General features: G+C 67.6%; 72 protein-coding genes and 2 tRNA genes. 30 read left to right on the forward strand and 44 right to left on the reverse strand.

The window, feature by feature from the left end:
- Window positions 1-26: 26 nt before the first annotated feature.
- Window positions 27-314 (forward strand): DUF2274 domain-containing protein, encoded by a 288-nt coding sequence (locus V5F48_RS19195; RefSeq protein ID WP_394083210.1) that lies wholly within the window; start codon window positions 27-29, stop codon window positions 312-314.
- On the opposite strand, the gene V5F48_RS19200 is transcribed toward V5F48_RS19195, so the two are convergent.
- From V5F48_RS19200 to V5F48_RS19235, 8 genes are all read right to left on the reverse strand, one after another.
- Window positions 199-1,182 carry a LysR family transcriptional regulator gene (locus tag V5F48_RS19200; RefSeq protein ID WP_394260000.1) on the reverse strand — a complete coding sequence of 328 codons (984 nt, stop codon included), beginning with the start codon at window positions 1,180-1,182 and terminating at the stop codon, window positions 199-201. The two genes, V5F48_RS19195 and V5F48_RS19200, sit on opposite strands and share 116 nt — an antisense overlap.
- A gap of 443 nt (window positions 1,183-1,625) precedes the next feature.
- Window positions 1,626-1,702: transfer RNA gene (locus V5F48_RS19205), tRNA-Arg, on the reverse strand.
- A 179-nt stretch (window positions 1,703-1,881) separates the two neighbouring features.
- A complete protein-coding gene (locus V5F48_RS19210; protein ID WP_394260001.1) occupies window positions 1,882-3,423 on the reverse strand; it encodes an ATP-binding protein in 1,542 nt (513 codons plus the stop codon).
- Between the two features lie 213 nt (window positions 3,424-3,636).
- Window positions 3,637-3,918 (reverse strand): HPr family phosphocarrier protein, encoded by a 282-nt coding sequence (locus V5F48_RS19215; RefSeq protein ID WP_394260058.1) that lies wholly within the window; start codon window positions 3,916-3,918, stop codon window positions 3,637-3,639.
- A gap of 91 nt (window positions 3,919-4,009) precedes the next feature.
- Window positions 4,010-4,411, reverse strand: a complete 402-nt coding sequence (locus V5F48_RS19220; protein WP_394109775.1) for a PTS sugar transporter subunit IIA — start codon at window positions 4,409-4,411, stop codon at window positions 4,010-4,012.
- Window positions 4,412-4,519: 108 nt separating this feature from the next.
- Window positions 4,520-4,969 carry an HPr kinase/phosphorylase gene (locus tag V5F48_RS19225; protein WP_394109776.1) on the reverse strand — a complete coding sequence of 150 codons (450 nt, stop codon included), beginning with the start codon at window positions 4,967-4,969 and terminating at the stop codon, window positions 4,520-4,522.
- 3 nt (window positions 4,970-4,972) lie between these two features.
- On the reverse strand, window positions 4,973-6,781 hold the full coding sequence (locus V5F48_RS19230) for a stimulus-sensing domain-containing protein (protein ID WP_394109777.1): 1,809 nt from the start codon (window positions 6,779-6,781) through the stop codon (window positions 4,973-4,975).
- A 34-nt stretch (window positions 6,782-6,815) separates the two neighbouring features.
- Window positions 6,816-7,514, reverse strand: a complete 699-nt coding sequence (locus tag V5F48_RS19235; protein ID WP_282638792.1) for a response regulator transcription factor — start codon at window positions 7,512-7,514, stop codon at window positions 6,816-6,818.
- A gap of 262 nt (window positions 7,515-7,776) precedes the next feature.
- Here V5F48_RS19235 and V5F48_RS19240 point away from each other — a divergent pair, with 262 nt between their 5' ends.
- Together V5F48_RS19240 and V5F48_RS19245 are read left to right on the forward strand one after the other, a co-directional pair.
- A complete protein-coding gene (locus V5F48_RS19240) occupies window positions 7,777-8,493 on the forward strand; it encodes a HugZ family pyridoxamine 5'-phosphate oxidase (protein ID WP_394260002.1) in 717 nt (238 codons plus the stop codon).
- A 247-nt stretch (window positions 8,494-8,740) separates the two neighbouring features.
- Window positions 8,741-10,354, forward strand: coding sequence for a phosphoenolpyruvate carboxykinase (locus tag V5F48_RS19245; RefSeq protein ID WP_394260003.1), 1,614 nt, complete (start codon window positions 8,741-8,743; stop codon window positions 10,352-10,354).
- A 109-nt stretch (window positions 10,355-10,463) separates the two neighbouring features.
- Here V5F48_RS19245 and V5F48_RS19250 read toward each other — a convergent pair whose 3' ends face one another.
- The gene (locus tag V5F48_RS19250; RefSeq protein ID WP_394109780.1) at window positions 10,464-10,880 is read right to left on the reverse strand and encodes a Ros/MucR family transcriptional regulator; all 417 of its coding nucleotides are present in this window, start codon (window positions 10,878-10,880) and stop codon (window positions 10,464-10,466) included.
- 505 nt (window positions 10,881-11,385) lie between these two features.
- On the opposite strand from V5F48_RS19250, the gene msrB reads away from it, so the two are divergent.
- The 8 genes from msrB (at window position 11,386) to rsmA (ending at window position 22,186) form a co-directional block, all read left to right on the forward strand.
- Entirely contained in the window at window positions 11,386-11,841 is a 456-nt protein-coding gene (msrB, locus tag V5F48_RS19255; RefSeq protein ID WP_394260004.1) for a peptide-methionine (R)-S-oxide reductase MsrB, read from the forward strand.
- On the forward strand, window positions 11,816-13,927 hold the full coding sequence (locus tag V5F48_RS19260; RefSeq protein WP_394260005.1) for a S9 family peptidase: 2,112 nt from the start codon (window positions 11,816-11,818) through the stop codon (window positions 13,925-13,927). The genes msrB and V5F48_RS19260 overlap by 26 nt, the downstream gene beginning before the upstream one ends.
- A 234-nt stretch (window positions 13,928-14,161) precedes the next feature.
- Window positions 14,162-15,406 carry an LptF/LptG family permease gene (locus V5F48_RS19265; RefSeq protein ID WP_394260006.1) on the forward strand — a complete coding sequence of 415 codons (1,245 nt, stop codon included), beginning with the start codon at window positions 14,162-14,164 and terminating at the stop codon, window positions 15,404-15,406.
- 5 nt (window positions 15,407-15,411) lie between these two features.
- Window positions 15,412-16,506, forward strand: a complete 1,095-nt coding sequence (lptG, locus tag V5F48_RS19270) for an LPS export ABC transporter permease LptG (RefSeq protein ID WP_394109784.1) — start codon at window positions 15,412-15,414, stop codon at window positions 16,504-16,506.
- Window positions 16,503-19,031, forward strand: a complete 2,529-nt coding sequence (locus tag V5F48_RS19275; protein WP_394109785.1) for an LPS-assembly protein LptD — start codon at window positions 16,503-16,505, stop codon at window positions 19,029-19,031. Before lptG ends, V5F48_RS19275 begins: the two co-directional genes overlap by 4 nt.
- Window positions 19,032-19,141: 110 nt before the next feature.
- The gene (locus V5F48_RS19280) at window positions 19,142-20,053 is read left to right on the forward strand and encodes a SurA N-terminal domain-containing protein (protein ID WP_394260007.1); all 912 of its coding nucleotides are present in this window, start codon (window positions 19,142-19,144) and stop codon (window positions 20,051-20,053) included.
- 184 nt (window positions 20,054-20,237) lie between these two features.
- Window positions 20,238-21,290 (forward strand): 4-hydroxythreonine-4-phosphate dehydrogenase PdxA, encoded by a 1,053-nt coding sequence (gene pdxA / locus V5F48_RS19285; RefSeq protein WP_394260008.1) that lies wholly within the window; start codon window positions 20,238-20,240, stop codon window positions 21,288-21,290.
- Entirely contained in the window at window positions 21,287-22,186 is a 900-nt protein-coding gene (gene rsmA, locus V5F48_RS19290) for a 16S rRNA (adenine(1518)-N(6)/adenine(1519)-N(6))-dimethyltransferase RsmA (RefSeq protein WP_394260009.1), read from the forward strand. The genes pdxA and rsmA overlap by 4 nt, the downstream gene beginning before the upstream one ends.
- Here rsmA and V5F48_RS19295 read toward each other — a convergent pair.
- Genes V5F48_RS19295 through V5F48_RS19305 form a run of 3 tightly spaced genes read right to left on the reverse strand, consistent with a single transcriptional unit; the run spans window position 22,171 to window position 24,545 of the window.
- Complete coding sequence (locus tag V5F48_RS19295; protein WP_394260010.1) at window positions 22,171-23,343, reverse strand: NAD(P)/FAD-dependent oxidoreductase; 1,173 nt, start codon at window positions 23,341-23,343, stop codon at window positions 22,171-22,173. The two genes, rsmA and V5F48_RS19295, sit on opposite strands and share 16 nt — an antisense overlap.
- 5 nt (window positions 23,344-23,348) lie before the next feature.
- A complete protein-coding gene (locus V5F48_RS19300; protein WP_394260011.1) occupies window positions 23,349-23,975 on the reverse strand; it encodes a YeeE/YedE thiosulfate transporter family protein in 627 nt (208 codons plus the stop codon).
- A gap of 30 nt (window positions 23,976-24,005) precedes the next feature.
- Entirely contained in the window at window positions 24,006-24,545 is a 540-nt protein-coding gene (locus V5F48_RS19305) for a YeeE/YedE thiosulfate transporter family protein (protein WP_394260012.1), read from the reverse strand.
- Window positions 24,546-24,744: 199 nt separating this feature from the next.
- Here V5F48_RS19305 and V5F48_RS19310 point away from each other — a divergent pair, with 199 nt between their 5' ends.
- Complete coding sequence (locus V5F48_RS19310; protein ID WP_394260013.1) at window positions 24,745-25,326, forward strand: methyltransferase family protein; 582 nt, start codon at window positions 24,745-24,747, stop codon at window positions 25,324-25,326.
- Here the strand turns inward: V5F48_RS19310 and metH are convergent.
- The 3 genes from metH to V5F48_RS19325 all read right to left on the reverse strand — a co-directional run bounded on the left by metH (window position 25,289) and on the right by V5F48_RS19325 (window position 31,175).
- Entirely contained in the window at window positions 25,289-29,023 is a 3,735-nt protein-coding gene (gene metH, locus V5F48_RS19315) for a methionine synthase (RefSeq protein ID WP_394260014.1), read from the reverse strand. The two genes, V5F48_RS19310 and metH, sit on opposite strands and share 38 nt — an antisense overlap.
- Before the next feature lie 167 nt (window positions 29,024-29,190).
- Window positions 29,191-30,141: a methylenetetrahydrofolate reductase [NAD(P)H] gene (gene metF / locus V5F48_RS19320; protein ID WP_394260015.1), complete on the reverse strand. Its 951-nt coding sequence runs from the start codon at window positions 30,139-30,141 to the stop codon at window positions 29,191-29,193.
- Window positions 30,141-31,175 (reverse strand): ArsR/SmtB family transcription factor, encoded by a 1,035-nt coding sequence (locus tag V5F48_RS19325; protein WP_394260016.1) that lies wholly within the window; start codon window positions 31,173-31,175, stop codon window positions 30,141-30,143. The genes metF and V5F48_RS19325 overlap by 1 nt, the downstream gene beginning before the upstream one ends.
- 284 nt (window positions 31,176-31,459) lie before the next feature.
- Between V5F48_RS19325 and V5F48_RS19330 the strand changes: the two genes are divergently transcribed.
- Both V5F48_RS19330 and V5F48_RS19335 read left to right on the forward strand, forming a co-directional pair.
- Window positions 31,460-32,698, forward strand: coding sequence for a L,D-transpeptidase (locus tag V5F48_RS19330; RefSeq protein ID WP_394260017.1), 1,239 nt, complete (start codon window positions 31,460-31,462; stop codon window positions 32,696-32,698).
- Between the two features lie 731 nt (window positions 32,699-33,429).
- Entirely contained in the window at window positions 33,430-34,005 is a 576-nt protein-coding gene (locus tag V5F48_RS19335) for an HdeD family acid-resistance protein (RefSeq protein ID WP_394260018.1), read from the forward strand.
- A 183-nt stretch (window positions 34,006-34,188) separates the two neighbouring features.
- On the opposite strand, the gene V5F48_RS19340 is transcribed toward V5F48_RS19335, so the two are convergent.
- The 3 genes from V5F48_RS19340 to V5F48_RS19350 all read right to left on the reverse strand — a co-directional run bounded on the left by V5F48_RS19340 (window position 34,189) and on the right by V5F48_RS19350 (window position 39,258).
- Window positions 34,189-37,260 carry an efflux RND transporter permease subunit gene (locus tag V5F48_RS19340; protein ID WP_394260059.1) on the reverse strand — a complete coding sequence of 1,024 codons (3,072 nt, stop codon included), beginning with the start codon at window positions 37,258-37,260 and terminating at the stop codon, window positions 34,189-34,191.
- A gap of 68 nt (window positions 37,261-37,328) precedes the next feature.
- Window positions 37,329-38,546, reverse strand: coding sequence for an efflux RND transporter periplasmic adaptor subunit (locus V5F48_RS19345; protein WP_394260019.1), 1,218 nt, complete (start codon window positions 38,544-38,546; stop codon window positions 37,329-37,331).
- A gap of 97 nt (window positions 38,547-38,643) precedes the next feature.
- Window positions 38,644-39,258, reverse strand: coding sequence for a TetR/AcrR family transcriptional regulator (locus V5F48_RS19350; protein ID WP_394260020.1), 615 nt, complete (start codon window positions 39,256-39,258; stop codon window positions 38,644-38,646).
- A 178-nt stretch (window positions 39,259-39,436) separates the two neighbouring features.
- On the opposite strand from V5F48_RS19350, the gene V5F48_RS19355 reads away from it, so the two are divergent.
- Together V5F48_RS19355 and V5F48_RS19360 are read left to right on the forward strand one after the other, a co-directional pair.
- Window positions 39,437-40,522 carry a WD40/YVTN/BNR-like repeat-containing protein gene (locus V5F48_RS19355; protein WP_394260021.1) on the forward strand — a complete coding sequence of 362 codons (1,086 nt, stop codon included), beginning with the start codon at window positions 39,437-39,439 and terminating at the stop codon, window positions 40,520-40,522.
- 16 nt (window positions 40,523-40,538) lie between these two features.
- Complete coding sequence (locus V5F48_RS19360) at window positions 40,539-40,832, forward strand: MoaD/ThiS family protein (protein ID WP_394260022.1); 294 nt, start codon at window positions 40,539-40,541, stop codon at window positions 40,830-40,832.
- 174 nt (window positions 40,833-41,006) lie between these two features.
- On the opposite strand, the gene V5F48_RS19365 is transcribed toward V5F48_RS19360, so the two are convergent.
- Together V5F48_RS19365 and V5F48_RS19370 are read right to left on the reverse strand one after the other, a co-directional pair.
- Window positions 41,007-41,975, reverse strand: coding sequence for a phosphoglycerate dehydrogenase (locus V5F48_RS19365; protein WP_394260023.1), 969 nt, complete (start codon window positions 41,973-41,975; stop codon window positions 41,007-41,009).
- Window positions 41,976-42,186: 211 nt separating this feature from the next.
- Complete coding sequence (locus tag V5F48_RS19370) at window positions 42,187-42,669, reverse strand: Hsp20 family protein (RefSeq protein WP_394109803.1); 483 nt, start codon at window positions 42,667-42,669, stop codon at window positions 42,187-42,189.
- A 253-nt stretch (window positions 42,670-42,922) separates the two neighbouring features.
- Between V5F48_RS19370 and V5F48_RS19375 the strand changes: the two genes are divergently transcribed.
- Window positions 42,923-43,543, forward strand: a complete 621-nt coding sequence (locus V5F48_RS19375) for a hypothetical protein (protein WP_394260024.1) — start codon at window positions 42,923-42,925, stop codon at window positions 43,541-43,543.
- 108 nt (window positions 43,544-43,651) lie between these two features.
- A complete protein-coding gene (locus tag V5F48_RS19380) occupies window positions 43,652-44,599 on the forward strand; it encodes an alpha/beta fold hydrolase (RefSeq protein WP_394260025.1) in 948 nt (315 codons plus the stop codon).
- A gap of 95 nt (window positions 44,600-44,694) precedes the next feature.
- On the opposite strand, the gene hisN is transcribed toward V5F48_RS19380, so the two are convergent.
- Window positions 44,695-45,477 (reverse strand): histidinol-phosphatase, encoded by a 783-nt coding sequence (gene hisN, locus V5F48_RS19385; protein ID WP_394260026.1) that lies wholly within the window; start codon window positions 45,475-45,477, stop codon window positions 44,695-44,697.
- Between the two features lie 1,370 nt (window positions 45,478-46,847).
- Window positions 46,848-47,735 carry an N-formylglutamate amidohydrolase gene (locus V5F48_RS19390; RefSeq protein WP_394260027.1) on the reverse strand — a complete coding sequence of 296 codons (888 nt, stop codon included), beginning with the start codon at window positions 47,733-47,735 and terminating at the stop codon, window positions 46,848-46,850.
- A 135-nt stretch (window positions 47,736-47,870) separates the two neighbouring features.
- On the opposite strand from V5F48_RS19390, the gene cpdR reads away from it, so the two are divergent.
- Complete coding sequence (gene cpdR, locus V5F48_RS19395) at window positions 47,871-48,287, forward strand: cell cycle two-component system response regulator CpdR (RefSeq protein WP_394260028.1); 417 nt, start codon at window positions 47,871-47,873, stop codon at window positions 48,285-48,287.
- Between the two features lie 61 nt (window positions 48,288-48,348).
- Window positions 48,349-48,423 (forward strand) — tRNA-Val (locus V5F48_RS19400).
- Window positions 48,424-48,691: 268 nt separating this feature from the next.
- Here the strand turns inward: V5F48_RS19400 and V5F48_RS19405 are convergent.
- Window positions 48,692-49,111, reverse strand: a complete 420-nt coding sequence (locus tag V5F48_RS19405) for an EF-hand domain-containing protein (protein ID WP_394260029.1) — start codon at window positions 49,109-49,111, stop codon at window positions 48,692-48,694.
- 189 nt (window positions 49,112-49,300) lie between these two features.
- Window positions 49,301-50,599, reverse strand: coding sequence for a glycosyltransferase family protein (locus V5F48_RS19410; RefSeq protein ID WP_394260030.1), 1,299 nt, complete (start codon window positions 50,597-50,599; stop codon window positions 49,301-49,303).
- Window positions 50,600-50,888: 289 nt separating this feature from the next.
- Between V5F48_RS19410 and hemH the strand changes: the two genes are divergently transcribed.
- The 4 genes from hemH (at window position 50,889) to V5F48_RS19430 (ending at window position 52,954) form a co-directional block, all read left to right on the forward strand.
- On the forward strand, window positions 50,889-51,950 hold the full coding sequence (gene hemH, locus V5F48_RS19415; protein WP_394260031.1) for a ferrochelatase: 1,062 nt from the start codon (window positions 50,889-50,891) through the stop codon (window positions 51,948-51,950).
- A gap of 152 nt (window positions 51,951-52,102) precedes the next feature.
- The gene (locus tag V5F48_RS19420) at window positions 52,103-52,405 is read left to right on the forward strand and encodes a BrnT family toxin (protein ID WP_394260032.1); all 303 of its coding nucleotides are present in this window, start codon (window positions 52,103-52,105) and stop codon (window positions 52,403-52,405) included.
- Window positions 52,389-52,634, forward strand: a complete 246-nt coding sequence (locus V5F48_RS19425; protein WP_394260033.1) for a hypothetical protein — start codon at window positions 52,389-52,391, stop codon at window positions 52,632-52,634. The genes V5F48_RS19420 and V5F48_RS19425 overlap by 17 nt, the downstream gene beginning before the upstream one ends.
- A 143-nt stretch (window positions 52,635-52,777) precedes the next feature.
- Window positions 52,778-52,954: a hypothetical protein gene (locus tag V5F48_RS19430; protein ID WP_394109824.1), complete on the forward strand. Its 177-nt coding sequence runs from the start codon at window positions 52,778-52,780 to the stop codon at window positions 52,952-52,954.
- On the opposite strand, the gene V5F48_RS19435 is transcribed toward V5F48_RS19430, so the two are convergent.
- Window positions 52,955-53,833, reverse strand: a complete 879-nt coding sequence (locus V5F48_RS19435; protein ID WP_394260034.1) for a methylated-DNA--[protein]-cysteine S-methyltransferase — start codon at window positions 53,831-53,833, stop codon at window positions 52,955-52,957.
- A 193-nt stretch (window positions 53,834-54,026) separates the two neighbouring features.
- On the reverse strand, window positions 54,027-54,800 hold the full coding sequence (locus V5F48_RS19440; RefSeq protein ID WP_394260035.1) for an SDR family NAD(P)-dependent oxidoreductase: 774 nt from the start codon (window positions 54,798-54,800) through the stop codon (window positions 54,027-54,029).
- Window positions 54,801-55,096: 296 nt separating this feature from the next.
- On the opposite strand from V5F48_RS19440, the gene V5F48_RS19445 reads away from it, so the two are divergent.
- Window positions 55,097-55,672, forward strand: coding sequence for a protease inhibitor Inh/omp19 family protein (locus V5F48_RS19445; protein ID WP_394260036.1), 576 nt, complete (start codon window positions 55,097-55,099; stop codon window positions 55,670-55,672).
- Between the two features lie 56 nt (window positions 55,673-55,728).
- Here V5F48_RS19445 and bluB read toward each other — a convergent pair whose 3' ends face one another.
- The 6 genes from bluB to V5F48_RS19475 form a co-directional block, all read right to left on the reverse strand.
- Complete coding sequence (bluB, locus tag V5F48_RS19450) at window positions 55,729-56,409, reverse strand: 5,6-dimethylbenzimidazole synthase (RefSeq protein ID WP_394109828.1); 681 nt, start codon at window positions 56,407-56,409, stop codon at window positions 55,729-55,731.
- 85 nt (window positions 56,410-56,494) lie between these two features.
- Entirely contained in the window at window positions 56,495-57,988 is a 1,494-nt protein-coding gene (glpK, locus tag V5F48_RS19455; protein ID WP_394260037.1) for a glycerol kinase GlpK, read from the reverse strand.
- A gap of 20 nt (window positions 57,989-58,008) precedes the next feature.
- Window positions 58,009-59,529: a glycerol-3-phosphate dehydrogenase gene (gene glpD, locus V5F48_RS19460; RefSeq protein ID WP_394260038.1), complete on the reverse strand. Its 1,521-nt coding sequence runs from the start codon at window positions 59,527-59,529 to the stop codon at window positions 58,009-58,011.
- Between the two features lie 313 nt (window positions 59,530-59,842).
- Window positions 59,843-60,604, reverse strand: a complete 762-nt coding sequence (locus V5F48_RS19465; RefSeq protein WP_394260039.1) for an SDR family NAD(P)-dependent oxidoreductase — start codon at window positions 60,602-60,604, stop codon at window positions 59,843-59,845.
- 41 nt (window positions 60,605-60,645) lie between these two features.
- Window positions 60,646-62,307: an acyl-CoA synthetase gene (locus V5F48_RS19470; protein ID WP_394260040.1), complete on the reverse strand. Its 1,662-nt coding sequence runs from the start codon at window positions 62,305-62,307 to the stop codon at window positions 60,646-60,648.
- A 67-nt stretch (window positions 62,308-62,374) separates the two neighbouring features.
- Window positions 62,375-63,283, reverse strand: a complete 909-nt coding sequence (locus tag V5F48_RS19475) for an IclR family transcriptional regulator (RefSeq protein ID WP_394260041.1) — start codon at window positions 63,281-63,283, stop codon at window positions 62,375-62,377.
- A gap of 194 nt (window positions 63,284-63,477) precedes the next feature.
- Here V5F48_RS19475 and V5F48_RS19480 point away from each other — a divergent pair, with 194 nt between their 5' ends.
- Together V5F48_RS19480 and V5F48_RS19485 are read left to right on the forward strand one after the other, a co-directional pair.
- Window positions 63,478-64,497: a TRAP transporter substrate-binding protein gene (locus V5F48_RS19480; RefSeq protein ID WP_394260042.1), complete on the forward strand. Its 1,020-nt coding sequence runs from the start codon at window positions 63,478-63,480 to the stop codon at window positions 64,495-64,497.
- A gap of 315 nt (window positions 64,498-64,812) precedes the next feature.
- Complete coding sequence (locus V5F48_RS19485; protein ID WP_394260043.1) at window positions 64,813-66,672, forward strand: TRAP transporter large permease; 1,860 nt, start codon at window positions 64,813-64,815, stop codon at window positions 66,670-66,672.
- A 45-nt stretch (window positions 66,673-66,717) separates the two neighbouring features.
- On the opposite strand, the gene V5F48_RS19490 is transcribed toward V5F48_RS19485, so the two are convergent.
- The 4 genes from V5F48_RS19490 to V5F48_RS19505 are packed head-to-tail and all read right to left on the reverse strand — an operon-like array spanning window position 66,718 to window position 70,090.
- Window positions 66,718-67,692, reverse strand: a complete 975-nt coding sequence (locus tag V5F48_RS19490) for a HEAT repeat domain-containing protein (RefSeq protein WP_394260044.1) — start codon at window positions 67,690-67,692, stop codon at window positions 66,718-66,720.
- Between the two features lie 8 nt (window positions 67,693-67,700).
- Window positions 67,701-67,934, reverse strand: coding sequence for a 4Fe-4S dicluster domain-containing protein (locus V5F48_RS19495; RefSeq protein WP_012114793.1), 234 nt, complete (start codon window positions 67,932-67,934; stop codon window positions 67,701-67,703).
- 33 nt (window positions 67,935-67,967) lie between these two features.
- Window positions 67,968-69,704 carry a fumarate reductase/succinate dehydrogenase flavoprotein subunit gene (locus V5F48_RS19500; RefSeq protein WP_394260045.1) on the reverse strand — a complete coding sequence of 579 codons (1,737 nt, stop codon included), beginning with the start codon at window positions 69,702-69,704 and terminating at the stop codon, window positions 67,968-67,970.
- Complete coding sequence (locus V5F48_RS19505) at window positions 69,701-70,090, reverse strand: gamma-butyrobetaine hydroxylase-like domain-containing protein (protein ID WP_394260046.1); 390 nt, start codon at window positions 70,088-70,090, stop codon at window positions 69,701-69,703. The genes V5F48_RS19500 and V5F48_RS19505 overlap by 4 nt, the downstream gene beginning before the upstream one ends.
- Before the next feature lie 203 nt (window positions 70,091-70,293).
- On the opposite strand from V5F48_RS19505, the gene V5F48_RS19510 reads away from it, so the two are divergent.
- Complete coding sequence (locus V5F48_RS19510) at window positions 70,294-71,397, forward strand: NAD(P)/FAD-dependent oxidoreductase (protein ID WP_394260047.1); 1,104 nt, start codon at window positions 70,294-70,296, stop codon at window positions 71,395-71,397.
- Between the two features lie 60 nt (window positions 71,398-71,457).
- Here V5F48_RS19510 and typA read toward each other — a convergent pair whose 3' ends face one another.
- Window positions 71,458-73,287 (reverse strand): translational GTPase TypA, encoded by a 1,830-nt coding sequence (typA, locus tag V5F48_RS19515; RefSeq protein ID WP_394260048.1) that lies wholly within the window; start codon window positions 73,285-73,287, stop codon window positions 71,458-71,460.
- Between the two features lie 209 nt (window positions 73,288-73,496).
- On the opposite strand from typA, the gene V5F48_RS19520 reads away from it, so the two are divergent.
- The gene (locus tag V5F48_RS19520; protein ID WP_394260049.1) at window positions 73,497-73,934 is read left to right on the forward strand and encodes an ion channel; all 438 of its coding nucleotides are present in this window, start codon (window positions 73,497-73,499) and stop codon (window positions 73,932-73,934) included.
- A gap of 48 nt (window positions 73,935-73,982) precedes the next feature.
- Complete coding sequence (locus V5F48_RS19525; RefSeq protein WP_394260050.1) at window positions 73,983-75,359, forward strand: PP2C family protein-serine/threonine phosphatase; 1,377 nt, start codon at window positions 73,983-73,985, stop codon at window positions 75,357-75,359.
- Window positions 75,360-75,496: 137 nt separating this feature from the next.
- Here the strand turns inward: V5F48_RS19525 and V5F48_RS19530 are convergent, their stop codons facing one another.
- The 7 genes from V5F48_RS19530 to V5F48_RS19560 all read right to left on the reverse strand — a co-directional run bounded on the left by V5F48_RS19530 (window position 75,497) and on the right by V5F48_RS19560 (window position 83,134).
- Entirely contained in the window at window positions 75,497-77,356 is a 1,860-nt protein-coding gene (locus V5F48_RS19530) for an AMP-dependent synthetase/ligase (protein ID WP_394260051.1), read from the reverse strand.
- A gap of 10 nt (window positions 77,357-77,366) precedes the next feature.
- Window positions 77,367-78,176, reverse strand: a complete 810-nt coding sequence (locus tag V5F48_RS19535; RefSeq protein WP_394260052.1) for an ABC transporter ATP-binding protein — start codon at window positions 78,174-78,176, stop codon at window positions 77,367-77,369.
- Between the two features lie 5 nt (window positions 78,177-78,181).
- Window positions 78,182-79,363, reverse strand: coding sequence for an ABC transporter substrate-binding protein (locus V5F48_RS19540; protein WP_394260053.1), 1,182 nt, complete (start codon window positions 79,361-79,363; stop codon window positions 78,182-78,184).
- A gap of 67 nt (window positions 79,364-79,430) precedes the next feature.
- The gene (locus tag V5F48_RS19545; RefSeq protein WP_394260054.1) at window positions 79,431-80,474 is read right to left on the reverse strand and encodes a branched-chain amino acid ABC transporter permease; all 1,044 of its coding nucleotides are present in this window, start codon (window positions 80,472-80,474) and stop codon (window positions 79,431-79,433) included.
- Window positions 80,474-81,352, reverse strand: a complete 879-nt coding sequence (locus V5F48_RS19550; protein WP_394260055.1) for a branched-chain amino acid ABC transporter permease — start codon at window positions 81,350-81,352, stop codon at window positions 80,474-80,476. Before V5F48_RS19550 ends, V5F48_RS19545 begins: the two co-directional genes overlap by 1 nt.
- Window positions 81,352-82,194: an ABC transporter ATP-binding protein gene (locus V5F48_RS19555; protein ID WP_394260056.1), complete on the reverse strand. Its 843-nt coding sequence runs from the start codon at window positions 82,192-82,194 to the stop codon at window positions 81,352-81,354. Before V5F48_RS19555 ends, V5F48_RS19550 begins: the two co-directional genes overlap by 1 nt.
- 163 nt (window positions 82,195-82,357) lie before the next feature.
- The gene (locus tag V5F48_RS19560; protein WP_394260057.1) at window positions 82,358-83,134 is read right to left on the reverse strand and encodes a FadR/GntR family transcriptional regulator; all 777 of its coding nucleotides are present in this window, start codon (window positions 83,132-83,134) and stop codon (window positions 82,358-82,360) included.
- Between the last annotated feature and the right edge of the window lie 234 nt (window positions 83,135-83,368).

An 83,368-nucleotide genomic window follows, 5' to 3' on the forward strand; every position in this document is an offset into this window, starting at 1 on the left:
CGTCCTTGAACCTTACGGAGGCTGACATGCCGAAGCTGAAGCTCAGCGAGATCCTTGACGAGAAGCCGGTGAAGGTGACCGTGGAGCTACCGGCGAAGCTGCATCGGGACCTTGTCGCCTACTCGGAAATCCTTAGTCGGGAGAACAACCAGTCCCCCACAGAGCCATCCCGTCTCATCGTCCCGATGCTTGAGCGCTTTATCGCGACAGATCGGGGATTTGCGAAGGCTCGGCGGGTGGCGCCTTCAGATCGTGCGGATGGGCAATCGCTAGGTTCGCTTCCGGGGAGGGAGCCATCGTCCGGGCAAGGCTGAGGAGCGTTCGAAACGCCGGATTGTCGTTTTTCGGCGACCACGCCGCATGAAATGAAACCACCTCGTCGTGCAGCGGGCGATAGGTCACCCCGGCGACCTTCACCAGACGTTCCGATTCGATGATCAACGTCGTTCCGCGTCCGGACGCGACGAGATCGAGAAGCTTGTAGCGCCCGACCCGCTGCGCCTCGACGCGAGGCTCTCCCTCAACCTCCCGGACTCTCCGGACCACATAGTCCTTAATCCGCGCGCCCGCCGGCGTGTCTCGGAGAAGGATTTTCTCAGCTTTGAGATCCCGCCATGTCAATGACTCTGAAGCAGCAAGCTGATGGCCTTCAGGCAATGCCACCAGCACCTGTTCGGACCAAAGGTAAGCTGAGTTGCACTCGCCAAAATCGCTCAACCCAATGACAAAGGCGATATCGATCTGAAATTGGCGAAGGGCGTTGATGTGCTCATGTGCTTCACCCTCGACGAAGTCTATGTGAACTGATCCATGTCTTGCGTCATATGCTCGAAACAAGGCTGACAAAAATCCGGAGGAAAGGGACGAAAACAGTCCAACCTTGAGATATCCACCTTCCGCCCGTCCGATGGCAGCCACTTCTGCAGCCCCGTCCCGAATGTGGTCCAGGGCATGACGGGCACGATGAAGGAAGCGCTGGCCGGCCATCGTCAGGTTGATTCCCCCGGAGTGCCGCACGAACAGGGAGGCGCCGATCTGGTCTTCAACGTCGCGAATCCGACGACTGACGGAGGATTCCTGCACCCCTAGTGCCGCTGCCGCCTTCCGAAAGCTTCCAGCATCTGTCGCGGCGATGAAATATCGGAGATGACGGATCTCGATTTCAGGTGTTGTGTGCCTCACAAAGAGCCTCAATGCACAACCGAACAACCCCGAGATTATCCTTTAACCAGACCCAGACTCAATCTTAAGTTGCTCTGAGGTAGCGCTTTAGGCGTCTCTGCAAACGGTTGCAACCGGCGGTCCAGCACCTGTCGCAGCGCGCTTCGACGAGTGAAACCGTCATTGGCTGCCCAGCAGACCCTTCCGGCCACGCTCGCAAACAAACAGACGCGCCTGACGGCGCGAAGTCGAACTCGCAATGGCGGGCTTTACGAACCTTCGTGAAGCGATCGCTGCTCGGGCCGCTATTAGGTGACACTTCGGCTCAATGAAAATGAAGTGCGCCATATCGCAGCGCTGAGTGTGGAAGGCGAGAGTATCGCAAACTTCAGCCAAAACCGTTTCAAAAACCGTTTCAGATCTGGAATCTGAAACGGTGGTCTCTGACTAAGCCATTGATTTAATGGCGCGCCGGGGAAGATTCGAACTCCCGACCCCCAGATTCGTAGTCTGGTGCTCTATCCAGCTGAGCTACCGGCGCCTGTGCCCGAAGCCGGTGGGAACCGGCCTGGAAGGGAAGCCCTTCCGGGGCGTCGCGACGTTGGAGCGCCGCGAGGACCCGTGAGCTACACCCTTCCCGCGGACCACGCAAGACCGGATGCTTGAGAAAAACGGCGCGGTCCCACTCCCATGTGGAAAACTGCGCAGTGCGCCGATACCTCAGGCGCGGATGCGCTCGCGCCGGTGGTGGCGGCTTTCCGGCTGGTCGGGAATGGTGATGCGGAAGGTGGTGCCCACCTGGGTGTCCAGAAGGCGGATCTCGCCGCCATGGGCGCGCACCAGCTCGTCGGCGATGGGCAGGCCGAGCCCGGTGCCGCCGCGCCGCGCCGAGGACACGAAGGCCTCGAACAGGTGCTCGCGTCGCGCCGCCGGAATGCCGGGCCCGGTGTCGCCCATCTCGATCTCCACCACCGCCCCCTTGCGCCGCGCCTTGATGCGGATCTGGTCCCGCTCGGGATCCACCGGCGCGCGCACCTCCAGCGCCTGCACGGCGTTTCTGGCGATGTTCAGGATCACGCGGAACAGCTGGTCGGGATCGGCATCGGCCATGAGCCCCCGCTCGATATCCACCACCCAGCCGATCCCCGAGCCGCTCTGGAGGCCGAGGGTCTCGCGCACCTCGTCGAAGAGATGGGCGAGTGCCACGTCGCGCCGCTCGGGCAGCGGCTCCTTGGCGCGGCCGTAGGAGAGGGTCTGCTCGCAATAGGTGATGGCGCGGTCGAGGGCGGCCAAAAGCTTCGGCGCGAAGCGCTGCACCGTGGGGTCTGGCACCGTGGCGAGCCGGTCCGAGAGCAGTTGCGCCGACGACAGCAGGTTGCGCAGGTCGTGGTTGATCTTGGAAACCGCGAGGCCAAGGGCCGCCAGGTGGCTCTTCTGATGCAGCGTCTGGGACAATTCGAGCTGCATCTCCTCCAGCGCCTCCTCGGCGGTGCCGATCTCGTCGGAGCGGCCGGAGGGCACGATGATACGGGAAGCGTCCTCCGGATTCTCGCGGAAGGCCGAGATGCGCTCGGTGAGCCGCCGCATGGGCCGCACGAACAGCCAGTTGAGGCTGACATAGACCAGCACGCCCGCCGCCACCGCCACCGCCAGCGACACCAGCAGCACGGTGGCGGCGAAGCGCAGCAGGGCCGCGCGCAGGGGCGTGCCGCTGAGGACGATCTCGATGAAGTCGGCGCCCCGCGGCGGGTCGCCCACCACGCGCAGGATGCGCCCGTCGGGGGCCGTCAGCGTATCGAAGGCGTCGTGGACCGCGGTCCACAAGGTGGTCTCGCGCATGTCGATATGCACATTGGCCATGGGCGGCATATCGGAGGCAGCGAGCAGGCGGCGCGTGTCCTCGCGCTTCACCACGATCACCTTGGCGCCCACGCTCTCCAGGAGCTGGCGGGTGAGGTCGGGCGAAATGCCCTCCTGCGGAGCGGCATCGAGCACGAGCGCGGCGGTGCGGGCCGCCGCCAGCCGGTCGGAAAGCCAGGCGATGCGATAGTTGGCGATGGTCGGCACCAGCACCGCGATTTCGGCCATGGCCACCACGGCGACGGTCAAGGCGAGGAGCTTGGCGGACAGCCCGAGGCTCCACCGCGCGCCCCTGGGCGCCGGCCGGGACTCCGGCTGATGGCTCGTCGGCTCCAACATGGCCTTGATACGGGGGGAAGACCCGTCCCGGATCGCCGCACCCAGCGCGCGAGCGATCGACATTAAGAAATAGGCAACCAATCGGTCACCGGCCAGAGCGACTTGAAATTGAGGTAAACGATTGAGGTAAACGGCGGGCACCAGCGGGAAGGTGGCGTGTCCGGCCCTTCTCCAGCAACTGGCCTGTCGCTTGGCCAAGGCACTTGGCCAGGGCGCTTGGCCCGTCACTTGGCCCGGCAGCTGGCCCGCGGTGCGGTGCCGGCGCTGCTGCTGCGGTTATTCTTCCTCGCCGAAGCGGTCCGCCACCAGGGTATCGAGGGCATCAAGCACCGCCGCCGCCTCGTTGCCGGTGGCGGTCACGGTCACGCGGGTTCCGGGGCCGGCGGCCAGCATCATCAGGCCCATGATGGAATTGCCCCCCACCGCCTCACCATTGCGACATACGGTCACGCAGGCGTCGAACTGCTCCACCGTCTGCACGAACTTGGCAGACGCACGGGCATGCAGGCCGCGCTTGTTCACGATCGGCAGGGCACGCACCAAGGCCTCGGGGGCGATGGGACCACCACACGCCGCCTCGGGACACTCCACCTCGTGCAGAATCTCTCGGGGTTGCGCGTCGTCCGCATCCGCCCGCGGAACGAAGGCGTCATTTACCGGAGAGGACACGGCTTGCGACATTGATATATTTCCTACCGGCTTCCTGCGCCACATCGACGGCCTGTTCCAGCGGCAGCTCGCCGCGCACCTTGGCGAGCTTCACCAGCATGGGCAGGTTGATGCCCGCCACCACCTCCACGTCCGGTGTGTTCATCACCGAGATGGCGAGATTGGAGGGCGTGCCACCGAACATGTCAGTGAGGATCACCACACCGTCGCCGGTCCGCACCCGGTCCACGGCTTCGATGATGTCCTGCCGCCGCCGCTCCATATCGTCCTCGGGACCAATGGTAACGGTGGCAATCTGGGTCTGCGGACCCATGACGTGCTCCAGCGCGGAGCAGAATTCGTCGGCAAGGCGGCCATGTGTGACGAGGACGAGACCGATCATGCTTCCTCCGCCTCCACCACCCCTGGATGAAGGCCTCCCGCGTTGCGGGACGGCCATATTCAGATCGGCTCAAAAATTACGCAAGGGGTGCAACGCACAAAAGCACATTTAATCATCGTGGTCACGCGTTCCGATAATGCAAGCGAGAACCAGTGGCACCTGGTCCCACGCCCCCAATGGAATACGTTGAACTTCAATATCTTGAAGAAGGATCCGCCGGGCTTGCGGGGGCGGCATCCGGCTGGCGTCGGGTGCTGCAAGATCGACCACATGCCGCAGTGCGACTATCGGACGATACGGTAACCGGCGGATGCCGAGGCCCCGCATCTCGATCAAACCGGCAAGTGTCGGGACCGGCCGCGCCAGCAGCACGCCGCCCTCCGCCACCAGCAGCACACGATCGTCGGCCACCAGCTCGGCAGGGGGCAGGCTGCGCGGCGCGTCGAGGATGAGCCGCAGCGCAAGGCTCGACTTGCCCGAGCCGGACGGCCCGCGGATGAGCACGCCGAAGTCGCCGATGGCGACGCAGCTGGCATGGATGCTGGCGGGTGCGCCCATGGCTCAGGCCGTCGGCAGGCGCACGACGAAGCGGGCGCCGACCACCTGCGGCGTGCCGTCGGCGCCGGGCTCCGTGCGGTTCTCGGCCCAGATGGTGCCACCGTGGGCCTCCGCGATCTGCCGCGAGATGGAGAGGCCGAGCCCGGAATTCTGCCCGAAGCCCTGGTGCGGCCGGTCGGTATAGAAGCGCTCGAAGATGCGCGCGAGCGCGTCGGGGCGAATGCCGGGGCCGTCGTCGTCCACCACGATCTCGGCGCCGTCCTTCAGCCGGCGGCACATGACGCGCACCGAACCGCCGCTGGGCGAGAAGGAGCGGGCGTTGGAAACGAGGTTATCCACAACCTGCCCCAGGCGCGAGGCATGGCCCGCCACCAGGAAGTCGGCCGGGGCGCCGTGGGCCCGCTCGAAGGAAAGGGAGACGCAGACCCCGTCGTCCTTGCGCACGTCCTGGGCGAGGCCCACCACCATCTCCAGCAATTGCTTGAGGTCGACATTCGCCGCTTCCTGCCGCTGCAGCTCGGCATCGAGGCGGCTGGCGTCGGAAATGTCGGAGATGAGGCGGTCGAGCCGCTTCACGTCATGCTGGATCACCTCCAACAGGCGGTTGCGCGAGGTGTCGCTCTTGGCCAGCGGCAGCGTCTCCACCGCACTGCGCAGGGAGGTGAGCGGGTTCTTCAGCTCATGCGCCACGTCGGCGGCGAAGCTCTCGATGGCCTCGATGCGGTTGTAGAGGGCCCCCGTCATGTCGCGCAGGGCGCCGGAGAGATGGCCGATCTCGTCCGAGCGGGCGGTGAAATCGGGGATCTCCACCCGCGACTTGATGCGCCGGCGCACCCGCTCCGCCGCCGCGGCGAGCTTGCGTACCGGGTCGGCAATGGTGCCGGCGAGCAGCACCGAGAGCAGCACCATCACCACCGCGGCCACCAGGAACACGCGCACGATGACGAAGCGCTCGGCCTTCACCGCCGCGTCGATCTCGCCGCTCTGGGTGGACAACAGCAGCACGCCGAGGATGGCGCGGAAGCGCTGGACCGGCACCGCGACGGACACCACCACCTGCCCGCGCTCGTCCACCCGCACCTCGCTGGCCTTGGCGCCCAGCGCGGCGGAGGCGACCTCGTGATAATTCTTGCCGGCCTGCGGGCCGAACTCCTTGTAGAGCGGCAGGTCCCCGCGGCCGAACCACAATTGCACCGCCTGCCAGGCCCGCTCCATCACGCCCGGCTTGGGTTCGTTGGGCGACGGCAGGTCGTAGCGCAGGATCTCGCCGCGCGAATAGAGCGAGCGGGAATCCAGCAGCAGCTGGCCTTCGCGGTCATAGATGCGGGCGCGGGTGCGCGTCGGCCCCACCAGGCGCCGCAGCACCGGGGCGACGCGCTCGGGATTGATGGGGAATTCCAGCGGCGCGAAGCCATCGTCCGGGCCGTAGCTCTCCCCCGCCTGCAATTCCAGCAGCCGCTCGGGATCGAGCGTGATGGCGTTGGTCTCCACCTGCGCCGAGGAGGCAATGGCGGCGGCGATGATCTCGCCCTGCACCAGCAGGCTCTGGATGCGCGCGTCGATGAGGCCGGAGCGGAACTCCGACAGATAGAGGATGCCCGACACCAGGGCGCACAGCCCGGCGAGGTTGAGCAGCACGATGCGCCGGGTGAGCGAGGAGAAGCCCTTGAAGGCCACGAAGCGCCGCACGCGCTTCAGCCACCCGATGATCCCGCCGCGCGGCTCGCGCCCCCGCTCCGCCCGGCCGCCGGAGGCGCCGGACCCGCCCGCGGCCATCTCGTCGGCACGTGCCTCGTCGATGTGCATCGTCATGTGGTCCTGAGCCCCCGGCGCGGTGCCGTGGTGCTCACTCCTTGAACCGGTAGCCGACGCCGTACAGGGTCTCGATCATCTCGAAGCTGTCGTCCACCGACTTGAACTTCTTGCGCAGCCGCTTGATGTGGCTGTCGATGGTGCGGTCGTCCACATAGACCTGGTCGTCATAGGCCGCATCCATCAGCGCGTTGCGGCTCTTGACCACGCCGGGACGCTGGGCGAGCGCCTGCAGGATGAGGAACTCGGTGACGGTGAGGGTCACCGGCTCGCCCTTCCAGGTGCAGGTGTGGCGCTCGGGATCCATGCGCAGGTTGCCGCGCTCCAGCACCTTGGCGCTGTCGGTCTCGCGGGGGGCGGTGCCGTCCTTGGCGCCGACCCGGCGCAGCACGGCCTTCACCCGCTCCACCAGCAGGCGCTGGGAGAACGGCTTCTTGATGAAGTCGTCGGCGCCCATCTTGAGGCCGAACAGCTCGTCGATCTCCTCGTCCTTGGAGGTGAGGAAGATCACCGGCATGTCGGTCTTCTGGCGCAGCCGGCGCAGCAGCTCCATGCCGTCCATGCGCGGCATCTTGATGTCGAGGATGGCGAGGTCCGGCGGGTTGGTCTTGAATCCGTCCAGGGCCGAGGCGCCATCGGTGTAGGTGTCGATGCGATAGCCTTCCGCCTCCAGTGCGATGGAAACCGAGGTCAGAATGTTGCGGTCGTCGTCGACGAGGGCGATGGTGGGCATGACACCTCTTTTCAGCCGTCTGGATACAGCGGCCTCAACTGCGGCCTTGCGCGAGGGGTGAACCCCGTTCGCGTGGCCGAAATGTGACACACAAGAGTCAACTGCCGCAAAATAGCGGGATTCTCCACCGACGCCAAACATCACACGCCAAACATCCCCTGCAACCTTCACCCTGCGGCCGCGCTGCCGCTTGCACAGGTCCGGCGGGACGCTCCATCCTGAAGCGGTCCGAAGCGAGCATGGTTCAAAGGGAGCATGGGTCATGGCCGATTCCGCCGCCGCCGCCGTCCGCCGGCTCATCCGCGAAGCGCGCTTCGGTGCCCTGGCGACGCTGGAGGGGGCGGGCGGGCCCTATGCCTCGCTGGTGGCCGTCGCCACCGACCCCGAAGGCCGCCCCACCCTGCTCATCTCCCGCCTGGCCCGGCATACCCGCAACATCGCGGGCGATGCGCGGGTCTCCCTGCTGGTCTCGGCCGCGGGAACGGTGGACCCGCTGGATGCGCCGCGGGCCAGCCTCATCGGCCGCATCGTACCGGCGCCGCAGGCCGAGGTGCGCACACGCTATCTCGCCCGCCACCCGGCAGCGGCCGGCTATGTGGACTTCGCCGACTTCGCCTTCCACGCCATCCATGTGGAAGAGGCACACCTGGTGGAGGGCTTCGGCCGCATCAAAGACGTACCGGGCGACGCTCTCCTCACCGACTGGACCGGCGCCGAGGCGCTGGCGGCCGGCGCCGACGGCGTCATCGCGCACATGAACGCCGACCACTCGGATGCGGTCGGCCTCTATGCGACCGTGCTGCTCGGCGCGCCGGAGGGCGCGTGGCGCATGGTGGCGGTGGACCCGGAAGGCTGCGAGATTTCCAGCGGCGAGTTGGTCAGGCGGCTAGATTTTTCGCGGCGCGTCACTGAACTTACTGCGGTGCGTCAAGAACTCGTCGCCCTCGTCCAGAAGGCCCGGCAGGGAACCGCGGCCTGAGCGGCGGCGTTTCCCTCCGATCACCGGGTGATCGTCGTGAAACGCTGATCCCTCTTGTATCAAGGGGTTATAGACGTCTCCCGCGGGAGGGCCGGCGCCTCATGATACACGTTTGGCTGTGTTTCTTTTGGCGACATCTCCTTATAGCCTGAGGGGAGGCGCGGCAGTCATCAAGGACGCAGGATGGCGTCCGTGTGCCGCGCGCGGGCCGGCTTCAAGCCGGCGGGAACATCAGGAGGACTATTCCTTGCTCGAAACCGGTCACCGGAACAGCGCCTGCGGCGCCGACAGCTTCGGTTTGAAGCACCTCACAGCGGTTCATTGGAACCTGCTGGAGCCCGCGCTCTACGAGCACGCTCTGGCGAACCGGGAAGCCCGCATCTCCTCCGGCGGCGCGCTGGTGGCCGAGACCGGCGCCCATACCGGCCGCAGCCCCAAGGACAAGTTCGTGGTCCGCGACGCCGACACCGAGGCCGAGGTGTGGTGGGACAACAACGGCGCCATCTCGCCGGAGCAGTTCGAGACGCTGTACCAGGACTTCCTCGCGGCGGCCGAGGACAAGTCGCTCTATGCGCAGGACCTTTACGGCGGTGCCGACCCCTCCTGCCGCATCAAGGTGCGCGTCTTCACCGAGTTCGCCTGGCACTCGCTGTTCATCCGCACCATGCTGCGCCGGCCGGAACAGGCCGAGCTGGACAGCTTCGTGCCGGAGATGACCATCATCGACCTGCCGTCCTTCAAGGCGGACCCGGCCCGCCACGGGGTCCGCTCGGAGACGGTGATCGCGGTGAACTTCACCCGCGGCATCGTGCTGATCGGCAACTCGTCCTATGCGGGCGAGATGAAGAAGTCGGTGTTCACGGCGCTGAACTACATCCTGCCGAAACAGGGCATCATGCCCATGCACTGCTCGGCGAATGTGGGCGCGGACGGCGATGTCTGCCTGTTCTTCGGCCTGTCCGGCACCGGCAAGACCACCCTCTCCGCCGACCCCAATCGCACCTTGCTCGGCGATGACGAGCACGGCTGGAGCCAGAGCGGCGTCTTCAATTTCGAGGGCGGCTGCTACGCCAAGACCATCCGCCTCTCGGCCGAGGCGGAGCCGGAGATCTTCGCCGCCTCCAACCGCTTCGGCACGGTGCTGGAGAACGTGGTGCTGGACAAGGTCACCCACGTTCCCGACTTCGACGACGGCAGCCTGACCGAGAACACCCGCTCCTGCTATCCCTTGGCCTTCATTCCCAATGCCAGCGCCACCAGCGTCGCGGGCATGCCGAAGAACGTGGTGATGCTCACCTGCGACGCCTTCGGCGTGCTGCCGCCCATCGCCCGGCTGACCCCGGCCCAGGCCATGTATCACTTCCTGTCCGGCTACACCGCCAAGGTGGCCGGCACCGAGAAGGGGGTGAAGGACCCCGAGGCCACCTTCTCCACCTGCTTCGGCGCCCCCTTCATGCCGCGCCATCCCTCGGTCTACGGCAATCTGCTGCGCGACCTCATCGCCGAGCACCAGGTGGACTGCTGGCTGGTGAACACCGGCTGGACCGGCGGCAAGTTCGGCACCGGGCGGCGCATGCCCATCAAGGTCACCCGCACCCTGCTCACGGCGGTGCTGGACGGCTCGCTGAAGGGCGCGTCGTTCCGCACTGATCCCTATTTCGGCTTCGAGGTGCCCACCTCGGTGCCCGGCATCGAGCCCCACGTGCTCTATCCGTCCAAGACCTGGGCGGACAAGGCGGAGTTCGACGCCACCGCGCGCCGGCTGGTGGAGATGTTCCGGGAGAATTTCACCCGGTTCGAGAGCCACGTGGATGCCGCCGTGCGCGACGCCCAGCCCCACGTGGGCATCGCCGCCGAATAGGCCGGGGGGCCGGCGGCAACACCCCGCCGCCTCTTTCTCAAAATGCAAAGGCCCGGCACCTGGTGCCGGGCCTTATTCTTCCACACCTGCTTGTGCGGGCAGTCGCGCGTCACGCCTCGCGGCGGCGCTGTTGGCCAAGACCCATCTGCTTGGCCAGTTCGGAGCGGGCGGCCGCATAGTTCGGCGCCACCATGGGATAGTCGGCGGGCAGGCCCCACTTCTCACGATACTGCTCGGGCGTCATGTCGTAGCGCGTGCGCAGGTGCCGCTTCAGGGACTTGAACTTCTTGCCGTCCTCCAGGCAGATGATGAAGTCCGGATGGACCGATTTCTTCACCGCCACGGCGGGTCTCGCCGGCTCGAGAATGGGCTCCACCTCGCCGCTGGAGAGGCGCTGGAGCACGCCATAGACCTCGTTGATGAGGGAGGGCAGATCCGCGAGGGCCACCGTGTTGTTGCTGACATAGGCCGAAACGATATCCGTCGCGAGCTCGATATAGGTGGACATATCCGTGGTTTCGCTCATGGGACCTTCTTCGCGGTTGGCTTTTTTGGCATCGATACGGCTGAAACTGAAATGCGCATGCACCGGTGGCGCGTTTGGGCCAAATGCTCGAACGGCAGGACCTCACGCGGGAAGTTTATCCCCAACAGCGCCATCTTCGGACGAAGGTCGAGCCTGCATCGGCGACCATTGAAACCTCCACCGACCCGGCCATTCCGGCGGCAAACCTTGTATCCCCTCCCCGTTCAGAAGCCCCACAGCAATCCGGCGACGAAGGTGCTGTATATTTGTTAATTTCGCGACTTCACCTTTGCAACCAGTATTTCGCGAAAACGTTTGCTGTTCTTGTATCCAAAAGCAGCAACTCAATTGCCGGCCGCGTCACGGGCCGCGTCACGGGCCTCACGGCGCTTTCGCGCCTCCACACATCCCGGCCTGCCAAAAAGGCGTTCGGCAGGCGCGCCTCCGCCTTGCCGTTGCCACCGGGAATGCCTACCTCTCGTGATAATCGAACGAGGGGTCTTCCATGCCCAATCCTGCCCCGTCTCCCGCCGCCCATGGTGACGGCGATGCCAAGGTGGTGAAAAGCGAGAGCGAATGGCGCTCCTGCCTGACGCCCGAGCAGTTTCGAATCACCCGCCAGCACGGCACCGAGCGCGCCTTTACCGGCCCTTATTGGGACGAGAAGCGCGCAGGGCTTTACTCCTGCGTCGCCTGCGGGACCCCCCTGTTCCGCTCCGAAGCCAAGTATGATTCGGGCACCGGCTGGCCCAGCTTCTTTTCCCCGGTCTCCCCTGACGCGGTGGTGACGCACGAGGATACCTCCCACGGCATGCGCCGCATCGAGGTGCGCTGCGCCAGTTGCGAGGGCCACCTGGGCCACGTCTTCCCGGACGGACCGGCCCCCACGGGCCTGCGCTTCTGCCTGAACGGCACGGCACTTTCGCTTGCGCCCGATGACGGGGACACCGGTGGCGTCTGAGCCGCCCCGCGCCCCGCGCCGGCCGAGCGAGCGCATCGTCCACGGCGTGACCCTGACCGACGACTTTGCCTGGCTGCGCGCCGACAACTGGCGCGCGGTCATGCGCGATCCGTCGGTGCTGGACGCCGACATCCGCGCCTATCTGGAGGCGGAGAACACCTTTGCCGAGGCCTATTTCGCCCAGATGGGCGAGGCCAAGGCCGCTTTGGTCGCCGAGATGCGCGGGCGCATCAAGGAAGACGATTCCTCCGTTCCCGCCCCCGACGGGCCCTTCGCCTATTTCTCCCGGCACCGGGAAGGCGGCCAGCATCCGCTGTATGGCCGCAAGCCTCTTCCCGATGGCCCCGAAGCCATCCTGCTCGACGGCGACAAGGAGGCGGAAGGCAAGGCCTATTTCCATTTCGGCCACTGGCGCCACACACGGGACCACGCCCTTCTTGCCTTCGCGGCGGACACCTCCGGCTCGGAGCTCTACGCCATCCGCATCCGCGATCTGGCGAGCGGCGCCGACCGGCCCGACGTGATCGAGGAAACCACCGGCGACCTGCTGTGGAGCGCCGACGGAACGGTGCTCTATTACATCCGACGCGATGCCGAGCACCGGCCGTCCAAGGTGTTCCGCCACGTCCTGGGCACCGATCCCGCCGCCGATACCCTCATCTATGAGGAGCCGGACAAGGGCTTCTTCGTGTCGCTGGGCGAGACCCAGTCCCACCGCTACGGCCTCATCGCCTGCGGCGACCATGACACGTCGGAGGTCCATTTGCTGGACCTTGCGGAAACCGCGCCCCTGCCGCGCTGCATCGCCCCGCGCGAGGCCGGCGTGCGCTACGAGGTGGAGCACCACCCGCACCTTGCCGGCAGCGACAGCCTGATCCTCCTCACCAATGCGGACGGGGCGGAGGATTTCAAGATCGTCACCGCCCCCACCGCCGCGCCGGACCGCGCCAACTGGCGTGATCTGGTGCCCCACCAGCCCGGGCGGATGATCCTGAGCCACACCGTCTTCGCCGGCCACATGGCCCGGCTGGAGCGGGAAGCGGGGCTGCCGCGCATCATCGTCCGGGACCTCGCGTCGGGGGACGAGCACGCCATCGCCTTCGACGAAGAGGCCTATGGGCTGGGACTTCACCCGGGCTTCGGCTTCGACACCAGCGCGGTGCGCTTCACCTACGCCTCCATGACCACCCCGTCGGAGGTGTGGGACTACGACATGGCGACCCGCCGCCGCGAGATGCTGAAGCGCCAGGAGGTCCCCTCCGGCCACGCCCCGGCGGACTATGTGACGCGGCGCCTCTATGCCCCGGCCCAGGACGGCGAGAGCGTTCCGGTCTCCCTGCTCTACCGCAAGGGAACGCCGCTGGACGGGTCCGCGCCGCTTCTGCTCTACGGTTATGGGGCCTACGGCATCACCATTCCGGCCGGTTTCTCCACCAGCCGCCTGTCGCTGGTGGATCGCGGCTTCATCTATGCCATCGCCCATGTGCGCGGCGGCACGGACAAGGGCTGGCGCTGGTACGCCGACGGCAAGCTCGCGGGGAAAACCAACACCTTCACCGACTTCATCGCCTGCGCCGAGCATCTGGTGGCCGAGGGCTTCACCAAGCCCGACCGCATCGTCGCCCAGGGCGGCTCGGCGGGCGGCATGCTGATGGGGGCGGTGGCCAACCTGCGGCCGGACCTGTTCGCCGGCATCGTGGCCGAGGTCCCGTTCGTGGACGTGCTGACCACCATGCTGGACGATACCCTGCCCCTGACCCCGCCCGAATGGCCCGAATGGGGCAATCCCATCACCGACGCGGCGGCGTTCCGGCGCATCCTGGCCTATTCGCCCGTGGATAACGTGCGGCCGCAGGCCTATCCGTCCATCTTCGCCCTCGCCGGTCTCACCGATCCCCGCGTCACCTATTGGGAGCCGGCGAAATGGGTGGCGCGGCTGCGCGCGGCGGACACCGGCGGGCGGCCCATCCTGCTGCGCACCAACATGGATGCGGGGCACGGCGGCGCCGCAGGGCGATTCGACAAGCTGGACGAGGTTGCGCTCGTCTATCTGTTCGCATTGAAGACGGTGGGCCGTACAACCTGAGGACGCCGGGAGACGATGCCGGCGCGGATCATGACGCGATCGCGACGGTAAACCGGCTTCTTTCCTTGATGTTGGACACGGCTTCAGTGCTACGGCCGGGGGCGGCTGATCGCGCAGGGCTCCGGAAGCCTGCCCCGGCGGCATTTGCGCCGGGCGCAGCTTCCGGTTATCCAGAGCGCGCTCGATTGGGGGAATGCGAGAGAGGGGCGGCTCCGCGCATTGAGGCACGCTTTGATGGGCCGTCTGGATCGTTACATTTTCTCGACCGCCGCGGTGGCGTTCCTGGGCGTCGTGGTGGTGCTCGCCGGGATGATCTGGGCGACGCAGGCCCTGCGCCAGCTGGACCTCGTCACCAGCCAGGGCCAGACCATCATCGCCTTCGTCGCCATCACCAGCCTCACCATGCCCACGCTGGTGCTGGTGATCGCCCCGGCGGCGCTGTTCATCGCCACCTCCTACACGCTGCTCAAGCTCAACGGCGACAGCGAGATCGTGGTGATGGCCTCGGCCGGGATGGGGCCGTGGCGGCTGCTGCGGCCGCTCATCGTGCTCTCCCTCATCGTCTCGGCCTTCTGCGCCCTCCTCGCCGTCAAGGTGGTGCCGGCGAGCCTTGCCACCTTCCGCCAGCAGGTCACCAAGGTGCGCGCGGACGTGGTGTCCTTCGTCGCCCAGCCGGGCCGCTTCGTGAACCTGTCGCAGGGCCTCGTCTTCCATGTGCGCGAGCGCGCGCCCAATGGGGTGATGCGCGGCATCTTCATCAATGACGCGCGCGACGACGCCGTCTCCACCTACCTCGCCGACCGCGGCCAGATCATCGAGAGCGATGCCGGGATCTTCCTGGTGCTGGAGAATGGCTCCATCCAGCGGCGCGGCGGCGCGACCAAGGAAGCCGGCACGGAACAGGGCCGGCAGACGAGCCCAGAGAAGGGGCAGGAGACGAGCCAGGAAGCGAACCAGGAGAAGGGCAAGTCGTCCAACTCCTCGGTGGTGGAGTTCCAGCGCTACGCCTTCGACCTGTCGTCCCTTGCCCCCAATTCCCAGGGCCAGGACGTGAAGCCCATGGAGCGGCCCATTTCCTTCGTGCTGAACCCGCCGGAGGACGACTTTTACCTGCGCTTCTTCCCCGGCCGCTACCGGGAGGAAGTGCACAAGCGCCTGTCCGCCGGCCTCTATCCCATGGCCTTCTTCGCCATCGCCGCCGCAGCGCTGGCGCGCCCGCGCACCACCCGCCAGAGCCAGGTCGCGGCGCTGGCCGCCATCATCCCGGCCATGGGCGCGGTGCAGATCGGCAATTTCGCCATCGCCGGCCAGCTGAAGACCCAGGCCGGGGCGGTGCCGCTCATCTATCTTCTGCCGATCCTAACCGTGGTCCTCTGTGCCATGGTGGTCCAGGGCTGGATCCGCCTCTCCCCGCCGGCGGCGCTGGTCGCCCTGGGGGACTGGCTGAAGCAGCGCTTCACACGGCGCGCGGCGGCCTGAGCCCCATGATCGGACGCATTCTCGGCTTCTATTTCGCGCGGCGCTTCGCGAGCGCGGTGGTGCTCATCTTCCTGTCCTGCGTCACGCTCATCGTGCTCGTGGACTTCCTGGAGATGGCGCGCCGCACCGCCGATCGCGAGCAGGTGACCGTGGGCCTGCTGGCCCTCGTCACCCTCTACCGCGCGCCCTCCTTCACCGAGCAGCTCATGCCGTTCGCGGTGCTGTTCGGTGCCATCTCCACCTTCGTCCTGCTGTCGCGGCGGCTGGAACTGGTGGTGGCGCGGGCAGTGGGCCTCTCGGTCTGGCAGTTCATCACGCCGCCGGTGCTGGTGGCGTTCCTCATCGGCGTGTTCGCCACCACGGTGTTCAACCCGGTCTCCGCCGACTTCAAGGAGCGCGCGAACCAGATCGAGGGCGAGATCTTCGGCTCCTCCTCGTCAGGGCTCCTGCCCCAGGGCAAGAAGGAGTTCTGGGTGCGCCAGCAGAGCGTGGACGGCCAGTCCATCATCCAGGCCCAGGCCACCCGCCAGGGCGGTCGGGCGCTGTCCGGCGTGGTGGTGTTCGAGTTCGACAGGGCCGACCGTCTGGTGGAGCGTGTGGAAGCCCGCTCTGCAACCTTGGGAGATGGTGCATGGATTCTTACCGACGCCCGCGTGTTGGTCCCCGGCCTTGATTATCAGCACTATGATACCTATTTGATTGCCACGAATCTCGACCCAAAGCAGATTCAGGAGTCGCTGATCGCCCCGGAAACCGTGTCGTTTTGGCAACTTCCCTCCGCCATCCGCAGTGCAGAACAATCCGGCTTCGGCGCCGAAAGGTACCGTCTTCAGCTCCAGAGCCTTCTGGCACGGCCATTTCTCCTGGTGGCAATGGTACTCATTGCCGCGGTGGTGGGGCTGCGCGTGTTCCGCTTCGGCGGGGTGGGACAGACGATTCTCGGTGGCGTGCTTGCGGGCTTTCTGCTTTATGTTGGAACCAAGCTCGCTGAGGACCTCGGCGAGGCGGGTTTCGTTCATCCCGTTGCTGCAGCATGGTTTCCTGCGGTCACCGGGATTCTTCTGGGGGTACTCATTCTGTTGCATCGGGAGGACGGATGACGGTCGGGCTTCCCCCCGCCGTAGGCAACATCTCCGGGGGCCGGCGCCGCAACGCGCGCCGGACGGGGGTGCTTGCGTCCGCGGCCGGCCTCTATCTGATGGCAGCGAGCCTCGTCGCCACCGCTCCCGCGGTTGCGCAGACGCAGGACAACCAGCCTCCCGGCATCACCTCGAGCGCGCTCGGCACGAGCTTCTCCGGCACGGGCAAGCTCGACCCGAACCAGAAGATGCTGGTGACCGCCGACCAGCTCGAATACGACTACCAGCGGGAAACGGTCTCTGCCGTCGGCACGGTCCAGATCTATTATGACGGCTCGACCCTGGAGGCGAACCGGGTGGTGCTCGACCGCAAGTCGAACACCCTGTTCGCCCAGGGCAACGTCCGGCTCAAGGACAAGACCGGCAAGATCGTCACGGCCGACAACCTGGAGCTGACGCAGGACTTCAAGCAGGGCTTCATCGATTCCCTGCGCCTCGACACGCCGGACAAGACCCACTTTGCCGCCACCCGTGCCGATCGCACGGACGGCAACGTGACCGTGTTCCAGAACGGCGTCTACACCGCCTGCGAACCGTGCAAGGACGACCCGAGCAAGCCTCCGCTGTGGCAGATCAAGGCCAAGAAGATCGTCCACAACGAAGAGGAGAAGATGATCTACTACCAGGATGCTTGGGTAGAGTTCTTCGGCATGCCTGTGGCCTATTTCCCGTACCTGTCGTCGCCTGATCCGACCGTGAAGCGCAAGACCGGCTTCCTCATCCCGGAATTCTTCTCGTCGAGCCAGATCGGCTATGGCGTCTCCACGCCCTTCTTCTGGAACATCGCGCCCGACCGCGACCTGACACTGACCCCCTCCTTCACCACGAAGCAGGGCGTGCTGATGGAGGCGGAGTGGCGGCAGCGCCTGATCAACGGCGCCTATACCATCCGCGCCGCCGGCATCATGCAGCAGGACAAGGACGCCTTCACCACCTCGTCCTACGGGCTGACCGAATATCTGCCGGGCTATCGCGACAACCGCGGCTCGCTGCAGAGCACCGGCGCGTTCGCGCTCAACAAGTTCTGGACCTTCGGCTGGGATGGAACCCTGGTCTCCGACCGCACCTTCCTCCAGGACTACAATCTGATCGGCGACGGAGCCTCCACAAAGACCTCCACCGTCTACCTCACCGGCCAGGGCGACCGCTCCTATTTCGACGTGCGCGGGCTTTATTTCCTTGGCCTGTCGGTGACCGACAACCAGGACCTGCAGCCCATCGTCGGCACGCTCAATTACAACAAGGTGTTCGACAAGGCCCTGTGGGGCGGTGAAGCCGGCATCAAGGCGAACCTCACCAGCCTGACCCGCCAGGAGGCCGACTTCATCGGCACCTCGGCCCTCACCTCCTCCACCGGAGCCGTGGGCATCCCGACCGGCTCCTGCGCGCTGATGAATCCCAATCCCGAGCAGTGCCTGCTGCGCGGTGCGCCGGGCGACTACACGCGCCTGTCGGCGGAGCTCTACTGGAAGAAGGCCATCACCGATTCCGCGGGCCAGATCTGGACGCCCTTCGTGACCGCGCGGGTGGACGTCGCCTCCGTGAACACCGGCTATCTGCCCTACAGCTACATGTACGGCGCCACCTTGCCCGGCCAGAACACGCTCCAGTCCGGCGCCGACGACCTGATCCGCGGCATGCCGGCGGTGGGCCTCGACTACAAATATCCCTTCATCTCCGCCGAGAGCTGGGGCACCCAGATCATCGAGCCGCGGGCCCAGGTCATCATCCGGCCGAACGAGACGAACATCGGCAACTTCCCGAACGAGGATGCCCAGAGCCTGGTGTTCGACGACACCAACCTGTTCGAGGTGAACAAATATTCGGGCTACGACCGGGTCGAGGGCGGCAGCCGCGTCAATCTCGGCGTGACCTATACGGCCGCCATCCACGGGGCGGGCCTCGTCACCGCGGTGATTGGCCAGTCCTACAACCTGTTCGGCCGGAACTCGTTTGCCTATGGCGACATGGCCAACACGGGCCTCGAGTCGGGCCTTGAGTCCACGGCGTCCGACTACATCGCCAAGTTCGGCTATTCGCCGACCAAGTATCTCGAATTCGTGACCCGCTTCCGGTTCGACAACGACAACCTCTCCATGCAGCGCTTCGAGTTGCAGGGCCGCGCGGAGATTGACCGGTTCAACGTGGCCCTCACCTACGGCCGCTACGAGGCGCAGCCGCTGCTGGGCTATTACGACACGCGCGAAGGCATCTACACCAACGCCTCGTACAAGCTGAACGACAATTGGGCCGTCCGTGGCGCGGTGCGCTACGACTTCGCCGCCGGCGAATTCGACTACACGCTGGTGGGCCTCAGCTATATCGACGACTGCTTCACCCTCGCCCTCAACTATGTCACCGACTACACCCTGAACGGACCCAATGCGGCGCCGGTCAACAAGGTGATGTTCCGCATCGGGCTGCGGACACTGGGCGAGGGCGGGTTCTCCACCTCCCTCGGCTCCAGCAGCGAAACCAGCCAGTGAGGGCGCGCGCCGGTTGAGCCGGCTGCAGCTTCGGCTGCGGTCTCCCAAGCGGGCCGCAATGCCGCCACAGGAAGGGGACACAAGTCGCCGTCTGACCTTCGGACAGGATCATGCTGCTTCGTCATTTTCTCCTCACGGCCCTTGCGCTGGCCTTCCTCGCCCTCGGGACCGGCGCGCCCGCACAAGCCCAGCAGATCATCGTGATGGTGAATGGCGATCCCATCACCACCTATGACGTGGCGCAGCGCCAGCTCATGCACCAGATGATCGAACGCAAGGGCGTGACGTCACAGCAGGCGCTTGAGGATCTCATCGACGAGCGCATCAAGATCCAGCAGGCCATCCGCCTCAAGATGGAGGTGGAGCAGAAGGACGTGGACCGCCTGTACGCCGGCGTTGCCGAGCGGTCGGGCCGGACTCCCGAACAGCTCAGCGAAGGCTTCAAGCAGCAGGGCCTCAGCGATCGCACCTTCAAGCAGAAGCTGCTCGCCGATTATGTCTGGGGCCAATATGTCCGCGCCCGCTCCGGCACCGTGAACGTGCGCGACGCGGACGTCGTCGCCGCCCTGCAGAAGCGTGGCCAGACCCAGCTGGTCGCCACCGAATACACGCTCATGCCCATTGTCTTCGTGGTGCCGCGCACCAACGCCAATTACGGCGCGCGCCTCGCCGAGGCCAATGCCCTGCGCGGCCGCTTCACCGATTGTGATGCCGGCGCGGAAATGGCCAAGTCGTTGAAGGAAGTGGTGGTCCGGCCCAAGGTGACGCGCCTGTCCTCCGAAATGCCGCCCCAGCTCCGGCAGCTCCTCGACAAAACCGAGGTGGGCCGGCTCACTCCGCCGGAAGTGGCCCAGTCCGGGGTTGAGACCTTCGCCATCTGCGGCAAGCGCGAAGTCCGCGGCGAGAGTTCGCAGAAGAAGGAAATCAAGGACGAGCTGTCCAACGTCCAGTTCGCCGCGGAATCCAAGAAATTCATGGCGGAGCTGAGGAAGCAGTCGCTCATCGAATATCGCCGCCGCTAGAGAACGCGTTCTCTATCTTAGAGGTGGAGGGCGCTCTAGGGGCCATGCCCCCACAGCTTGCAAACCCGAGCCTTCGGCCCGACCTTATGGCCAACGCGGGCGGCTCTGGCGAGCCGGCCCTTCCGCCGCTTCAACGCGTTTTCACAACGCAAAACTGGTCTCAACTTTTGCGGAAAACGCTGTGATGGTCGCGCCCGCCCCCCTTGTCCTCTCCCTCGGCGATCCCGCCGGCATCGGTCCCGACATCACGCTCAGGGCCTGGGTGCAGCGCCAGGATCTCGGCCTGCCGGCCTTCCTTGTCGCCGGCGATCCCGGAGTGCTCGCCGCCCGCGCGCGTCATCTCGGCCTCACCGTGCCCCTCGCCGAGACCGGGCCGGAAGACGCCACCCTCCGTTTTGCCGAGGCGCTGCCCGTGCTGCCCTGCGGCCCCGCCTCCACCGCCGCGCCCGGCCGGCCCGATGCCTCCAGCGCCCCCTGCGTGGTGGCGAGCCTGGAAGCCGCGCTCGGTCTCGTCCAGGCGGGCCGCGCCGCCGCGCTGGTCACCAATCCGCTGGCGAAGTCGGTGATGTACGCGGGTGGCTTCCCGTTTCCGGGCCACACCGAATTTCTCGCCGCCCGCGCCGCCCTCCCCGGCTGCCCGCCGCCCCATCCGGTGATGATGATCTGGTCGGACCAGCTCGCCGTGGTGCCGGCCACCATCCACCTGCCCTATGCGGACGTGCCCGCCCATCTCACCATTGACCTGCTGGTGGAGACCGGTCGCATCGTCGCCAGCGACATGGCCCGGCGCTTTGGCCTCGCCCGGCCCCGCCTCGTGTTCTGCGGCCTCAACCCCCATGCGGGCGAGGAGGGCACCCTCGGCACCGAGGACGAAGCCATCGTGCGCCCCGCGGTGGACGCGCTCAGGCGCGCGGGCATCGACGCCCGCGGCCCCCTGCCTGCCGACACCCTGTTCCATCCGGAGGCACGGGCCGGCTACGACGTGGCGGTGGGCATGTATCACGACCAAGTGCTCATCCCCGCCAAGACGCTGGCCTTCCACGACGGGGTGAACGTCACTTTGGGCCTGCCCTTCATCCGCACCTCGCCCGATCACGGCACCGCCTTCGACATCGCCGGCACGGGCCGCGCCAACCCCTCCAGCCTGGTGGCGGCGCTCCGGCTCGCCCGCCGTCTCGCGGATGCGGAGGCAGCCCTTGCTGCACATGAGGGCCGACGCGCGGCAATCCCCGCGTGAGCGCCCTCGACGAATTGCCGCCGCTGCGCGACGTCATCCGGCGGCACGGCCTCTCGGCGCAGAAATCCCTGGGCCAGAACTTCCTTCTCGACCTGAACCTCACCGGCCGCATCGCCCGCGCCTCCGGCCCCCTCGAAGGGGCGACCGTGGTGGAGGTGGGCCCTGGGCCGGGCGGGCTGACCCGGGCGCTGCTCGCCTTGGGCGCGCAGCGGGTCATCGCCATAGAACGCGATCAACGCTGCCTCGATGCCCTGGCCGAAGTCAGCGACCATTATCCCGGCCGGCTGGAGGTGATCTCCGGCGACGCCCTGAAGGTAGACGTGCGCCCCCTCGTCGGCGAGGGCCAAGGCGAGGGCGAGGGCCAGGGCGAAGTGCGGGTGGTGGCGAACCTGCCCTATAATATCGCGACGCTGCTGCTCATCGGCTGGCTCTCCACCGATCCCTGGCCGCCGTGGTTCTCGTCCCTCACCCTCATGTTCCAGAAGGAAGTGGCGGAACGCATCGTCGCCGTGCCGGGGTCGAAAGCCTATGGCCGGCTCGCGGTGCTGGCGGGCTGGCGGACCACGGCGCGCATCGCCTTCGATGTGGCCCCCTCCGCCTTCGTGCCGCCGCCGAAGGTGACCTCCTCCGTGGTGCATCTGGTGCCGCGGGCCGAGCCCCTGCCCTGCGCCCTCTCCGCTTTGGAGAAGGTGACGGAAGCGGCCTTCGGCCAGCGCCGCAAGATGCTGCGCCAGAGCCTGAAATCCCTGGGCGTGGACACCGCTGCCCTCATCGCCGCCACCGGGGTGGAGGAGACGGCGCGGGCGGAGGAGATCGATGTCGCCGGCTTCGTCCGGCTGGCGAATATGTTCGCGCAGCTGAAGGCCGGGATGCCGCCCGGTCAGGTGGCGCGGTAGGCCTTCAGGTAGCGGGCCTCGAACATGCGCTTCAGGGCATGAAAGGGCGCGAGCCGCGGCAGCACCACGTTGCGCCTGGTGTCGCGGAACACCAGCATGCCCGCATCCAGCGTATCCACGATGCAGATCAGCTCCGGCTTGAACACCGCGTCGGGCTGGCGCTCCGCCAGCTCGGCCGCCATGTTGCGCGCGGCCGCCACCGCCTGGAGGTCGGCCTGGTGGGCCTGCTTGGGCATCCAGTCCGGCCCGGGAAACGAGCCGGCATCCCCGGCCACATAGACCCGTTCTAGCCCCGGTACGGCGCAGGTCTCGCTGGCGGCGATGAAGCCGCCGGGGGACCTCGGCAGGCAGCTTGCCTCCAGCCATGCCGGACCGGTGAGGCCGGGCATGAACAGGATGAGGTCGGCATCGAAGGCACCGCCTTCGGTCACCACCGCTGTGGGCTCGAAGCGCACCATCTTGTGGCCGAGGTGGCTGCGGATGCCCCGCCGCTCCATCTGCCGCAGCAGCCCGCTCACCGCCTTGGGACCCAGCCGCTGGCCCGGCTGGCTGGACGGGTTGAAGAACACGAGGTCGATGCTCTCGCGCCGCCCCTGCCGGCGCAGCAGCGTATCCATGCCGAACAGGAATTCGAACATGGGGCCACCCCGCACGGCGGAGGGCTCGTTGGGATTGGTGCCGAAGCCCACCGCCACGGTGCCGTGCTTCAGCGCTGCGAGCCGGTCGCGGAGCGCCTCCGCCGCCTTGATGCCCTCACACGGGATGATCGCGTTCTCGATGCCCGGCAGCTTGCGGATGTAGCGCCCGCCCGAGGCGATGAGCAAAAGGTCGTTGCTCACCGGCCCCTGGGTGGTCTCCACGATGCGGCCGCCGTCGGTCACGCCCTGCACCTCGGCCTTCACATGGGTGACGCCGTGGCGAGCGAAGAAGCCGGCCAGCGGCACCTTCAGGTCATCGCCCTTGCGGATCCCGGCGGGAATCCAGATGAGGCTCGGCAGGTAGATCAGTTCGTCCCGGGGGGAGACGACGGTGATCTCCTCCCTCACCCCCACCCGCCGCAGCTCGCGGATGGCGGTGAGGGCGGCAAAGCCCGAGCCGAGGATGACGATGCGGCGGCCGGAGGCCGAGGACCGGGGCGCGGTATCGGAAGACGACATGGCGCTCACTCCACCGGCTTCAGGCGTGTGGCGGGGACCACGGACGGAGCCACGGCAGGACCGAAATCGCCGTCCACGTCAGCGCCCAGCTCACGCTGCCACGGACGCCAGCGCTCCAGCACCACCAGGACCACCACCAGCACCGCCGCAAGACCCAGGGCGAGAACGGTGTAGGACAGGCCGGTGAGATCCATGAAGGTGAGCTTGCCCGGGCCGCCGGAGAGCAGCCACGGCGCCAGCGCCGGCTCGGCATAGCCAAAGGCCACGGCACCGGCGATGCCGCCGGCAAGGGTGAAGAGGGCATCGCGATAGCCGGCGCCGATCTGCGCCAGGATGGTGCCCGGGCAGGCCCCGGCCAAGGCGATGCCGGCGCCCAGCACCAGGCCGCCCAGCACGTCCGCCGCATAGAAGGTGGCCTTGGGCGCCAGCTTCACCAGGCCGAAGCCGTGCAGCGCCGCCAGCACCACGGCGCCGGTCGCCACGGCGGTGAGGAACACCTTCAGCATGATGAAATTGCGCATCTGCATCTGGCCCACGATCATGCCGGGCTCGAAAACCCGTGCCTTTTCGAGGGCGAAACCGAAGACGATGCCCATGGCAACGCCGGTGAGGATGGCCGAAAGGACGGACATGGCTGGTCTCCCTGTGCGTGAGGGCGCGCTTCAGATGCGGCGCAGGACGAGGAAGGCGGTGGCGATGCCGCCCACGAACATGAAGGTGACCGCGATGGTGGAGGACACCGCCATCTGCGCCATGCCTGAAAGGCCGTGGCCGGAGGTGCAGCCATCCGCCAGCCGGGCGCCGAACAGCATGATGAAGCCGGCGGCGAATGCCACCATGTAGCGCACCGCGGGGCTGGACGTGCCCAGCGCCCGGCGCCACACCGGCGAGATGGACTGGCGGCGGGCGCCGGACAGCCGCATGGAGGCGAAGGCGCCGATGGCGACGCCCACCACCAGCGCCACCTGCCACAGATTCTTGCCGGTTGCGGCCACATGCTTGGCCACATAGTCGATCTGCATCACCGCCGGATCGAACAGGGCGGCAAGGGCGCCGCCCACGGTCACATAGGACGAGGACGCGCCGAGGGCGGTGGAGATGAGCAGGAAGGCGGGCACCTGCAGCAAGCCGATGACGATTCCCGCCGCATAGGGCGACCAAGCCTTCCGGCGAAGGAAACAGGCTCCGGAGCTGCAATTCATGGGGGCTCTCCCTGAGTGGCTTGGTGTGGTGTGGTGCGGCTTTCCACACGCGATGGCTGCCGCCCGCAGCGGAGCGCGCCACCACAACATTCAATTTCTTTAAATTATATTATATGAATGTTTTGGCAAGAGGCACATGCCGCCGCAGGCCGCGATCGCGTCCGCCCGCATGTGCTAACCATCGCCCGGGAGACCGCCCATGATCGTGCCCGATGCCACCCCGCCCGATGCCACCCCGCCCGATGCCACCCCGCCCGATTCCTGCGCAGCGCGGCCGAACCGGCTGCCCTGGCCGCCCATGATCTATGGCGGGGCGCTCGTCGCGGCGCTGGCCCTCGGCGCCCTCGCACCAACCTTTTGGCCGGCCTTCCTCGCCGGGCCTGAGGTGCGCGGCGGCGGCGCCGTCGTGGCGGGGCTGGGACTGGGGCTCGACCTTTGGGCGGTCGTCACCCTCCACCGCGCCCGCACCACTATCCTGCCCCACCGGGCGGCGGACCGGCTGGTCACGAGCGGGCCGTTCGCGCTCTCGCGCAATCCCATCTATCTCGGCAACACCCTGGTTTTGCTGGGGCTCGGCCTTGCCGTATTCAACCCGTGGCTGATGGCGGCGGCGCTTCTCGCCGCGCTCGCCACCGACCGCCTGGCGGCGCGGCGCGAGGAGCGCCATCTCGCGGCAAAGTTCGGCGCCGCCTTCGAGGCCTATGCGGCGCGGGTGCCGCGCTGGATCGGCCGGCCGCGACCGCCTACTCCGCCGCTTCCACCCGCGCCGGGTCGTAATTGAGGATGGGGGCGAGCCACTTCTCGGCCTCCTCCACGCTCCAGCCCTTGCGGGCGGCATAGTCCTCCACCTGGTCGCGCTCGATGCGGCCGACGCCGAAATAGGCGCTCTCGGGGTGGGCGAAATACAGCCCCGACACCGCCGCTCCCGGCCACATGGCGAAGCTCTCCGTCAGCTGGATGCCCACCTTGTGGGTGGCGTCGAGCAGGCGGAAGATCGTCGCCTTCTCGGTGTGGTCGGGCTGGGCGGGATAGCCGGGCGCGGGGCGGATGCCGCGATAGCGCTCGGCGATGAGGTCGTCGTTGGCGAGCGCCTCATCGGCCGCATAGCCCCACAGCCTGGTGCGCACCAGATGGTGCAGGCGCTCGGCGAAGGCCTCGGCGAGGCGGTCGCACAGGGCCTTGAGCAGGATGGCGGAATAATCGTCGTTGGCCGCCTTGAAGGCCGCCACCCGCTCCTCCTCGCCGATGCCGGTGGTCACCGCGAAGCCGCCCACATAATCGGCGACCCCGGCTTCCAGCGGCGCGACGAAATCCGACAGCGCCAGGTTGAAGCGCCCGTCCCGCTTCGCCAGCTGCTGGCGCAGGGTGTGGAGCGTGGCGAGCGGCGTCTTGCGGGTGTCGTCGCGGAACAGGACGATGTCGTCGCCCATGGCATTGGCGGGCCAGAAGCCCACCACGGCGCGGGCGCTCACCCACTTTTCCGCGACCATCTTCGCCAGCATCGCCTGCGCGTCGGAAAACAGCGCGCGGGCCGGCTCGCCCACCACCTTGTCCTCGAGGATGGCCGGGTAGCGCCCGGTCAGCTCCCAGGACTGGAAGAAGGGCGTCCAGTCGATGAAGGGGACGAGATCCGCAAGGTCGTGGTCCTCGAACACCTGGGTGCCGAGGAAAGAGGGCTTGTGGGCCTCATAGGCGGAAAAATCCAGCTTCAGGCCGTTCTCCCGCGCCTTGGCGAGGGGCACGCGCTGCTTGTTGGCGTCCGCCCGCGCGTGGGCCTCGGCGAGCTTCTTGTACTCGGCGCGGATGTCGGCCACATAGGCGCCGCGCGTCTCCTGATTGAGCAGGTTGGAGACCACGCCCACCGCGCGGCTGGCGTCGGTGACATAGACCGCCTGTCCCCGCTCGTAGCGGGGCGAGATCTTCACCGCCGTGTGGACCCGCGAGGTGGTGGCCCCGCCGATCAGGAGCGGCAGGGAAAAGCCCTCGCGCTCCATCTCGGCGGCGACATTCACCATCTCGTCCAGCGAGGGGGTGATGAGGCCGCTCAGGCCAATTACATCCACCTTCTGCGCCTTGGCGGTTTCGAGGATCTTCGCCATGGGCACCATGACGCCGAGGTCGATGACCTCGTAATTATTGCACTGGAGCACGACGCCCACGATGTTCTTGCCGATGTCGTGCACATCGCCCTTCACGGTGGCCATCAGCACCTTGCCGGCGGCGGACGCGGAGGTGACGCCCATCTCCTGCTTTTCCGTCTCCATGAAGGGCATGAGATAGGCCACCGCCTGCTTCATCACGCGGGCGGACTTCACCACCTGCGGCAGGAACATCTTGCCGGCGCCGAACAGGTCGCCCACCACGTTCATGCCCGCCATCAGCGGACCTTCGATCACATGGAGCGGGCGGGCGACGGACGCGCGGGCCTCCTCGGTGTCCACCTCCACGAAATCGGTGATGCCGTTGACGAGGGCATGGGCGAGGCGCTTGTCCACCGGCCAGGAGCGCCAGGCGAGGTCCGCCTCGCGCTTCTCCTTGCCGGCCGTGCCCTTGAAGCCTTCGGCGATCTCCAAAAGGCGCTCGGTGGCGTCGGGACGGCGGTTCAGCACCACGTCCTCGCAGGCCTCGCGCAGGCCTCCCTCAATCTCGTCATAGACGGCGAGCTGGCCGGCATTGACGATGCCCATGTCCATGCCGGCCTGGATGGCGTGATAGAGGAACACCGCGTGCATGGCCTCGCGCACCGGCTCGTTGCCGCGGAACGAGAAGGACAGGTTGGAGACCCCGCCCGACACATGGGCGTGGGGCAGGTTCTGCCGGATCCAGCGGGTGGCCTCGATGAAGGCGACGCCGTAGCCGGCGTGCTCCTCGATGCCGGTGGCCACCGCGAAGACATTGGGATCGAAGATGATGTCTTCCGGCGGGAAGCCCAGCTCCTGGGTGAGGATGCGATAGGCCCGCGCGCAGATCTGGGTCTTGCGTTCGAAGCTGTCGGCCTGGCCCTCCTCGTCGAAGGCCATCACCACCACGGCGGCGCCGTAGGCGCGCACCAGCCGGGCCTTCTCGCGGAAGGCGTCCTCGCCCTCCTTCATGGAGATGGAATTGACGATGCCCTTGCCCTGCAGACGCTTCAGCCCCTGCTCGATGATCTCCCACTTGGATGAGTCCACCATCACCGGCACCTTGGCGATGTCCGGCTCGGCGGCGACGAGGTTGAGGAAGGTGATCATGGCGGCCTCGCTGTCGAGGAGGCCTTCGTCCATGTTGATGTCGATGACCTGCGCGCCGCTCTCCACCTGGTCGCGCGCCACCGCGAGCGCGGCGGGGAAATCCCCGGTGGTGACGAGCTTGCGGAAGCGGGCCGAGCCGGTGACGTTGGTGCGCTCGCCCACGTTCACGAACGGAATTTCCGGCGTCAGCTCGAACGGCTCCAGGCCGGCGAGGCGCAGGCGGGGCGCGATCTGCGGCACCGCGCGCGGCGCCTTGCCCTTCACCGCCTGCGCGATGGCGCGGATGTGGGCGGGCGTGGTGCCGCAACAGCCGCCCACGATGTTCACGAGGCCGGAAGAGGCGAACTCACCCACCAGCTCCGCCATGGCTTCCGGGCTCTCGTCATAGAGGCCGAATTCGTTGGGCAGGCCGGCATTGGGATAGGCGCACACCAGCGTGTCCGCCACCCGGCCGATCTCGGCCACATGGGCGCGCATTTCCCGCGCCCCCAGCGCGCAGTTGAGGCCGATGGAGAACGGCTGCGCGTGCTGGAGCGAATACCAGAAGGCGGCGGGCGTCTGGCCGGAGAGGGTGCGGCCGGAGAGGTCGGTGATGGTGCCGGAAATCATCACCGGCAGGCGGATGCCGCGCTCGGCGAACAGCTGCTCGATGGCGAAGATGGCTGCCTTGGCGTTCAGCGTATCGAAGATGGTCTCCACCAGCAGGATGTCCGCCCCGCCGTCGATGAGGCCGCGCGCCTGCTCGTGATAGGCCCGCGCGAGGTCGTCGAAGGTCACGGCGCGGAAGCCGGGATCGTTCACGTCCGGCGAGATGGAGGCGGTGCGGTTGGTGGGGCCGAAGGCGCCGGCGACGAAGCGCGGGCGGCCGTCCTCGGCCTGCGCGAGATCGCCGGCTTCCCGGGCGAGACGCGCGCTCTCGAAATTCAGCTCGTAGACCAGCTCTTCCATGCCGTAGTCGGCCTGGGCGATGGAGGTGCCGGAGAAGGTGTTGGTCTCCACCATGTCCGCGCCGGCGCGGAAATATTCCAGATGAATGGCGCGCACGGCATCCGGCTGGGTGAGGCTGAGAAGGTCGTTGTTGCCCTTCACGTCGCGCGGCCAGTCGGCAAAGCGCTGCCCGCGATAGCCGGCCTCGTCCAGCCTCAGCCCCTGGATCATGGTGCCCATGGCGCCGTCGAGCACGAGGATGCGCTCGGCGGCGGCTTGGGCGAGGGCTGAGAAGGTGTCGGCTGCGCGGGATTCGGTCATGGCTGGGTGATCTCGGGCTCGGGGCTTGGCACAGCCTCGGTGAAACAGATGGGCGTCCGTCGCCGGACGAAAACACGGCATCGTCGCCAATCCTGCCGGCGGCGATGGGACTGAGGCTCCCTCCCCCTCCCAACCCTCCCCCGCAAGCGGGAGAGGGCTTGTGGCGCTCAGATGGCGACAGCCTTTGGCGCATCCGCCTGCGCCGCCGCCTTGGGCCGCAGGCCCAGGAGATGGCAGATGGCGTAGACGAGGTCGGCGCGGTTCAGCGTATAGAAATGGATATCGGTGACACCCCGATCAACGAGGTCGGTCACCTGCTCGGCGGCCACGGCGGCGGCGATGAGCTTGCGCGTCTCCACATCGTCGTCGAGCCCCTCGAACCGCCGCAGCAGCCAGGCCGGCACGCTGGCGCCGGTGCGGGTGGCGAAGTTGGAGGCCTGCTTGAAATTGGTCACGGGCAGGATGCCGGGCACGATAGGAATGTCGATGCCCCGCGCCCGCACCTTGTCCAGATAACGGAAATACACGTCGTTCTCGAAGAAGAACTGGGTGATGGCCCGCGTCGCGCCCGCATCCACCTTGGCTTTGAGCACATCGATGTCGGCGTCGAGGCTGGCGCTCTCCGGATGCTTTTCCGGATAGGCGGAGACCGACACCTCGAAATCGCCGAGGCGCTTGATGCCGGCCACGAGGTCGTTGGCATAGGCGTAGCCGCCCGGGTGCGGCTCGTAGCGTGTGCCGACCCCGGTCGCCGGGTCGCCGCGCAGCGCCACGATATGCTTCACGCCCGCCGCCTTGTAGGCGGTGACCACGGCGTCGATCTCGTCCCGGCTCGCCGCCACGCAGGTGAGGTGGGCGGCCGGGGCAAGGTCCGTCTCCTTCGCGATACGCTCGACGGTCGCATGGGTGCGCTCGCGGGTGGAGCCGCCGGCGCCGTAGGTGACGGAGACGAAGGCGGGCGAGAGCGGCGCGAGGCGGGCGATGGACGACCACAGGGTGGTTTCCATCTCCGGCGTCTTCGGCGGGAAGAACTCGAAGGAGACCTTCACCGGCGGCCGGTCCATCTCCCGGCTCGCCCGGACCGGGGCGGGAGATGGAGCAAGGGCGGGCGTGGTCATCAGGCAATCTCCCTGTCGGCAAGGTCGGCGCCGGCCATGAGCACGCGCGGATCGCGCGCCAGCCAGAGCGAAACGGTGAGCCCGTCCCCCGCCTTGCCGTCGGGCGCGAGGGTGCGGAAAGTGACGAGGTCCAGACCGGCGTCGGCGAGCCAGCCCTCCACCGTCTCGCGCGGGAAGCCGAGATGGCGGTGGGCGTGGGCGTCGCGCAGGAATTCGAGGCCGTGGGGCGCAAAATCCACCACCAGCAGGCGCCCCCCAGGACGCAGCACCCGCGCCGCCTCCTTCAGGGCGCGGCCGCCGTCGTCGAGATAATGCAGCACCTGATGCACGATCACCGCATTGAACGAATCGCGGGGCGCCGGCACGGCGTAGATATCGCTCTGGCGCAGCAGGCAGTGGCGGATGCCGGCGCGTTCCAGGTTGGTGCGGGCGACGCCGAGCATGTCCGGCGACAGGTCGATGCCCATGCCGCGCTCGATATCCGGCGCGAACACTTCCAGCATGCGGCCGGTGCCGGTGCCGAGATCGAGCAGCGATTGGATGGGCGCGGCGCCCAGGGAGGGATCGAACAGGACCTGCCGAACCGCCGCTTCCACCGCCGCCTCGGGCACATGAAGCCGCCTGATCTCATCCCACTCGCGGGCGTGAGCGGCAAAATAGGCCTGCGCCGCCGCAGCGCGTGCCGTCCGCACCGCCACCAGCCGCGCCCGGTCGCCCGCCAGCACCGGATCGTCGCGATCCAGCAGGTCAAGGAGCGCGGCGCCGATTCGCCCGCCCGCCCCATCCGCCGCCCGGCGATAGAAGATCCAGCTCGCCTCGCGGTGCCGCTCCACCAGCCCGGCCTCGGCCAGAAGCTTGAGATGGCGCGAGATGCGGGGCTGGGACTGGCCCAGGATCTCGGTGAGGTCGGAAACGGTCAGTTCCGCCTCGCCCAGCACCGCGACCAGGCGCAGGCGCGTGTCCTCGCCCGCCGCCTTCAGGCTTTCGAGCACGGCGGGGAACGACAGGGGCTGGCGCGGCTTCGGATTTGACATAAAGATATCTTTATATCCTAACCTCGACACATTCAAGCGCCTCCCCTGCCCCATGGCGCGGGACGCGCGAGGGCCGTTGCCAGCCATTCCGATCACGATCAGCGGCGCTGCACGGAGCGCCGTTGCGCCCGCGGAACGGCAGGCCTACACGCTTTTGTCACAGATCGGCGGAAGCGCGGGATCGTCCGGCGCTGGCGTACGATATTACCGACGTGGTGCGTGAAATTTTCCGTGCCCCGTTTCCAATTTCGTCACGTTTCACGGTTAACACCTCAGATATGACTTTGCGCCACAAACTCCTCCTCGCCGCCTTCGGGGCATCGGTTCTCACCGCGCCTGCCTTCGGCCAGGCTGCCAATGGCACGAGCTACAATCTGCCCGCCAACGCGGCAGACGAAGAGGACACGGGCACCCTGCCGCCCGGCTCCGTGAGCGGCTATGGGGCTCCCCCTCCCGGCTATTCCGATCCCTATGCGCGTCAGGCACCCGTGCGCCGCGACCAGCTGGAGCGCACCGAGCTGCCGCCTCCCGGCCAGCAGGCAACGCCGGCCTATGGCGCGCCCGCGGCACAGCCTTATCCCCAGCAAGCTTATCCGCAGCAGGGCTACCCGCAGCCGGTGCAGCCGACCTATTCAGGCGCGCCGAGCGCCGTCGCCCCCCAGGGTGGCCCGCATCCGGCCGCGGTCGTGCCCCAGGGCCAGACCTACGGCAACCAGGGCTACGGCCAGCAGACCTATGCCGCGCCCCAGGCTGACGCGCCGCCGGCCGGTGTTTACGGCCAGCCGGCCCCTGCCGCCCATGAGCCTCCGGCGCAGGCCACCTATGGCGGCTCCGGCCGCGGCGCGGTGGATCAGGATGCCATCTATGCCAGCATCAATGCGGGTCCGCCGCCCGCCGGCGCCTATTCGCCCAACGCCGCCGTAGTCCCCGGCACCACCGAGGCGCCATCCGGCCCCCGCATCGAGAACGTCGACCCCACCGAGCCGGTGCCGGAGCGTTTCCGCCGCCAGACGGTGGACTATGTGACCACCCAGCCGGCCGGCACCATCATCATCGATACGCCCAACACCTACCTCTATTACGTGGTGGGCGGCGGCAAGGCGATCCGCTACGGCATCGGCGTGGGCCGCGAGGGCTTCACCTGGGCCGGCACCCAGAAGATCTCCCGCAAGGCGGAATGGCCCGACTGGCGTCCGCCGTCCGAGATGATCCAGCGCCAGCCCTACCTGCCGCGCTTCATGGCCGGCGGCCCGGGCAATCCCATGGGCGCGCGCGCGCTCTATCTGGGCAGCACCGAATACCGCATCCACGGCACCAACGAGCCGCAGACCATCGGCAAGTTCGTGTCGTCCGGCTGCTTCCGCCTGCTGAACGCCGATATCGAAGACCTGTTCGACCGCGCCGGCGTGGGCACCAAGGTGGTGATCCTGCCGAAGGCCGGCGGCCCGCAGGCCAATGCCGGCACCCCCGCCCCGGTTTCCACCGGGTCCACCGGCAAGCCCGTGGTCCCGGCCCAGCGCTGATCCCCTCACCTGATCATTGGACCCGGTCGGCGCCCTGCGCCGGCCGGGCCGTTATCCGACACCCTCCTCCCGGCTCCGCCCCTGCTGCCCGGCGCCCGAAACTGTCCCGCGTCCCCGGCCTCGATCCGGTCCAGCGCGATGGCGGCGATGCTCGAGCCCGCGCCATAAGACGCTTTCCATCCCGGCTCCCGCTCTGGATGACGCTGGGGTGTGATCGGCCCCGGCGCGATTGGCCAGACCACCGCCCCCCGACATGTCCAGCACCGCTCCGCGACCCGCTTCCCTCGCCCTGTGACGGATCGAGGGCGACGGACGAGCGGCTTGCACAGCATCCATAACGACCATCGGGCCTTGAACGACCATCGGCCCTTGCTTGCCTGCGATGCCGCGGCCGCTCTTCTGCGCCCCGGCATCGGCGCTGAATGCTTTCATCCCCGCCCCACCGCGAACGACTTCCGCCGCCGCGGTCCCAGGTCCAGCTATCGGTGGGCCTGTTCATGGACGCCGGGGAGAGCGCGGCAGTCCGATGACCTGAGCGAATCGGCCATGCCCCCGCTGCCGGCTGAAGACCTTCCCGGATGGCGGTCGCCCGGCCAGGGCACCCGATTGCACCTTCGGGCGACTGCACCCCGCGCTGTGTGCCGCCCGTTCCTCCTGTATGATTGCAGGGGGTGGAACGACTCACCCCCAACCGGCGAGGGCTTCATGACCTCGCATCCGGAGACGGCAAAATGACAATGCCTGCACAAACGCCCGCATCCACGGTCACCGACCAGCTCCACGCCGTCCGCGCCAGCTGGGGCTGGTTCGCGGTGCTGGGCATCGCCTTCATCGTTCTCGGGTTCGTGGCCCTCGCCCATGTGCTCGCCTCCACCTTCGTCACGGTGCTCTGGGTCGGGGCGCTCGTTCTCGTGGGCGGCGTGGTCCAGGTCATCCACGCCTTCCGGGTCCAGGGCTGGGGCCGGTTCTTCTACTGGCTGCTGGCCGGATTGCTCTACGTGGTGGCCGGCGGCCTCATGATCAACAACCCGCTGCTCGGCGCCGGCGTGCTGACCCTGATGATCGGCGTGGCGCTGGCGGTGGAAGGCATCTTCCGCATCTTCGCCGGCGTCGGCTCCCGTCCCGGCAAGGGCTGGGGCTTCATCGTGGTGTCGGGCCTCGTCACCCTGCTTCTGGGCGCCATCATCATTGCCCGCTGGCCGGTGAACTCGGTCTACATCCTCGGCCTGTTCCTGGGCCTGGACCTCATCGTCAACGGCGTCGGCACGCTCATGTTCGGCCTCGCGCTGCGCGAGAAGAAGACCTGAGGCGAGGCGCGCTCCGCCCGGACCATCGGGCGGAGCACTGCTGATCGTCATATCCTCCCGCCCGGCCACGGCCGGGGGCAATAGCCGTGGCCGGGCTGGGAGGTCCGTCCCGGGGGGCGCCGGGACAGCTGTTGTCCACCCGCGCGCCGGATCCGATCGGATCCTGGCGCGCGGGTGGCGCATTCACTCCGCCGGCTGCGGCAAGGCCGCCGGCGCGGGTTCGTCGTCCGTCACCTTCACGCGGAACCAGGTGGCGTAGAGCGCCGGCACCACCAGCAGGGTGAGCACGGTGGCCACCAGCAGCCCGCCCATGATGGTCACCGCCATGGGTCCCCAGAACACGCTCTCCGCCAGCGGGATCATGCCCAGCACCGCCGCCAGCGCCGTGAGCACCACCGGCCGCGCCCGGCGGACCGTGGCATCCACGATGGCGCGGTGGGGGGTGTGGCCGTCGCGGATGTCGTGGTCGATCTGGTCCACCAGGATCACCGTGTTGCGCATGATCATGCCGGCCAGCGCGATGAGGCCCAGCAGCGCCACGAAGCCGAACGGCTTGTGGGCGATGAGCAGCCCCGCCGCCGCGCCGATGAGCCCGAGGGGCGCAGTCGCCAGGACCAGCGCGAGGCGCGAGAAGCTCTGCAGCTGGATCATCAGCAGCGTCAGCATCACGATGATCATCACCGGGAACACCGCCGCCAGCGAGGCATTGGCCTTGGCGCTCTCCTCGATGGAGCCGCCGGTCTCGATGCGGTAGCCGGGCGAAAGCTCCGCCTTGATGGCGTCGAGCCGGGGCAGGATGCGGGTGGTCACGTCCGGCGGCTGCACCCCGTCCTTCACGTCGCCGCGCACGGTGAGCACGAGGTCGCGGTCGCGCCGCCACAGGATGGGCTCCTCATGGGCATAGGCGATGCGCGCCACCTGTCCCAGCGGCACGGCCAGCCCATTGCGGGTGGTCACGGTGAGGGCGGCGAGGTGTTCGAGGTCCAGGCGCTCCTCGGGCACGGCGCGGGCCACCACGTCGATGAGCAGGTTGCCCTCGCGGTGCTGGGTCACCGTATAGCCGGAGAGCAGGGTCTGGAGGGTCTCGGCCAGATCCCGCGGGGTGGTGCCGAGGGCGCGGGCGCGGTCCTGGTCCACGGCGAGGGTGATGGACTTGACCTGCTCGCCCCAATTGAGGTGTGGGTCGATCATGTCCTTGTCCGCGGCCATCACCACGCGCACCCTCTCGGCGATGTCGCGCACCGCGATGGGGTCCGGCCCCACCACGCGGAACTGCACCGGGAAGCCCACCGGCGGGCCGAACACGAAGCGGTCCACCCGCACCCGCGCTTCCGCCAGCGCGCCCTCGGCGATGGCGCCGTCGAGCCGCGCCTTGAGCCGCTCGCGGGCCTCGATATCCTTCGCCACGATGACGATCTGCGCGAAATTGGGGTTGGGCAGCACCGGATTGAGGCCGAGCCAGAAACGCGGCGCGCCGCGGCCCACGTAAGTGGTGGCCGTCGCCACGTCGGCATCGTCGCCGATCAGGGCCTCGGCCTTCTTCGCCGTGGCCTCGGTGACGGTGATGGACGTGCCCTCCGGCAGGCGCATTTCCAGGAACAGCTCGGGCCGGGTGGAGGTGGGGAAGAACTGCTGCTGCACGAGGCCGAACGCCACGATGGAGCCAACGAACATGGCCACCGTGGCACCGATCACCAGGAAGCGGTGCCTGAGGCTTGCTTCCAGCACCCGGCGGAAGGCGCGGTAGAGGCGGCCGTCGTGCATCTCGTGGGCATGGCCCTTCTTCATGTCGGGCAAAAGCACCGTGCCGAGATAGGGCGTGAAAATCACCGCCACAAACCACGAGGCGATGAGGGCGAAGCCCACCACCCAGAATATGCCGCCGGCATATTCGCCGGACGACGACTTGGCGAAGCCCACGGGCAGGAAGCCGGCGGCCGTCACCAGCGTGCCGGTGAGCATGGGGAAGGCGGTGGAGGTCCAGGCGAAGGTGGCGGCGCGCATGCGGTCCCAGCCCTCCTCCATCTTCACCACCATCATCTCGATGGCGATGATGGCATCGTCCACCAGCAGGCCCAGCGCGATGATGAGCGCGCCCAGGGTGATGCGGTGGAGGTCCATGCCGGTGGCGAACATCACCAGGAACACGATGGCCAGCACCAGCGGCACGGACAGCGCCACCACGATGCCGGTGCGGAAGCCCAGCGACAGGAAGCTCACCACCAGCACGATGACGAGGGCTTCCACGAAGGTCTTCAGGAACTCGCCCACCGAATCGCTGACGATGTGCGGCTGGTCGGCCACCTGGGTCACGTCGATGCCCACGGGCAGCTCGGCGGTGGCGTCCGCCATGGCCGCCTTCAGCTCGGTGCCGAGGGTGAGGATGTTGGTGCCCGCCGCCATGGACACGCCGATGCCGATGGCGGACCGGCCATGCTGGCGCACCAGGAAGGCGGGCGGGTCCTCATAACCGCGCTTCACCGTGGCGATGTCGCCGAGGCGCACCAGCGATCCGTTCACCGCCACCGGGACCTCGGCGATGGCCTCCACGCCGCTGAAGGCGCCGGTGAGGCGCAGGTTGATGCGGTCGGAGCGGGTATCCACCGCGCCGCCCGCCACCACGGCATTCTGCCGGGCGACACTGTCGAACACCTGCGCCGGGGTGACGCCGAGGTTGGCGAGGCGGGCGTGGGAGAACTCGATATAGATGCGCTCGGGCCGCTCGCCGATGAGGTCGACCTTCTCCACGTCCTTCACGCGCAGCAGGCGCTGGCGGATGATCTCGGCCTGCCGCTTCAGCTCGGCCGGGGCGGCGCCCTCCCCGCTCAGCATGTAGAGGGCGGAATAAACGTCGCCATATTCATCGTCGAAGCCGGGGCCGATGACGCCAGCGGGGAGGTCGCCGCGCATGTCGGAGACCTTCTTGCGCACCTGGTACCAGAGGTCCTTCACCTCCCGCGCCGGGGTGGAATCCGCCAGGATCACCTGCACGAAGGAGACCCCCGGGCGCGAATAGCTCTCCACCCGGTCGAGATGCGGCAGGGATTGCAGCTTTTTCTCGATGGGGTCGGCCACCTGGGCCTGCATCTCGGAGGCGGTGGCCCCGGGCCATGCGGCCTGCACCACCATGACCTTGATGGTGAAGGTGGGGTCCTCGCCCCGTCCGAGGTTGAGATAGGAATAGGCCCCCGCCGCCGCCAGCAGCAGGATGGCGAACAGGGTCAGGGCGCGGTGGGTGATGGCCCAGCGCGACAGGTTGAAGCCGGAGCCCGCGCCGGCCTGTCCTTCGGGCGGGGCGCCTTGCGGCGTGTGGCTGGCGGGGCTCACGGCCGGAACTCCTTGAGGCCGGCGGCGGCCATGTCGGTGCTGCCCGGAAGCTTGGCGGTGCGCACCTTCTGGCCCGGCAGCAGCGTCTGGACGCCCAGCGTCACCACCTCGTCACCGGGCGCGACGCCGGAAGCCACCAGCACCTGGTCTTCCGTATAGGCCGCGATGGCGATGGGCTTTGCCGCAAGGGTTCGGCTGGCGCCGTCCACCACGAACACCTGGGGGCCATGACCCCGATCGATGACGGCGGAGAGGGGCAGCCGCGCCACCTCCTGCTGGTCCTTCGGGCGCAGGGTGACGGTGGCGGTCATGCCGAGGGCGACGGTGGCGTCCGCCCCGGTCAGGGTGAAGCGGGCGGGATAGGTGCGCGAGGTGGCATCGGCCTGGGGCGAAAGCTCGCGCAGGTGGGCGGGAATGCGCCGGCCCGGCTCGGCCCACAAGGACACGAAGGCGTCGGCGGCGCGGGCATCGGCCAGCGCGGTCTCGGGCAGGGAGACCACGGCCTCCTTCTCGTCCAGCCGCGCCACGCGGACGATGGTCTGGCCGGACGACACCACCTGTCCCGGCTCGGCGGAGGTGGCCACCACCACGCCCGCGGCGTCGGCCACGAGCTCGGCGTAGGAGAGCCGGTTCTCGGCCAGTTCCAGCGATCGCTTCGCCCGCTCCAGACGGCCGACCGCCTCCTCCTTGGCGAGGGACTTGCGGTCGAGATCGGCGTTGGAGGAATAGCCCTTGGCCGTGAGCGAGCGGTAGCGTCCGTCCTCGGCGGAGGTCTGGTTGAGATTGGCGGTGGCGGCGGCCAGTTCGGCCCGCGCGCTCTCCAGTTCCAGCCTCAGGTCTTCGGGATCCATGCGCGCCACCACGTCGCCCGGCGCCACGAGATCGCCCACCTCCACCTTCCGCTGCACCATCTTGCCGCCCACGCGGAAGGCGAGGTCGATCTCCCGCCGCGCCCGGACCACGCCGACGAAGGTCTTCTCCGCATCGCGGGGCTTGAAGGCGATGGTGGTGACCTGCACCGGCCGCGCCACCACCTGCGGCGCATCCGCCTTGGTCTGGGCGGGCGCCGGGTCTCCGCAGGCGGTCAAAAGCGCGGCGACAGCCGCAAGGGAGGTGGCGAGAAGACCCTTACGCAACAGGCCCGCACGCCGCAGGCGCGGATCACCGGAAGACTTGCCGGAAGACTTATGGGGCTCGGGGGCAGCGACGGGCATGGCACGATCCTGTCAAATGTCGAATTACAGCTCAACGCTGACGAAACTTGTCTTTCATCACTTTTAAGGCGCACGAAGGCGCGCGGATCACCCCGGTTCAGGGGAGCGGCGTCCGCTCCACCTCGATGCTCCGCAGAATGAAGGTGAGGCTGGCCCTGAGGCCGGCCTCCAGATCCTCGTCGATATTCTGGGCCACCAGCACCGGGTGGCAGTAGCGCACGCTGGCGCCGAGGATGATCTGGCTCGCAAGCTTCGGATCGTGGGGCACGAAGACGCCGGCCTCGATGCCCTTCTCCAGCACCTTGGCGATCATGCCGCCGATGCGCGCCTTGTGGGCCTCGATGGCATCCCAATTGTTCTCCATGGCCACCAGCACCATGTCGTGCACGCGCCGCTCCTCCAGGAAATTCTCCTTGTGGTAGCGCAGGATGGTGAGATAGGCCGCAATGATCCTCTCCTGCGGGGAGCCCTCCCCCGCGAGCACGGCGGCAATCTGCGCCTCGTTCTCAAGCAGGGAGCGCGTGCAGATGGTGGAGACGATGGCGGTCTTGGAGGGGAAGAAGCGATAGACGTTGGCCGCCGACATACCCAGCTCGGCAGCGATATCCGCCACCGCGGTCTTGGCAAAACCCATGCGGCGAAACAGCTCTTCCGCCGTCCGCGCAATGCGCTCGCGGGTCTCGTCCGCCGTCTCCCTCACCCGGATGTTCAAGGCGACCTCCATCAAAACTGATGAATATCATAAATCATCAATTATCGAATTCCAAGGGCCGAATGGAAAATTGGGGCCGATGGAAATTTCCGTCGCGCCTGTCGGAGCGCGACCGGTCCCTGCGTCCTGTGCAGGATGCCCGGCGGAGCCGGGGCGACGAGGGACGAGGGAGGAGCAAATGGCGCAGAAGGTGCTGGTGCTGGTGGGAACCCGGAAGGGGGCCTTCATCCTCGAAAGCGACGGGGACCGCCGTGCATGGTCCTTGCGCGGCCCCTATTGCGACACCTGGCCCATGAACCATGTGGTGGGCGACCCGGCCACCGGACGCATCCTTGCGGGCGGCGGCAACGAATGGTTCGGCCCCGCGGTGTGGCAATCGGACGATCTCGGCGCCACCTGGCGCCATTCCAGCCGGGGCCTTGCCTATGCCGAGGGCGAGACGCCGGTGAAGACCGTATGGAGCCTTGCCGCCGGGCCCGGCGGCACGCTCTATGCCGGGGTGGAGCCCGCCGGCCTGTTCCGCTCCGACGATGGCGGGGAAAGCTTCACCCATCTGGACGGCCTCCAGCAGCATCCCTCCCGCGCCGAATGGAATCCCGGCGGCGCCGGGCTGATCCTGCACTCCCTCGTGCTGGACCCCGACGATCCGGACGGGGTGTGGGTGGGCATCTCCGCCGCCGGCGTGTTCCACAGCACCGATGGCGGCCGAACCTTCAGCGCCCGCAACCGCGGCACCCGCGCCGATTACATGCCCGAAGGCCAGAATTATCCCGAGCATGGCCAGTGCGTGCACTGCGTGGTGAAGGCGCCGGGCATGCGCCATCGGCTCTACCAGCAGAACCATTGCGGCATGTACCGCTCGGACGATGGCGGAGTGAGCTGGCAGAGCATCGAGCAGGGCCTGCCCTCCAGCTTCGGCTTTCCCGCCGCCGCCCATCCACGCGATCCGGACACGCTGTTCCTGGTGCCGCTGAACGGGGACAGCGTCGGCCGCTTCATGCCCGAAGCCAGGGCCGCCGTCTGGCGCACCCGCGACGGCGGCACCAGCTGGACCGCCCTGCGCGCCGGCCTGCCCCAGCAGAACGCGTACTTCAACGTGCTGCGGCAGGCCATGGCCACCGATACGCTGGAGCCGGTGGGCGTCTATTTCGGCACCGGCTCCGGCACGCTTTATGTCTCCCCCGACGAAGGCGAGAGCTGGAGCCGCATCGCCGAGCACCTGCCGGCCATCTCGTCGGTGGAGACCCTCGTGGTGGACGCGTGACCATGGAGGCGTGAGCATGCCCAAGCTGCCCGAGCCGCCCCGCGCCACCGTGCGGGTGCGGCTGCCCGCCCATCTGGTGCGGCTGTTCCCGGATGGCGAGACGCTGGTGGAGGTGGAGGCCTTGAGCGTCCGTCAGCTCATGGACGCGCTGGAGGCGCGCTGGCCCGGCATGCGCGACCGGCTGTGCGACGAGCGCCCGGCCATCCGCCGGCACATCAACGTGTTCGTGGACGGCCGCCGCGCGCGGCTCGACACGCAGCTCGCGCCTGGAGCCGACGTGTTCATCCTCACCGCCATCAGCGGCGGCTGAGCCTTCTTGCATTCATGCAAAAGACTTTATTAACCATAAGCTTATCGCAGCTTCTTGAGATCCGGATGTAATACCGCCGGGGTCCGCCCTGACACGGCTCTCCGACATGGCACTCCGGCCCGGCGGGCTCGCCCGCCAGAACCGAAGCGCTTTAGTTTCAACATGGTAAATGAATTACTTCACACGCCCGTCAGCGATCAGGCAGCCGGTCGGCATCGGCGTGCCGGCGAGGGCCGCCACCACGCAGTGCGCGGAAATCAGGTTGCCGCGGGCCAGCGCCTCCTGGCTCGATCCCGCCGCATGGGCGGTGGCTACCACGTCCGCGCGGGCCGCCAGGGCTTCCGCGAGGGGCTGCAAGGCCGGGTCCACTTCCGCCTCGAACACATCGAGGCCGGCACCGGCGATCTCGCCCTGTTCCAGCGCGGCGAGCAGCGCCGCATCGTCGATGAGGCCGCCGCGGGAGGTGTTCACCACCACCGCGCCGGGCTTCATGGCCTTCAGCGTCGCGGCATTGATGACGTGGCGCGTTTCCGGCACCAGCGGCGCGTGAAGGCTCACCACGTCGCTCTGCGCGATCAGTTCATCCAGCGGCACGAAGGTGACGCCGGCGGCCTCGGGATCCGGCGTGCGTGAGGTGACCAGCACCGTCACGTCGAAGCCGGACAGGCGGCGGGCCACCTGCCGACCGATGCGTCCGAAGCCGATGAGGCCCACCGTCCTGCCGGTGAGGTCGGACCCGCTGACCACCCGCCAGTCACCGTGCGCGATGGCGGCGTCGCTGTCCTTGAGGCGGCGCAGAACCGCCAGCATCAAGGCGAGGGTATGATCGGCCACCGCCGGATCGTTGGCCCCGGCCGCAATGGTCACCACCCGGCCGAGGTCGCGCGCCGCCGCCACGTCGACCCGGTCGTAGCCGACGCCCCGCCGGGCAATCACCTTCAGCTGCGGATGGGCGGCCAGGACCGCGCGCGTCACCGCCCGCTGGCCAACGATCCAGGCCACCGCCCCCTCCAGCAGGGCGTTGAGATCGGCGTCGGGAATATGGGTGTCGAGGGCGTCACCGGGCAGGCCGGAGGGCACCACCTCGAAGCCCTGAGCCTCCAGGAAGCGGGCAGAGGCCTCATCGAACAGGCGGGTGGTCACGAGAACCTTGGGGCGGGAAGCTGGCAACGGAGCGGACCTTTCAGGCGGCTGGGCCCCCTCTCGTCCCCCTCCACGCCGCCAAAATCAACCCGGAAATCAACCCTGCCCATGCGAAAAAGGCGGCGCTGCCCGCGCCGCCCTGAAGGACGGGGGCGAAACCGGTTCGCCCCCCAAGCCCGCCGGCCCGGCGGGCTTTAATCAGGCAGCCCGATCAGGCGGCCTGAGCCGATCCCACGCCCTCGATGCTTTTCGGCGCCGGCACACCCGCACCGTTGCCGATGGGGATGATACGGGGCTTCTTGGCCTCGGGAATGCTGCGCACGAGGTCCACGTGCAGCAGGCCGTTCTCAAGCGCAGCGCCCTTCACCTCCACATGGTCGGCGAGTTGGAAGCGACGTTCGAAGGCCCGGGCCGCGATACCGCGATAAAGCATCTGGCCGGCCTCGGTGGTTTCAGCCGCCTTCTTCTCGCCCCTGAGGGTGAGGGTGTTCTCCTTCACCTCGATACCGAGTTCGGCGTCGGTGAAGCCCGCCACGGCCACCGTGATGCGATAGGCATTCTCGCCGGTTCGCTCGATATTATAGGGCGGGTAAGTGGGTGCCGCATCCACACCGCCGACGGAATCGAGCAGCGAGAACAGCCGGTCGAAGCCGACGGTGTTGCGATACAGCGGAGACAGATCAAATGTGCGCATGGCATATCCTCCTTTGAAGCGACATGCAGGACCCGCATCAAGCCGGGTCCAGATCAGGCGCCGCCACGAGTGCCCGGCGCCTGCCTGAGGATGTGGGGAGGCCATTTTCGGCCGTCAAGGGGCCGCCGGCGCAGGTCGGTTTCCTGAACGACAGATGAACGGTCCCGTCGGATTTCGTTCAAGCGCCGCCCATAAACTCCTGGCCATACGTGAAGCTCCATCCGCCGATGCGGCGGAAGGGGAGGATCAGGCCATGCGCGCCGTCCCGGCTGCCCTCTCAGCCGTCCTGTTCGCCCTTGTGGCGATGCCGGCACCACCGGTCGCCGCCCAGTGCACGCTGGACGTGCGGCAGGAGCGCGATGCGGGACCCGGCCCTGGCGCGGCGCGGGTGGACGCCACCGCCACAGAGCGGGGCGCGGCCGGAGAGGGCGTCGGCTGGGGCATGTCCGCCGATTTGGACCTCGGCCGAAGCTCCGGCTCGCGTTCCGATTTGCGCGCTCAATCCGCCCAACCCGCCCACGTCGAACCGCGGCCGGCGGAGGCGAACGCGCCGGGTGGGCCGGGCCTTCGTTTCAATCATGTGGCGGAGGCGTTCGCCGTCCGTGTCGCCGCCCCCCTCACGGGGAGCCGTCCCCATCCCTACCAGCCCTATCTGGCCCGACCGCCCGGCGCGCCACCGTTGAAATCCGAGGACGTAGCCGCCAGCCTGAAGGCCCGCGGCTTCGTGGACGTCAGTGCCGTGCGTCAGCGCGGGCGCAGCTTTCTCGCCGAGGCCACCGGGCCGCGCGGCGAGCGGGTGCGCCTGGTGCTGGATGCGGACAGCGGCGAGATCAACGGCATGCAGGTGATCGGCTTCCGCCCCGCCACGCCGTGAGCGCTGAAGGCTGCGATTGTGAAGGCCCGCCCGAGCGTGTAACCCTCGCGCATCGTTCCGGGCCGGGCCTTCCGGCTTGCGCCCAAGCAGAGCTTGCCGAAGCCTCGCATGACCCTGTTCGCCCTTCCCAACCATCCGGTGCCAGACGGCTGCGTCACCGGCGAACTCGTCGCCGCCGACGGCGTGAAGCTGCGCTTTGCCCGCTGGGCGCCCGATGCCGGCAGCGTGAAAGGCACCGTCGCCTTGTTCGGCGGGCGCTGCGAATTCATCGAGAAGTATTTCGAGGTGGTGCGCGAACTGCGCTCCCGCGGCTTCGCCGTGGCCATGGTGGACTGGCGCGGCCAGGGTGGCTCCCAGCGCCTGCTGCGCAACCCGCTGAAAGGGCATGTGCCCCGCTTCTCGGACTATCTCCTGGACCTGGAGGTGTTCGCCCGCGAGGTGATGCTGCCCGATTGCCCGCCGCCGCATTTCGCGCTGGCCCATTCCATGGGCGGCACCATCCTTCTGTCTTCGGCGCTGGACGGCCAGCGCTGGTTCGACCGCATGGTCCTCACCGCGCCCATGCTGGGCCTGGATGCGGTGCCCTTCGAAGGTATCGTGCGCCCCCTGTCCCTCGCGCTCGCCCATCTGGGCTTCGCCCGCGCCTATGTGCCGGGCGGGCATGGGCGGGCGCTGTCGCGCATGCGCTTCGAGGGCAATCTCTTGACCTCCGACCGCGCCCGGTTCGAGCGGACCCAGGCCCTCGCCAGCGCCTTTCCGGTGCTGGACCTCGGCGCACCAACCATGGGCTGGCTCGCCGGGGCCGAGGCGCTCATGGCGGAGCTGACACACCCCGACACCATCAGCCGCATCCGCCAGCCCCTGCTCATCGTCGCTGCCGGGGGCGAGCGGCTGGTCTCGAACAAGGCCATCGAGCATTTCTCGGCCCGGCTCATCGCCGGCGCCCATGTGGTGGTGCCGGCCAGCCGCCACGAGCTGATGATGGAAAGAGACATCTTCCGCGCCCAGTTCTGGGCCGCATTCGATGCCTTCATCCCCGGCACGCCGGTCCTGTAAGGCGGCATTCTCGCCGCCAGGCACCCTACGCCGTGAGGAGGCGCAACGCCTCCGAATCCCTCAGGCTGTGAGGAGGCGAAGCGCCTCCGGACACCTCAGGCCGTCAGGAGGCGAAGCGCCTCCTCATGAACCCTGCGGCTGCCGGCCGCCACCACACGCCCGCCATGGACCGGCGAGCCGCCTTCCCAGTTGGTGACGATGCCCCCCGCCCCCTCGATGATGGGGATGAGGGCGATGATGTCATGGTCCTGCAGGCCGGTCTCGATGACGAGATCCACCAGCCCCGCCGCCACCATGCAATAGGCATAGCAGTCGCCGCCGTAGCGGGAGAGGCGCACGCGCTCCTCCACGGTCTCGAAGGCGGCGCGATCGGCCGTATTCATCAGGCGCGGGCTGGTGGTGAACAGGATGGCGTCCTCAAGGCGACGGCAGTCGCGCGCGGACAGGATGCGCTCGCCGGCAGGCCCCAGATAGCGCGCCACGCCGCCATCGCCGAAGAAGCGCTCACCGATGAACGGCTGGTGCATCATGCCGTAGACCGGATCGCCGCCCTTCAGCAGGCCGATGAGGGTGCCCCAGGCCGGCAGGCCGGCGATGAACGACTTGGTGCCGTCAATGGGATCCAGCGCCCAGACATAAGGCGCATCGCCGACCACATTGTCGAACTCCTCGCCGATGATGCCATGGGCCGGGAAGGTCTCGCGGATGAGCCTGCGCATGGCCTGCTCGGCGGCGCGGTCGGCCTCGGTGACGGGATCGAAGCCACGGCCGGCGCCCTTGTCCTCGACACCGAGGGCGGTGCGGAAGAAGGGCAGGATCGCCTCGCCGGAGACGGTCGCGAGCTTGTGGACGAAAGCGTCGAAATCGACGGCGGTCATGGCGGCTCCGAAAAGTGAAAGCGATGGGGATGCCGCGAGGCCCCGCGCCGACGTGCGGCGCCCGGGTCGCGGCGGTCGGCGCCAAAAAGCGCGCGGCCAAGAAAGCGCGCGGCCCCGCCCCTGCCAAGGAAAAAGATCACCGGGAAAGATCACCGGACAAGATGATCTGCAAAATCACCCGCGCGGAGTGGCGCTGCCATTGGGCGAACCGCGGGCATCGCACCGGTGCAATCGCGCACCAAATAGGCAGCCGACGAATAAAAGACTGCAAACGAATGGTTTCAGGTGAGATGGATGTGCCCAAACAATCCGCCGGCCATGGCCTTGATACAAAGGGGGCGCGGGGGCATATTGGTGCAGCGCGGCATTGTTTGTTGCAGTGCCGCTGCCCTCCTTGGGCGTTTCCTCCCTAGACTTGGACCGCTCCGGCAACGTGAGCGGTCCCTTTCTTTTTGGGGCCACCCTGCACGCCATACGTGCGTTGTCCCTCTTCCGGGAGCCCCGGAACGCGGGCTCCTGGCTTTCCCGCAGTGCGCTTTCTCGCAGCCAGCGCGCTTTCTTGGAGAGCGCTTTCTCGCAGCCTGTACGCATTCTTGGAGAGCGCATCCCTGTCGAGCGCCCTCTCAGGCCGAAGCTTCTCGACCGCAGTCCGCCGGGGCCCAAGGATCGGCCAAGGATCGGGCAAGGGCCGCCGGCTTCCCCGCCGCTCGCTTTCCCTCGCACATCACAACCCTATCGCACCGGGACATCCACCGGGGGAACGGGCCAAACGACGGGCCAACCCCGCGGGCCAAACCCCACGGGCATCTGGGGGTCGGCGACCCGCCACTGGCCCTGTGGTCGCGCTCTGCAGAAGGGATTGCGACTCGCCGCGAAAATTTTTCGCCCGCACATGACCAGCCACGCGCGCAAGGCCGCATGGCAGCCCTGCTATAATACCTCTAAAATCAACGACTTAACGCGCAATCTCAGACTGCGACAAAAGGGGACTTGATTTATGGCAGCGCACTAGGCTATTTGTGCAGTGCGACATGGCGATTGGCGTCGCTGTGTCGCTGCCCTCCTTGGGCGTTTCCTCCCTAGACTTGGGCCGTTCGCTCACGCGGACGGCCCCTTTCTTTTTGGGGCTGGCGGTTCCGAAAGTTCCGGACACGCAAAGCGATGTGCCAAAGCCCCAAACGGCCGCCTAGCAGGCTTGCGGGAGGCGATCTGTCGCCACCTTCCCCCATCAAATACCGATCTGACACCAACGCGCCCCACGTTGATGTCCACAACCGGTATAATGATGCTCAAACCATCAGCCGTGGTGGAATTGGTAGCCGTGCCATTCGAAAAACGCAAGGCACCAGTTTAAAAAATGCATTGCTCGCTCATTCGGCGGCGGCGCGAGGCGGCGCGAGGCGGTCGGCGACGGCGGCAAACAGCTCCGGCAGGAGCCCGGCAATGTCGGAGCGGACACGCTCGAATCCCGCGTGCCGCTCGTAGGCGGCCTCGTCCATGTAGAGGCTGCGGTTGAGTTCGATCTGCACGGCATGCAGGCCGGCGGAGGGATTGCCGTAATGCTCGGTGATATAACCGCCGGCATAAGGCTTGTTGCGCACCACCTTGTAGCCGCGCGCGGTCAGCCCCGCCTCGATGGCCTCGGTCACGATCTCGCTGCAGCTGGTGCCATAGCGGTCGCCGATGACGAAATCGGCGCGGGCCATGTCCTCGCGGTTGGAGGCCGAGGGCATGGAATGGCAATCCACCAGCACCGCCAGGCCCCACTGGCGCTGCACCCGGGCGATGAGCCGGCGCAGGGCCTGATGGTACGGCTTGTAAAAGGTCTCGATCCGCTCCAGCGCCTCACTCACGGCAAGGCGGCGCGGATAGATCTCCTGCGCATCCCCCACCACCCGCGCGATGGTGCCGAGCCCGCCGGACACGCGGATGGACCGCGTGTTGGCAAAGGGCGGCAACCGGCCCTCGAACATGCGCGGATCCAGCTCATAGGGCTCGCGGTTGAGGTCGAGGAAGGAGCGCGGGAACAGCGCCCGCATCATCGGGGCCCCCTGCGACACCGCATGGACGAACAATTCGTCCACGAAAGTGTCCTCCGAGCGCCGCAGCGTGGCAAAGTCGAGCCGGGTCTGGGCGACGAAGCTGCGGGGATAGATTCGCCCGGAGTGCGGGGAATTGAAAACGAACGGCGCGCACGCGCCGTCCGGCACGAGCACCTCGAAGGCAGGTTCTATTGCATCGGCGAGGCAGGCGGTCATCAACAACCCAATGAATTGTAAACGTTCCAGAAAAATCCCCCGGACCGAACCTCATGATGGCCCGGCGGGCGGCAGCTTGTGAAGAGGCGGCGCGACCTTCACTTCGAATTTACCCGATTGGGTCAGACAAGTCATATGGCCCCGGCCCCGCACCGGGGAAGGACCGATCACGACATCAGGGGAAGTGGCGTGCCCAAGATCCTGCTCGCCGAAGATGACAACGACATGCGGCGCTTTCTGGTGAAGGCGCTTCAGAACGCGGGCTATTCCGTCGCCTCGTGCGACAATGGCCGGTCCGCCTATGAGCGCATGCGCGAGGAACCCTTCGAGCTTCTACTCACCGACATCGTCATGCCCGAGATGGACGGCATCGAGCTCGCCCGCCGGGCGACCGAACTCGATCCCGACCTCAAGGTCATGTTCATCACCGGCTTCGCCGCCGTGGCGCTGAACGCCGACAACGAGGCGCCCAGCGAGGCGAAGGTGCTGTCCAAGCCCTTCCACCTGCGCGATCTCGTCTCCGAGGTGGGAAAGATGTTGGCAGCCGCCTGATCCACACTCAGGGGCCTTGCCTCCGGCGAAGACGGCCGATATAGAGGCGGCTCCTGCGAGGGGGCGCGTAGCTCAGCGGGAGAGCACTACGTTGACATCGTAGGGGTCACAGGTTCGATCCCTGTCGCGCCCACCATCCCTCACCCAGACTCAGCGAGCCTTTCGCTGGGTCGTTGCCATTGCCGGTGATCCATCCCGGCATCCCGGCGGCAGCCACAAGCCCACGCGACAAGCCACGCCCAAAGCCATCGCCTAAAGATCGGCCATCGCCCAAAGATCGGCCCCGGCCCGGTGCGCCATGCGGCAGCTGTGGTCCGCGCGGCGCCGGGTCTCGTCCGGCGTCGCGCGGGCCTTCAGCGCGCCGATGAGCAAGCATCACCGGCCCCAAATGCGCCCCGAAGGCCTCACTTGACGATCAGCAGCAGCAGCTTCTGGCCTGCGGGAGCATCCAGTTCCTTCACCGTCAGCTTGCCGTCCTTGTTGGTATCGGCGGCGTTGAAGCGGGCGCGGACCACCGCGAGCCACTCGTCCATTTCCAGCGTCTGGTCGGCATCCTTGTTGACGGCCTTCCAGTCGGCATCGGTCAGCCGGCCCTTGGTCTCGTCCTTCTCAAGGGTCGTGTCCCCATCCGGATTGATGGCCACGAACAGCTTGGTGCCGAGGTCGATCACCTCGACGATCTCGAACGTGTCGTCGCCGTCCTTGTTGAGCAGGGCGAGGGCGTCCTTGCCGGAGGTCGCCGCGGCGGCAGACACGATCCCACCGAGCGAGAGCAGGCCCGTCAGCGCCGCGGCGGCACCCAGGCGAAACAGCGTGTGCGACATGGAACGTCTCCTTCTTGTGGGTCCACCGTTCGGCAGGCCGGTATCGGCAAGGCTGTAGCCTTCCGCCCTCGCGGCAGCAACACAAGCCCGCAAACACCTGGCCGCAAACACCCGTCCGCAAACGCCCGTCCGCAAATGCCTGGCGCACGACGAGAGCTCCGCCATTCTGCATGGCAGGGCCGGTCCTTGTCAGCCCGCAGCCAGATGTTTCAGTCTGGCGCGGAAGCGCTGCGAGGAGTGCGCCGCGACAAACGCGCGGCGCGCATCGCTCCGCGCCGCAGCGGTATCCCGTTCATCGAACACCGCCTGCGCGAGGGCGGAGCGTCCCTCGGATGCGTCAAAATAGCGGACTGCACTCCCGTAGCTGAGAAACGCCCCCACCGGCGATGTGATGACGGGTACATCCCGAGACAAGAGCTGCGGAATCACACCTGAACTCTCACCCTCGTTCGAAAGCCGCAACTGTACGGCCACATCGACGCTCCGCATCAATTCCAGGAAGCGGGCTGGTGTCGCAGATTCCTCGATCAGCAAGCCCGGTTCGTTCAAAATGCCCGCCTGACGCGCATAATCTCTCACCAGATGCCCCGCGAGCACCAAAGTGCTTTGCGGTCGCAGCAATTTTATCTCTCGGAACGCCTCGATAACGAGGTGGGACCCCTTGGCAGCGCCTTGCACGCCGAAGGAGCCCAGACGGATCGCGCCGTCCATTGCGAGCGGCCCCTTCGGTTCAAACGGGTCGAAGACAGGATGAAACAGCACGTCGACGCAACCCATCCCGTCCGCCTCGAGCCATCGGCGGGCGGCCTCGGAATGCACGATGCAGCGCTCCAGATCCAGGCCTTCCACGATACGGCCCACGCCCGCGCGCCCAAGACCGCAATCGCCGCCCATCCGGTCAAGCCCCAAATGTGACGCCAAATCCGGCATCATCGGGTCATGAACATACGCCCATTGCCGCGCTTTGATCGGAAAGCGGGCACCCTGTCGCATCAAACGGGCAACAGGAACATGATGAGTGGAGTTTCCAAGAACCCAGATCACTATTTTGTACTTACGGAGGTTCAGGCCAACATCAAAGCTAGACAATGAAAACGCTTCGATGTTTCCTTTGCCCTCAAAAAGTCGACGGGTGACGAGAAAATATTCCTCTAAATCCGCATGTGGGAAATAGACATCGACGTTATCGTCAGCCCCTTGGAGCGCTCGGAAGCTGAAATCCGCAATTCCAGATTCCTGTGGCGGCAGCACGGAAACAACAGCGAACAACGGGTTGCGCGACTGCCTATCGCCTTGTAATCGCGTCAATGAATCCAGCACGGCAAAGCCGTTTGCAGCCATGGATGGAGAATACTCTCCACCGGCCGACCCGGAGAGACGCGCAAGATCACGATGATCGAAGCCGACGATACTTCGCCTCAACTTGCGGACCATAGCTTCCACCGACTGCCGTAGTCGATCGACAAAGCGCCCGTCTTTGCGGATCAAGGACCCACCGGTCTTGGGTAGAGACCCTGTCCGCATCGTCTTCAACTCCGTTCGCCAAACCGCCATCCACTAACAAGCATCCAGTGATGGCGGCAATGGCCGCTGCCCGCAAGACGGGTACACTTTCAAGCCGCCCGCCCATCCGGCACCGCCGCCGCAGCGTATGGGTCTGGCCGGGTCTGCGGTGCCGCATGTCCGCGCAAGGATAGACGGGCCTCCGATTGACGCACCACCGATTGACGCGCCGGCCCGCAGGCGCCATCTCGCCGGGACATATTCGAGGACCCCAATGACCGCAAACGTGCCCGCGTTCTCCCCCGACACGACGCACCTGCCGCCGGACCACCCCAAGGTCGCCTTCGGCCGCATCGGCGTGCTCATCGTCAATCTCGGCACGCCGGAGGCCACCGACTACTGGTCCATGCGGGCCTATTTGAAGGAATTCCTCTCCGACCGGCGGGTGATCGAGGTGAACCGCGCCCTGTGGTGGTTCGTGCTCAACGCCATCATCCTCACCAAGCGCCCCGGACCCAAGGGCCGCGACTACGCCAGCATCTGGAACCATGAGCGCAACGAAGGCCCGCTGAAGACCATCACCCGCGACCAGGCGGAGAAGCTCGCGGCGCAACTCGCCGGCCTTGATTCGCGCATCGTGGTGGATTTCGCCATGCGCTACGGCAAGCCGCCCATCGCCGAGCGCCTCTCGGCGCTCCAGGCGCAGGGCTGCGAGCGCATCCTTCTGGTGCCCCTCTATCCGCAATATGCCGCCGCCACCTCCGCCACCGTATGCGACAAGGCCTTCGATGCGCTGAAAGCCATGCGCTGGCAGCCGACCCTGCGCGTCGCCCCCCCCTGGCACGACGACGCGGTCTATATCGATCAGGTGGCGGCCGCGCTGGAGCGGCATCTTGCGGCCCTCGATTTCGAGCCGGAGGTGATTCTGGCCTCCTTCCACGGCATTCCGAAATCCTACCTGCTGAAGGGCGATCCCTATCACTGCCAGTGCGCCAAGACCGCCCGCCTGCTGCGCGCGCGGCTGGGGTTCGATGACACGCGCTTCCGCCTCACCTTCCAGTCCCGCTTCGGCCGCGAGGAATGGCTGAAGCCCTACACCGACGCCACGGTGCAGGCGCTGGCGGAAAGCGGGGTGAAGCGGCTCGCCGTGGTCAATCCCGGCTTCGTGGCGGACTGCCTGGAGACGCTGGAGGAGATCGGGGTGGAGAACCGCGACATCTTCCTGCACCACGGCGGGGAGAAGTTCGCCGCCATCCCCTGCCTCAACGCCGACGCGGAAGGCCTGCGCGTGCTCGCCCACGTGGTGGAGCGGGAGCTGAAGGGCTGGGTGGGGTAGGCCCTCCGTATGTGGAATAATGCACCCAGCTTCATCGATCTGGACGGCGTACACGATTTGTGTACACTCACGCAGATCGCAAGGTAGCACTCTGACCGTTTAAATGTCGAGAGCTTTGGAATGCATTCTTCCAGAAATGGAAGAGGTTTTAAATGGATTTCGAGTGGGATGAAAATAAGCGACAGACGAATATCGCAAATCGGGGCGTCGACCTCCTTGACGCAGCCCTGATTTTCGAAGGCCCTATCCTGACCCGCATCGACGACCGGAAGGACTATGGAGAGGCCAGGAAAATCGCCATCGGCATGGTCGACGAAGACTGCTTCGTCGTTGTTTATACTGAGCGTGACGGCCTCATCAGGCTGATCACCGCATGGAAGGGAGGTCGCCATGAGCGATCCCAATATCAGGCGGGCCTCGCTCGCCGAAATTCGGAAGATGAAGGAGAAGGGTGAGCTTTTCCACGATCCCAACGCCCCCGAGGGCGAAAGCCTCGGCCCGGAGTTTTGGGCCAAGGCCGAGATCGAGGGGCCGAAGGTGCCGCGCTCGGTGCATCTGAAGCTCGACCCGGAGGTGTTCGCCTTCTTCTATGAAGAGGCCAAGGGCAAGGGCCACCTGACGCGCATGCAGAATGTGCTCAAGGCCTATGCGAAGGCCAAGCAGGCCGGCAAGACCGCGCCCTGATCGTGCGGGCCTGACACGCCTCACCGGTACCGCCCTGCCGCCCGACGACAAACCTCCACGGGACGGCGTTTTTTGGCAACAAAGCAGGAGCCAAGCGGCTTCCGCTCCGCTAAAAGGCGCACCAACCCCATGGAAGGATTGAAATGAGCGAGATCACCCTGCGGCGCGCCTGCCTGGCGCAGGTCCGCGAAATGGCGCAGCGCAGCGAAATCGTCTACGTCCCGGCGGGCGGGCGCTGCATCGGTGCCCGGCGCACCGGCCCGATGCAGAAGATCGACCCCCGCGCGCTGATTTCCCGCAAGACCAGCCGCAACGGCTGATTACTCCCCCGCAGGCTCCACCTTGCCGGCTTCCCAGCCGAGTATGGCGCGCTTGCGGGTGAGGCCCCAGTGGTAGCCGGTGAGGTCGCCGCTCTTGCCGATGACCCGGTGGCACGGCACCACGAAGGAAATGGGGTTCTTGCCGATGGCCGCCCCCACCGCCCGCGCCGCCTTCGGCCGGCCCACGTGCTCGGCGATGGTGGAATAGGTGGTGGCAAGGCCCATGGGGATGCGCAGCAGCGTCTCCCACACCTTGATCTCGAAATCGGTGCCGATGAACACGATGCGCAGGGGCTGGTCACCCTGCCACGACGTAGGATCGAAGATGCGCGCTACCAGCGGCGCGGTGGCGGTGGGGTCTTCCACATAGGTGGCGTTGGGCCAGCGGGCGCGCATGTCGGCCAGTGCCGCGGCCTCCTCCCCCACATCGGCGAAGGCGAGGCCGCACAGGCCGCGCGGCGTGGACATGGCCAGCGCCAGCCCAAACGGCGAGGGATGGAAGCCGAAGCGCACCACCAGCCCCGCCCCGCCGGTCTTCCACTCCCCCGGCGACATGGCCTCGTGCACCACGAACAGATCGTGCAGGCGGCCGGGGCCGGACAGGCCCAGCTCGAAGGCCGCATCCAGCACGTTCGGGCATTGCGAGACGATGCGGCGGGCCCGGTCCAGCGTCACCGCCTGGAGGAAGGCCTTGGGGGTCAGCCCGCACCAGCGGCGGAACAGGTCGGTGAGCGCCCGGGCGGAGACGCCGGCGGCGGCGGCGATCTCCTCCACCTCCGGCTGCTGGCGCACATGGCGGGAAATATACTCCACCGCCCGGCGCACCACGTCATAGTCGCGGGCGGCGATGGCCAGCGGGGTGGCCGGCGTCGCGATCATCCGGCCTCCGGGAACGGACAAATCGGAAGCGGACAAATCGAGGGCGGGGCAATCGAGCGCCAGCACGGGGCATCTCCTTCAGGTCGAGCGTGGCCCATCTCACCAGAGCCGGCAAGCCACGCCCACCCGATTTCGCCGCCCGGCGCCAGACGCCTGCCCGGACGCCGCCGCGGCCCCCTGCCTTTGCCGTTGCTCACACCGGGTCGCGCTTCACCACCAGCGGGCCGAAGGTCTGCTGGGACGACATGGACTGGATGCGGTTGATGTTCACATGCCGCGGCAGGGTGCAGGCGAAGAAGACCTGCTCGGCGATGTCCTCGCCGGTCATGGGCGTGGCGCCGGCATAGACATTGTCGGCCCGCTCCTTGTCGCCGCCGAAGCGGACCACGGAGAATTCCGTCTCGGTGAGGCCCGGCTCGATGTTGGTGACGCGCACGCCGGTGCCGGCCACGTCCGCCCACACGTTCAGCGAGAACTGCTTCACGAAGGCCTTGGTGGCGCCATAGACGTTGGCGCCCGGATAGGAATAGTCGCCGGCGATGGAGCCGGTGAACACCAGGTGCCCCTGCTTGCGCGCGATCATGGCCGGCAGGCTCGCCCGCACGGTGTAGAGCATGCCGGAGATGTTGGTCTCCACCATGGTGTTCCAATCGTCGAGCTTGGCCTCGTAGGCGGGCTCCAGCCCCATGGCGAGGCCGGCATTGGCGAACACCACGTTATAGGCATCGAACGGTGCCGGCAGGCTGGAGAAGGCCTCAAAGGTCGCCTTCTCGTCGCGCACGTCCAGCACCAGGGGATGGATGAGGTCGCCGAACTCGGCCTTGAGCGCATCGAGGCGCTCCGCGCGACGGCCCACCGCGATCACCCGCGCGCCCACGCCGGCGAAGCGGCGCACCGTCGCCGCGCCGATGCCGGAGGTGGCGCCGGTGACAAGAAGGGTCAGGGTGCTGGGATCGAGCATGGACATGGGGCAGCTCCGGCAAGCGAAGAAGGAGATGGACTCTGGCAAGACGGTAAGGGCCTGCTGATTAACCCGCCTTAACCATCGCGTCCATCCGCCACCTTACAACGGTATCAAGGTGAGGCCGCGGCCTTGGTGCTGCCATGTTCTGCCGAAAGGGTGCCCGCTGTCACAGCCGGCAACGGAGTTCGCCTTCGGGCCGGCTGTGACCCGAACGTTGATGGCGCCCTTCCGGGCTTTTCCGCAGGTGGCGGAGGCTTGGGAGACGCGCTAGGTTTGCGGGCACGTCCGGAGTGCGTTGAATGAAGGTGGTTCTGGTATCGGCGGCCCTGTCGCTGACCATCGGTGCATTGGCACTCGGCGGTTGCAGCACGGAGCTTGACGGCTTCGGGGCGAAGCCGTCCGCCGTGGCGAGCAATCGGGTTCTCACGGCGCCCACCGGTTCGGTGGAAAGCGCGCCTGCGCCCCAGAACGTCTCGGCCTCCACGGCGGAGACCGCCACCAGCGCCATCACGCCGCGCTCCACCGCCGCCAACGTGCCGCTCACCCCGCCTGCCGCCAACCCCGGCGGCACCGCCTATGCCCCCAGCGTCGCGCAAGGCCAATTGTCCGGCGCCTGGACCTTCGCGTGGGACGACGGGCGCAATTCCTGCCCGCTGCGCCTGAGCACCGACCGCGGCCTTTCCGGCCTCTCGGCCCAGGCCGACGTCTCCTGCCCCAGCGAGATCTTCATGACCAAGGGCTGGGATACCATGGGTCCGGACATCGTGCTCCAGAACCATCAGGGCAAGGTCACGGCCCGGCTCCAGCCATCCGGCCCCAACCACTATGTGGGCCTCATTTCCGAGAGCAACCAGAAGGTCACGCTCAGCCGGTGACTTGCGACCAGTGACTTGCGGCCGGTGACTTGCGGCCGGCCCCTCACCCGCTGCCCTCACCCGCCGACGATGGTCTTTTCCCGTTCGCCAAAGCGCTCGTCGAACACCAGATCGTCCAGCGCCAGCCTTTTGCGCCAACCCGCCCGCTCAAGGTCCGGCGTGTGCGCGAACTGGTCCACATAGCCCATGCACAACAGCGCGATGGGCACGATATGGTCGGGAATGGCGAGGATGCGGTGCAGGTCCGCAAGGGCCAGGATCGAGACCCAGCCCACCCCCAGATTCTCCGCCCGCGCCGCCAGCCAGATGTTCTCGACCGCGCAGACGGTGGAATAAATGTCCATCTCGCTCTGGTGGGTGCGTCCCAGCACCACCGGCCCCGCCCGCTCCCGCTCGCAGGTCACGCACAGCAAGAGCGGCGCCTCGCGCAGGCCTTCAAGCTTGAGCGAGCGGTAGAGGTCCGCCCGCTCGCCCTCGAACAGGGCGGCCGCCTCCGCATTGGCGCGGGTGAAGGCGCCGTGCAGCGCCTCCTTGGTGGCGCCCTCGCGGATGACGATGAAGTTCCACGGCTGCAGGAACCCCACCGAGGGCGCCGCATGGCCGGCCGCCAGCACGCGGGCGAGCACATCAGGCGGCACCGGATCGGGCAGGAAGTTGCGCCGCACGTCCCGCCGCTCGCGAATGCAGCGATAGATGGCGGCGCGCTCTTCCGGTGAGAAGTTGTCGTCCTCCCTCATCCGGGCGCCCTCCCCTTTTGGCTTCGCGACGTTCGACGGCGCGCGCTGGCCATGAAGGCCAGTGGGCGGCAAGCGGGAGACAAGGTCAATCCCTGCCGATGAGACATCCCACGGCGGAGCGCCAGGCCGCGAGCCGCGCGGCGCGCGCCTCGGCCGGCATGGCCGGCACGAACCGCCGCTCCAGCCGCCAGGCTTCCGCGAAGATGTCCGGCGGCGGGAAGAAGCCGCACTGCAGCCCGGCGAGATAGGCGGCGCCCAGCACCGTGGTCTCCGTCTCCACCGGGCGGTCCACCGGCGCGCCGAGCAGGTCGGCGAGGCGCTGCATGGTGAAATCGGAACGGGTCATGCCGCCGTCCACCCGCAGCACCGTGGCGTCGCCCTGCCCCGGCCAGTCCGCGTGCATGGCGTCGATGAGGTCGCAGGTCTGGAAGCACACCGCCTCCAGCGCCGCCCGCGCCAGCTCGGCCGGGCCGGTGGCGCGGGTGAGGCCGAACAGCGCCCCGCGCACCTGTGGCCGCCAATAGGGCGCGCCGAGGCCCACGAAGGCCGGCACCAGGATCACGTCCTGCCCCTCGTCCGCCGCGGCGGCCAGGCGGTCGCTCTCGGCGGCATGGGAAATGATCTTCAGCCCGTCGCGCAGCCATTGCACCGCCGCGCCGGCGACAAAGATGGAGCCCTCCAGCGCATAGGTGCGCCGCCCGTCGATCTGGTAGGCGATGGTGGTGATGAGCCGATGCCGCGAGGCCACCGGGGTCGCGCCGGTGTTGAGCAGGGCGAAGCAGCCGGTGCCGTAGGTGGATTTCACCATGCCGGGCGCAAAACAGGCCTGCCCCACCATGGCCGCCTGCTGGTCCCCCGCCATGCCGCGGATGGGGATGGGCGCACCGAACAGCTCCGGATCGGTGGTGCCGAACTCGGCCGCGCAGTCGCGCACCTCCGGCAGCAGCGCCCGCGGCACGCCGAACAGGGTGAGAAGATCGTCGTCCCAAGCGCCGGTGTGGATGTCGAACAGCATGGTGCGCGACGCATTGGTGGCGTCGGTGGCATGCACCCGCCCGCCGGTGAGGCGGAACAGGAGGAAACTGTCCACCGTGCCGAACGCCAGTTCGCCCCTCTCCGCCCGCGCGCGGGCATTGGGCACCGCATCAAGGATGTGGGCGATCTTGGTGGCGGAGAAATAGGGATCGATGAGCAGGCCGGTGCGGGCGCGGACCAGCGCGCCATGGCCCTCGCCCTCAAGGCGCGCGCAAATGTCCGCCGTGCGCCGGTCCTGCCACACGATGGCGCGGTGAATGGCGCGGCCGGTGGCGCGCTCCCACACCAAGGTGGTCTCGCGCTGGTTGGTGATGCCGATGGCGGCGATGTCGGACGGACCCGCCCCCGCCTGCCGCAACACCGTGCGGCAGCAGGCCAGCACCGTGGTCCAGATGTCCTCCGCCTCCTGCTCCACCTGCCCGGAGGCGGGGAAATGCTGGGGCAGTTCTTCCTGCGCCAGGGCCGCGATGGTGCCGTCGCGGCGCACCAACAGGGCGCGCGAGGAGGTGGTCCCCTGATCGATGGCGAGGATGTAGGCGGCCAATTCGTCCTCCCGTTTTTCTTTCAGCCGCCGTTCCGCCGGCCGGCCATATAGGCGTCGAGCGCCCGCGCTTCCTCATGGCAGGTGCGCAGGCCGAGCTTGGAGCGGCGCCACAGCACGTCCTCGGCGGTCATGGCCCATTCATGGTCCATCAGCCAGTCCACCTCGCGGCGGCACAGATGGGCGCCGAACCAGTCGCCGAGGTCGTCCTCGTGCATCACGCCTTCCAGCAGGCGGAAGCTGGACGTGCCATAGGCCCGCGCGAGGCGCTTGAGCAGGGCCGGATCGAGGGTGGGGAAGGTGCGGCACAGGCTTTTCAGCAGATGCTCGAACCCCTGCCGCGGAAAATCCCCGCCCGGCAGAGGTACCTTGCCCGTAAAGGCCGGACCGAGCACCGGCAGGTGGGGCGCAAGGCGCGCCAGCGCGGCCTCGGCAAGGCGGCGATAGGTGGTGATCTTGCCGCCGAACACGGACAGCAGCGGCGCCCCGCCCTCCGGCGCGTCGAGGGCCAGCACATAGTCGCGGGTGGCTTCCTGCGCCTTGCCCGCGCCGTCGTCATACAAGGCGCGCACGCCGGAATAGGCCCACACCACCTGCTCCGGCGCGACGGAGGCCGCAAAGTATTCGCTCGCCGCCGCGCAGAGGTAGGCGACCTCCTCGGGGCTCGCCACCACGTCCTCCGGCCGGCCGGTGTAATCGAGGTCAGTGGTGCCGATCAGGGTGAAGTCGCCCTCATAGGGGATGGCGAAGATGATGCGCCCGTCCGCGTTCTGGAACAGGTAGCAGCGATCATGCGCGAACAGGCGATGCACCACGATGTGGCTGCCCTTGACCAGGCGCAGGCGGGCGCGGGTCTTCACCTCACCCGTCTCCATCTGCAACAGATCCAGCACCTGCCCGGCCCACGGGCCGGCGGCATCCACCAGCGCTCGGGCGCGCACGCTCTGCCGCCCCGCCGGGCCTTCCGCCGCGATCTCCCACAGCCCCTCGACGCGCTGCGCGCCCACCACCTTGGTGCGCGGGCGGATGGAGGCGCCCCGGTCCGCCGCATCGCGGGCGTTGAGCACCACGAGGCGCGCGTCCTCCACCCAGCAGTCGGAATATTCGAACGCCGCGCGAAGGCCCGGGCGCAGGGGCAGGCCGGCGGGGTCTTGCCTCAGGTCCAGCGTGCGCGTGGGCGGCAGCAGGCGGCGCCCGCCCATATGGTCGTAGAGGAACAGGCCGAGGCGCAGCAGCCACGCCGGGCGCAGGCCGCCATGGTGCGGCAGCACGAAGCGCAGCGGCCAGATGATGTGGGGGGCGATGCCCCACAGCACCTCGCGCTCGGCCAGCGCCTCCCGCACCAGCCGGAAGGCGTAATGTTCCAGGTAGCGCAGCCCGCCATGGATGAGCTTGGTGGAGGCGGACGACGTGCCGGAGGCCAGGTCCGCCTTTTCGAACAGGACGACGGATAGTCCGCGCCCCGCCGCATCCCGGGCGATGCCGGCGCCGTTGATGCCGCCGCCGATGATGGCGAGGTCGAAGACGTGCGTGGTTTCCTCCATCCCCGCCTCCCCCCCCGCCTCCCGGCCGCGCATCGCGGCGCCGGACTCACCGCCCTTCCCGCCAGACCATGCCGCGCCGGGCCGCGGCGTCAACTGGGCCGTGTCCCGTTTCCCGGACCAGCGACGGCGCAGCCGGAGCGCCGATCCGGGACCCAGCAGAGACTCCTGCGTAGCAGGCAATACCCATATCCCGACGCGCAAGCAGGAAGCGCCTTCGGCGGTCCCTCGCGCTGGGCCCCGGCTCTCCTTCCGCTACCGCTCCAGTCGGCCGGGGCACGGGGTTGCCCCGCGCAGAAAAGCGCCCAGCGACGGGCTAAAGCCCGATCAGCCCGCCGGCGGTGAAGCCGCCGTCGACGTTGAGAGTCTGCCCGGTGACGAAGGAGGACTTCGTCTCGTCCAGCAGGAAGACGACGGCGCCGGAGACCTCCGAAGGCTCGGCATAGCGCCGCATGGGTACGGTCTTCATCCAGCCGGCGCGCGCTTCCGCCGTGTGCATGGCCTTCACCATGGGCGTCTCGACGGGACCGGGGGCGATGCCGTTCACGCGGATGTTGAAAGGCGAGAACTCCACGGCGAGGATCTGCGTCAGCACCAGCACGCCGCCCTTGGAGGCGCCATAGGCCGAGCGGCCCAGATTGCCCCTGATGCCCGAGACCGAGGCGATGTTGACGATGGCGCCGCCGCCATTCTCCTTCATCACCCGCGCTGCCTCCCGCGCCATCAGGAAGGTGCCGACGAGATTCACGTCGAGGATCTCGCGAAACAGCGCCACCGAGGTGTCGAGCGCCGGCACGTCGCGGGCGATGCCGGCGGAATTCACCACGCCCCACAGTGGGCCGAACTCCCCTTGCGTGCGGGTGACGAGATCCACCACCTGCGCCTCGTCGGAAATGTCGGCCACCTCCACGCGCACGCGGTCGCCGTGGCCGGCAAGCTGCGCCCGCGCCCGTGCCACGGCCTCGCCATCGATGTCGGCCGCGACCACGCGCCAGCCTTCCTCAAGAAGCGCCTCCACCGCGGCGAGGCCGATGCCGGAGGCGCCTCCCGTCACGATCACGCTTCGCGTGCTGCTCATCATGTCTCTCCCTTGGGGCTTTTGTCAGTGGGGGGGCGGCTTCAGGCCGGGCGGGTAGCGGATGCCGGCTCCAGCAGGCCACGCTCGGCGAGGGCCTCGCGCACCATCTTCTTGGTGATCTTGCCGTAGGCGGATTTCGGCAGCCCATCCCAGAAATGGATGCGGCGGGGCATCTTGTAGCGGGCGACCTTGCCGTCGAGGAAGGCGATCAGATCGTCCTCGGAAAGGCTCGCCCCCTCGCGCAGCACGCACACCGCCACCCCCACCTCGCCCCACATGGGATCGGGCACGCCGAGGATAGCCACCTCCGCCACCGCCGGGTGGGTGAGCACCTTTTCCTCCACCTCGCGCGGATAGACGTTGGAGCCGCCCGAGATGTACATGTCGGAGGCCCGGCCGGTAATGAAAATGAAGCCCTCGTTATCCATGTGGCCGAGGTCGCCGGTGCGGAACCAGCCGTCGCGGAACGCCTTCGCATTGGCGTCCGGGTTGTCGTAATAGCCGGCGAACACGGCGGGGCCGCAGACGCAGATTTCCCCGGTCTCGAAGGGCTGAACCTCCTCGCCCGCATCATTCTGGATCTGGACCTGAATGCCGGTGCGCTCGAAGCCGCAGGTGCCGAGCTTCACGTTGGGGCCATCGTCGGGATCATGCAGGGCCGGCGGCAGCACGGTGATGTTGCCTGTCACCTCGCCGAGGCCGAAATACTGCACCAGCACCTTACCCAATGCCTTGAGCGCCCGCTTCTGGTCCTCCCGATACATGGGCGCGCCGGCATAGATGACGTAGCGCAGGGAGGAATGATCGTAAGTATTCACCGAGGGGTGCTCGGCCAAAAGCTTGGTGATGGTGGGCACGGTGAACATGTTGGTGACGCGCCATTGCTCCACCAGCCGCCACGCCTCCGCCGCGTCGAACTTCTCGGACGGCAAGAGGATGGTCTTCACCGCCCGGGCCACCTGCACCAGTTGGTGGACGCCCGCCCCGTGGGAGAGCGGCGCCACCACCAGCGAGGCGTCGGCATTTGTGGTGGCGGGCATCAGGTCGCACAGATGGTTGGTGATGACGAAGGCCATCTGGCCGTGGGTGAGCACCGCCGCCTTGGGCCGGCCCGTGGTGCCGGAGGTGAAGAAGAACCAGCACGGGTCGTCGTGCTCCACGTCCGCCACCTTCGCCTGTTCCCCAAGGCGGGCGGCGACGAGGGCGGCGTAGTCCGGCCCGAAATCGGCGGCGCCGATGGCGATCACCGCCGTGACCGTGGGGGCCTCGGCGAGGACGGCGGGCACATGCTCGGGAAAATCGGCATGGCAGATCATCAGCCGCGCCCCCGAGGCGGAGGCGAGATAGGCCACCTCCCCCGGGGTCTGGCGGAAATTGGTGGGCACCCAAACCGCCCCGATGCGGAAGGCGGCGAACATGCTCTCGAACATTTCAAGGCAGTTCTTCGACTGCACCAGGATGCGGTCGCCCTTGCCCACGCCACGCTGGGCAAGTTCGGCGGCCATGGCGTCCACCCGTGCCTCCATCTCGCCCCAGGTGAGCGTGCGGGCGCCGTCCACGAAGCCGATCTCGTCCGGGAAGCGCCGCGCCGCCTGGCGCAGCACATGGGACAGGTTCATCACCCGCCGGCTGGAGCGGGCGACCCCACCCTTGGGGGCGACCTTGGGGGCGGTCTCGACAGGCTGGGAAGACTCGCAGGACATGGGCGTCACTCGGTGTGGGATGCGGGGGAGGGAGGACGGCGGCGCTGGCGGTTCAGGATGCGCGGCATCACGGCACCGCCTTGGCAACGGCACGCCCGTGGGGGAGCACGGCGGGGAGATGCTCGCCGGCCGAGCGGCGGCCGAGGTCCGCTTCCAGCGCTTCCGCCTCGCGCTTCAGCAGCGGCACCAGCTCCCGCTGCCGCTCGGGCGAGAGCCGGCTTTCGATGGCGGCGATGGACAGCGCGCCCACCGGGTGCCCGTCCGGCCCCAGCACCGGCACGCCGATGCCCCAGGAGCCGGCGACATAAAGGCCGGGATTGAGCGCATAGCCGCGCGCACGGGCATCGGCCACCTGCGCGCGCAGCACCTCCACGCCATAGCCGGGATAATGGCTTTCCAGCGCCGGCGCGTTGGCGGCGAGCATGCGCTCCACCTCCACGTCCGGCAGCGCGGCGAGGAGCGCGAGCCCGCCCGCGCCGATGCCCAGCGGATGCCGGTCGCCGGCCTGCAGCACATGGGTGCGGATGGGCCAGGTGCCCTCCTCCCGGTGCAGGCACACGCAGAAGGCGCCGCGCGGCACGGAAAGGAAGGCGCAGTCGCCACTGGTGCGGGCGAGGCGGGCGAGGCCGTCGAGCGCGAGGGCGTGGATGCCGAAGCGGGTGCCGGCCAGGGTGCCGAGCACATAGGCTTCCGGACCCACATGATAGCGCCGCGTCACCTCGTCCTGGTCGAGAAGGCCAGTGCGCACCAGCGCCAGCAGCACCCGCCGCACGGTGGGCTTGGGCAGGCCGCACAGCCGCACCAGATCGGACAGCCGCGCACCCTCGGGGGCCGAGCGGCCCACCGTCAAAAGCAGCGCCACCGCCCGCTCGATGCTCTGGGTTCCCCCACCCGCGGCTTCGCCTGCGGATAAGCCGCCGGCGCGATCCGGCTCGGGGCCGGGCCGGACGGCGGGGGACTTGTATGCCCGTCCCACGCGCTCTCCCATGATCCAGTATATGGACCTAGATCTTGATAGGGTTGAGACCACCGCAGCGCAGCGTCTTCAACGACCATAATGGGCTTGCGAAAATCCCACAAGCGGGCCAGCATGGGCCGCAGGGATATGAGGTCCATATACTGGACCCACGAGGAAACCGGTCCGAATGGACCGCAGGAGGAGCAGCCAGCATGACGTTGACCCGTCGCACCCTTATCAAGGCCGGCGCGGCCGGAGCGCTCGCGGGCGGCGTCTTCGCCCCCTTCGTCGCGCGCGCGCAGGACGCGGAATTCTCCTACAAATACGCCAACAACCTGCCGGTCACGCACCCCATGAACGTGCGCGCGGGCGAGATGGTGGAGAAGATCAAGGCCGAGACGCGGGGCCGCGTCGAGATCAAGGTGTTCCCCTCCAGCCAGCTCGGCGGCGACACCGACATGCTGAGCCAGCTGCGCTCGGGCGGCATCGAGTTCTTCACCCTCTCCCCGCTCATCCTCTCCACCCTGATCCCGAACGCCTCGGTGAGCGGCCTCGGCTTCGCCTTCCCGGACTACGCCACCGTGTGGAAGGCCATGGACGGCGATCTCGGCGCCTATGTGCGCGGCCAGATCTCCAAGGCCGGCATCATCGCCATGGACAAGATCTGGGACAACGGCTTCCGCCAGATCACCACCTCCACCAGGCCCATCGACACCGCCGCCGACCTCAAGGGCCTGAAGATCCGCGTGCCGGTCTCCCCCCTGTGGACCTCCATGTTCCGGGCCTTCGACAGCGCCCCCGCGAGCCTCAACTTCGCCGAGGTCTACACCGCGCTGCAGACCCGCACCGTGGACGCGCAGGAAAACCCGCTCGCCATCATCGCCACGGCGAAGCTCTACGAGGTGCAGAAATACTGCTCCATCACCAACCACATGTGGGACGGCTTCTGGTTCCTGGCCAACCGCCGCGCCTTCGAGCGGCTGCCGGACGATTTGCGCGCCATCGTGGCGAAGAACATCAACGCCGCCGGCCTGAACGAGCGCGAGGACGTGCTCGCGCTCAACACCACCCTGCGCAAGGAACTGAGCGAGAAGGGCCTCACCTTCAACGAGCCCAAGGTGGACAGTTTCCGCGAGCAGCTGCGCAAGGCCGGCTTCTATGCCGAGTGGAAGGGCAAGTTCGGCGACGAGGCCTGGTCCATCCTGGAGACCTATACCGGCAAGCTGTCCTGAGGGCGGCGGCCCTTCGCCTCACGGGCCGCCCGGCCCCGTCCGAGGCACCCTCCCCCGGCGGGTCCGGGGGATCCGGCGGATCCGGGGGTTCCGGTCCATCGGCCGCGCAGATCCCCCCCGGCCGTACCGCGGCGGGTGAGTGGACGCCGGCGGCCAATCGGGGCAAGACATCCCAGCATGACACGCTGAAACGCACGCCGCCGGGGCAATCCAGGGCGGACGCGCGCCCTTGGACGTGTTGTTTCAACGCAATTTCATACGCAAACCGTTCCACACTTTTTGCTGAAATTGCCCTCGCGTAACGGAACCCGCGCCATGGCCACCGCCGACGACCTCCTGCCCCTCGCCGCCGGAACCGACGCGCCGCGCGCCGGCTCGCGCTTCATGCGGCCGGTGGAGGCCCTCGCCGCGCTGCTGCTCGTGGTGGTGGTCGGCCTGCTGCTGGCGGGGGCGCTCTCGCGCTACCTTCTGGCCCTGCCCATCATCTGGGGCGACGAGGTCGCTTCCATCTGCTTCATCTGGCTCGCCATGCTGGGCTCGGTCATCGCCATCGACCGCAACGAGCACCTGCGCCTGACCCTGTTCCTCGGCCTGCTGCCGCGCCCTGCGCGGCGCTTCGTGGATACGCTCGCCCTGCTGCTGGTTGCCACCCTGCTGCTGGCGCTGGCCTATCCGGCCTATGACTATGCGTCGGAGGAGAGCTTCATCACCCTGCCCGCCCTCGGCATTCCCGGCAGCGTGCGCGCCGCTGCCCTGCCGGTGGGCATCTGCGCCATGGCGGCGCTGGCCGTGGCCGCCGCCGTGCGGCGCTCCACGGTGCGCGACCTTGCCCTCGCCCTCGGCGTCATCGCCCTGGTGTTGGCAACGCTGTGGCTGGCAAGCCCGGCGCTGATGAAGGCCGGCAACACCGCCATCGTCATCTGCCTCGTGGGCTTCGTGGTGGTGGCGCTGGCCGCCGGCGTGCCCATCGCCTTCTGCTTCGGCATCGGCACCGCCTCCTATCTCGCCTTCGCCACCCGCGTGCCGCTCATCGTGATGATCGGGCGCATGGACGAGGGCATGTCCAGCCTGATCCTTTTGTCGGTGCCGGTGTTCGTGCTGCTGGGCTGCATCCTCGACCATACCGGCATGGGCAAGGCGATCGTGGATTTCCTCGCCTCCCTGCTCGGCCATGTGAAGGCCGGCATGTCTTATGTGCTGCTCGGCTCGCTGTTCGTGGTCTCGGGCATTTCCGGCTCCAAGGTCTCCGACATGGCAACCGTGGCCCCGGCCCTGTTCCCGGAGATGAAGCGGCGCGGCCACAAGCCGAGGGAGATGATCGCGCTCCTCGCCACCGGCGCCGCCATGGCCGATACGGTGCCGCCCTCCATCGTGCTGATCGTGCTCGGCTCGGTGGCGGGGGTCTCCATCGCGGCCCTGTTCACCTCGGGCTTCGTGGTGGCCATGGTGCTGCTGGCCGTGCTCGCCGCTCTGGCCCGCCTGAAGGCGCGGGACGAGGACATGACCGGCGTCACCCGCCCCTCCGCGGGCCTCGTCTGGCGCACCCTGCTGGTGGCCGCGCCGGCGCTGGTGCTGCCCTTCCTCATCCGCAGCGCGGTGAGTGGCGGCGTCGCCACCGCCACCGAGGTGTCCACCATCGCCGTGGTCTACGCGCTGTTCGTGGGCATGGTGCTTTATGGCGGCATCTCGGCGCGCGCCTTCTACCGCATGCTGGTGGAGACGGCGGCCCTCACCGGGGCCATCCTCGTCATCCTCGCCTGCGCGGTGGCCATGGCCTGGGCCATCACCCAGGCCGGCATCGCCAACGAACTGGCCCGCCTGATGGCGAGCCTGCCCGGCGGCTCAATCGGCTTCATGGCGGTGAGCATCATCGTCTTCCTGGTGCTGGGCTGCATCCTGGAAGGCCTGCCGGCCATCGTGCTCATGGCGCCGCTGATGTATCCCATCGCCCGCAAGCTGGGTATCAACGACGTGCACTATTCCATGGTCATCGTCACGGCCATGAACATCGGCCTGATGACGCCGCCCATCGGCATCGGCTTCTTCCTCGCCTGCAAGATCGGCAACGTCTCGCCCGACGCGGCCATCGGCGCCATCTGGCCCTATCTGGTGGCGCTGTTCGCCGGGCTGGTGCTGGTGGCGGCGGTGCCGTGGATCTCCATCGGCATGCTGTAGGGGATGGAGCACCGGGCGCGGCGTGACCCGCACCCGGCGCGAATGTCACGCCGCCGCGTGGCAGCGCTCCAGCGCCCACCGCACCAGCTTGCGCACGTCGGGATCGGGATCGTCGAAGGCGGCTTCCAGCGCGCCCACGGCCGAGGGATCGGCGATCTCGCCCAAGGCGGCGGCGGCTTCCTTGCGCACGTTGCTCGAGCCGTGGGACAGCGCCTCCGCCACCACCGGCACGGCGCTGCGGGCCTTCAGCTTGCCGAGCGCATTCACCGCCTTGGCCTGCACCTGCCAGCTGTCGTCATTGGCGGCCACCATCAGCGGGTCCACCGCCTCCGGCAGCCTGGCCTTGCCGATGGAGAAGGCGGCTTCCTCGCGCACCTGCCAATGGGTGTCCTTCAGCCCGGCGACCAGGGCGGGCACGCCCGGCGTGCCGCTGCGCACGAAGACGAGGGCCGCCATCACCGCCCGGCGCACCGCCGGCTCGGGATCGGTGGCGGCCAGCAGCAGCGCCGGCAGCGCCGCATCGGCCTTCAGATAGCCGAGCACGCCCAGCGCCTCGCGCCGCACGGCAATCTCGGGGTCTGAAAGGGCTTCCAGCGCTACCGGCATGGCGGCGGGGTCCTGCATGTCGCGCAGGGCCCTGAGCGCTGCGGCACGCACGAAGGCCGCGTGCGGCCCGGTGCCCTCCTGCGCCCGTTCGATGAGGCGCGGCGCGGAGCCGGGTTCCTTCTTGTCGGCGAGGCTCTCGATGGCGGCGAGGCGCACCGCCTCCACCCCATCGTCCAGCGCCGCGATCAAGCCGAGGGCGGCGGGAAGGCCGGAATGCTCGTCGAGGGCCTTGGCGGCGGCCTCGCGCACGCCGGCATCCTCATCCTTCAGGCCGGCGAGCAGCAGGTCCACCGCCTGCGGGTCCACGGTCTCGGCGAGGGTGAGCATGGCGACGCGGCGGATGCCGGGATCGGCGTCGCGGGCGCGCTCCGCCACGGCGTCGAAATCGTCGTCGAAATCATCGAACAGGGCCATGGCTCGCCTCAGCGCAGGAGATAGGGGATTTCGACCTTCACCGCCCCGGTGGGGCAGTCCACCTCGCACGGCATGCAGTACCAGCACTCGTCGTACTTCATGTGCGCCTTGCCGGAGGCCGGGTTGATGGCGAGCACGTCGAGGGGGCACACGTCGATGCAGACGCGGCACCCCTTCTCGGCGATGCATTTCTCGTCGTCGACCGTGACCGGGACGGAGGTGGGATGGTTGGCGAACGGCATGGGGCAGGCTCCGGATTCACGAATGGGATCAGGTCACTCGGCGGCCAGCGCCGGGGTGCGCAGCTGGTGGTAGGCGCCCATCTCCTCCTCGGGGATGTCGACCACATAGGGGTCCACGGCGCGCTTCTTGTGGGCCATGCGGCCCATCTCGTCCTTGTAAAGCAGCGTGTGGCAGAACCAGTTTTCGTTGTCGGTGGCCGGGTGGTCCACCTGCCAGTGGTAGAGGCCCCATCGGCTTTCGGTGCGATACAGCGAGGCGGCGGCGGCCATGTCGGCGCAATCGAGGATGGATTGCAGCTCCAGCGACCGCATCAATTCATGGGGATCCTTCACGCACAGGGCGTTGAGGTCCTCGCGGATCTCGGCGAACCGCGCCTGGGCGATCTTGTACTTGGCCGTGACCTTCGGCGGCTGGAGATAATCATTCACCAGACGGCGGGTCTTGAACTCCATCTCATGGGGGGTCAGGCCATCGTCGCGGCGGGTGGGGGCGAGCACGCGCTCCTGCTCGCGGGCCACATCGGCTTCGTCATAGGCCGGCAGGTCGGTATTGGCGCAGTATTCAGCCGCGTCCCGGCCAGCAATTCCGCCGTTCACGAAGGCGCCGAGCATGTAATTGTGCGGCACGCTCGCCATGTCGCCGGCGGCATAAAGGCCGGCCACCGTGGTGCGGGCATGCTCGTCCACCCACACGCCCGAGGCCGAATGGCCGGAGCAGAAGCCGATCTCGGAGATGTGCATCTCCACCATCTTGTCGCGGTAATTGGTGCCGCGATTTTCGTGGAAGCGCCCGCGGGAGGGCCGCTCGTTGGAGTGCAGGATGGTCTCGATCTCGGAAATGGTCTCCTCGGCCAGATGGGTCATGTTGAGGAAGACCGGGCCGTTGCCGCTCTGCAGCTCCGAATAGAACTCCTTCATCATCTGGCCGGACCAGTAATCGCACTCGATGAAGCGTTCGCCCTTGTTGTTGGCGGTGTATCCGCCGAACGGGCCGGTGACATAGGCGCAGGCCGGGCCGTTGTAATCCTTGATCAGCGGGTTGATCTGGTAGCATTCGAGGTTCGCGAGGCCCGCGCCCGCATGGTAGGCCATGGCATAGCCATCGCCGCAATTGGCCGGGTTCTCGTAGGTGCCGAACAGATAGCCGGAGGCTGGAAGACCCAGCCGGCCGGCGGCGCCGCAGGCGAGGATGACCGACTTGGCACGCACCACCAGGAACTCGCCGGTGCGGGTGTTCACCCCCATGGCGCCGGCGATGCGGCCGTCCGGGGCGTTCAGCAGGCGGGTGGCCATGTAGCGGTTGGTGACCAGCACCTGGTGCTTGCGCAACTGGCGGTACAGCGCCTTCTTGACGTGGTGGCCCTCCGGCATGGGCAACACATAGGTGCCCATGTGGTGCACCTTGCGGACATTGTATTCGCCGGAGCCGTCCTTCTCGAACTTCACGCCGATGGAATCCAGATACTGGATCATCGGGTAGGAGCCGGTGGCATAGGCCATCACCGCCTTCTGGTGGACGATGCCGTCGTTGGCGACGGTGATTTCCTTCACATATTGCTCGGGGGTGGCGTAGCCGGGGATGACGGCGTTGTTCAGCCCGTCCATGCCCATGGAGACCGCGCCGGAGCGCTTCACATTGGCCTTCTCCATCAGCACCACCTTGAGGCCCGGATTCTTCTCCTTGGCCTTGATGGCGGCCATGGGGCCGCCGGTGCCGCCGCCGATGACGAGGATGTCGGCTTCGACGATCTCAGGTCTAATCTCGCTCATGGTTTCACCTCTGGAAGGTCGGGGCCGGCCGCTTCCGCCGCGAGGGCGGCGAGATAGGCGAAGGGATAGACCCCGCGCGCATGGCCGTCGGAGAAGGACAAATTGAGCCCGTGCGCCCCGAACGGGGCCACATGGGTGAGGGTGACGCCGGCAAAGTCGGCGGAAAACGTTCCCCGCGCCCGGTCGGCCACGCAGGCCGCGCAGCGGCAAGCGGCGCGGAGCGCCGAGGCACTGAGGGCGCTACTGGGACTGGTGCGCTGCGCCGCCGCCGGCCCGCCGGAAAAGGCGAGGTGGAGGTGGCGCCGATCGCGATCGAGGCGGATTTCCTCGATGTCGGACAAGGGCTCCGACGGCGCCGGGATGGGCTGGGGGGCAGACGTCATCATGACAGCGATTGGACAGCGCGGCCGCGCCAGCCGATAGCAACTAGTTGCTGGCTGGAGCACTTCCAGGGAAAGGCGCGGCATGCCTGGGCCGGCGCCCTGCCTCAAAGGCCCAACACACAAACGCCCGTGGCCGGCGCCGCGGGGTACTCCCCACCGCCCTCACCTGCGCTATGGTGCCCGCCGCAGCAACGGGCGAAGCCGTCATGGATCAGGTGGAAGCCATCGTCATCGGCGCCGGCGTGGTGGGCCTCGCCATTGCCCGCGCGCTGGCCCGCGCCGGCCGCGACGTGGTGCTGATCGAAGCGGCCGGGGCCATCGGCACGGGCATTTCCGCGCGCAATTCCGAGGTCATCCATGCCGGTATCTATTACGAGCCGGGAAGCCTGAAGGCCGAGCTGTGCGTGAAGGGGCGCAATGCCCTCTATGCCTTCTGCGCCAGCCATAAGGTCGGCCATTCCCGCATCGGCAAGCTCATCGTCGCCGCCGGTGCGGACGAGGTGGCCTATCTCGAAAAGCTCGCCGCCCATGGCGCCGCCAACGGGGTGGGCGACCTTCAGATGCTGGATGGTGCCGCCGCGCGGGCGCTGGAGCCGGCGCTGGATGTGCACGCCGCCTTGTTCTCGCCCTCCACCGGCATCGTGGATTCCCACGGCCTGATGCTGGCGCTGCAAGGCGACATGGAGGCGGCCGGGGGCATGCTCGCCCTCGGCGCGCCCTTCGTCGGCGCGGAGCCGGGGCCGGACGAGCTGACAGTGCGCACGGGCGGCGACGCGCCCCTGGTGCTCGGCTGCCGGCTGCTGGTGAATGCCGCCGGCCTCGATGCGCCGGACCTCGCCCGCCGGATCGCCGGCATGCCGGCGCATCTGGTACCCGAGCAGACGCTGGCGAAGGGCAATTACTTCACCTGTGGGCGCAAAGTGCCGTTCCGCCGCCTCATCTATCCGGTGCCGGAGCCGGGCGGACTCGGCACCCACCTCACCCTCGACCTCGGCGGCCAGGGCCGGTTCGGGCCGGACGTGGAATGGGTGCGCACGCGCGACTATGAGGTGGACCCGGCCCGCAAGGCTTCAATGATGGCCTCCATCCGCCGCTATTGGCCGGATGTGCGGGAGGAGGACCTGGCCCCCGGCTATGCCGGCATCCGCCCCAAGATCCCCGGGCCGGACGGCGGACCGCAGGATTTCGTGATCCAGGGGCCGGCGGTCCACGGCATCGCCGGGCTGGTGAACCTGTTCGGCATCGAATCACCCGGCCTCACCAGTTGCCTCGCCATTGCCGACAAGGTGCTGGAAGTGGCCAAAAAATAAGGGCCGCCCCGAAGGACGGCCCTCTCAACTCAACCAACGCGCGACGGAACCGTGCCGGCCTCAGGCCAGCTCGGTCTCCTTCTTGCGCTCCTCGCGCTTGCGCTCGTTGGGATCGAGGTAACGCTTGCGCAGGCGGATGGACTTGGGCGTCACCTCCACCAGCTCATCGTCCTGAATCCAGGCCAGGGCGCGCTCCAGCGTCATGCGGATGGGCGGGGTCAGGCGCACCGCCTCGTCCTTGGAGGTGGTGCGGATGTTGGTGAGCTTCTTGCCCTTGAGCACGTTCACTTCCAGGTCGTTGTCCCGGTTGTGGATGCCCACCAGCATGCCCTGGTACACCTTCCAGCCCGGCTCGATGATCATCGGGCCGCGATCTTCCAGGTTCCACAGGGCATAGGCCACCGCCTCGCCCGATTCGTTCGAGATCAGCACACCGTTGATGCGGCCGGCAATCTCGCCCTTGTAGGGCGCGTATTCGTGGAACAGCCGGTTCATGATGGCGGTGCCGCGGGTGTCGGTGAGCAACTCCGACTGGTAGCCGATGAGGCCGCGGGTGGGAGCGTAGAACACGAGGCGCTGGCGGTTGCCGCCGGAGGGGCGCATCTCCACCATCTCGGCCTTGCGCTCGCTCATCTTCTGCACGACGGTACCGGAATATTCCTCATCCACGTCGATGAGGACTTCCTCGATGGGCTCCAGCGCCTGGCCGGTGGCCTCATCCTTCTGGAACACCACGCGGGGCCGCGACACGGCCAGCTCGAAGCCCTCGCGGCGCATGGTCTCGATCAGCACCGCAAGCTGCAGTTCGCCGCGGCCGGAGACGTAGAAGGAATCCTTCTCGGTGGATTCCTCGATCTTGAGCGCCACGTTGCCTTCCGCCTCGCGCAGCAGGCGGTCGCGGATGACGCGGCTCGTCACCTTGTCACCCTCGGTGCCCGCCAGCGGCGAGTCGTTCACGATGAAGGTCATGGTGACGGTGGGCGGGTCGATGGGCTGGGCCGCCAGCGGCTCGGTCACTTCGAGCGCGCAGAAAGTGTCGGCCACCGTGCCCTTGGAGAGGCCGGCGATGGCGACGATGTCGCCCTGCACGCCCTCATCGATGGGCTGGCGCTCGATGCCGCGGAAGGCGAGGATCTTGGAGACGCGGCCCTGCTCGACCAGCGAGCCGTCCTGCGCCAGCACCTTGATGGCCTGATTCGGCTTGATGGAGCCGGAGGTGATGCGCCCGGTGATCATGCGGCCGAGGAAGGGGTTGGCTTCCAGGAGCGTGCCGATCATGCGGAACGGGCCGTCATCCACCGTGGGCTCGGGCACATGCTTCAGCACCAGATCGAACAAGGGCGCCATGCCCTGGTCGGAGGGGCCTTCGGGGCTCTCGGCCATCCAGCCGTTGCGGCCGGAGCCGTAGAGGATGGGGAAATCGAGCTGCTCGTCGGTGGCGTCGAGCGCCGCGAACAGGTCGAACACCTCGTTCACCACCTCGGTGATGCGGGCGTCGGAGCGGTCCACCTTGTTGATGGCGACGATGGGCTTCAGCCCCACCTTCAGCGCCTTGCCCACCACGAACTTGGTCTGCGGCATGGGGCCTTCGGCGGCGTCCACCAGCACGATGGCGCCGTCCACCATGTTCAGGATGCGCTCCACCTCGCCGCCGAAATCGGCGTGGCCGGGGGTGTCGACGATGTTGATGCGCGTGTCCTTCCAGACCACCGAGGTGGCCTTGGCGAGGATGGTGATGCCGCGTTCCTTTTCCAGGTCGTTGGAATCCATCACGCGCTCGGCCACGCGCTGGTTCTCGCGGTAGGAGCCCGACTGCTTGAGCAACTCGTCCACCAGCGTGGTCTTGCCGTGGTCGACGTGGGCGATGATGGCGATGTTGCGAAGCTTCATGGTCGTCCAGCACGAAAACGCGGGTCCGAATGGATCGGGCCCGCCGGGAAAGGGATTGTTGCGGCGCAAAATACACACAAACCGATCAAGATCAATGCGCGCTGCGGCAACCGGCCGGAATTGGCGCTCATCTCTTGCCCGCGCGCCGGCTCTCCGCTTGAGAAAGGAGCGCGGACGATCGATGGTTGGGCAGGGCGGGAGAACGGGACTTGTATTGGTTTTTGGACGGAGAATTCCTCCTCGGCGGTTGCGTCAGCCTGTTGACCATCACCATTCAGGCGCTGGCGACGGTGCTCGTCATCAAGTGCGCGCGCATCTCGGCACGGCATTTGTCCCCACGCCGCAAGATCGAGACGCTGATCATCGTCATGGGCGCGTCCGGGACGCTGCTCATGCTCGCGCACTTCCTGGAAGTGGCGGTCTGGGCCGCCGTGTATGAACTGATCGGCGTGATCGAGGCCAAGGATGCCTATTATTTCGCCTTCGTGAACTTCACGACCCTCGGCTATGGCGACATCCTGCCCGAGCACCGCTGGCGCGTTCTGGGTCCGATCACGGCGGCGAACGGGATGCTGCTGTTCGGCTGGTCCACGGCGGTACTGTTCGCGGTGCTGTCGCGCGCCTTGCGCATCCTGCGTTTGGAGTAAGGCCGGCCGCCGGATCTCGGCTATAGGGATCGCGCCCAAGGAAAGCCCATGCCGCCACTGACGCCACGACAGGATGAGGTTCCCCGCCTCGACGCGGCCGAGGTTGCGGCTGCCACCGCCGTCATGGCGCGGCATCCTTATTTTGCCGACTTTCCGTTTCCCGCGCTGGCGGCCCTCGTTTCCGCGGGCGAGAAAATGGTGGTGCCGCCGGGCACCCGCCTCATCCAGCGGGGCGATACCGATACGTTCGCCCTCCTGGTGGTGGAGGGCACCGCCGTCGTTACCATCGACACGCCCTATTCCCATATGGAGCTGGCCCATGTGGAGCTGGCCCATCTGTCGGCGCCGGCGGTGATCGGCGAGATCGCGGCCTTCACCGGCGTCGCCCGCACCGCCCATGTGGATGCAGCGACGCCACTGACGGCCGTGCGCCTCTCCGCCGAGGCGCTGGACGCGGCGGGCCGCGCCCATCCCGCCCTCCTGTCGGCGGTGATGCGCCAGTTCGGCAGCCGGTTCGAGACCTTCAACCGCGTCTTCGGCTTCTATGCCAATGCGCTCAACGCGCTGGAGCGCCGCGACTTCGACCTGAAGCTGCTGGACGATCTGCGCAATCCCCTGCCGGAGCTGGTGGATTTCTCCCACTCCTTCCGCCGCCTCGCCGAGGCCATCATGACGCGGGTGGCGGAGCGCCGCGAGATGGCCAATGCGGCGGCCATCCAGCGCTCCATGCTGCCGCTGCCCCTTTCGACGGATGTGCTCGGCGGGCGCGCCGACATCGGCGCCGCCATGCGCCCCGCCAAGGACGTGGGCGGCGACTTCTACGATTATTTCCTCATCGACCGGCGCCATCTGGTGGTCAGCCTCGGCGACGTGGCGGGCAAGGGCACGCCCGCCGCCTTGTTCATGAGCGCCACCCAGACCGCCCTGCGCATGGTGCTGCGGCGGGAGGCCGACCTCGCCAGCGCAGTGGCCACCGTGAACGACCTGTTGTGCGCCACCAACGGGGAGGACATGTTCGTCACCCTGTTCTGCGCCGTGATCGACCTTCAGACCGGCGCTCTCACCTACTGCAATTGCGGCCACACCGACGCGATGATCCTGCGCGCCGATGGCACCATCGAGCGGCCGGCGACCACGGGCATGGCGCTCGCCATCCTGGAAGGAACGAAGCCGCGCGCCGTCACCGGCCGTCTTGCCCCCGGCGACCGGCTGTTCCTGTTCTCGGACGGGCTGACCGACGCCATCAACCCGGACGAGGTCTCGTTCGGCGACGAACGGCTTGAGGCAGCCGCCGCGCGCGCCGCCCACCTGCCGGCCGAGGCGTTCCTGGCCGCACTGCTCGACGCCGCCGCCGCGCATTCGGGAACGGCGCCGCAATTCGACGACATGACCGCGCTCGCGGTTACGTTCACGCCGTTGGGCTGACGGACGTTCAATTTGAAATAAAGCGCCGTCGGCCCCCTCTCCCGCTTGCGGGGGAGGGCTGGGGAGGGGGCAGAGGCGCCGGGGACGGAACACGAGCGGCCCGGGCCTGACGGAGAGAGTCTACCCCCTTCGCACCATCAAGCCGTGGCGTAGAGGCCCTCGATCTCCGCCGCATACTTCTTCTGGATGTTGGAGCGGCGCACCTTCATGGTGGCGGTCACCTCGTCGTCGTCATGGTCCAGCTCCTTGGTGAGGAGGTGGAAGCGCCGGATGTGGGAGACCTGCGCCAACTGCCCGTTGGCCCTGGCGATTTCGCCCTCGATGAGGGCCCGCACCTTGGGGTTTTCCGCGAGATTGCGGAAATTGGTGTAGGAGACGGCATTCTCCTCGGCCCATTTGCCCACCGTCTCGAAATCGATCTGGATGAGGGCGGAGACATATTTGCGCGCCTCGCCGATGACGATGCATTCCTTGATGAAGGCGCTGCCCTTGGCCACGTTCTCGATCTCGGACGGGCTCAGGTTCTTGCCCCCCGCCGTAATCATGATGTCCTTCAGGCGATCGACGATCTTCACCTGACCGCCCACGAACTCCACCACGTCGCCGGTATGGAGCCAGCCGTCGCGTAGCGCGGCGGCTGTGGCCTCCGCGCTCTTGTAATAGCCGGCGAACACGATGCCGCCCTGCACCAGCAGTTCGCCATGATCGCCCCGGGCAAGGCTCACCCCCTCCGCCGCTGGTCCCACGCAGCCGGGCACCAGGTTGGACAGCCTTTGCCCCGTGGCCATGCCGCTGGTCTCGGTGGCGCCATAGACCTCGATGAGCGGCACGCCGATGGTGCGGAAGAAGCGCACGATGTGCGGCGAGATGGGCGCCGCCCCGGTCATGGCCACCTTCACCCTGCCGAGGCCGATGAAGTTCTGCAACGCCCGGAAGAACAGCAGCCAGCCGAGGAAGAACACCGCCCGCTGATATGGCGTCCGCTTCTCCGGCGCGGTCTCGGCGAAGGGCTGGCACGCGGCCATCAGGCGCTCGAAAGCGAAGCGGCGCACCCCGCCGGCCTCCAGCATCTTGATGTAGATGGAGGCGTGCAGCTTCTCCCAGATGCGCGGCACGCCGAGGAACATGCTCGGCGCCACCTCGCGCAGGTCCTCCTGGATGGTGCGGATGGACTCGCCGAAATTCACCTGCGAGCCGAGATAGAGCGGCGTCATGGTGGTGAGCATCTGCTCGGCCACATGGCACAGGGGCAGGTAGGAGACGTGGGTGGTCTGGGCATCGAGCCCGAGCCGCTCGGCGATGGCGACGGCCTGCGCCCGCAGGTTGGCGTAGGTGAGCATCGCCCCCTTCGGCTTGCCGGTGGAGCCGGAGGTGTAGATCATCAGCGAAAGGTCTGAGAGGGACTGGCGCGCCAGCACCTCGTCGATGAGGCCGGGATGGGCTTGTCCGTGGCGTTCCCCCGCCTCCACGAGATCGTCGAACGACAGCACCGTGCCGGGCGCGTAGGCCCGCAGGCCCTTCTTCTCCATCACCACGATGTGCGTCAGCAGGGGCAGTTCGGCCCGCCGCTCCAGCACCTTGTCCACCTGCTCCTGGTCCTCGCACACCACGATCTGGGTGTCCGAATGGCCAAGCACATAGGCCACCTCGTTGGCCGGGCTGGTGGGATAGACCCCCACCGTGACCGCCCCCACAAGACCGGCCCCGAGCTGGGCCAGCACCCATTCGACACGGTTCTCCGAAAGCACCGCCACATGGCCGCCTTCGGCGAGCCCCAGCGCACGAAGGCCATGGCCGACGGCGGCGGCGCGGGTGAAATACTCCCGGAAGGAGACCGGGTTCCAGATGCCGAAATCCTTCTGGCGGATCGCAGTGCGGTCCGGCTGGCGCTGGGCGTGGAGGCGCAGCATCTGCGGCAGGGTCAGGTCGGGAAAATCGGGGCGGGTCATGGCGGGGTTCTTGGCGGGGTTCTTGGCGGGATTCATGGCCGGGCTCATGGCGCGCCTCTCACGAAAGCCAGCGCTTGCGGCGCTTGTAATGCTTGATGTCGCGGTAGCTTTTTTCGCCGCGCTCCCCGGCCATGCCGAGGTAGAATTCGCGCACGTCCTCATCCGCCATCAACCGCTGCGTGGGGCCATCCAGCACGATTTTGCCGGTCTCCATGATGTAGCCGTAGTGGGAGACCGCGAGCGCCACGGCGGCGTTCTGCTCCACCAGCAGCATGGACACGCCGCGCTCCCTATTGATGCGGGCGATGATGGTGAAGATCTCCTCCACCAGCTTGGGCGACAGGCCCAGCGACGGCTCGTCCAGCAGAATGAGCTTCGGCTCGGCCACCAGCGCCCGGCCGATGGCCAGCATCTGCTGCTCGCCGCCGGACAGGTACCCCGCCCGCCCGCTCCTGCGTTCATAGAGGCGGGGGAAATAGGCATAGACCGCATCGAACGAAGCGGGCCTGGCCGCCCGCCCGGTGAGCGCATAGGTGGCGGCGACGAGGTTTTCCTCCACCGTGAGGTCCTCGAAGATGCGCCGGCCTTCCATGACGTGGAACAGCCCGCGCCGCACCAGGGCGTGGGGCGTGAGCGCGGCCAGCGGCGCGCCGTCGAAGGCGATGGCGCCCGCCGTCACCGCGCCATCCTCCAGCTGGAGCAGGTTGGACACCGCCTTCAGCGTGGTGGACTTGCCGGCCCCGTTGGAGCCGAGCAGGGCCACCACCTGCCCCTCCTGAACGCGCAGGGAGAGGCCGCGAAGCACCTGGACCGTCCGGTTGTAGACGACCTCGATATTGCTGATCTCAAGTATTGGCTTCGCGGTCATCTTCATCACTTCTTCAGGCTGATCCAGTCGGAGGCCGGCTTCATCTGCTTGTCGGCGGCGCTGTAGGAATAGATGCGCCCCACCGGCACCGAATTGCCCGGGATGGAGATGGGCACGCCGATGAGGCCGCCGGTGTCGAAATCCTTGATGGTGTTGAGCGACGCCTTGAGGTTCTTCGCATCCAGCGCCTTGCCCGCCTCCAGCGTGCGCCTGGCCGCCTCGGTCATCAGCATGGCGGTGAGGAAACCCTGCATGTAGCCCGTGGCCTGGTAGGTGGGCCGAAGCTTGCGGATCTTCTCCAGCATGGGCGCGTTGGGATCGGTGTCGTAATAATAGCGATAGGGCATCACGCCCATGTAGCCGTCCGCCGGCGCGCCCACATTGGCCCACAGGGAATTGTCCATGGACCAGAAGGTGCCCATGAAGCGGCTCTTCAGCCCCAGTTGCTTGGCCTGGGAGAGGAATTCCGGCAGCGGCGCCAGCACATAGCCGTGGAAGATGGTGAAGTCCGGATTGGCGCGGCGCAGCTTCAGGATCTCGGTAGAGACGTCCACCGCCGTGGGCGGGGTGACGATCTGGCCGACCACCTCCAGCCCCATCGCCTTGGCGCGCTTCACGCTGGCCTCGATGGGATCGCGGCCGAACTCGGTGTCCGAGTTCACGAAGACGATCTTCGCGCCCTTCTGCTCCTTCGCGATGTATTCGAGCAGGATGGCGATCATCTCCACGTAGTCGGGACCGGCCATGAACTGGAACGGATACTTTTCCGGATTGTTCAGCTCGCTGCCGAAGGAGGCCCCCGCCATCAGGATGGAGCCGCGGCGGTTCAGCTCCTCGTTGATGGTCTTCGCAAAGCCTGTGCTGTCGCCGTAATAGAGGTGGATGTCGTTCTGGGTGGTGAGCTTGTTGAAGACCGCCACCGACTGGTCCACCTTGTAGGCGGTGTCCTCATAGGCAAGGCGCAGCTTGCGGCCGGCGACGCCCCCCGCCTCATTGGTGATCTTCACGAAATCCGAGATGCCCGCCTCGATGGCGACGCCGGCGAAGGCGAACACGCCCGTGAGCGGGATGGAGCCGCCGATCACCAGCTCCTTCTCGTCGGCGAAGGCGGTGAGGGGGGAAAAGACCGTGGATGCAAGGCCCGCCGTGGCGAGGCCGAGAAGATGGCGTCGGTTCAGATCCGTCATTGGCATTTCCTCCGTTATCTTGTTCGTTCTTGTGTTTTGCTTTGGCGTTGGCGCGCTTGGACTTGCGTCAGGTCTTGAACGGCCACAAATGGAAGAAGCGGCGGATACGGCGCACGATCTCCGCCAGCCCCTGCGGCTCGAACACCAGGAACACGATGATGAGCGCGCCGAACACGATGGTGCGCACCGGCGAGAGCGCCGCCCCCGCATTGGGGAAGACGGGGCCGAGCCACTCCACCACATATTTCAGCAGTTCCGGCACCAGCGTCATGAAGGCGGCGCCCAGAATGGGGCCGAGGATGGTGCCGAGCCCGCCCACGATCACCGCCGCGAGGAAGAAGATGGAGGTGGCAAACGGAAAGCTTTCCGGCGTCACCACACGGAAGAAATAGGCCCACATGCCCCCCGCAACCCCAGCGTAGAAAGATGACAGGGCAAAGCTCATGAGCTTGTATTGCAACAGCGGAATGCCCAGCACCTCGGCCGAGATGTCGCGATCGCGGATGGCGATGAAGGCGCGGCCGATGCGGGTGCGGAACAGGTTCGCCGCGCCCAGCACCATCAGCGCCGTGATGGGCACGATGACGAAGTAGAGCGCGAAGGGCGAGGCCAGCTCGATGCCGAAGAGGAGCGCCGGCGCCACGTTCACCCCGCTCATGCCGCGGGTCACCGACACCCAGTTGGTGAAGACGAAATGCAGGATGAAGGAGGCCGCGATGGTGGCGATGGCGAGATAAAGCCCCTTCACCCGCAGGCTCGGCACCCCCACCAGCACGCCCACCAGAGCCGCGACGAGCCCCGCGGCGAGGATGTTGACGAGGAAGGGCGTGCCCAGATGCCCGTCGAGGAAGGCCACCGCATAGGCGCCCACCCCCATGAAGGCGGCCTGCCCGAGACTCACAAGACCGGTATAGCCGGTGAGGATGTTGAGCCCCGTGGCGCTCGCCACGTTGATGGCGACGAGGCAGGCCAGATACAGCCAGTAGGCGTTGAGCACGAAGGGGGCGAGCACAAGCACCAGCGCCAGCACGATCATCCACGCCCGCTGCGTCCGCGTGGTCAAAAGGCCCTCGTCGGCGATGTAGGTTTCCTTGGCGGTGGCGATGCGCATCAGAGCCGCTCGATTTCCACGGTGCCGAACAGGCCGTAGGGCCGGATCATCAGCGCCGCGATGAGGAGGGAAAAGGTGGTGACGAGCTTGAACTCGCCGCCGAGGAAGGTGCCCGCCCAGGCTTCGACGACGCCGATGAGCAGGCCCCCCACCAGCGCCCCCAGCACGGAATCCAGCCCGCCGATGATCACCACCACCAGCGCCGAGAGGCCGAACACCCCCATGGTGGGCGAGATGCCGCCGATGGCGCCCACCAGGATGCCCGCCCCCGCCGCCGTGGCGCAGGCGACGATCCAGGCCAGCGAGAACACGCCGGGCACGTTGATGCCGCAGGAATAGGCCGCCGCCTGGTCGCTCGCGGTGGCCCGCAGAGCCACGCCGCCGCGCCAGAAGCGGAACAGCAGCAGGAACAAGGCGATGACCACGCCCGCCACAGCGAAGCCGATGGCGATCTTGCGCGAGACATAGGCCTCGCCGATGAACACCGGCGTCGCGCCCATGAAGTCCGGCAGGGCGCGCGGATCGGTGTTCCACACCAGTTCCGCCGCGCCCATCAGGACCGAGCCGAGCCCCACCGTGACCATGAAGACGGAAATGGGGTTTTCCCCCAGCATGGGCCGGATCAGTGCCCGCTCCACCAGCGCGCCCACCGCGCCGCCGCCGGCGATGGCGAGCGGGATCGCCATCCACACCGGCAGGCCGAAGCCGGCGGAAAAGGCGAAGAACAGATAGCCGCCGAGCATCAGGATCTCGCCGACCGCCAGGTTGATGACCCGCGTCGCCTTGTAGATCAGCACGAAGGCGAGGGCGGTGAGGGCCAAAAGCGCGCCGGAGCCGAGGCCCGCCAACGTCACCTCGGCGAAGAACAGAAAGTCCATCACGCGGCCTCCCCGATGGCGGAGAGGCGCCGCATCAGCTCGGCCGGGTTGCCGCTGCCGAGATAGGCGGCGGCCACCTGCGGATCGCCCTGCACCTGCGCCGGCGGCCCCTGGGCGATCACCTTGCCGAAATTGAGCACCACCACATGGTCGGAGATGTCCATCACCATGCCCATGTCGTGCTCCACCATGAGGATGGAGATGCCCCACTCCTCCTTCACGTCGAGGATGAAGCGGGCCATGTCCTCGGTCTCCTCGCGGTTCATGCCGGCCACCGGCTCGTCGAGCATGAGCAGGCGCGGCCGCATGGCCAGCGCCCGGGCCAGTTCCACCCGCTTCTGCAGGCCGTAGGAGAGGGCGGCGACAGGCTTGTTGCGGATGTGGTCGATCTCCAGGAAATCGATGATCTGCCGCTCCACCTCGGCCCGCAGTTCCATCTCCTCGCGCCGGGCCGCGCCCCAATAGGCCAGCGCCTGCAGCAGGTTGGTCTTCATGTGGGCGTGGCGGCCGAGCTTGATGTTGTCGAGCACGGTCATGCCCTTGAACAGGGCGATGTTCTGGAAGGTGCGCGCCAGCCCCGCTTTGGCCCGCGCCGGCGGATGGGTGTGGGTGATGTCCTGCCCGTCGAGGCGGATATGGCCCTCGCGCGGCCGGTAGAAGCCGGAGATGCAGTTGAACAGCGAGGTCTTGCCGGCGCCGTTCGGCCCGATGAGGGCGGTGATGGTGCCGGGCCGCACCTCGAACGACACGTCGGTGAGCGCCTTGAGCCCGCCGAACGACAGGCTGAGGCCGGAAACCGCCAGATGGGCGGGCGCGAGGGTGCAGGGCGCGGGGCGCGTCATGGCCCCTCCCCAGATGGCATGGCGGCGCGGGCGCGCAGCCCGGCGCGAACGGCCGAGTTCAGCGTGGTCAAGGCGTTTCCCCTCCCAAGGGTACCCAACACGGTCTGTTGCGACCCGTCCCCGGTTCTTGTCCGGGGATCTTTAATGACGTGTCGCCGTCGCCTCAGAGGGCGGAGCGGCTCAAGGCGTAACGCGCGAAGATGCGCTCCACCGGCGCGTCGATCTCGCGGCCGGCGCGCACGAAACCCTTGCGCCAGTCCACCAGATGGCGGCGCATCCAGAGCCGCGCGCCATCGAGATCCCGCGCGGTGATGGCGTCGATGATCCTGCGGTGCGCTTCCACCATGCGCGGCCCGCCCTCCGGCACCCGCCGGCAGATCATCTCGGATGAGGGAAAGAACAGCAGCGCCGCCGGCTCGCGCGCCAGCTCCAGCACCCGGTTCCTGGACGCGTGGGCCACCAGCGCATGGAATTCGGTGTCGATCTCCGACAGCAGGACCGGATTGCCGATGGCCTGCTCGATGCGGGACTGGTTGGCCTCGAGGGCGGCGATGACCTCCTCGTCCGCATGGGCCACCGCCCCTTCCACCGCCCCCACCTCCAGGATCAGCGCGGTGTCGAACAATTCGCGGAAGGTGACGTCCTGCAGCACCAGCGCGCGGCTGATGCGGCTCGACAGGGCGTCGTAGCGCGGCTCGCAGACATAGAGCTTGCGCCCCGCCTCCCGCCGCACCAGGCCGCCCTGCTCCAGCACGCGGATGCCCTCGCGCACGGTGGAGCGGTTGACGCCGAACTGCCGGACCAGCGCCGCCTCGGTGCCGATCTCGTCGCCGGGCCGCAGGCGGCCGGACACGATCTCGGCCTCGATGGCCTCGGCGACCATTTCGTAGGCCGAAGGCACCCGAATGCGATCGAAACGGTCAGTAGCAGTGTCGGACATGACAGCGTTTACCCGCCTTGTCGGACAAACGGTCTCATTGCCGCATGGGCTTGTCAAGGGCGCATGCACCGCCCGCATTCGGAAAACATCGCCCACCCAGACCCGCCGATCGTGCCGCAGACCGAAGGCCGTTTCCGCCGCAGCGCTCGCCGATCGCCGCAGTTCACGGCAACCGCTCTACACTCTTGTATTATCGCAGCTTCTTCACGCGAGCCGGTGTCCACTTCGCGCGAA

Origin of the sequence: Xanthobacter autotrophicus ATCC 700552 (assembly GCF_043194565.1) — a bacterium.
Lineage (GTDB): Bacteria > Pseudomonadota > Alphaproteobacteria > Rhizobiales > Xanthobacteraceae > Xanthobacter > Xanthobacter autotrophicus_F.

Coding starts and splice junctions, on each gene's coding strand:
- V5F48_RS19195 (WP_394083210.1), top strand. CDS start 27: ATGCCGAAGCTGAAGCTCAGCGAGATCCTTGACGAGAAGCCGGTGAAG.
- V5F48_RS19210 (WP_394260001.1), bottom strand. CDS start 3,423: ATGTCGATCGCTCGCGCGCTGGGTGCGGCGATCCGGGACGGGTCTTCC.
- V5F48_RS19220 (WP_394109775.1), bottom strand. CDS start 4,411: ATGATCGGTCTCGTCCTCGTCACACATGGCCGCCTTGCCGACGAATTC.
- V5F48_RS19225 (WP_394109776.1), bottom strand. CDS start 4,969: ATGGGCGCACCCGCCAGCATCCATGCCAGCTGCGTCGCCATCGGCGAC.
- V5F48_RS19230 (WP_394109777.1), bottom strand. CDS start 6,781: ATGACGATGCACATCGACGAGGCACGTGCCGACGAGATGGCCGCGGGC.
- V5F48_RS19235 (WP_282638792.1), bottom strand. CDS start 7,514: ATGCCCACCATCGCCCTCGTCGACGACGACCGCAACATTCTGACCTCG.
- V5F48_RS19240 (WP_394260002.1), top strand. CDS start 7,777: ATGGCCGATTCCGCCGCCGCCGCCGTCCGCCGGCTCATCCGCGAAGCG.
- V5F48_RS19250 (WP_394109780.1), bottom strand. CDS start 10,880: ATGAGCGAAACCACGGATATGTCCACCTATATCGAGCTCGCGACGGAT.
- msrB (WP_394260004.1), top strand. CDS start 11,386: ATGCCCAATCCTGCCCCGTCTCCCGCCGCCCATGGTGACGGCGATGCC.
- V5F48_RS19260 (WP_394260005.1), top strand. CDS start 11,816: ATGACGGGGACACCGGTGGCGTCTGAGCCGCCCCGCGCCCCGCGCCGG.
- V5F48_RS19265 (WP_394260006.1), top strand. CDS start 14,162: ATGGGCCGTCTGGATCGTTACATTTTCTCGACCGCCGCGGTGGCGTTC.
- lptG (WP_394109784.1), top strand. CDS start 15,412: ATGATCGGACGCATTCTCGGCTTCTATTTCGCGCGGCGCTTCGCGAGC.
- V5F48_RS19275 (WP_394109785.1), top strand. CDS start 16,503: ATGACGGTCGGGCTTCCCCCCGCCGTAGGCAACATCTCCGGGGGCCGG.
- V5F48_RS19280 (WP_394260007.1), top strand. CDS start 19,142: ATGCTGCTTCGTCATTTTCTCCTCACGGCCCTTGCGCTGGCCTTCCTC.
- pdxA (WP_394260008.1), top strand. CDS start 20,238: ATGGTCGCGCCCGCCCCCCTTGTCCTCTCCCTCGGCGATCCCGCCGGC.
- V5F48_RS19295 (WP_394260010.1), bottom strand. CDS start 23,343: ATGTCGTCTTCCGATACCGCGCCCCGGTCCTCGGCCTCCGGCCGCCGC.
- V5F48_RS19300 (WP_394260011.1), bottom strand. CDS start 23,975: ATGTCCGTCCTTTCGGCCATCCTCACCGGCGTTGCCATGGGCATCGTC.
- V5F48_RS19305 (WP_394260012.1), bottom strand. CDS start 24,545: ATGAATTGCAGCTCCGGAGCCTGTTTCCTTCGCCGGAAGGCTTGGTCG.
- V5F48_RS19310 (WP_394260013.1), top strand. CDS start 24,745: ATGATCGTGCCCGATGCCACCCCGCCCGATGCCACCCCGCCCGATGCC.
- metH (WP_394260014.1), bottom strand. CDS start 29,023: ATGACCGAATCCCGCGCAGCCGACACCTTCTCAGCCCTCGCCCAAGCC.
- metF (WP_394260015.1), bottom strand. CDS start 30,141: ATGACCACGCCCGCCCTTGCTCCATCTCCCGCCCCGGTCCGGGCGAGC.
- V5F48_RS19325 (WP_394260016.1), bottom strand. CDS start 31,175: ATGTCAAATCCGAAGCCGCGCCAGCCCCTGTCGTTCCCCGCCGTGCTC.
- V5F48_RS19335 (WP_394260018.1), top strand. CDS start 33,430: ATGACAATGCCTGCACAAACGCCCGCATCCACGGTCACCGACCAGCTC.
- V5F48_RS19345 (WP_394260019.1), bottom strand. CDS start 38,546: ATGCCCGTCGCTGCCCCCGAGCCCCATAAGTCTTCCGGCAAGTCTTCC.
- V5F48_RS19355 (WP_394260021.1), top strand. CDS start 39,437: ATGGCGCAGAAGGTGCTGGTGCTGGTGGGAACCCGGAAGGGGGCCTTC.
- V5F48_RS19360 (WP_394260022.1), top strand. CDS start 40,539: ATGCCCAAGCTGCCCGAGCCGCCCCGCGCCACCGTGCGGGTGCGGCTG.
- V5F48_RS19370 (WP_394109803.1), bottom strand. CDS start 42,669: ATGCGCACATTTGATCTGTCTCCGCTGTATCGCAACACCGTCGGCTTC.
- V5F48_RS19375 (WP_394260024.1), top strand. CDS start 42,923: ATGCGCGCCGTCCCGGCTGCCCTCTCAGCCGTCCTGTTCGCCCTTGTG.
- V5F48_RS19380 (WP_394260025.1), top strand. CDS start 43,652: ATGACCCTGTTCGCCCTTCCCAACCATCCGGTGCCAGACGGCTGCGTC.
- hisN (WP_394260026.1), bottom strand. CDS start 45,477: ATGACCGCCGTCGATTTCGACGCTTTCGTCCACAAGCTCGCGACCGTC.
- V5F48_RS19390 (WP_394260027.1), bottom strand. CDS start 47,735: ATGACCGCCTGCCTCGCCGATGCAATAGAACCTGCCTTCGAGGTGCTC.
- cpdR (WP_394260028.1), top strand. CDS start 47,871: ATGGCCCCGGCCCCGCACCGGGGAAGGACCGATCACGACATCAGGGGA.
- V5F48_RS19405 (WP_394260029.1), bottom strand. CDS start 49,111: ATGTCGCACACGCTGTTTCGCCTGGGTGCCGCCGCGGCGCTGACGGGC.
- hemH (WP_394260031.1), top strand. CDS start 50,889: ATGACCGCAAACGTGCCCGCGTTCTCCCCCGACACGACGCACCTGCCG.
- V5F48_RS19420 (WP_394260032.1), top strand. CDS start 52,103: ATGGATTTCGAGTGGGATGAAAATAAGCGACAGACGAATATCGCAAAT.
- V5F48_RS19425 (WP_394260033.1), top strand. CDS start 52,389: ATGAAGGAGAAGGGTGAGCTTTTCCACGATCCCAACGCCCCCGAGGGC.
- V5F48_RS19430 (WP_394109824.1), top strand. CDS start 52,778: ATGAGCGAGATCACCCTGCGGCGCGCCTGCCTGGCGCAGGTCCGCGAA.
- V5F48_RS19435 (WP_394260034.1), bottom strand. CDS start 53,833: ATGATCGCGACGCCGGCCACCCCGCTGGCCATCGCCGCCCGCGACTAT.
- V5F48_RS19440 (WP_394260035.1), bottom strand. CDS start 54,800: ATGTCCATGCTCGATCCCAGCACCCTGACCCTTCTTGTCACCGGCGCC.
- V5F48_RS19445 (WP_394260036.1), top strand. CDS start 55,097: ATGAAGGTGGTTCTGGTATCGGCGGCCCTGTCGCTGACCATCGGTGCA.
- bluB (WP_394109828.1), bottom strand. CDS start 56,409: ATGAGGGAGGACGACAACTTCTCACCGGAAGAGCGCGCCGCCATCTAT.
- glpD (WP_394260038.1), bottom strand. CDS start 59,529: ATGGAGGAAACCACGCACGTCTTCGACCTCGCCATCATCGGCGGCGGC.
- V5F48_RS19465 (WP_394260039.1), bottom strand. CDS start 60,604: ATGAGCAGCACGCGAAGCGTGATCGTGACGGGAGGCGCCTCCGGCATC.
- V5F48_RS19470 (WP_394260040.1), bottom strand. CDS start 62,307: ATGTCCTGCGAGTCTTCCCAGCCTGTCGAGACCGCCCCCAAGGTCGCC.
- V5F48_RS19480 (WP_394260042.1), top strand. CDS start 63,478: ATGACGTTGACCCGTCGCACCCTTATCAAGGCCGGCGCGGCCGGAGCG.
- V5F48_RS19485 (WP_394260043.1), top strand. CDS start 64,813: ATGGCCACCGCCGACGACCTCCTGCCCCTCGCCGCCGGAACCGACGCG.
- V5F48_RS19490 (WP_394260044.1), bottom strand. CDS start 67,692: ATGGCCCTGTTCGATGATTTCGACGACGATTTCGACGCCGTGGCGGAG.
- V5F48_RS19495 (WP_012114793.1), bottom strand. CDS start 67,934: ATGCCGTTCGCCAACCATCCCACCTCCGTCCCGGTCACGGTCGACGAC.
- V5F48_RS19500 (WP_394260045.1), bottom strand. CDS start 69,704: ATGAGCGAGATTAGACCTGAGATCGTCGAAGCCGACATCCTCGTCATC.
- V5F48_RS19505 (WP_394260046.1), bottom strand. CDS start 70,090: ATGATGACGTCTGCCCCCCAGCCCATCCCGGCGCCGTCGGAGCCCTTG.
- V5F48_RS19510 (WP_394260047.1), top strand. CDS start 70,294: ATGGATCAGGTGGAAGCCATCGTCATCGGCGCCGGCGTGGTGGGCCTC.
- typA (WP_394260048.1), bottom strand. CDS start 73,287: ATGAAGCTTCGCAACATCGCCATCATCGCCCACGTCGACCACGGCAAG.
- V5F48_RS19525 (WP_394260050.1), top strand. CDS start 73,983: ATGCCGCCACTGACGCCACGACAGGATGAGGTTCCCCGCCTCGACGCG.
- V5F48_RS19530 (WP_394260051.1), bottom strand. CDS start 77,356: ATGAGCCCGGCCATGAATCCCGCCAAGAACCCCGCCAAGAACCCCGCC.
- V5F48_RS19535 (WP_394260052.1), bottom strand. CDS start 78,176: ATGACCGCGAAGCCAATACTTGAGATCAGCAATATCGAGGTCGTCTAC.
- V5F48_RS19540 (WP_394260053.1), bottom strand. CDS start 79,363: ATGACGGATCTGAACCGACGCCATCTTCTCGGCCTCGCCACGGCGGGC.
- V5F48_RS19545 (WP_394260054.1), bottom strand. CDS start 80,474: ATGCGCATCGCCACCGCCAAGGAAACCTACATCGCCGACGAGGGCCTT.
- V5F48_RS19550 (WP_394260055.1), bottom strand. CDS start 81,352: ATGGACTTTCTGTTCTTCGCCGAGGTGACGTTGGCGGGCCTCGGCTCC.
- V5F48_RS19555 (WP_394260056.1), bottom strand. CDS start 82,194: ATGACGCGCCCCGCGCCCTGCACCCTCGCGCCCGCCCATCTGGCGGTT.
- V5F48_RS19560 (WP_394260057.1), bottom strand. CDS start 83,134: ATGTCCGACACTGCTACTGACCGTTTCGATCGCATTCGGGTGCCTTCG.